This window comes from Rossellomorea sp. NPDC077527 (assembly GCF_044542955.1).
GTDB lineage: Bacteria > Bacillota > Bacilli > Bacillales > Bacillaceae_B > Rossellomorea > Rossellomorea aquimaris_E.
This window is the reverse complement of sequence record NZ_JBITVL010000004.1, coordinates 57,672-171,625: the sequence shown is the minus strand read 5'-3', so window position 1 is coordinate 171,625 and position 113,954 is coordinate 57,672. Positions and strand designations below refer to the sequence as shown.

Here is a 113,954-nt window from a genome sequence, read left to right as displayed (position 1 = left end):
GTTGGTTAATGTTGTGTAACCATCTTTCGTGATGAGCACATCATCTTCAATTCTAACACCGCCGATTTCAGGTACGTAGATACCAGGCTCTATGGTGTATGTCATTCCTTCTTTTAAAATGCCGTCATTCAAATGGCTCATAGAAGGAAATTCGTGGACGTTGATTCCCAATCCATGTCCGATACGGTGTGGGAAGTAGTCCCCGTATCCTGCATCGGTGATGATATCACGTGCGATTTGATCTAAGTCACCAATTCGATTGCCAGGTTTACTCGCCTCTAATGAAGCTAGCTCAGCCTTTAAGACTGTGTTATACATTTCCTTCTGTTTATTCGATACCGATTTATAGGCAACGGTTCGGGTGATATCTGAAGTATATCCTTCCAGTACGACCCCAAGATCAAACAACACAAGATCTCCAGCTTTCAATTGACGGTCCCCTGGATTTCCGTGTGGATCTCCACCCTTTTCACCGAAAAGTACCATTGTAGAAAACGACATTTCACGGATGCCTTTTTTCTTAAGTTCGTACTCAATCTTTGCAAGGACCTCCATTTCTGTTATGCCTTCCTGGAGGGCACTTACACCTACTTCTACCCCAAAGTCCGCCATTTTTGCAGCACGTCGCATGATTTCGATTTCCTTCTCGTCTTTCACAAGGCGCATTTCGTTTAACTTGTCTTCCGCATTTACGATTTGGGGTGCATCAAAGATGTTCAGGAATTCTTGACTGCGACCATAGGTCACCACTTCATTTTCGAAAGCTACCTTGTTCCCTTTGATGCTCCTTTTTTGAATGGCCTCTTGAATGAAATCCCATGGATTCTCATGATCAGAATAGCCTATCACTTCGCTGCTCCAGCCTGCATCCTTTATTTGACGCACTTCCATTCCAGGCAAAATCACAAAAGGTTCGGCTTCCGGGAAAATAAATAGTCCCATTAATCGCTCATGTGGGTCTGTGTGGAAGTTTGTTAAATAAAATACGTTTTCAGTAGAATTGATAAATGCTGCATCAATATTTTCTTCTTTTAACCAGTTTTTCACTATTTCTATACGTTGTTTCATTCAATGTTCCTCCTTGAATATCGTGGTGTTATGTAATCGTTTCATATGAGCATTTCTATGCTAACATATTTCGGTGAAAGTTTGAAATGATCTTGTCTCTTTGGATGAATCCCAACTATGAATGTCTGTTTTTTTGATCGGGAAATGCTTTTCCTACCTCTTGCCTATAAAGGAAGGAGTGTGATTGTGATATACTTTTCACTATACAGTGAATGTAGGGTGGGAGTGGCCACTTCCTTGTAAAGGAGGTGGTGCTTATAGTGACAACGTACGAGGCGTTAACGCTGATGATTACCTTTGGCTCTTTAATTGTCTCCATCATTGCCATTGTTATTTCAAATGACAAAAAGAAATAACCCCACCCTCATGAAGCGCCTAAACTTTGAAGGGTAGAGTTATATTCCTTTCTCTATTGGGCCACTGCTTTCCTTGCAGTTTGCTGTGTAGCAGGAGACACTGGTTGCCGCCAGTGTCTCTTGTTTTTTCTAGGATACTCTTCTTTTAAGATAATATAAATCCAGGTGGAAAGCAAGGTGGGGTCGAGCCTATTTTATTAAAATAAGAGCCCGGATAAGAGTATCCCTGGGCTCTGATCATTTAGTAAACCGGATCTATCTTCTTTGGTTTACGAACGAATGCCATGATGCCCGCAATCAAGAACAAAAGACCGGGGATAAATCCGAATCCGATTGTTCCAAGACCGATGACAAGAGCGGCAATGATAAACAGAATACCAGATAGCACCGGTTTTCTATTTTTAACAATGGTTAAGACAGCAATAATGCCGATGATGGAAGCTATGATGCCTAATATGACCAGATAAGAACCCATCGATTCAGCTGCTTCCATAATGGTATTCATATCCCCCGCTGTCATTCCTGAATCCTGCAGATTCGGGTCACTCTGCATTCCTTCTTCGATCTGGGACATGACGTCTGGACTGCTCATCCCCATGTTCATGACAATACCGATAATGGAAAATAATGCGGATAGAACAATACCGATAATTCCCATGATCACTTCTCCAGTGCGTTTTACCATTCTACTCTCTCCTTTTTGTGTTGTATTCTATAGTATATTGGGCTAAAACATCACTATTCCCTTAAGAGGATAGTGCGTTTTGCTTATGACTCATATATGCTTCAAGGATGGATTCATCCTCAGGAAAGCACAGGGGTAGTTTCTTTAACTCGGATAGTGTAATCCATTCTATTTTATGTATCAATTGATCAGGGTCTTGAAGAGTTGCAGCCCCTCCGATAAGCCGGGCTTCATAATAATGAATCTGTGTGGTGATGTTTCCTTCATTTCCCCATTTAGTATAAAGGTGTTTTACAACTTCCACCTCATAGCCGGTTTCCTCCCACACTTCACGCCTGCAGCATTCCATTAAGGTTTCCCCTTTCTCAAGGCCACCAGAAGGAACCGACCATCGTTTCTCTTCTTTTTCTTTTCCCTGCAATACCATCAATAAACGCCCTTCATTCATACAAAGAGCCGATGCCCCCTTCCAGTCGTACATGTATTCACCTCGTTTCATGTCATAGTCTCCTTAAAGCATATTCGCTCTTTTGACAAATTTCTCCTTCTTCACATTAAAATTCTTTATTTTCAGACATCTGCAGGATTCATGCTTCATTTGCGCATCTGTAGTTTTTTGAGGACGATGTCTTCGATGATTCCCCAAGGAAGGACCATTTTGAGGAGTAGCGTTAATCGAATTTTTTTTCCGATGGGATTTCTGAATGTACTTTTTTTACCCTGAGCAAGCTTTTTCACAAGGGCAGATACCTCACTTGGATCCCCATGTGAATCTACCTCAGCGTCCATTTCCTTAAGGATGTTGTTCATATAAAAATGATAAGGGGAATGTTTCTCTAACGAACGAGAAGTGATTTTTTTTCCTGAAGACCAAATATTCGTCCGATAAGAACCAGGCTCAATGAGGTAAACGTCAATGCCGAATGGTTTTACCTCTAGTCGGAGACTTTCACTGTACCCTTCAAGAGCAAACTTGGAAGAAACATAAGGACTTAATCCGGGGAATCCGAATTTTCCGCTAATGCTGCTCATATTTATGATCTTTCCATACCCGTGATTTCTCATAAAGGGGAGTACCAGCTGAGTGATCCTCATAACACCGAATACATTTGTTTCAAATTGCTCTCGGTATTCCTCGATGCTTACCTCTTCTGCAAAACCGCCTACTGCATAGCCTGCATTATTCATTAAGAGGTCCACTCTCCCCACTTGCGAAAGATAAGACGAAAACTTCTTTATAGATACTTCAGACGTCACATCCAAAGATTGAATATCGATGGATTGCTCCACACCTGCCTGCTTAGCAAGGGAAATTAAAGCTTCTCTTTTAGAAGGATCTCTCATTGTGGCAATCACTTTAAAGCCAGCCAGCGCAAGCTCTATTGTTGATAATAATCCGAAACCGCTATTGGATCCCGTCACAACCGCTATTTTTTCATTCATGTCGACTCTCCCCCTTTTCTATGAGTATATCAATTTCACGGACAGGACTTTCTAGATTTTTTAGAAAAACAAAAAAAAGGCCGGCTTCATCCCATTGAAGCCAGCCTTTGACGAGGAGTCGTGTCAATTTCTAATTTTAATTTACAGCTTGAACGGCAATCTTACAACTACCATTAGCTGTGATGTGTAGGTGTCTCAAGAAATGAATGGGAGACTTTAAGCGATTTCAGCATCATTTCGTATATTTATATAATTGTAAGCATAATTTTATTTTGCTCTCGTTGAAGCAACGATTTTTCCATCATTCGAATAGAAATTCAGTCTTGGAACAAAAAATCGATTTTCAAATGTCTCTATTTGGATGAAAAATGTCGGCTCACGCAAATTTACTCGTTTAAATTCAATATTCCGACGGTAGGTAAAGTAATCTGCGCCTAACTCTTCTCGATTGCCGTAAACGATAAATTGTCCATTATTCAAGAAACCGGTACCTACGGTCGCTTGGAGGGTATCATCAAAGTGATCCAATTCGAAAAAGGGAAGAAGCTTCATTTTCCTATAATGAACCAATCCGATTTCTTTTTCATTGTACTTATTTTTATAAGTATAAAGAAGAAGGTACTGTCCCCCGGCTTCTTTCTCTGAGACTACTTGCAAGTCATTATAAGACTTCATAGGTTCTGACTGTTGGAAATGTTCGATGATATTGCTTTTGGTGGTGATCATATCTCCTTTTTCAACAAAGAGCGTGATGCATGTTGCCAGAAGTGAAGATAATAGGATGGAGATAAACACTCTTCTTCTCCGCATTTTTTTATTTTCTTCCAATAGATATCCCTCCTGTCCCTAAAAGAAGCCTCTTATATCCCTATTTTACCATTTATGGAGGATTTAGTACTGAATGCACGCAAAAAAACGGCAGAACCTCTGCCGTTTCCTTCATCATGACTGTAAATCAATCGGTACCACTGCATTTTTTAATTCATTCTCTAATTCAATCGTGTATCGACCCTTTTGTTCGTCATTCCAATTCAATAATTTGGACATGATCTCGATGACAGGTTCCTTCCATTTCTCTACCCATTCTCGATCAAAGAATAAAGCACCTGTACGTCGAATAAAGAAATCCACCGGTGTGGCGGCCATTTCCTCCTGTATCGCATAAATAAGCTGTGCATACAGATAAGGAGGCACGGACATTTCGTCTGTTGTACCACTATAAGCATGAGCCAGCTTGAATAGCTGATCCACGTTGGATCCATACATACCGGCAAGCTTTCTTCCTTCTGCTTCTGTTAAGCCGAATTGTGCTGCTTCTCCTCCTTTTTGATCAATAAAGGATTGGAAGTTCTTTGAGCCCCTTACATGACCTCCTGAAATCGGCATATGCTTTGTCGAGGATGCCGGGAATTTCTGCTTGGTCTCTTCTTTTAATCGAGAAGAGACCAAGTCCACGACGTTTTCCCCCATTTTGCGGTAACCTGTCAATTTACCGCCTGCAATGGTGATCAGTCCACTTTCCGCTTCCCATACCTCATCCTTCCTTGATATTTCTGAAGGATCCTTTCCTTTTTCGAATATAAGCGGACGCACACCTGCCCAACTGGATTCTACATCCTCTTTGCCGACTGATACATCTGGGAACATAAAGTGAATGGCATTTAGAATATAGTCCCTGTCTTCTGATGTCATATGAGGGGATGCTTTCTCTGAGTCAAAGAATGTGTCCGTTGTCCCTACATAGGCTTTGCCATCACGTGGGATCGCGAATACCATCCGTCCATCGGGTGTATCAAAATAAACTGCCTGTTGGAGAGGGAACTTACTTTGATCAATGACAAGGTGAACCCCCTTGGTCAGGCGGAGCTGCTTGTTATTCGTACTGTAATCTTTCCCGCGGACATCATCCACCCATGGACCTGCCGCATTGACCATTTTCGATCCACGGATTTCGACCGTTTCCCCTGTTACCAGGTCTTCGGCTTCGATGCCAACTACTTTTTTATTATCATAAAGGAAACGCTGGGATTTCATATAATTTATGACGGTCGCCCCATGAGCAACGGCCTCTTTCATTACCTCGATGGTTAATCGTGCGTCATCGGTGCGATACTCGACATAGTAACCACCGCCCTTCAAGCCATCTTTTTTGACGAGGGGCTCTTTCGTTAACGTTTCTGATACGGACAACATAGACCGTCTTTCGCCTTTCTTAACTCCAGCAAGATAATCATATACCTTTAAGCCGATGGAAGTACTGAATTTCCCGAATGTTCCTCCTTTATGAAGGGGCAACAGCATCCATTCCGGGGTCGTGACATGAGGACCGTTTTCGTATACAATTTCACGTTCTTTTCCTACTTCTGCCACCATTTTCACTTCGAATTGTTTAAGATAGCGTAATCCGCCATGTACCAGTTTAGTTGAACGGCTGGATGTTCCCGCTGCGAAATCCTGCATCTCGACCAGGGCGACCTTCATTCCACGCTTTGATGCATCTAGCGCGATTCCTGCACCTGTAATCCCTCCCCCGATAACAATCAGGTCGTAATGAGTAGTCGCCAATGTATGTTTCACATCTTTTCTTGCAGTACTTGAAAATGTCATAATGGGTTCCTCCTAACAATGATAGAAATAAATGGTCTATATCTTACTGTTTAACCATAAAAAAAGAGACCGAAACAAACATTATGGTCGTAATGTGCCATAATGCATGCTTGGTCTCTCTTAGTCTCTAACCGTTTATTAACTTGTGATCATTATATCATAGTATTTTATTATTTAAAAGCCATAGTTGCTTTTACAGCTTTCTTCCATCCATCATACAGTTCTTCCTGAATTTCGGAGTCCATTTCAGGTTCGAATTGTTTGTCTTTATTCCACTGCTTGGAGATTTCATCCCGATCTTTCCAGAAACCGACGGCAAGTCCAGCCAAGTAAGCAGCACCAAGTGCGGTCGTTTCATTGACTACAGGGCGTTCAACCGGTACGGACAATAAATCGCTTTGGAATTGCATTAAGAAATCATTCTTGACCGCGCCTCCATCAACTCGAAGTTTCTTAAGGGAAATCCCGGAATCCGCTTCCATCGCTGTCAACACATCCTTTGTTTGATAGGCAAGGGACTCCAGAGTGGCTCTTACAAAATGCTCCTTAGAAGTTCCGCGGGTTAATCCGAAAACAGCTCCTCGGACATCACTATCCCAATAAGGAGTTCCAAGCCCTACAAATGCAGGGACGACATACACGCCGTCGGTTGAGTCCACTCTCTCTGCATAGTCCTGGCTATCTTTCGCATCTTTCAGCATACGCAAGCCATCACGCAGCCACTGGATTGCTGAGCCCGCAACAAAAATGCTTCCCTCCAGGGCGTATTCGACCTTCCCGTCGATTCCCCAGGCAAGTGTCGTCAATAATCCATTTTCAGATTTCACGGCTTTTTCCCCTGTATTCATGAGCATAAAGCATCCTGTACCGTACGTGTTCTTAGCCATTCCTTTCTCATAACATGCCTGTCCGAATAACGCAGCCTGCTGATCCCCGGCAGCACCCGCAATCGGAATCTCCCTGCCAAAGAAATGATACGGAACCGTTTTCCCGTAGACTTCTGAAGAGGGACGGACCTCTGGAAGCATGCTTGCCGGTACACCAAGAATATCAAGTAGTTCTTCATCCCATTTCAGGTCATGGATATTATACATAAGGGTACGTGATGCATTCGAGTAATCTGTTACATGAGCCGTTCCACCGGACATTTTCCAGATTAACCAGGTGTCTATCGTTCCGAAGAGTAGTTTACCCTCCTCTGCTTTTTCCTTTGCTCCTTCCACGTTATCCAGAATCCATTTGACCTTCGTGCCGGAGAAATAGGCATCGATCAGTAACCCTGTTTTATCCCGGAACGTGTCGTTTAACCCTTGTGATTTCAATTCCTCACAGATTCCTGCTGTTTGTCGAGATTGCCATACAATCGCGTTGTAAACCGGGTCACCGGTCTCTTTATCCCATACAACAGTCGTTTCTCGTTGGTTCGTGATACCGATTCCTTCAATTTGGTCGGGTTTAACGCTTGATTCCGATAAAACGCTTGCAATAACGGCCAGAATGGATCCCCATATTTCATTTGCGCTGTGCTCTACCCAGCCGGGTTTAGGAAAATATTGAGTAAATTCTTTTTGTGCCGTGTGAACAATTTCTCCTTTTTTATTAAATAGGATGGCTCTTGAGCTTGTTGTTCCTTGATCCAAAGATAAAATGTACTTTTCCATTGATAACCCCTCCATAGATTAATTTTCAGTTGATAGTTGATGTACTTTTTTCGCTAAGCTGGTCTTTCTGTCACTCGCATAGGCTAGTCCAAGCACAGCTAATGTGATGATCAGAACGATCCAGAAGCTTGCTGTGACCTGCCCAATGAAGATCGCTTTATAAAATACGCCACCAAATGATCCGCCGAGGACTGGCCCGACTACCGGAATCCATGAGTATCCCCAATTGGATGGCCCCTTACCTGGTATCGGAAGCAGAAAGTGTGCGATCCGCGGTCCCAAATCCCGGGCTGGATTGATGGCATATCCTGTTGTACCCCCAAGCGAGATCCCGATTGCGATGATGAGGAATCCGACGATAAATGGATTCAGTCCGTCTGTAAAGGTATTCGCCCCTATAGACAATAATCCTACTACTAATACAAAAGTTCCAATGATTTCACTTAATAAATTTGAAAAATAATGTGGGATCGCTGGTCCTGTAGCGAAAACGCCCAACTTAACGCCAGGGTCCTTCGTTGCATGCCAGTGAGGCAAAAAGTGTAAATACGTAACCGCTGCCCCGATGATCGCTCCGATCATTTGAGCAAGGATATACTTGGGTACGTCACTCCATGGAAAGTCGCCGTTGAAGGCAAGTCCTAACGTGACCGCGGGATTTAAGTGAGCTCCGCTAAACTTTCCGACTGCATATACGCTCATGGCAACACCTAAGCCCCAACCAAATGTGATCACGATCCATCCGGCGTTATAAGCAAATGACTTCTTCAGGTTTACATTGGCACAAACCCCTGCACCGAAGATAATCAGCATTGCCGTTCCAACCACTTCTCCTAAAAATGCATTCATGTATCATCCCTCGTTTCGACTGTATTTGGCTCTGTTTAAAACAACACATGAAACAATATGTTTATGATATTGTTCCGAAGTCCAAGAATGACCCACATCCTTTTGTAAGGCTTTTTAGCTCGTATACCCTATATTCACAGGTCATAATCTTCTTGTATAAGCTTAGTATCCCATAAACAGAACCTGTTGTATCAAAAACAAAAAGACTCACGGAATATGCCTATACTTTACAGGCACTTCACGTGAGTCTCTTCATCTCTTTCACAACGTATTAACTTGTGAACTATGTTACTCCAAGATGAAAGCGGTGTCAATGGGATTTCATGATTTTTTATCTGTCAAAATGTTTCCAAAGAACACGATCAGAAGTAGTGATCGCCGTTGCCCCTGCATCAAGTGCTGCTTCTACTTCTTCCACTGTGTCGATCAGTCCGCCTGCAAAGATGGGTTTGCCGGTCTTTGCACCGATCTCTTTAATGATCTTTGGAACGACACCGGGTAGGACTTCAATGAAATCTGGATCCGTTTTATGAATCAGTTCAATGCTGCGATTCATGGCACTGGAATCAATGACAAACATTCGTTGCGTGGCAAAGACGCCTTTTTGCCTTGCTTTTTTAATGACATTCCCTTTAGTGGAAATGATGCCATAGGGCTTGATCTCCTGGCAGACATATTCCGCCGCATACTCATCACTTGCTAAACCGTGAATAAGATCAAGGTGTAGAAACATCTTACGATTCTCTTTACGGGCATATTCAAATACACTCTTCAGCATTCCGACGTGAAGGTCGAGAAACACACCGTATTGGAAAGAGGTTTCGAGCATTTTATCAAAGTCCTTCATGGAGCGTATCGCGGGAAGTATCTTTTGACCTTCAAAACTCACTTTCTTTCACTCCTTCTTACAAATTCTTATATGGGTTTTTCCAAGGAGAAATTATACCATAGTTGCTTTCATATGGTTTCAAGGATGTATAGTATGATTTTACCACAATATGTAATTTGTAGAGATGGAGGGTTTGCGAAAATGTCATAAAATATCTTGAATAGCTTAGTGTGAAATCCAAGTTATCTCCTTTTTTAGCCACCTAAACCATTTTTATTAATTTTAAAAAAACCTGTCCATAATAAACAGGGCTAAGGCCTATTCGTCTTTCTTCGCAATAAATGTTTCTACACCTTGAGAACGGATCATGGCGATTTTGTCTTTGGATGCTTCCTCATCGGTGATGACCAGGTCCAACTTTGATAAAGAGTGCATGCCTGTAAAGAGCTCAACACCCAATTTTGTATACTCCATCAGAGCGATGATCTTCCTTGAGTTCTCAAAGATTGTCCGGTGGAATATGGCCACTTCCGGTGTTGCGGTACTCAATCCTCGAGCCGAAATTCCACCTGCTGTTGCAAAGCTTAAGTCGAGGGTGAATTGACGTGCAAATTCATTTGCCAAGCTATCTGTAATGTTACCGGATGATTTTACTTTGCCTCCCATGAGGTAGGTTTGGATATTAGAGAATTCCCTTAAATGATAGGCGATTTCCACGGAATTGGTCACTACTGTGAATGGAATATGTTTAGGAAGATATTTCAGCAGGACATAATGAATCGATGCCCCACCAATAAATACCGTTTCATCTTCCTTAATATGAAGGGCTGCCGCTTTAGCAATGGCATTTTGCTCATTTGTTCCCTCTCCGTAACGCTTGGCAGGTGCCTGAGGCATTGTTCTGACTTTCGGGTTGGGGATGGCTCCCCCATGGGTCCGCTTGATTAACCCGTCTTCCTCCATGATCGATAGATCCCTTCGGATGGAATCGATGGAAACATTGAATTCCTCTGCTAAGTCTTTGGCTAATACCCGACCAACCTTCTCTACCTTTTCTAAAATCTTTTCCCGTCTTTCCTCGGAAAACATAAGATCCCTCCTTTATCAGTTTTCATTTTTATTCATGAATTATATTCTTTTTTATGCTTCTTTGTGAATGTATATTCATTTTATGGTAATAGTTGGATTGGAGTCAAGAAGAATATGTATTTTAATGATTACAAAGTAATAAGAAAGAACGCACTCGAAAAGTGCGTTCTTTCTTGAAATTATATGATGACTATAACATTCGTTCATCTTTGCCGAGGATCAATTCAATCTGTTCCTTCATAACGGAACGGTCACGGTACTCGAACAGGCCAATTCCATTGCCCCAAGGATCCTGAAATGTTGCCCACTTTACAGGTACCTCTTCCCTTTCATGAATTTCAAAATGGTCAATATTGAGAAGGGATTTTAACCTCACCCTTTCATTCCTAATACTTTCAATACCCAATCGAATGGGTCCGGATTGTGGAGAAGGATTCCCTTCTGCCACTTGAAGCCAGCAACCCTGGAGGATTTGCCATTCTGCAAATCCTTTGTGAGGGATGAAATCCGGCTCACGATTGAATAGGATCTTGTACCACGCTTGTCCTTTTGACATATCCTTTACCCGGACTTGCACGGTCATCTCATAAATCATGAAATCCCCCTTTCTTCACCTAATACTTACCAAATTAGATGGCCCAGTTTCCATCACGAAAAATAGGAATCTTTCTTCCATCACGGCAAACACCGTCTATGTTCATGGTTGCAGAACCAATCATGAAGTCTTCATGCACCACACTTTCATTGAGTCCTTTTTCCTCACGCTCCTCGTCGGATAGAATGTTACCGTCTCTTATACAAGTAGGGTAAGAGGAACCGATTGCTAAATGATTCGATGCATTTTCATCAAATAAGGTGTTGTAGAATAAGACACCAGAGTCTGAAATGGGTGACTGATGCGGGACGAGTGCCACCTCTCCAAGGTAGGCTGCGCCTTCATCAGTCTCGATTAATTTCCTTAAGATTTCTTCGCCCGTTTCAGCGCTGGCCTCCGTGATTTCCCCATTGACAAAAGTGAGAACGAATCCGTCTATTACATTACCGTTATAGGCAAGGGGTTTGGTGCTTGATACCGTTCCATTTACCCCTGTTTTCACAGGTACGGTATAAACCTCTTCAGTCGGCATATTGGCTATGAAACTTTGTCCCTGCGGAGTGCTGCTCGTACCGGTAAGCCATATATGATCTTCATGAAGTTCGATGGACAGGTCCGTCCCTGAATCCTGGTAGTATAGCGTCTTGAGTCCAAGTGAATTGAGTTGGGCCGCTTTATCGGACAACGTTTGGATATGGGATTTCCATGCGGAAACTGGGTCAGGTTGATCGATACGGACCGAAGAGAAGATTCGGTCCCAAAGAGTTGGAATCCTTTCCGATTTAGGAAGCTCAGGAAATACTTTATCGGCCCATTTTTGTGAAGGGATGGCGACAATGGACCAGCTGATCTCGTCCTTTTCGATTGCTTCATAGAATCGATCAAGTGCATCACCGCTCGCTTTCTCGTAATGGAGGATACGGTCTGGATCTATTCCCTTCAGAAGGTCCGGATCATTGGCCTCTATTTGCAGGAACGCTCCTTTCAAGTCCACAACCCATTCATGGGCAGCAGCAAGCCAGCTTGGATATTCATGAAAGACATCATCCCGTGCCATTTCATAATGGGTTCTCATAATTTCTTCATCATACCATTGAACATGTACATTTCTTGCTCCTGCAAGATAGGCTTCCTTCACAACAATACGCACAAAGTCCTCTGTACCGATTGGTGCGGAGATCCAAAGCGGTTGATCGTTCTGTATGTTGACACCAACCTTGATGGCAAGTTGGGCAAATTTTTTTACTTTATCTTGAAATGCATGGTGTAAGTTCATTCCGAATTCTCCTATTCCAGTATTCTATTAATGTAAGATTTCATTTTTTCATAGGTTTCTTGCAATGACTCGGATGGCTCTATGATATCGGCGTTTCCATAGAATAATTCACCAAATCGGGCAGCTTCTTCATTTCGTGGAATGATGTGCATATGATAATGAGTCAACTCATTGAATATGCCTCCATTCTGACAAATCGTCACTCCATTTGGTTCATATAAGGCATAGATGGCATTAGCTACGAGTTGTGATGCCTTCATGATGGAGAGACTTTCCTCTGGATTGATATCTGTCACTTCTGCTCTATGTTTCTTGGGCAGTATCAATGTATGTCCTGCGTGATGTGGAGCATGATCCAACAAACAAGTGATATGCTCATTTTCGTAAATGATAAATACTTTCTCATTTTGGTTTGCAAGGCGGCAGCCAAGGCAATTTTTCATCGGTGCTCCTCCAGTCAGCAAATGGTCAAAGGTATTTTCTTTGTGCGTGTTGAACTTTGTATATAGAGAACAACTGGTTTCCCATATCATATCACGGAATGGAAAGAAGGTCAGAAAATAATGGAAATGACATTGCTGAATGAAAGTCATGCAGAAGATTATTGGAAGCTTAGGCTGGAAATGCTCAAACAAAGCCCTTCAAGCTTCGGCAGCAGCTATGAAGAAGCAGTGAATCGGCAGAATCCAATTGAAACAACAAAAGAACGGCTCACAACCCAAGGAATCTCTACGTTTGGTTATTATACAGGGGAGAAATTGGTGGGAACTGTAACGATGGTGCGTGAAGAAGCGATGAAGATGAACCATAAAGCATCCATTTATGCTATGTATGTTTCTCCTTTGTACCGTGGACAAGGTTTGGCGAGAAGACTGATTGAAGCGGCAATTGAACATGCAAAAGAAACGGAAGGGATCGAACAACTCCTGCTTACAGTCGTTACAACCAACGATACAGCACGGGGTTTATATCTTTCATGTGGCTTCAAGCCTTATGGAACGGAGAAAAGAGCATTGAAATATAACGGGGAATACCACGATGAGGAGTTGATGCTTTTATTTCTCTAGTTTCCCGTGCATTTATATTTCTTAATAGTGCATGATATTGAATTACTTGAAAAAACGGTGGGTCTCCAGCATGAGATTCACCGTTTTTTTACCAAACATGATAGTCAAAGCTGATCAATAGGAAAGCTACAACAAATACTGATACTATCAATGCCCTGATAGGATTTAGAAGATGGAGACGAAGCATCGGGAACATGATACAGTAAAAAAGAACCGTCCACCATAAATTCCATCCTTCAAAATAGTCAATCGAATCCGTCTTTCCGGCAGCCCATTCCGTCAGTGTGGCAACACCTATATATTTCAGATAATAGATAATCTTGATTCTCCATTCTTCAGGATAATGACTTAAGAACAGAACTACAAGACAAGGATATGCCACCATCGTGTATAGGGTATCCGTTACAAACATATTGACAAAGAAACCATCCAATTCCCAAACAGACTTCATTGTATAGCTAAGATACTGATAAAACATATTGAAAAAACTAAAGTAATAGATGGTTGGGAGAAATTCTCTCCACCTATTCCACGATCCCCATTTCAAGGAACTTAATACGACCAGTATGATAACGACAATATGAAACATGGGCTCCCCCCATAGCACGATACATTGATAGGTCATAGTGTACCCTTGAATATGGAAATTTACTCCCAAATGGGTTTAAGCAGCTTTTCCTATTCGCCTGAAGAAAATAAATCCGATACTTTGTTACTGAATTCTCTTAAAAAGTAAAGATAATCCTTTCCTCCATAGTTATAGCGTTTATTATACATCTTTGCCACAACAACATTCAGAGATGGGATGATAAGAAGCGTTGGGCCGGTGACACCTAGAATCTGATAGGAACCACGGGGCACACGGTCCCCGATTTCACTTTTCATTCTCGGAGTCCCTTGAACATACCAGAAAAAGCCGTTATCGGGGAGGGAAGAATCAGCGTAGCGACCATTCTGGATAGAGGTGGATCGTTCGATTACCTCAGCTGGAACAATCTGTTCTCCGTCTATCCTCCCCTTTTGCAGATGCAGTAGACCCCAAAGGGCAAATTCACACGGACTGACGAAAAGGTTTTTTTCTGTACCATCATTTGTTGTCCCAAGTCCTGAAAGCGGAGGTTCGTTTACTTCTCCGATTATGTTCACAAGGTTTTCATCTTTTTCTGTTACCCAGCCTGTTTGTTCCAAGCCTAGCTTAGAAAATACCCGTTCTTCCAGTAGCTGTGGGAACCCTTTACCGTATAGATTGGCTATCAATTTGGTCATGATATCCACGCCGATGTTACGATAAGCCCAAGACGTTCCAGTCCTGAACTCTCGGAAACAATGACCATGTTCATCTACATCAAGTCCGTGGGAATGGGTTAAGAGGTGACGAATCGTCGTATCCTTGAATAGCTTTGAGTCCAAATCGGTCATATATCGGGTAATAGGATCATCTAGGCTCTCGATGTATCTATCATATAATGCATAGGCAGCGGCAAGTCCTAAATAGCTTTTCCTGGCAGATGCCACATTGAACCGGGAATCAGCCTGGACGTGGCGAGCATTCTCTTCATGAGAATGCCTGCCACTATAATGCTCCATCACGACTTGATTATCCTTAATGATATATAGTGCTGCAGCTGAGCTACCGTTTTTATCCTTGATGTCTTCCACCCAGTAAATCAGTTCTTCTTCCTGCTGTACCGATTGTTTATTCACTTACCATTCCACTCTTGGGCAAGCATTCCGTAAACGACATGATCCACATAGTGATCATAAATCCATTCCCTTTGCCTCAGCTTTCCTTCTTCAACAAATCCCAGCCTTTCCGGGATAGCGCGGCTCCGTTGGTTGTGCTCAGCTGCGGTAATTTCCACTTTATTCATTTTATAATGGCCGAAGGCGTAGTTCGTCAATCCTTTTGCAACGGTTGTCATAATACCCTTCCCTTGATATCCTTCACCTAGCCAATAACCGATGTATGCAACTTTATTTGACCAATCCAGTACGTTGAAACCAGCTACACCCACAATTTCCTCTTCATATACGATTGCAGCCGTCAAACTTTTATTATTGGCAAACCCAGATCGAGTCCCCTTAATGAACTCCTTTGTATCTTCCACTGTTTTCGAGTAATCCACCCAAGGCAGCCACTCTCGCAAGTAGGATCGGGAACCATCAGTCAGTTCGAAAACCCGTTCAGCGTCCTGAAGATCAAGTAATCTTAGTTCAAGTTTGTCATTCAGTTTATATGTAAACATGTTCATTCCTCCTTATCGTTGGTTGGTCGGACTGTTAACTTTCATGAAATTCTTCACAACTTCTTGAAAGAGATCTGCTTCCTCATAATGAGGGGTGTGGCCACTTTGTTTGAAATGGACGATCTCTCCATTTTGGGCATCCCTTTTGAATGTGGTGATATGCTCATCACATGTCACTGGATCGTACTCCCCGGTCAAAAGAAGCATGGGTGATTTAATGGATTTAATCTTATCTAACAAACTGGAAAAAATGATGCCTTCCTCTCGGAGTAGTTGATAGTGATAATCCGAACGATCGTAGAATGCATCCCATTCTTCATCCGAATAAGTGACATAATAGTCTGTAGGGTTATCGAAATTATGTGTATAGATTTGCATTCGATTTTCACCTAGTTCTTCACTTAGCTTCATGTAGATTTCAGTAAACTCTCTTGGAGAAAGGTTTTCATCGATTAAACGCATCGCTTGTTCCTGCAGTTCTGTTTGGTTGTATTTTTCGAACAGGTAGGCCGTTTTCTTGAGAAGTCCCTTGGAAGTCAGGGTGAAGTCAAAAGTCGGGCATTCAAATAGGACGTTCTCGATTGAATTCGGATACTGTGAAGCATAAGCCAGGGCAAGAAAACCGCCAAATGAATGCCCAAGGATAGACCATCGCTTAATTCCCAACTCCATCCTCAGGGCTTCACAATCTTCAATCAGATCTTGAAATCCAAAGGACTCTCCCTCCTCTATTGCTTCAGAGCGGCATACACCTCGCTGGTCGATTGTTACAAGAAATAGGTCCTTACTTAGACGATCACGCTGATGATATGAGAAGTCATAACAGCTCTCCCCTGGTCCACCGTGTAAATATAACAGTGCCGGATTGGCTCTCGACCCATAAGTTTCAACATGTAATCCCTTCCCCTGTATGGTCATGGTATTTGCTTTCATTTTAAATAAACTCCTTTGTCAATCATTTTCCCACACTCTCCCTTCGAGAGAACGGGGGAAAAATCCTTCATTCGACACGTTTTCTTCACGTTTCTATTCAATTTCATGTGATTTTGTGGAATGCAAGTCTCGCAAAAGTCATTTTCTTTAGATTATTTAAAGGTTTGTTTTACCTTCCCTTTTCCTTCATTCACATCGATTTCCCCAAATGCTCCATTGATGAACGTCATCTGTGGTGGCTGATGACCGCAGTCGATGTCATATACCACTGGAAGTTGCAGCTCATCTGCCAGTTCATGATAAAGATCTTCGACTGAGTAACCTCCCACTGGCGTATTGGCTGCACTTCTTCCGAATAAAAGTCCGGAAGTCTGGTCGAACCATCCGGCCAGTTTCATCTGAACCAGTGTACGGCGCAGATCAGCAGTATTCAACTCACAGTTTTCAAAGTACCAAATGATAGGTTCACCATCTATATGGTTCTCTCTGAAAGAAGCAACATCTCCGTACGGTGTACCGATAAGGTGCCTGATAACATCAATGCATCCCCCTAGTAACCGTCCCTCAAGTTTCACTGTGCTGTCTCCGACGGTTTTCCATTGTGTAGGTTCCGTTAGATGAAATACATGTGGAGAAGGTTGCTCATGTTTCCACTCTTTCTGATAATGCGGTGAAGAAAATTGAGTGATCGATGCTCCTTTTGCTGTCGTAAGTACAGATTCCCATTTTGCCGTCGTGGAATCGGTAGATTCTCCTCTTAGGTCGATAAGGTTGGTCCCGTGTGCGGTGGCCAATCCTGTCTTGAGAGTCAAGGCAAGTAGTAGGACACTGATATCGGAATATCCAAGCACCCACTTCGGTTGGATTTGGTTATAATCAATTAAATCAAGGATTTCGATGAGCAGCTCTCCTCCCCAAGGCGGTATGATGAGAGAGATCGACTCGTCCTGCAACATTGCATTCAATTCAGCTGCCCGGTCTTGCTGTGGAGAAGACTTAGCTTTATGCTGCGTCCAAACGGTGTTCCCACACCTTACTTCATACCCTCTCCTTTCCATCCGCACAATCGCTTCATTCAGGAGATCATGCAACTATTCCCGAACCCCCGAGGAAGGTGCAGTTACTCCTACAGTAGAATGATTGTTTAAAAAAGGATACCTAATCATCCATATTCCCTCCCAACAGTTTACCCGATTTTACCAGATTGATAGAATACAAACAAGAATTATTTTCCATTTTTAGGGGACGGACCTTTGATCCTGATATTATGGTAAACCCGGATTGGCACAATAGAGGTCCGTCCCTCGGAGGGGTGCGACAATTATTTACAATAATTTGAACGATTTGAAAAGGTTCAAGGGATTGTGGGTGTTTGAAGGGTTTGTATGGTAGAATGATTTGGTTGCGTAAAACTGGTTTATGGAGGTACTATTTTGAAAAAGAAAACGGTGAAGCAAAGCCTGGCGGTTTTGATGATATCCTTTATGGCCATGACGCCCTTTCAGCAGACGGCCCATGGAAAGTCAACGCTTGAAATCAATGCAGATGCTGCCATTTTAGTAGAAGCAGATACAGGAAAGATTGTTTATAGCGAACATGAAGACGAGCCGCTCGGTATTGCCAGCATGACGAAGATGATGACGGAATACCTGGTGTTGGAAGCGATTGAAAAAGGAAAAATAGACTGGGATCAAACGTATAAAGTAAGCGATAAAGTGTATCAATTAGCCAACGCCCCAGGGTTGAGCAATGTCCCCCTAAGGGCAGATGAAGAGTATACGGTAAGAGAATTATATGATGCTATGGTGATCAAATCCGGAAATGGCGCAGCAATCGCCCTTTCAGAAGTGGTGGCAGGTTCAGAGGGCAAATTTGTTAAAATGATGAATGCCAAAGCAAAGGAACTTGGATTTGAACATTATCATTTCGTCAATTCTTCAGGACTAAGCAATTACGATATGCTGGGGATGTACCCCGAAGGAACTGGTGTGAATGATGAGAATATGGTTTCAGCGGAAGATATGGCCACACTGGCGTACTATCTTATTCACGATTTCCCTGAAGTACTGGAAACATCCAGTCTTACTTCAAAGGTATTCAGGCCCGGTACCAGTGAAGAATTGGTCATGAAAAATACAAATGGCCTATTAAAGGGGAAATCCTATCATTACAAGGGTGCCGACGGATTGAAAACAGGCACCACTCCCTTTGCAGGCTCTACATTTACCGGGACGGCAGAAAGAAACGGTGTCCGTTATATATCAGTCATTCTGGACGCAAAGGACGAGTACAATCAACCAAGCAGTGCAGAACGATTTATTCAATCACGAGAACTCCTTGACTACGGTTTCAAACAATTTGAGACTGTAACCTATGGTTTGGATAATGTGGAAACGAATAAAGAACACACACTTCCGGTTCCTAATGGCAAAGAGCAGGAAGTAACCATTAAAATTAAAAAACCTCTTTCTCTTCGGGTATTGAAGCAGGATGAAGACAAAGTGAAAACTACATTGACTCTTGATAAAGAGAAAGTCAACGAAGATGGCTCCCTTCAGGCACCAATTGAAAAAGGAGAAAAGATTGGGGAATTGGTAGTCGATACACAGGAAAAGACAGAATACATCTTCGATAAGAAAGTACCATCATTTACAGTGGATGTTTATGCATCTGAATCGGTGAAAAAAGCCAGCTGGCTTGTAAGAAGTGCACGAAGCATTCAAGACTTTTTGGGTGATCTTTTCTAAATGTCCGGCTTTTTACTTCAAGCAAAAGATTTAGAGTTGCTTTTCTATCCCATTCGTGTCAAGCTTAGCTAAGTCAAGGATTCAGAAAGCAGGTGGCATAATGATCGAAGTGAAAATATCATCCCTCAGTGAAGGCGATCTTAATCGTGGAGTTTTTGCAAAAAGAGATATAGCCAAAGGGGAACTGGTTCATGAAGCACCGGTCATCCCATACCCAAACGAGGAACATGAGCATATTGAGAAGACATTCCTCGCGGATTATGTATTTGAATATGGCATCAACCATACAGCACTTCTATTAGGATATGGGATGTTGTTCAACCATTCATACACACCGAATACCGTTTATGAAATTAATTTTGATAATCATACTTTCGACTTTTATGCCTATAAAGACATTCAGGCTGGAGAAGAACTGCTTATTAATTATAACGGTGAAGTGGATAATGATGACCCACTTTGGTTCAATAAAGATAAGAGTGACGATGAATAACTAAACAAAAAGGGACTTCCAATCGGAGGTCCCTTTTTACTTTTTCTCGTTTGCATCTAATAAATGAACGTCTGAAAAAGAGCAGCCACCTGCAAGACTCACGTAAAATCTGTTCAGACGTTCAATACCCCTTCGACGTATACATACATTCCACACCATTTCTATGCAGAGGGACGGACCTATAAATTTGACCTATGTGGGAGAAAGTATCTGCATAAATACTATATTTTTCATTCAAATAGCAGGTTAATTCGAGGTCCGTCCCTCTTCCAACTTTGAAAGGATCCTTCTTTTGCGATAGAGCATGCGCCCTGTTTCCCCGATGTCTTTGATCATGGATTTGTTGATGAAGGATCCGAATAGGATTCCTGCTATAGGGATCATCTGGAAGAGTTTTTTCCATCCGAAGTTGTCCCTGAAGCTGATCATTACTTCCCTCCATCCTTGGATCTGGGAAAGAGTTTGCTCTCTTTTTCTCGTATCTCTTCCATCGAAGTCTTCGAGTTCTGAGAGAATCGCTTGTTTACCTACAATATCAGAAGAAACGAATTGGAGACATTTAATGATGAATATCCGCTCCTCCTGATCATTCGGATCATATCCATAGCATAAAGCGATTTCCTGTAAGGTTTTAAGTGATATTCCCAAAATGAATGGGATATCTATACTTAATGTCAGGAATCCGCCGATGCCAGTTGTGGCTCCCTGTGTCATCGCCACTTTTTTTCTAATCCCCACTAATTCTTCGCTCACTTCATCCATAAGAAAAAGGGGGAGAGCAGCGATATCCCTTGCTGTTAGAGAGGTAGATCCTGATTTCTTGGTGAATTTCTTCAACACATCCTTCTCACTTGTCAGATGACTGCCGCCTTTTTGTATATAACTCCCGATTTCATCCAGTGCCTGCCCGAGCTTTTTATGTACCATTCGAGGCGTGATTCGATCAAGGATCAAGAATGGAATTCGTCCAATTTTCTCCCAGAACCACAATCCTTTTTGATCTTCCGCCCATTTATTGACTGCATCGAGTTCCTGTAAAAGGGCGTCCCTCGTTTCTGTTTGAAGCATGCTCCTTCTCCTTTCTGTGGTAAAAAAATAACAGGCATTTAAGCCTGTTATTGCATTCCTATTAAACCAGATCACTCGTTCTTTCTTCCAATATTTCAACTTTGATGGTACGTACGCGGCGGTTATCCACTTCTTCTACACTCACCTTTAAATTCTCATAATCAAAGCTGTCCCCTTCTGATGGAAGGTCTTCGAAACTTTCGACCACCCAGCCTCCAATGGTATGATAAGAACTTTCCGGCTCCGGTACATCAAGAAGTTCTGTGAATTCGTCTAATTGATATTGAGAATCGAAACGATATTCTTTATCACTGATTTTCTTCATGGAATGTGTCTTTTCGTCCTGTTCATCCCAAATTTCCCCTACGATTTCTTCAAGAATATCTTCAAGGGTAATGATTCCCGTCGTTCCCCCAAACTCATCGACGACAACGGCCATATGGACATTGTTCTTTTGAAGCTTGGTGAGGAGCGAGGAAATCTTGGCAGATTCAAAGATAAACATCGGTTCACGGATCAATTCGCGTATGTTTACCTCCCCGAACTTGATCAAGTGAGTGAAGAACTCTTTCTCCGACAGAATTCCGATGACATTGTCTATATGATCCTCATAAACCGGTATACGTGAAAAGCGCTCTTCGAAGAACATTTCTTTGATTTCTTCAATCGGCTGGTTCACTTCGACAGCCTTAACGTCAATCCGGGGCGTAAGGACCTCGGTTGCAAGGATTTCATCGAAGTCCATGGAGCGGTGAATCAACTCCCTCTCTTCTTTATCAATGACTCCTTCTTCTTCACTAATATCAAGCATCACTTTTAATTCTTCCTCCGTGACAGACGGCATTTCATGATCTTTCGAGAAGAACTTCGATACGAGCTCCTTTAATTTGATAAAAAAGAAGTTGATCGGTGTAAGGATTTTTATTAGGAAGTACAGCACGCCAGATATGGTCAGGGAATAGGACTCAGCGTTTTCCTTAGCCAGTGATTTCGGAAGGATTTCCCCGAATATCAAAATTAACAGTGTCATGAAAAACGTACTGATGATAAGACCCGTGTTTCCTCCGAAAATATCTGTTGCAAGCTTGGCTGAAATACTGGCAGCGGCAATGTTTACGATGTTATTTCCAACTAATATCGTAGACAGGGCTTTGTCAAAGTTCTCAGCAATATAATGCGCTTTAATGCTTCCTCTTCTTCCTTCACTTACGAAATTCTTTAGTCTAATCTTGTTCACACTGGAGTAAGCCGTTTCCGCCGATGAGAAAAAGGCAGATAAAAGAACTAATGCTCCTAATAATACTAATGAATTCAGTGGTATATCGTCCAAAAAAAAGTCACTCTCCTGTAGTTGCTTATCTATTATGCTGGGTTAACCCGAAAATACCATTAAGGTTTGAAACAAGGTCAATGCCTGTGGGGAGACTTGCTTCAACATGCGCTTGCGTTCCTCTGTCCCCAAAGTATCCATGGCTTGAAGGACTTCATGAAGTTCCTTATGAAGATGCTTCATTTCATTTCGTATATGTTCGACCTGTTTTTCCAAAATGGAGCGGTCCACTTGCTTGGATTTCAGTAACATCATTCGATCTTTAATTTCATGTAATGTCATATTCATCTGCTGACACTGTTCAATCAGCTTTAAGTCGTCTACTGTCTCTTCATGATAATATCGATAATTATTGTTTGAGCGGTCGCATTTCAGTAATCCCATCTTCGTGTAATAATCAATGGTCCGCTTTGAAACGTTGCTTAGTTTGGATAGCTCGCCTATTCGATATAATTTCCCAAGATATCACCTCTAGAGTAGTATACTTTATTTTAATAAAACCGTACAGTTAAACGTTACGGTTTTATTAAAAGGATGCAACGAACCTTCACGACTATTGATGTGTGAAATGATCATTCATGCGAAATGGTAGAAAATGAAGGACAATAGCTAGTACGATCAACAGCAGTCCAATCGATAAGAATAACCAACACAATAGATTTCCACCTGCAGTCGGAGACGTCGAAATGATGAGACCGAGTGCAATCTCCACCACTCCAGTAAGGGTGAAGAATATTCGAATACCCGATCTATTAAATGTCCTGAATCCGATCAGAACGATCAGATAACTTGTACTGATGATCATCATGCCTGGAAAAAATGGTGAAAATTTCGCAGCGTATACAAAGAAATCAAGGCCGACAATATCAGCTTGACCTTCAACTACACCATGAATCATACCGCTGATTGGAGTCGAATACCTCCACTCCCATGGTTGATCGAGTAGAGCACTCCCCTCATACCAAGAAACCAAAGTAGCAAAAACCAATACCCCTACCCCAACACCTAACTGTGACCAAAACCTAATCGACATAACTTCCTCCTTTTCCTTTTGAGGGACGGACCTCAAAAAATGCTTCTATTTAAGCGATAAAACGTGTAATATCAAGGTATTGCCGGTGAAAATGGCTTACGGATCGAGGTCCGTCCCTCCATTTAAAATCATTTTGACTATTGCGAAGTATTCTCTAATGAAATAGTTGGCTGTTATGTATAAAGGGGATTCACTTCCAAGTCCGGTACTGTTCAGGGCCAGCTCTTCCCCGATTTTTTCGGCTCGGTAGGTGTGGTAATCGCTTGTGACGATGACGACCTTCTTATTAAGTAATCCCTCTTTTTCAAGAATGAGCCTCGAGTTTCGTAAATTCTCATATGTAGTGGTCGATGATGTATCATATAAAATACGATTTTTCTGAATACCCCGCTCTATTAAATAGGCTCCCATTGCTTCTGCTTCGGGTATAGCCTCACCGGGACCCTGTCCACCAGATACGATGACTGGTACATTTTCATGGGTCTTAAGCAATTCTAATCCCTTCTCCAACCTCTCTCTTAATGTATTGGACAGGTCATACCCATTCAATCCCGCACCAAGAATGATGACGGCATCCGTATCTTGGTCCTTTATTTGATGGGATTCAACGGCATTTTTTATGATTACTCCTTCAATGATGCCAAAGGATATACTAAATAGAAGAAACGCGGAGAAGATGGTTCGATAGGCTATCTGATTATGTTTCTTTCCTGATTTCTTATAAGAGCCGTGGAATGCAAAGTACAATATAACACTTTGTACAATACCTGCCACGAATAGTAACCCGAAAGTCGCTCCAGTAATAAGAAATAGCATCGTGAACGCGAGTATCATTAAGATCTCATATGTAAGAATCTTTTTCATTCGTTCTCCTTTCAAGAAAAGGATTTCCAGCTTTCTTTCCCATTCAGTAGCTCACCATTTATTCCATAGACCCTCACTCTTGGCCATTTTTGATTCCACTTCTTTTTTTCTAGCCTACTCTCATAAATGGCTGCTAACGATTCTTTTTCGATAAAGAAGGGAGTCGGCTTTATCTTTAAGGTAATCAAATCCTCTATTCCCCACGGGCATGCGATCATAAGCTCATTCTCGTTATTCAGCTTCAATGCAATCGAGGTGGACGTTTCTGGGAAACGGGCTACAGCGTCGATAGTGGAACGATAAGGCGACTCGCCATTTAGAATATGCATTCTTGCCTGATTTTTAACGGACCAAGGTTCTTCCGGAGCGATATTCTTCAGTGTTGATTCCATTTGTTTTTCAAATTGTTCATCTATATTAAAGGGATCATAATATACGACATCGATATCCGGTAAGTCCGTTCTCTTCGGATACTCATGAAGTGTATCCCACACCTTTGATCTGACAAAGCCAGCGCAGATCCACCAATCCGGAAGATTTAATGTTTTGGCAATCTCTAAGATACGCATCATGGAAGGATCATTTTTCACTAGGTTCACGATATCTTTCTCAGTTTGAATCACTATATTCCCCCTATAATTTGAATATGTTCTGGATATTAACTTATTTTACCATAATAAAGTTGGCCAGAATGACTATTTCGGTGCAATGAAAAAAATGTCAGGAAGCTTCTCCTGACATTTCTTCATCATTGTCCGCCACTGAACCAGCTTCCCGCTTTCACACGCTCTTCTTCCTGAAGCTGCCGTTCATGATGATTTCCCGCCTCGAAAGAATTTTGTGAGAACTTACGTCTAATTAGACCGCTTATGACACCAAATCCAACAGCAATACCAATGATCCACCAAAGCATCTGCTTCACTCCCATCTTTTGGAAATTAGTCTGTTTCCTATATATACGAGTGAACGTTGATGAAAGTTTCAAAAAAATGTAATTTCCGCAAAAAAACGCAGCCCTTTTTTCAAATAGGCTGCGTTTTCATTATTATTCTGTTGCTTCCTGTTCTTCTTCTTGATTTTCAAGTTGATCGGCATTCCGCACTTTCTCTTCGGTTGAGGAGTTGAAATAGCCGTCTTTTTCATATTGTTTTTTGAGCTCGAAGTATTTGTCCATGGCTCTTTTGGCAATGTTTTTGTTCACGTATGGATCTTTATCTTGATGTGAATACGGCAGTACCACTGAGAAAGCTACTTCTGGGTTGTCGTATGGTGCATACCCGATTAGTGTAGTGTTGTATGTGTCATACTGTCTCTTTGCTTCTGGACTGTAGTAAAACGCTTCTGCAGTACCGGATTTTGCTGCAGCATTATATGGTGCACTTTTGAAAATGGTTGCTGTACCATTACTTCCGTGTGCAACTTGGTAAAAGCCTCTTTGAACTTGTAGAATTTCTCTTTCACTTGCATCAATTCGATTTAAGACTTTCGATTCATTTTCATAAATCAATGGTCCGACCTTTTCTCTCTCCTGGCTTGGCTCCCTGATTTCCTTCATTAAATGAGGCTCCATCCTGAAACCTCCATTAGCGATTGTAGACGCATATTGTACAAGCTGCATGGGTGTATATAAATCGTATTGCCCGATGGCGAAATCCATTAATTTACCCGGTTCTCTTTCTGTCCCTTTTAATCCTTCTACCTCACCAGGCAAGTCGATGCCAGTCTTTACACCAAGTCCAAACTGACTATAGTAATTTCGCATCGTATCAAAGGCTTTTGGATCCATATCAATTGGTTGGTCTCTTCTGTATACACCACCAGCGATTTTAATTGCTGTTTTGAACATGTATACATTGGATGAGATTTCGAGTGCTTGTATATCACTCAGATACCTAGAACCACTAAACCAAGATTTCTTAGTTTCAGTGCTTTTAATCTTAAGGGGTTCATCATACAGCACATCCCCAACATTCAATGCCCCGCTCATATACCCCGTCAACACAGTAGCACCCTTAACCGCCGATCCTACCCCATATTCTGAAGTGTATGTTCCTAAAGCATAATCCTGTAATTCAGTCTTTCCGTCAGCATCTTTTCCATACTTCTTTCCGACCATGGAAAGGATTTCACCTGTGTGGGGATCCATCATGACGACAAATGCACGGTCCAGGAATGGAGATTCCCAATATTGAGAGGCTTGTTTACTAAGCTCTTCCTCCACAATTTTCTCAATCTCTTTCTGCAGCTGAAGGTCGATGGTCAAAACGACGTCTTTTCCACTATGACCTTCGCTTACGAGCTGCGTATCAAGCACACTCCCATTTTTCGTAATATATTCGATTTCTTCTTTTTGTCCCTTTAATACGTTTTCATACTCTGATTCGAAATAACTCGTTCCAACCCGATCGTTCAAGGCATATCCCTGAGCTTTATATTCTTTTACAAGTTCGCTCGGAAGTCCTTGTTGTGATGTGGACACTCTTCCCAAGATCGTTCGCAGCGTACTATCATTCACATACTTCCTTTCCCAGTCTGTTGTGACATTTACGCCGGGCATTTCAGTTAAACGTTCACTCACCCTCGCCATCTCTTCCATTGATACATCCTTATTCTTGATGATCTGCGGACTGAGTGCATATCCCGTATTAAATTCACGGAATATTGCCAGGACTTCTTCTTCCTTTTCTGTAAATGATTCAATATCCTTCTTGGTGATCCTGTCAAGCTGCATGTTATAAATCTTTTTGTTTCTGTCATCCTCTGCCAGATCTTCATCATCTTCCAGCTTCTTTATTTCTTCCTTGGACACCAGCTTTTCAGCTTTGTCGGGATGAGTGAGGAGCCAGAAATCCTGACGGTCTCGATCGGTAATTTTATCTGTGTCCATCTCGATCAGACCAGCTAATGTCTCAGCTACCTTTAGCATATCTTTAGGTTTTGTCGTTTGCGTTCTCGTGTACGTAATGGCATTCAGAGGGACGTTGTCCACAATGACATTTCGATAACGGTCATAGATCTTTCCTCTCGGAGGTGTTCCATTATGGGATTTCACATTTTCTGTTCTGGCGACCTCTGCTTCATAATGGTTTCCCTTCACGATTTGCACAATTCCAAGTCGAAGAATCAGAATTGAAAATAGAAAAAAGACCGATATAAACAGCAGATTCATTCTCAATGGGACATGGGTTTTTTTCTTTTTCTTCTTTTCCTTCAATTATAATAACCCCTTTTAAGCTCGTATTTTACCAAATTATGATAATCTTCTAGTCCTATTTTATAGAAATATCGACTATAATTCTACCTCTATATGGAACAAATTCCATTTAATTTACTCTATTGGATGTTGATTCTTCTGATGGAAGGGAGATGAAATCAAAGAAGTAGTAGCGTGAAGGTGATGCGAAAATTGTCGAAGGAGGAATATAGACAAAGGGGGACCTTTCTTTTAGAATATAGTCGAAGAATAGGTGCAGAAAAATGAAACCAAAGCTCTCCATTATGCGTAGAATTGGTAACTAGATGAATGAGAGGTTGAATGGCTGTTATGTTTAGTAAACTGATGTGCAGGTTCGGTATCGGGGCAACAAAGATTGATCTGGTATTAAACAAGAAGGAGTTTCGCCCAGGGGATGTTATCAAGGGAGAATATGAGCTTAAGGGCGGACGGGTCGAACAGAAATTAAAAAGGATCGAGACGGACCTTTTGCAGTATAATCACACGTTTGATCGTTCTTCTGTTCTTCATCAGAATACCATATTAAGTTCATCAACGATGAAAGCGAACGAACAACGCACCATTCACTTTTCGTGCAGACTTTCTGATTCATTCCCACCCTCTAGCGAGACGGTCTCTTATAAATTCGTAACACGACTTGTCTTTGATGACGGTGTGAACAGCGTCGATCATGATGATTTTGAGATATCAGTTTAATAATATAAAACGAAAGCCCCTCTCGTCAGAAGGGCTTTTTTAATATGCGAAAGACGTTAAGACTCATTTCTTACCAATTGAAAATCCATGAAATAATCTACCGCCATGTGCTTCAAGTACAGAATCAACCAACCCCACCACTGCATGCTTGTCATTGCTTCGATAGAATTGTTCGAACGCCTCTACAAATTCATTGGCAAAGTGCGGATCATACTCGTTTAAAGCACGGACAATCCATTTTGAAGAGCCGATCCATTGTCCGTTCGTCCTCAGAACAAACTCATGAAGTGCCTCTGCTACTGTACCCGCGATGAAAATGCTTTCCGGTCTATTTGTCGATCCGATTAAATCATCGAGGGCGTCCGTAAGAAAATATCGCTTCATTTGTATGGTTTGTGCCGACCAGTTTGGAGGTCCGTCCCTCAATAAGGCTCTCGCCTCACTTTTGAGTGGGGATAAGAGAGGATGATCCACGAGGGGAATTCCTTCTGAAACCATTCTCGGTAAGGATGGACGCGCTCTTTTGCAGTCTGATTCAAAATAGTGTCGGATGGTGTTCTCATTATGCACGAATACCTCAATGGGCCATCCATTTACAATAAGAGATTCACGGTATTCAGAGAGGAGTTGATGATCGATGACGACGATATCAAGATCCGATGTGGATGTCTCTTCCCCTCTTACGACACTACCTGCGAGAATGGCGGCTTGACAGCTGGAGTAGTGTTCCTCGATAAATTGCTTGGCTGCCTCAATTGCCGGTGGTCTGACCATACGGTTCCCTCTTTTCATTTCCAAAGATTAATCCTTCCATATCTAACAATCCCTTTACTGTTATATCCGGTTGTACCTCACCCGGGGCTACATAATCGTGCCTATTAATCCATAACGTTTCCATTCCAACGGAGTTTGCCCCAGAGATATCAGTAAAATAGTTGTCACCAATAAAAAGTGTTCTCGAAGCTTCCACTTTAAAGAGATCCAGGGAGTGTTGAAATATCCCTTTATGAGGTTTGAATATACCAATCCTTTCGGAAACAATGACCGATGACTCCGGGAAAATATTCGTTAAAGCAAGGCGCTCAATCTTATCGTAAACATTGAAGACCGTTCCATTCGTGACAATCCCTACCTGTATCTCCCTCGATAATCGAGATAAGAACTGGATTGTTTTATGTTGGGGGCTGATTTGTTGTAAATACGAAGTTTGAAAGCCCTTAACCATCTGGTGTAAAAGTTCAGAGTCGGCCGTTATGTTAAAATCCATCAAGGTATTATTAAGCCTCATGATTGAAAATTCTTCAAAATTGATTTCCTTTAATGCAAATTTAGACCATAATAGATGATTGTGCTTTGTAAATGTATGAAAGAATTCAGTCTGATTGATCTCTGCTAAAATGGGGAAATTCTGAAGTGTTTCATCAACTCCTCTTTTATAAGCCCCTGAGTGATCAAACAATGTATCATCTAAATCAAATAAGAATACATCATAGTTTTGAAGTAAGAGAGGTTTCATAAGAGCGTACTTCCTTTTCGATTAATGGGTATAAGCCGGAAGGAATAAGAAGAACTGAATTTATCACTAAAGTGATTCATTATAGTCTCTTTTTTCATTTCGTCGGCCGATGGTGTGTCCGATCACGAATCCTATGATCAGGATAAAAAGATAATCAGTTTCAAATCCGTTCGTGAGAAAGCCTGTAATTCCCCATCCCAAAATGGAACCCAATATCACTAGGAATAAAGATTTCATATTATGGTCATCCTCCCTGATAAAATCCGATTACTGTCAGGAGCCCGACTCCCAGGATGGTAGTCATGACTCCGGAAAGTAAAACAATGAGAATTGTGCGCCTTTTCTTTGTTTCAAACCATATGCTGAGCGCGATGACAATCGTGACAATGATTCCAAATAAAAATGCAGCATAAGGATTTGTAGGTGCAAGAAGATCATGCCAATTTAACCAGGACATACATTCCACTCCTTAAATGAATTTCATATCTAGTGAACAGGAACAAAACTAGAGTGAATGGTTAAAAATTAAGCATTAATAACTATCATTATATCAAAAACCAACCATAAATTGGATGTTTAAATCGATATAAAGTAACCGCCTGAAAGCCTAGAAATATTTACTATGTGCCGATTTGATAGGTTTTCTGTCGTGGTGGTAACAACTACCTGTTTTAAAATTCACAGAATTATATTTCAATAGAACTATGAAAACTTTAAAACTTTTATCTATCTTATTGTTGTCTGTCACTTTAGTCATAGGTTATGGCGGTTCTTCCAAGGTATCCGCTGCAGGTACTTACACGGTTACATACGGAGATACAATGTGGAAAATTGCTGTAAAAAATCAGGTAGGTGTATCCGAGTTAATTTCAGCAAATCCCCAAATCAGTAATCCGAATATGATTTATCCTGGTCAAAGTTTGAACATTCCAGGAGTCAATGCCACTGCTCAAAGTTACACATATGAAGTGGTGAAACTAGTGAACGTCGAACGTTCTAAAGTAGGTTTACCTCCATTGAAAGAGAATTGGGAATTATCCCGTGTCGCCCGTTATAAGTCTGAAGACATGATCGAGAAGAATTACTTCAGCCACACATCCCCGACATACGGTTCCCCTTTCCAAATGATGCAGGATTTTGGTATCTCTTATCAAGCGGCGGGTGAAAACATTGCTGCAGGACAAAGAACGCCTGCGGAAGTAGTCGAAGCGTGGATGAATAGCGAAGGCCACAGAAAAAATATCCTTTCCCCGACGTATACTGAAATCGGAGTGGGATATGTGAAAGGTGGATCGTACGGTCATTATTGGACACAAATGTTTATTAAAAGGTAAATAAGTAAAGGGAGAAGTTCCATAGAGAGATGACTCTGGTATTCTACCAGGGTCATTTTTTGATTAATATATCTCTCTCACATTGAATATATCGTATTATTATATCTACATTGGAAGGCATTGACAGCAGGGGATCTAATACGAGAGTTTCAGTAGGGTTGCTACTGATGGATAATGGATTTTTAGGGGAGGTATCCATCGAAATAAACGATGGGTCTCCCCTTTCCTTAATAAACGGATTGGTGAATCTCAAGAATGATTGTAAAACCATTCGGGTATGTAGGGATGACTTGATGAACATACACTGAATGTGTACCGAGTTCCTCCCTTTTTTCAGTAACTATCTCTTGTAACAAGTCGGAGAGTGACTCATCCTTCTCCACTTCTACATCTATAAACATTTGATCTTTCACATCTTCACCTCCCTCATCTCTTTACGTGTGAGAAATGGATAAAGTTTCAAATCTCTTTATCTCACAGCATAAAAAAATAGAGCCAACACGAATGTTGACTCTTTCTGGATTAGAATGTTTGTGCTAAATCCTTTGCTCTTGCAATGGCATTTTCTTTAATTTCTTCCGCTTTATCAGGCATGGCTGCATGTCCCTCTACGAATAAGCCTTCGAACGAAGGAACGCCGTAGAATTGCATCATCACTTCAAGGTAACGGTGTCCCATTTCCATCGCGGCAGCCGGCCCCTCAGAGTAAATCCCGCCTCGTGCTTGAATATGAAGAGCCTTTTTGTCCGTCAGAAGACCGACAGGACCTTGCTCTGTATATTTGAAGGCTTTACCTGCAACTGAAACAGAATCAATATAGGCTTTCATTACTGGAGGGAATGAGAAATTCCAAAACGGTGTCACAAAAATATATTTATCAGCTTCGACAAACTGATCGGATAGTTCACCAAGTCGCCCTACCTTTGCTTGTTCATCCTGTGAAAGCTCTTCAAATCCCTTACCGGTCTGCAATTTACCCCAGCCGCTGAAAACGTCAGCATCGATATGAGGGATGTTTTCTTTGTATAAGTCCACATTTACAACCTCATGTGCAGGATTTGCTTCTTTATAGGCATCTATAAACGCCTTCCCTACAGCCATGCTGTAAGATTGTGTATCATCGTGGGGATGAGCGGTAATATATAAAACTTTTGTCATGTTGAATCTTCCCTTTCTGAATGTAAAATTGTACAACTCCAGTTCATGATGAAATATCATTCGAAATTATTTATCTCGAACTAGAATAGTCTTAATTCAAGATTAATAATATAAGATATTTACTAAGATTACAAATGAAACGCTTCTGAATGAAAAAAATAAGGAATTAGTCACGTTTCCAGACTGATTCCTTATTTCACATTACTGCTTATTTGGATATAGTTCTTGTAAAAAGGTTACCGACTGAAGAATCAATTGCTTTAATACCGTTTCATCTATATCGGCTACTTTATTGATGTAAACACACGCTTTTCCTGATGTATGCTTTCCAAATGAATTCAGTAGTTTTTCTCTGTCGGGATCTCCTGTTGCAAAATAAAGGCTAATTTTTGCTTTTCTCGGTGAGAAGCCCACTAATGGGGCATCCCCCTCATGACCGGTCTTATATTTATAATGATAAGAACCGAATCCGATAATACTCGGTCCCCACATCTTAGCTTCATAGCCGGTAGTTTCACTGAAAATATCCAGAAGCCTGTAGGCATCTTCGCGTTTTTTAGGATTTTCAACACCCTCGATAAATTCGATGACACTGCTATCATTTTGTTTTGTTTTCAATTCATACATGAGAACATCTCCTTTCCATGGCATGCATTCCCAATTACTTCTCTCTTCTTACCATCAAATCCTGCATGGAGGGGAATCTTTTCATCTGGCAGTAGACATCCTTGAAGGGATTGACGTCAAAATCGTTGACAACCGGACAGACGTGAAGTATGATGGTTTCATAATTTAATATTCTCCTAAAGGGGAGTAGCTTAAACAATAAAGTCGTCATTACAGAGTGCACACTCTCGGCTTTATTGACAACCAAGTTGTTAGCGAGACCTTTACCAGTTGGGTGAAGGCTAATATATGTCCATAAAGACCTTTACCATAACTGGTAAAGGTCTTTTCTTTATCACTTCACTTTGAAAGGAAGTAATGGACAATGAATAAATGTAAGTCAAACCTCTCTCAATTAATAGAACAAAACAAACAAGAAATTTTAAGAAATCAACAGGAATTGGACAAAATCGAAAAGAAAATCGATGAAAAATACACTTCAAACAAAAAGGAGTATGCCTAATGATTCTGCGTAAATACATGTCTCTCTTTGGTATAGGTTCAGCGAAAATTGATCTTGTATTACCTAAATCGTCCTTTAAACAAGGGGAGCTATTACATGGTTACTTCTTTTTGGAAGGAGGCATCATTGAACAAAAGCTGAGACGAGTTGAATGTGATTTGGTTATGATCGATAAGAATGGGAAGGATGAAAAACTCATTGATACCAATACAGTATTAAAATCTGATATCATCCAGGCGGAGGAACGTAACAAACTATCATTTACCTATCGCATACCAAAAAATATTCCTTCATTTAATGAAGGAGTCCGGTATCTGTTCAAAACAAAGCTGACGTTCGATCAAGGTGTAGAAAGCGTAGATGAAGATTATATCTCTATTGAATAAAGAAAGGCTCGCAACACGCGAGCCTTTCTTTTATTCTCTATTTTTCATATCTTCAAGTAGTGAAATAATCCTTTCATTCTGTTCAATCATCGTTTGATTCTGCTTTCTGAACTTCGTAAAGTCAAATGAAAAAATCAGAAGGAAAATAGCTAAAACTATGGTCATCATCTTACTCCTTTCTTTCTCTTTTGATCCATCCAATTTTTCATGGACAAAATTTTAAAAAGATACCCATAACAAAAAACAATGCGACAAAGAGATGATCAAAGGGTGACAGCATCTTGGGAATTGTTTTGTTTAAAATAAATCACTTCCGGATCGCCTGGATCCATGTTATCAATAACCCCGCTTCGAATGTATCCATTTTTCTGGAAGACTCGATGCATCTCCATGTTTGATTCATTAGTAGAAGAAAAAATTTTCGTTGTAGGCGAAATTTTTTCAAGATGGCTCATAAGAGAAGACGCATATCCCTTCCTTCTTTCTCCTGGAGAAATGATGACGAGAGAAATGAACGTGTTTCCGAAAAAATGTGTATAATATAGGAGGAAGCCCATAGTCTTCCCATCTTTTACGACTAAGCATTGTTTTTCCCTGATCGCTTTTTCGATTTCTCCACGTCTGCTATCATTCCCAATGACTTGATGGTCGATGGCGACCATTGACTCCAGATCTTCCATTTGAGCATTGACGACAGTTCTCATGGTGTTCACTTCCTTCTTTTCTTTAGTAATAGGAATAGAATGAGTAGAAATAGAATAAGAACCACAATGTTGATGCCTGAATTTCCTACAATGAAAAAACTGTCCTCATAACGATATTCTTTCATTTGACAACCCCCTAGACGTAGAAGAGAGCACCGTATGAACAGGTGCCCTTTGCATTATTGCTAGAGTGATTTGGACATTAAGACATTTGTCACTTCATAACCTGATTTTTGATACAAGGAAATCGCTATTTTATTGTGACCGAAAACATGAAGAGAAATCTTCGAGATGCCCATCTCACTTGCAAATGAGTCAAGGGCTTTTAAAGCTTCCTTTCCGTATCCAGAACCTCTTTTGTTCTCTAGGATCTTTATGTCATAGATAAAGATTTCTTTCTGTTCTTCCTTTACATGGATCCACAAGTTCCCTACAACTTGCTTGCTTTCTTCATGGCGTAAAGTGAACAAATGATGATCTTTCGTTTCCCTTCCAATTGGTAATAATTGATTAAACTCCTCTTCTGCCTGATCCATTGAAGTTTCCTTTTTGAAATTTCCCGCTTTTGTTTTTTCTTCTGCATACTCTTTGATTGAGTCATATATCCAATCACTATATTCGGTTTCTGTCATAGGGTTCAGTAAAATCATATACCGTCGTCCTCCTCTATTTCTATTTCCAGCGCTCTCTTATTTCATATACTACAAGATCTGGCCTGTCCCAATGAAGAAGATGGGTTGTTCCTGGAATGTCTTTCACTTCACCCGTGATCTTCTCCTTGAATATATTCGCCGTTTTCATTCGTTCTGGCTCCATGCTTTCTGGGAGAGTAGCCCTTAATAATAAGACAGGGCATCTCACTTTCTCATAAATATCTTCTGCTTCATCTTTGTGCATAGCCCGGATGATATGAGCGGCGGTGTTTCCACGGGCGTGCCAATAATATCGATGATTTTTGTAGAGAGATAAGTCTTTCGCGGCTTCCAACTTCTTTGAGGTCCAATTTAACGTTTCGCTTTTGACTAAAGCGAGGAATTCTTCCCATGTTTCCCAAACCTGATCAAAGTCTTGTTCATAATATGCGACTTCTTTTTCTACGGTTTGGTTTGAATGGCGTTTTCCCTGATAACCTCCATCAATCAATATACAGTCTTGAACTTTGTCAGGGTATTTGGCAGCATAAAAAAGGGAGACAAGGCTTCCCCAAGAATGAGATAAAAAGTAAAAAGACTGAACCTTTAGAAGGCTTATCACTTCATCAAGCCAATCAGCCATTTTCTCCATTTCATACTCTTCCCTAAGTTCAAATGGAGTTGTTTTCCCATGACCAGGAGCATCGATAGAGATGATTCTGAATTCTTCCTTTAATTCGTATGCAATTTCAATAAAGCTAAGACTCGTACTACCCAAGCCGTGAAGGCAAATCATCACGGGATTCTGTGGATTTCCCCACTCTGATATATGTATTTGCTGATTACGATTTTGAATGAAGTACCGTTTTATCACGTTCACCTCCTATGTGATCATTCGGAAAGGTTCAGGGGAAGTGTCCTATTCGCCCCCTCCACCCCCACAGTCACTACCGGAAAATCCATTATCGCAGCTTGCATGATCGTGGCCCCCATCATAGGAACCAACATAGCCCCCATAGTCATTTCTACCGTCACGTTTTGAAGAGCTTTTAAGATTAAGAGCGACAACGGTAATAAAAACCGGGACAAATAATATGAATAAGATTCCTGTCATGTACATCACTCCTTTCTTATTTATACGAAAAGATGGATAGAAAGTTTCAATATGATTCATTTTGCTGTGCTTCTAAAAAAAATAAAGTGAACTATTCAGGATGTCAGTAAATCTTCTTTACAATCATTCACCTGGGTTAAAAATTGATCCAACATTACCGTATAAATCTCACTTTGTTCAATATGAACCAGATGTCCCGCAAAGGGAATGACGGCACAGTGTACATTGTTATTCTGTCTGGCTACTGAAACGGCACCATCCGTCTCTGAGGAATTACTTTCCCCAACCAAGAATAAGGTTGGAAAGGTAAATTGTTGTATTTTACTAGTTTCATTGAAAGGATACCAATCCTCGTTTCGTGCGAGATCGATAAATTTTCTCCATTCCGATGAATGGATATCGTCAAAGTAAGCTGTTGCCTCTTTGTTTTCAAGGAGGATAGCTTGATTCTTTACTTCCTCTTGGTGTGAATCTATCCAGTTTTCAGGTTTTTCGGTCAGGATACCTGAAATGGTCAGGGATAAAATATGGTCTGGATATCGATTGGCGAATATTACCCCCACTAGGGCTCCTAATGAACAACCGATAATATGAACTTGTTTAAATCTTAGCTGTGACAATGTTTCAAATAAATCAGCCGCGCAATCTTCGAAAAAGTTAGAAAAATCTTCTGATAAAGATTGTCCATGTCCCCTTAAATCAGGAAGGATGACAGAATAATTTTTCTGAAAATAATCACTTTGATGCTGGAAATCTGTCAAACCTGTCTGTAAGCCAGTATGTAAGAAAACCACTGGGGGGCCATCGCCTTTAATTGTTGTATGTAATATCAACCCATTCCCTCCTCTTTTCCTTCTTTCTATTTTACCATTATCATCCATTTAAATCATTCAAATCCTTAAAAATTCTGTTTATTTCATCCCATCTCATAGATCATTTTAAAAATAAAAAGACCCATAACGGATCCTATTATGTGAGAAATATTATAAACAGAAAGATGAATGCTGTTGATTTCACATCAGTTTTCGATTTCTGATGATATTAATTCGGCTCCACATGAACATGCACATCATACACCGAGTGCTTCTCCATCAATTCATCCTCTACCTCACTGGATATATCGTGTGCTTGTTTAATATCAAGAGTAGATCTAACCAAAATGACGACATCGACAACCGTGTTATTTCCATATTTTCTTGCGCGTATATCTTTGACCCCTTTGACACCGGGCAGATCCAGAACCGTTTTTTCGTAAGAGTGAATGAGCTGTTCGTCGAATCCGTCCGTCAGGTAATGAGAGGCTTCAATGAAAATATTCCATGCGGTTTTACAGATTAAAAGGCCGACAAGAACTGCTGTAAGGGGGTCTAACCACGGAAGGTAGAATTGTGCACCCATAATTCCAATCACAGTACCTATGCTCACCCAGGCATCTGAAAGGTTATCCTTAGCTGCCGCCATGAGTGATTGACTATTGATTTTTTCAGCTAATTTTTTGTTATACCTGTATACAAGATACATGACAAAAGCGGCAACAATTCCGATCCATGCTGAAAGAAGGTCGGGTGACTGAGTTTTCCCATCAAAGATCGATTGTATGGCATGATACAGCACCTGAATACCAACGACCATCATGATAAAGGACGCAACCAAAGAAGCAACGCTTTCAGCTTTCCAATGACCATACGGATGATCATCATCTGCAGGCTTACGTGAATACCTCAGTCCGATCAGAACCGCTACGGAAGCAACAATATCTGTCGCATTATTCAGCCCATCAGCACGCAATGCCTCTGAATGGGAAGATAATCCAATAAGGTACTTCACCAACGATAATAGTATATAAGCGACGATGCTGATCACCGCACCACGTTCTCCCAATTTTAACTGATCATACTTTTCTTGATTCATGATCATATCCCCCATACCATTTATGTACGTGAATATCATAGCAACCCCATACCATGTGGGTCTATAGCAACCTTCTTTAGTTAAGCAATCTTAATATGAAGAGGATAACAAAGTTTCATAGAGCAAACTTTTGTGAATGCATAAAAAAAAGACCGCATTTGCGGCCCTCTAGGCTTGAAAGTCAATCATCTAAATTCTATATCATTTATAATCTGTTTTTTGATTTTATTATCATCCAATTAATCTACAATGTCAGCTGAAAAACTTGGTTTGCTTAATCCTGCTTCTTCGTAAACGGCAGCCATTTTCTCTTCAAATGATGCAAATTGTTCATCGGATTCAGTGTATTCTGCGTTTGCTTCGTCAGAAAGATTGGCAGCTCTCGTTTCATATGAAGTTGCCAGGTCATCCAGGGCTCCCTGGATCTCATCTTTCTTTGAATCTAATTCAGCAGGTACTTCAAGAGCATGGACGTCTTCCGCTACCTTTTTAGCTGCTGCTTCAGCATCCGTTTTAAGCTTGGCAATTTCTTCGGCAGAAGGCTTATCTTCTTCCTTTGCCTTCGCTGTCTCAAATGCATAAATAGCTGAATCGTTAGCATTCACCGTGTCGATGATTTCCATTTGATAGTCTAATAGAGCAGATTTCATACCCATCTCGTCCGACTTTGCACTTTCCTCTGTTGTTTCAGTGCTTGTTTCTTTTTCTTCTGTACCACTCTCATCGCTACTGCACGCTGCGATAAATAGACTCATAGATAGTAAAACAAATGGTAACATCAATTTTTTCATCTACAATTCCTCCCCATTTCTTTCGTTCCTACAATTACATATATTACCTTATTATTTTCACATTGTAAACAAATGGATATTATTTTGTATTATTTGTAATTGTATACCATCAATTGGGAATTCTTATCGTGTTACCCCTGAATAATATGAACTTTACAAAATCCTTACTCCCCCTCAAATAACCATTAAAATTACTGTGCTACCTTGAAATGGATAAAAGCTCAGGGGGGATTCAATGTCTTATCAGAAATGGACATTAATGGTATTACTTGTGGCAGTTTACTTCATCGGATCATCATTTTCTTCCAGTGACGGCGAACAAATGATTCCTGTACAGCTTTTAGGTATGAATGATTTTCATGGTCAGCTCGAGACATATCGGACTGTAGAAGGTAAAAAGGTCGGCGGAGCGGAATATTTGGCTGCCTATGTAAAGAAAATGAAAGAAGAAAATGACTCAACATTACTCGTTCACGCAGGAGATATGGTTGGTGGCAGTGCTCCCATTTCTGCACTTAAACAGGACGAACCTACCGTAGAGTTCATGAATAAAATTGGATTCGACGTTGGAACAGTCGGAAACCATGAATTTGACGAAGGGGTAAAGGAGATGCAACGCTTGCTTAATGGTGGAAACCACAAGAAAACTGGAGAGTTTAGTGGAGCAGCATTTCCTTATACCGTAGCAAATGTGATTGATAAAAAATCAGGGAAACCGATACTTCCCCCTTATGTCATTAAGAAAGTCAATGGTATTCCCATTGGCTTCATAGGCATAGTCACCACCGAAACGAAGGACATCGTCTTACCTGAAGGAATAGAAAGTATTGAATTTAAGGATGAAGTGGAATCAATTAATGAAACAGTCAAAGAATTAAAAGGAAAAGGTGTACAATCGATTGTTGTTCTCGCCCATGTATCAGCTTCTTCGGAAAAGGACGGGACCCTGCCTTCTAACGAATTAGTGGATTATGCTCCATTGATTGATGATGAAGTCGACGTCATCTTCGGTGGCCACAACCACCAATATGCCAACACAATCGTAGATGGAAAGCTGATCGTAGAATCATACTCTTATGGTACAGCCTTTTCAGATGTTGATTTAAAAATTGATCCGGAAACAAAAGATATTGTTGAAAAGAAAGCAACCATTGTCCAAACCTTCCATGATGGAATTGAGCCGGATAAAGAAATACAGAACATGGTGAGGAATTACGGAAAAGAACAAAGCGCTCTTTTGAATCAAGTGGTCGGTTATTCTGAAGAAGCTTTTACAAAGCATAAACATAAAGGTGGAGAAAGAACATTGGGCAGTATCATTGCAGATTCTCATCGTCAGGCGATGAATGCTGATTTTGGATTTATGAACCCAGGGGGTATCCGTGCAGACATACCTGAAGGAGAATTGAGGTGGGGCCAGTTATATACCATGCTTCCATTTGGTACCCATTTGGTCAAGATGAACCTAACAGGTTCACAAATTAAAGACGTACTGGAGCAGCAATGGACTGGAAATTTCAAAACGATCTTGCAGCCCTCAGGGTTACATTTCACTTGGATAAAGGATGCTCCCCCTGGAGAAAAAATCGTATCAGTGACTGATCAGGATGGAACGCCGATTAATCCTGACGAAACCTACTCGGTTGCCATTACGAACTATCTTGCAACAGGTGGAGACGGCTTTTCGGCATTTAAAAAAGGAACGCATGTTGTGAGTGGCCCATTAACTCTTGATTCCTTTATTGCTTATATTCATCATAATGATGGAGCATTGTCACAACCAGATGGAAATCGAATTGCAGTTAGATAATAAAGCCCCCTTCAGGGGAGTTGATATACTTCGCTTAATTGAATAATCAATTGGACATCTTGCTTTCTAGCATCTCCATTGATTATCACGTATAGCGTATGGAACCCCCCACATTGGTTATGATGATTAGTAACCTAATACAGTGTGGAGGTGCCTTTCTTGGTAATCAAAGAATGCTCATGCAAACGTTGCTCATGTAAAACCAAAAAGGAATGCGATTGTCCTTGTTGTTGTGAAAAATAAAAGAAGTCCCTGGATAAGCAACCATGCTCCAGGGACTTCTTTTTTATATTCGTACATTCATTCCGACAATCTCGTCAAAATACCGAACGGATTTCATCTCTTCATCGAGCCATTCCGTTTGTTTCCACGTTTGTTCGATGAAAACTTCTGCGATCTTATGTTTTCTTTCTCCTCCCAGTGTATGAGCATCTTTAAGAGCAATCACACTTTCGAAAATTTTGGCCATAAGGTCTGCGATTCTTTTTGCATGATATGTTTGTTTATCCTCATCAGCTTTGATTAATCGTGTTAATAGTTGCTCCAGTTTGACAATGCCTTCCCTCACTGGGGCAGTGAACTCACTGAGTTCAATCGGCAAGACGTCCAGCTCTTCTTTCATTTGGTCTAAGAAGTACTCATGAGCCTGATGTTTATTCATCAATCTTAATACTTCCAGTCCTAAAATATTCGCTGTCCCTTCCCACACCGTTAACACCTGAGCATCCCTTAGTAGCCGAGGAAGGATGAAATCCTCGATGTAACCATTCCCTCCGTGCATTTCGATGGCTTCGTGAGAAAAGTGTATGGCTTGTTCTGCCGATTCTTTTTTCAAAATGGCTATGAGTAATCGATTTAGTACAGCATCTTTTTCCGAAGTGGGAATGTGTTCAGATGACACACGATCAAATAATTGAACCAGATGAAACACAGCACTTGTCTCCACTTCCTGTTTAGCAGCCAGGCGGGTCAGGGATTCTTTGATCATCGGAAAGTGAGCTAATGGCTGCCCGAATGCTTCGCGATGAAAGGCATAATTCCTTGCCTCAAGATAAGCTCTCCTCATGATACCGATAGAGGCGACAGCATTACAGATACGGGAAAGATTAAGGGCTTCCATCATATAATAAATGCCTTTATCCGGTGCACCGACCAAATAAGCTTCAGCACCTTTGAACTCAACTTCCGCCGAAGGGACTGCCCGGACACCCAACTTATCCTTCAACCTTCTGATGTGAATCCCATTAAGTGAACCATCCTCATTTCTCCATGGAACAGCGAATAAGCTGAGTCCTTTTGTTCCTCTTCCTGACCCTTCAATGCGGGCGAGCACCATAGTCACTCCGCACATACCTGAATTGGAGGCGAAGTATTTCTCTCCCCAAAGCTGATAAGATCCACCATTATGAACAGCCTTAGTATCATTGGCGCCGACATCTGATCCTCCCTGCCTCTCAGTTAAGAAGGTAGCCCCTTCATATAATTCAATTTCTCCCGTTGATAAAACATGCGGGAGAAACCTTTCCTTCACCTCCTCGGAAGCATATCTCTCAAGAAGGAGCGCTGTTGCCATGGAAAGTGTGACAGGGCAATAAAAACCCGGTTCCGTTTGAGATAGAAGATATCCCTGGGCATAGGAATACACATAATTTCCTTTGCGGCCGAGCTCAGGGATTGCTTTATGAATATAGCCGACAATTCCTTTATTATAGGTTTGTTCTACGGTTTTTCTATACCCTTCATTCACCCAAATTTCTGAAATTTCTTCTCCGTACCGGTTGTACTTAATGAGCCTTGGCTGTCCTTCCCGATCCGTATGGACTGCCCGTTCATCGATTTCCCCCGCACATAACTCCCCGAAGAGTGTCAATTCGTGATCGGCCCAGGTAAAAAAATCACCATCCAGATACTGTTCCATTATTTCTTTCAGATGAGGGTCTTCAAGATAAAAATTCTCGATTTTTCTCATTAGATCTCTCCTGACTCATTTAATTTTTTAATGAATTCATCTCTAAGTTCTTCCATTTCGGATTTCAGGTTTTCCAGTTCTTGAATGAACCGGGTCACTTCCTCTATCCGCATATTTCCGTACTCAATTGTCCGTTCTAGTTGTTTTCTCCCGCTTCGGTCTTGATCAAATAGGTGAATCATTTCTCTGATCTCCTCTAAAGTAAACCCGAAACGTTTTCCTCTGATAATCAATTTCAACCTGGTGACGTCTCCTTTTGAATACATGCGTCTGCCTGATTCACTTCTTAACGGATGCAGTAAATGAAGCTCTTCATAATACCGGATTGTACGCGTTGTGACGTTGAAATCTTTCGCTAATTGAGAGATTGTAAAGATCATTGGATCAAACCTTTGTGTGAAAATTTTGATATTTTTATTTTATCATTAACGTTGACGTAAACTTCAACTACTTTTCTCAAAAACTTTAATCATAAAGAGAATATGGTTTTCCATATACTAGTAAAAAATATGGCGGTGAGGGTTTTGGTAAAGGTATTGTTATTTGCTGATATTGGAATTGATGATACGATCGCTCTCATATATTCTTATCTCAATGAAGACATTGATTTGGTTGGTATTGTAGCCGATTATGGAAATGTACCGAGAGCCAGGGCTGTTGCAAGCGTACATTACTTAATGAAATCATTGAACCTAAAAAATCAAATCCCGATTATTGGTGGAGCAGAGGTTCCTATGACTGCAGAACACCCAACATTCTTTCCCGAAATTCATGGGGAATACGGTCTTGGCCCTATAACCCCTGGAGCTTATGAAGGTGTTATTGAGAATTTCTTTGAGATTACTCGAATAATTGAAAAGTACGGTGATGAACTTGTCATAGTCAATGTAGGAAGGCTTACATCTCTTGCTAATATGTTTATTTTATACCAAACCTTAATGAATAAAGTGAAGAAGATTTACATCATGGGTGGTGCTTTCTGGGTTCCAGGAAATGTTACAGCGGTGTCGGAAGCGAATTTCCACTCCGATCCTATCGCAGTGAAAATAGTGACAACGTATGCAAATAACCTTACCATCATCCCGTTGAATGTGACTGATCATGCAATCGTCACTCCTGAAATGGTTGAATACATTGACCATAAGGGGCTCAGTAATTTGGTTAAGCCTTTATTGGATTATTATTATTCCTTTTATAAGAAGCTGAATCCGTTCATCAAAGGGAGCCCCGTCCATGATGCGATCACGATCATGGCAACTACGTATGAAGATATGTTTTCGTTTCGACACCTTCCTGTCCATATTGTTACGTCCAGTACCGGTATCCACAGGGGACAAAGTATCGCAGATATAAGACCTTATATTCAATTTGAAGAAAAAGCCAAAAAGCATCGGATAGCCTTTTCGTTTAACTATGAGTTGTTCTTTAAACGGTTTATGAGCGTGATGACGGGAGAAGCGTTTGAGGAAGAAAACAATTGAATAAGGAACAAATTTATCGTTGCCACTGCCTTGCATATATTAATCAACTATAGGTGTGGCTGAATCGAGTATTTCTTACCCAAAACACCCAGAAGCATGTTAAAGCTCACTGGGTGTTTTTGGCTAGGAATCAGAATATATTAATTTTTTAGCGTTTTAGTAAAAATAATGGGTGCTTCCACACAATCCGTGGTGTCGTCCACTAATTCTATCAGGGCAATATCCGTTATCTCCCCCTTAATCATATCTCCCCTCTCTAAGCAATGCTCAAATCCCTCAGCTAATTTCTGTGGAGAAAGCTTATTGGCCAATGTGCAGTGGGGAATCCAGCTGTCAGGAAGATAAAGTGGATTTGCAGCCTCATTAAAAGACTGGAAATGATCATGGTGAGTTGAATGAAAGTCAAGTAGTTCCCTGGTAACAGTAGGTGAGAGAAAAAGCGTGCCGAAATTTAAAAAAGAACCGACTGTATTGAATGTTACCCCGATACTATTCTTATGTTCATAATATTTGTCTAAAGCGTTTATGTAAGCTTCTTTGTCCAAATCGGTATAACTCCCTATCGTTATGTGCGGTCGGGCATCGTTGATTTCTTCTTCATAATATGAAATGTTCTTTATTGTAAGTTCCTTCCAAATGCCTTTAATCCCTTCTTCCGTTTTCTCATCAAATAAAGCGATGACCCAGTACATGAATAAACCACCTTTCAAAATATCCGTATTTTCACTGGTCTTCTTTCTATCACTGTAACATAGTCTTGTAGCTGCTGTATTCATTTGGTAGCGCTTAATCATCTGACGGGAAAGGAATTCTGTATTCAGTTCTTAAAAGATAAAAATCTTTGACATTGATAAGAAAATGATGTAAATTACCTTATGGACGAACATTTTTAAAAGAAACAAGATTTATTATTCGTGTTTAGGGGTGTTATGATGGAAAATGTTTTTGATTACGAAGATATTCAATTGATTCCTGCGAAATGTGTGGTTAACAGCCGTTCAGAATGTGATACGAGTGTAACACTAGGAGGGCATACGTTTAAGCTTCCAGTAGTGCCAGCCAATATGCAAACGATTATTGACGAAAAAATTGCTGTTTACTTAGCTGAAAATAATTATTTCTATATCATGCATCGATTTGAACCAGAGAAGCGTGTGTCATTTATTAAAGATATGAAGTCCCGCGGATTGATTTCTTCAATATCTGTAGGTGTAAAAGAAGAAGAATATGCTTTCGTTCAGCAATTAGCGGAAGAAAGCCTTGTACCGGAATTCATCACGATTGATATTGCTCACGGACATTCCAATGCCGTCATCAATATGATTCAACATATTAAGAAACACGTTCCTCAAAGCTTTGTGATTGCCGGGAACGTTGGTACACCTGAGGCTGTAAGAGAATTAGAACATGCCGGATCCGATGCTACAAAGGTGGGAATCGGACCTGGTAAAGTGTGTATTACCAAGATCAAAACAGGCTTTGGTACTGGAGGTTGGCAACTGGCTGCACTGCGATGGTGTGCCAAAGCAGCTACAAAACCGATCATAGCTGACGGGGGTATCCGGACTCATGGAGATGTTGCAAAATCCATCCGCTTCGGAGCCACTATGGTCATGATTGGATCCCTGTTTGCAGGCCATGAAGAGTCTCCGGGTGAAACGATTGAGAAAGACGGAAAACTCTTTAAAGAATACTTTGGGTCAGCCTCGGAATTCCAAAAAGGTGAAAAGAAAAATGTTGAAGGCAAGAAAATGTATGTCGAGCATAAAGGGTCCTTAGAGCATACTCTGATTGAAATGGAACAAGATCTTCAATCCTCTATTTCCTATGCCGGTGGTACGAAACTAGAATCCATCCGCACGGTAGATTATGTTGTCGTGAAGAATTCGATCTTCAATGGAGATAAGGTTTACTAATACAATTATTGAAAGGTGGGCGATGATGGCTCACCTTTTCTTATTATCATGAATTCCTCGTAGCGACAGCCTTTCCTTCAGCACAAATTTTACTATTAGGGATTCGAGTTGATAATTCTTCCAACATTTGTTGAGGCTTTTTAAGATTGCTAATAACAATATTGTATTGCGGATAGCCCATTTTCACATTCATTCTAGACATTCGTTTTAGCTTATCCGGCATTTTGTCGCGGTATTTATCTTCATCTTTCAGGATCAGACCAATAAATGCATTTCGGTAAATCTCATAAGGTAGATAGCTTTCTATATCTTCCCAGCGGATTTGTACCGGATGTTCCTGAATCACATATATAATAAGGTAATCCCCTGTCATACTGACATGTGGCACGTCATGTGAGAGCTTCTTAAAGATCTGAATCAAGCAAACGAGAAAAAATAATCCTCCCAATGCAACTACTGTCCCTATCAGATATTGAACATCAACAAAGAAGAAAACAAATGATAAATACAAGCACAACAGAACAAATAAAACACACCCCACTGCAATCAAACTCAACCTCTTCTTCGATTCATAAAAATCAACAACCTTCCCTTCCATCACCAATCCCTACCTCCTTTCCAAATATATACATACACAAACTCCTATACCCTTCATATCAGCAATTAAACTTGATGGTGAGGGACGGACCTTTAATAAGGAACCCTTCCCCTGTTCGAGCCTTCATTTCAAGGTCCGTCCCTCATAACTTTATCTAGACACATGCTGAATTATAGCTATAATAAAATTTAATATGATCTTGGTGGTGAGGGTATATGGCGAGATTCGTGTTCATGTTGGTAATAGGAATGATGTTTGTAACGAATCAGGTTCAACAGCAAACATATCAAAGTAATGTTTCAATCTATAATGAAGTAGAGACCATTTCTAACTATCTATTATTAACAGATGCATCCATGATACTTGATTCGGTCCCTTCCCTTGTCCTTAAACAAGATGATATTCCCCTTAAAAAAATCAAAACAATAACTGACCGACACTTTGACATAAAGACATATGGTGCAAGTCTATTTTACTTTGACGTTTTTCCTGATTCGTTGGGTTTTCTTGAAGTGATCAGGTCCCACTCCAATTATCTCAAAACCTTACATTCATTATTTAACTAATGTCTTTTAAATAGGAAATGATGATGAAAAGTGAGGAATCCATAAATGAATCTGGGAATCGGTGAAATAGCGATCATACTGTTTGTTGCTCTATTATTCTTCGGACCAAGCAAACTTCCGGAACTCGGAAAAGCCGCAGGTACCTCCCTGAGGGAATTCAAAAAAGCAGTTAGTGGATTAATGGAAGAAGAAGAAAAGGAAAATCCAAAGAAGTAATCCATAGCAGAAGTAACTTTGAGGGACGGACCTCCAAAAGTGGTGTTTCAATAATTATTTTTAACCAACCCAAGGTCCGTCCCTCTACCCACTATCCTTTTTTCGTGATGATTGTGTATAATCCAGGTACTTTATCCTCAATACCCTCTGGTGCGTCCGGTGGGAATGCCCACCTTATTCCACTTTCTTCTTCTAATTCGACGATCTCTAACTTCACTTTAGCAAGGGACGTGATGATATCACCCAGTGTCCACCTACGAATCATATTCTTTGGTGATGAATGCTGTGAATCTGTATGTAATAGCTTCCAGAATGCGACATCCACTTCGGTTTCATCAGTTTCAAAATAATTTCCTCCTGCTACCATTCGGTTATCTTCAATTTTTAATAGTTTAGTCAACACCGGATGATAATCCCTTAGAATAAACGTCCCTCCCGGTTTAAGCAACTGTTTAACCACTTCAAACACGGGAACCAAATCTACGAAATAGTGAAGTACCCCAAGTTCCAAGACAACAAAATCAAAATCCAATAACACAATCTTTGCTGGTATCTCTAATAAATCCGAGACGATATAATGAATCTTGACTCCAGCCCCTTCAGCCAATTCTACTGCATATTTTCTATTTTCCTCTGAAATATCAACCACTGTCACCTCTGCACCCAATAAGGCAAAGGATACTGCTTTATTTCCCTTAGATCCAAGTAAATTAGCGATTTTCTTTCCCCTTACTTCTCCCATATATGTTAAATAGTCCGATACTTTGTGAGTTGGATTCTCCATCAGTGTCAGAGCATAATCCTGGGGCAAACCATAACGCTTCACCCATGCTTTATATGCCCCATCATTCCATCCCAGCTTATTTACCTTACTGAGCTCACTTTGATTCAAAACCTTGTCACCTCCAAGGATCTATGTTGAGGGACGGACCTCAACATAGATCTCGTATTACCCCACTACCCTTAATTAATCAAGGTTCTAATTGGATAAACCTCACATGTGAGAGGTCCGTCCCTCACACTGAAACGAAACACGCGAACCTATCTGGGAACAACAGGTTCGCGTGCATGTTAGTTGAATCGGATGTTTTGTATTGCTTTAAGGCTATGGCTCCCTCTTCCTTTTCCGTAGAAAAGAGTAGTGGGTTCGATTTTAGTGGTTTCTCCGGTTGCAGCAGACCACTTGCTTGTGGATGATACCAGGAGCACATCCTGGTTTACGTATGCATCTGATGACTTTCTATTAGTTGGATGGACGACGGTGATGATGTCCTCATAGTCGTCAGAGCCCAACATGGCATATGGAGAATCCCTTAAAACGAATTCCTCCCATCCAGCATAGTATTTATGGAAAATCCCATCCGTTTCAAGAGATACGTAGCTGGATTGCAACGTCTTGCCTAGCTTGAAGCAAGCATCCAGATTCAGTGGATCACGATCAAACGTTCGGCCGGAATTCTGATGAATTTCTGCATAGACGGAAAGAACTGGTACTTCCGGGAGCGTTAAAGCATATTGACGAAGAGTGACTCCCTTCATCTTTTCGTGCTTCTTAAACTCTGTTGTTATACAGATTCCGCTCCAGGTATGACCGTATTGATCGACTTTGGTCACAGGTTCAATTCTGGTCTTTTCCTTCAACATGGAATAGGCACTTATGTTCTCGAAGGAATAGGAAATTCCTCCTCCCCATGGATTCCACCATGCCCGAGGACCTGGTTCAGGGTATTGATGATCAAGGGCTTCAATTCCGTTATGCTGCATTGAATAAATTCCAGGATAATACGCCGAAGAGGCATGAAACGAAATGCCCCCATTATCAACAGACCAAATGTCCCCTTGCAGCTCAATCTCAACGTCCCTTTTCCCTTGAACAAATTGCAGTGAGTCTAGCTTTGCTTTTTGACTCTTAGATGTGAATTCACTGGATATCCACTTCACACCTGCAGAACGATGTTCAAGCTGTACAAACAAATTTGTATGCCCCTCATCTTTTTGCACATCTTTCACGATTGTATTGTCCTCTTCGTGAACCGCTAATCTTCCGTGTAAATAAGGAGTCATTCTGGATTGAAATGAATAATTTACCTTTTCATTTACAGTAGAAACAACATCTCCCTTTTCTTTCTCGAAGGTATAAAGAGGAAGTTCCTCCAATTCGCACTCATCAGCAACCGATACTAGTTCACGCCATTTCGACCAGTGATTAGACGTATTGATCCCAATTTGAATCGGGCCTAAACATAACTCCTCATAAGATCGAATCAAATCCACTTCATATTCCAGAGCCATTCGCCAATCATCTTTTCTTGCAGTGGCCTCTTCTGTCCATGCTAATCCAAGTGTATCGCCATTTGGCTTTCCGAAAAAGATCCAACGCTCTGAAATGGCGTTGTCATTGATGTAGTCCACAAAAGGCACTAGAGATTCATTAGCTATCATAACGCCGTTATTCTGAGGGATATGCAACCCTTCTAAGCTTGTAAATACAGGCTGTATCAAAGAAAGCTTTTTCTTATCTTTCTGCCCTTTATTCACTACCTCATGCTTGACTTCCACCAATCCATCTCCGAAAATCTTGAAATACGTGTTGAGCATAATGAATTCGAATGCCTCCGATTCAAGGGTCGTTTTTATGACCAATGCCTCAGGTAAATCAATATATTCGATGGATGAAGCTTCTCTCTTTGAAAATTCCTCACTATACGGTTTACCGAATTTCGGAGTGAGGAATGTTATAGGATCCCGAGTGTAAGCGGTAGAGCCGATTTTTACGATATGATTTCTTTTTTCAATTTCTACATAATGTGGTCCATTATATCCAAACCAATGTCCATCCGTTTCAGCACCGAACTTCGCACCATATCCCGGAAATGCCATTCGGAGGATAGAGGAGAAACTCGAACTACTTCCGTCTTCGCATTTGCATGTCACCACGATTTCTTCTGTCAAAAAACCATTCTTTATGAGCTGGACTGGAATAGGGACTGACATTCTTCCATTGCCCTCGATGTTTACCACCACTTCGGATTTTCCCCAGTGCAACACTGTGTTTGAAGGGAGTCTGACAGTCCAGGTTGTGTTTTCCTTCACCTGGCTTTCAAGGTCAAGATATAGTGTCCCATTACAAAGTGGTCTCCAATTTTTCTTCACTGTTCTCAAGTTGATTTTGCCTGCTTGCTTGGGAAATACACCGATTTTTAATGGGATTGATCTATTATTTATTTTTAATTCCGTATTTATAGTAGGATGTGTTTTCCACGGTCCAGGGTCACTGTCCGGCATAGAGACTCTTGACGGGAAATTGCCTGTCCAATTGCTTTCCACCAAAATCGTTTCCTCAAATTCATGGTTTGCAATTGGTGACGATTCTCCTATCAAGGTAATTTCCATAGGTTTTTCAGTCCGATTCTCCACATAATACTTTATATAGTGGTCTGTATTTTCGATGAGCTTAAATTCAGGCACGTTCATCTCAATAAATAAATCCTGTGTTTCGATTAAACGAATACCTCGTCCAGTTCGTTCAAATTGAATGCGAACGAACTCCTCACCTGCTTCCCACTTGTATTCATAATACGTATGATCTTTATCTTTAATCCCATCAGGTTTAATTTCTATTACACGTTGGCTGGTACTATACCAATCATGTTTTTGGAAGAACGGCTTTAGGAAATCGATCTGAAGTACCAAGGGGATGAAGTTCATCAGGTGAACTGTGTCATCTCGGTCCTCCCAGAAAAATCCACATTTTTTATACAGAGGAACGGCTTTAGTATTGCCCGGCCATGTAAACAAATCCAGTCTCGGCCATTTTAATTCAACCGTCTTCTCAATCGCCTTGAGTACCAGCTTTTTGCCGATTTTCAAACCTTGGAACTTGGGATGAACATTTAATAAAGGGATATATAAAGCTCCTTTATCCTCACGATATTCGGATAGTCCGCAGTACCCTGCCACTTCCTCCCCGACCAGCGCAATAAACAAGTGTAGATTCGTGGAGTTGGCTTCTTTATTCTTTACATCCTGTTCTGTTGTGACAGTAGAATCCCCACCCCAGTTCTCCCGGCTTTCATTCCACATTTTGCTGATCCCTTTGGCTAACCCTTCATGGTATTCCACGATTTTTACTTGTTCAAGTGTTGTCTTCATAGTGTCCTCCTAGGCTACGTTTTAAGTGAAAGAACCTCATAATCATTCATTTTTTTCATTGCATTGACGATCATCATCATCGCCATCGCCTCCTTTCAGATAGTTGGAAAGATTTTCTTCCCACATCCACAGTGTAAGATTTTATGATGATTAAGTAAAGAATATTCTAACAAAAAGCTTTGGCATCCTCATGAATTGGAGACGGAATAATATCCGGAATTCAAGTCCACCCTACAAAGTAAAAAGAGGGTAATGGAATTGAAGAGAATAACACTTATTTCAGTAATACTTTGTTTGATTTTCGGTGTGAGCACGGTAATCGATGGAGCCATGGAAATACATGCTCAACAGGTTACTCCTTCTTATGCTAAATGGGGCAGTCTTGCTGTGAGAAAGACAAAAGAAAGATATCCTGATGCTGATATTGTCGATTACCTTCATATTGGAAAAGAGAACGGGACAAAGGTTTCAACTGAAAAATTCAAGCTTTGGTTAAAGCGAAATGGAAAAGAATTTGGGGTTTTTGTTGATATCGAATTTGAAACAGATAGTGAAAAGCTGATTAATATTAGGTTTAGGGAAACAGATCGATAAAAAAAAGAGATCGGAGGACATCGACCCTTTGATCTCTTTTGATGTTTCTTTTTATTGATCTGATATTCCTGTCATCTCTTCTTACCGATCATTTGATTTACATCTTGTTTACTCCAATACCTTTTTTTAATATGTTTTTCCTGAATATGGTTAGTTGTATTGAAAATCCAAGTATATCTTATTTGGGTATCGCAATGGTAAAAATCGGTATTGTCATCAACCATATTTCAACTTTTGAGAGTTTTTATACAGCCCTGATTTATTTACAGGAGCTTAAAATCATCTAGGCACTTTATTTCAGTGATTTCGACATATAGCTAATATTTTTAAGCTCATCAATCACGTTTTAATAGAATAAATCCTAAATCAATTTGAAAAAATATAGATAGAATTTCTCGGACACCAATGATGCGTCTCAACTTCGGGGAATAAAAATGATACAAAGGGATGGAATGTATGACTGATAAGAGAGCCTTAAGTTCAAGTGAAGTTGCTACATTATGGATGACCTATCAACAAAAAACGATGCTTCAGCGTATACTGGAATATTTCATTGAAAAGGCGGAGAATGAAGAATCAAAACGAATTCTTCTTTATACTCATACGAGCGTGAAAGAATATGTGGAAAGAATCACCTCTTTATTTGAGGATGAGGGATGTGTCGTGCCGGCAGGTTTTACTGAAGAAGATGTTAATACAGGAGTTCCGAACTTGTTTGACCACAAATTCGACATCATGTTCCTAAGACAACTTAAAGCCATTAGTATGGGTTTACATACATTACACGTCAATATGTCCTATCGACATGACCTTATTTCGTTATTTAAAGAGCTAACAGAATTCACTCAAAACGTATATGAGAAATGCATGGACTACTTAAGGGAAAAGGACGTTTTGCCAGGTTCTCCTGCTGTGACACTTCCAAAAACGATAGAGTTTGCCCAAAGTCCGAATTACATGGCTGGATTTCATATCTTCTCGGATAAAAGAACGTTAAATACTGTGGAAGTCGCATACCTTTATTTTGGAATAGAATCGAATACGCTGGGTATGCAGATGATGACGGGATTCGCTCAGGCAGCAACCGAGCCGGAAGTGAAGAAATATTTCATTAGAGGAAAGGAATTATCAAAGAAAATTGTCAGCGACTACTCCCATGTTTTAATGCAAAGTGATATCCATGCACCGTCCACGTCTGGAGCGAAGGCAACCGATTCAACCATATCTCCATTTTCGGATAAGCTTATGATGTATTGCACCTCACTTTTCACAAATTTCGGGTTAGGCAGCAATGCACTAGGTACGGCTTTCAGCTTACGAAGCGATCTGCCGGTCAAGCTTGCTGCAACAGCTAAAGAGATATTAGCTTATGGACATGATGGTGGAAAAATAATGGCGAAAAATGGGTGGTTGGAACAACCACCGGCGATGGAAGATCGGAATAAGCTTTTTAAGTAGAACTTATTTAGAGTAGAATAATCCCCTTAAACAGCATCCAAAAGCAGATGGACCACCTCTCAAAATGGTGGCCCATCTGCTTTTTTTTTCACTCACTTATAATAAAATCGAATATCAATTTTCCGATATGTGCAATGGTGTCTTTCCCAGATGAATTCTTTCCAAGGCCATCGATTAAAACGGCAATATAAGCAGTTTTGTTTCCAATCTTCATAATCGCGCAGTCATGCTCGACCCCGGGAAGCTCACCTGTCTTGTTTGCCACAAACACCGATTCCCGGTCCATCTTTGCAGGCAGTTTGTTAGTAAATTGCTGATGATGTAATATCCTGAGCATTTTTTCGCGGCTGTTTTGACTGTATATCGGACTTCTGTCCATCAGCTTTAAGCAAGACAGAATATCGAGTGCCGAAGTATGGTTGTTGAATCCTTGCTTTATTGCATCAAAATCCAACATCTTCCTTAGTAGTTTAGTCTGCTTCAGATTCAATGAATGGCAAAATGATTGAATTGCTTCAGGAGTAAGGCGGTCAACGAGAACGTTAGTAGCCGTGTTATCCGAAACGATGATCATAAGGGTGAAAAGATCCTCCATTGTCAGAGAAACTTCCTCTGAAAGTGCGGCAAGAACTCCCGCCCCTCCTACTCTGCTTTCTTTAGGGATCGTAATCTGCTCATTTAGGGAAATCTTCCCTTCCTCTGATTGGCGAAAGCCCTCGAGTAAGATCGGAATCTTGATTAAGCTGGCGGCTGAATAAGGTCGATCGCCCCCTATTTGTATACAATGTGATGGAAGTTCAATGGCAATACTGACCCTTCCATCGCTAAGTCTCACAACATCACGTATTTTCTGTTCCAAATCTGTCATTATTATGTTCCATCATCCCTTTACTTTGTGACTGCTACTTCATCAAGGTCTCTTGTGATTTCCTTGTCATAAAGGTGACAAGCCACAAAGTGTTTTGCCTCTACTTCCTGCCATTTAGGTTTATGAGTGGCACATGCTTCCATGGCTGCTGGACATCTTGTCCTGAATACACAACCGGTCGGTGGATTGATTGGACTTGGAATTTCGCCTTGAATGATCATTCGTTCACGTGCATCCTCCACATCGGGATCGGGGATTGGAATGGCTGAAAGCAAAGCTTGCGTGTATGGGTGAAGTGGTTTTTGATACAACTCTTTACTTTCTGTCAATTCGACTATATGACCTAAATACATCACTCCAATGCGGTTACTGATATGCTTCACCATGGAAAGATCATGGGCAATGAATAAAAAGGTCAATCCCTTTTCTTTTTGAAGTTTCCTTAATAAGTTTACGATTTGGGCCTGAACAGATACATCAAGAGCAGAAATTGGTTCGTCAGCAATGATAAAATCAGGGTTAAGTGCAAGTGCCCGCGCAATCCCGATACGCTGACGTTGTCCGCCACTGAATTCGTGAGGATACCGATTTGCGTGATCTCGATTCAGACCGACATCTTCTAAAAGCTGATATATACGCTCCATCTGCTCTTTTTTATCCTTAAACAAACGGTGTGCTTCCATCGGTTCAGCTATGATTTCCCTAACCGTCGAACGTGGATTAAGGGAGGCATACGGGTCTTGAAATATCATCTGCATATTCCTGTGAAAGGACTGCTTTTCCTTTTCTGACAGGGTATGGACGTTTTTACCGTCATAAAGAACCTCCCCTGCTGTCCGGTCGTATAACCTGATTATGGTGCGACCGGTCGTGGATTTGCCGCACCCTGATTCCCCTACTAATCCAAATGTTTCCCCCTTGAAAATATCGAAGGATATCCCATCCACGGCTTTCAATGTTTTTCCTTTTTCAAGATGAAAATGCTTTGTCAATTCTTTTACTTCAAGTAATTTCTGATCGATCATGGTGTTTCCCCCGTTTCTTCCCAATAACGTCTGGCGACACATAGCTCTTTTTCGTAATAGGTACCTTTCAAAGGCAGGATTTCAATTGTTTTTCCCGTATTCGGAGAATGAATGATCTTACCATCGCCATGATAGATGGCAACGTGGTGTATGCTGCCTTTTCCTTCTTCATAGGCGAAAAACAACAGGTCTCCAGGCAACAATTGGTCTAATGGGACATCATTCCCTGCTTTCGCCTGGTCATTTGCATCACGTGGAATGATGTAACCCTGTGCTTTACACATCGTATAGCTGAAACCAGAACAATCAAATCCGTAGCTTGACATCCCTCCCCATAAATAAGGAAGATCAAGATAGGTTTCTCCACTAGTCACGATGGCTGCTCCGCTTCCCTTTTGATCATTTATTTTTGATTTTGAAATCATGATATCTGATCTTTGCAGCATTCGTTTCCCTAAGGGAGTAGACACTTCAATTAAATCAACATGTTCTTTTACAACGGGTAAAATGGTCTGGAAACTGAGTTCTAATTCTGGCACATCCTCTTTTGTCATTAAGCCCGTAGATTTGCTTATCACAATGGCATACGTTTCAGAGTCGGGTTGCTCCCCTTGAATAAGTTGACAACTCGGAATCCAACCAGGGTACCCTCTAGCGTCTTTAGAAGATGGCTGCTCGGGAATAATGACGTGGGACCACCCGTTCCTTTCTTCCATCACGAACACTTCCTGTCCGAATAAAGCTTGAGATTGTATGCGATTCTCATCACAAAGAGCTAAACGAGTTTCAAACGTTAATGAATCCAGCCAGCTTGTGATATGAACGGGATTAGTCAAGGCTGGTTCATCCAATTCACGTGCTGAATCCGGATTTGTCCATAAAGTGGCTACAGGTACAGCTATTTGCGCTTTTATCGTCATTTGATATCCTCCTATATTCAAACTTTTACTTTATCGATTCCAAGACCCGGTTTGGCTGGAAAGGTTATCTTCCTACCTTTATACGTTATTCCTCCCACAACAATGTCTTCAGCCAGCATAAGAGGAGCATCAAAATCAAATCGGGTGATGTTTTTCCTGCTTGCAGCAAAGTGGGCCGCAGCCGTAATCCCAAGTCTGGTTTCAATCATACTGCCGACCATGCATTCGACCCCGCACACCTCTGCAAAATCATTAATTTTCTGAGCCTGGTATATTCCGCCCGCTTTCATGAGTTTTATGTTGATCAAATCTGCGCTACGTGTTTTTAACACTTCTAGTGCCTGATGTGGAGTGAAAACACATTCGTCAGCCATTATCAAAGTATCGACACCATCTGTTACTCTTTTCAACCCTTCTATGTCATGTGCAGGTACTGGCTGTTCAACTAATTCAATATTTAGTCCGAGGTCTTCCATTTTGCCTATCGCTTTAATAGCAGCTTTGGATTCCCACCCCTGATTGGCGTCCAAACGGATGTTGATCTCATAACCGATTCGTTTACGAATTTCTTGAATTCTTTTTATATCGGTTTCGATATCGTCTTTTCCTACTTTCACTTTCAGCACATCGAAGCCTTTTTTCACATAAGCTGCTGCATCTTCAGCCATCTCTAACGCGCTGTTTACACTCACTGTGTAATCCGTTTCAAGCTCCTTGCGGTATCCTCCAAGAAACTGATAGAGTGGCAAGTCACATTGTTGAGCTAAGCAATCGTAAATCGCCATGTCCACCGCTGCCTTCGCGCTTGAATTTCTGACGAGTAAAGTATGTAATTGTTGAAATAGATATTCAAAGTTCAAGAGATCTTCACCTACGATCGCAGGTTTAATTACCTGCTGGATCGACCACTCGATGCTGGATAAACTCTCTCCCGTAATCACCACGGTCGGGGGTGCTTCCCCCCAACCGACAATCCCGTTTTCGCACGTCATTTTGACGACGATGGCTTCCGCGACCTTTACGGTACGTAAGGCTGTTTTGAATGGGGTATGTAAAGGAACGGCTGTCCTGAACGTTTCAAGTTGAAGAATCTTCATTCAGCTTCATCCTCTCTTATACCGGATTCGATTTTTAATGTATGATCAAATGTATTCATGGTTCCAACGCTGCCAATGGGTATTGCAATATTCGGGGAAGAATGCCCGATATTAAATCCTTTCATTACAGGCTTTCCTGCACTGGAAACATGTTCTGTCAGCACCTCATCGAGAGTCAAAGAACTTTCCCGTTTCTTAGGTATACAGTTTTTAAAGTCACCAATAATGATGCCAGCAGCATCTTTGAATTTATCAGCCATTTTCAGTTGATTCACCATCCGGTCCACTTTGTAGGGTTCTTCATCTATATCTTCAATAAAAAGGATTTTCCCTTTGGTATCTACTTCAAAGGGTGTCCCCAATGTGCTGACCAACAAGGTGAGATTCCCACCAATAACCGAACCACTCGCCTTTCCTTCCACAACTGTCTCAAGTTTTGTTTTGTCGTACGAATAGTCAACAGGTCCTGCTTGAAAAAGTTGTTGGAACGATTCCTTTGATGCTTCATGCACATCATCAAGACCGATATCCGAACTTAACATCGGTCCATGGAAGGTGACGAGACCTGTTTGTTGATGAATTGATGTATGTAAAAAAGTAATATCACTATAACCCCAGAAGATTTTCGGATTTCGGCGAATCAGTTCATAATCCAATCGTGATGCTATTCGGCCGGTTCCAAATCCTCCACACGCACAAAATATAGCTTTCACTTCCCGATCTTCAAACATTTCATGGATATCTTCTAGTCGAACTTGGTCTTCGCCTGCTAAGTATCCATATTTTTCATGGACCGATTTCCCAAGCCTCACCTGTAATCCTAATTCTTCAAGAAATCGTATCGCTTTTTGTAAAGGTTCCATTTTGGGTGGGCTTGCCGGAGCTATAACTCCTACCATATCCCCTTTTTTTAGTTTAGAAGGTTTCATCACATTTCTCAGACCCCTTTCGTAGAAAAAGAGGGAGTGAACGCATGGCCAAAAAGTGCGCCTCCGCGTCCCTCCACTCATCCTCTTTTTAAATCTCTATTTTTTATCTGCCCATTTTAATTCCATGTATCCGACGGGGTGACGGACGATGCCTGTCACATCCTCATTTTGTAGATACACATGATTGTAAAAGTGAATCGGGATGATCGGCATTTCATCCATCAGGATTTTCTCCGCTTCATACATCATGTCAAACCGCTTCTCTTCATCCGCTTCATTCTTCGCTTCTTGAATCAGGTTGTCATATTTCTCATTACTCCAGCCTGTTCGATTCATGGAGTGCCCTGTTTGGAAGTTCTCCAGGAAATTGATCGGATCAGCGTAGTCCGCTAAGAATGAACTGCGGGACAATTGGAATTTCAAGGCTTTTTGTTCATCTTGGAATACGTTCCATTCCATATTGGCTAGCGAGACGTCCACACCTAGATTTTCCTTGAACATTTGTTGAAGGGCTTCTGCAATTTTTTGATGAGTGTCACTTGTACTGTATGTTAACGTGACTTCCGGAAGTTTATCGTACCCTTCTTCTTCCATTCCTTTTTTCAAGAGGGCTTTCGCTTCTTCCACGTCTGTTTTTACCAAGTCTCCATTTGCTTCACGGAAATCCTTGCCCGATGGATCTTTAAATCCTTTTGAAACAAATCCATATGCTGCTTTTTCTTTATTCTTTGTTACAAAATCGACCATTTGCTGTTGATCAACAGCCATAGCGAATGCTTTCCTGATGTTTTGATTTTGGAAAGGCTCTTTTTCTAAGTTAAAACGGTAGAAGTACGTTCCGGCTTGATCTTCTACATTGACTTTTCCTTCATCGAACAATTGTTTACTTAGATCAGCAGGTACATCCGCCGTATCCAGTTCACCCGTCTTGTATAATTGATAATCCGTATTTGAATCGTTAACCATCGCCCAGTGAACTTTATCTAACTTTACGGAATCTTTATCCCAATATTGATCATTCTTCTCCATAACGAAATGACTGTCATGTTCCCATTCCGTCAGCTTGAATGGACCATTCGCAACGAAGGTATCTGCTTCTGCAAACCATTCTGGATTTTCAGTGGCAACCTTTTCATTGATCGGGAAGAAGGCTGGATTGGCAATGACGCTCAAGAAATACGCTTGTGGACTTGTTAGAGTGACTTCGAATGTTTTCTCATCCTTCGCCATTACTTTCACATCGTCAGCGGAACCTTTTCCTGTATTGTATGCCTCTCCACCTTCAATGAAGTATCCCAGGAACGCAGCCGGAGAGCCTGTGTCGGGATTTAAAAGGCGTTTCCATGCGAATACGAAATCTCCCGCTGTGACATCATCACCATTTGACCACTTGGCATTTTCCCTAATATGGAACGTATATACTTTGCCATCTTCCGAGACATCCCACTTTGCAGCCATGGCCGCTTCCGGTTCATGATTGGCATTTAAACGTGTCATTCCTTCCATTAAGTTGTTTAGTGCCGTCCATGAGTAGGAATCAAATCCGATTGGTGGATCAAAGGATGTTGGTTCTGCCCCATTATTGAGATGAAGGACCTTACCTGCATTTTCTTTCTTGCTGTCCCCGCTGCTAGATTCACTGCCTGCATCCTTTGTAGCTGTACAAGCTGCCAGCATGAACATGAGCATTCCCACTAGAAAGACTGATAATACCTTTTTCATGATTTTCCCCCTATTATTTTATTTATCTATCAAACGATCAGCGAATGGTTAAGCTGATCGTTGAAAGCATGGATTGGGCTCGTTTATCCTGAAGCCAACAGTCGACATGATGTTCTTTTGATAATGTTGTCTTCCCTGGATACACACGGTCACATACTTCCATTGCTTTTTCACAGCGAGGGACAAAAGGGCATCCCACAGGCGGTGCAAAAAGGTCTGGTGGTGAACCGGGAATCGGAATCAGTTCTTCCCCTTCAAGATCCAGTCTTGGAACCGATCTTAGTAACCCTTGAGTATAGGGGTGCTGTGACTGATAGAAGATCTCTCTTCTGTTTCCTTCCTCGACAATTTTCCCGGCATACATGACCGCAATTCGATCAGCAACTTGAGCGACGACGCCCAGGTCATGTGTGATTAATATGATGGAGACGCCCGTCTTTCTCTGGATCTCTTTGAATAATTCCAGTATTTGGGCCTGTATGGTAACATCAAGTGCTGTGGTAGGCTCATCGGCAATTAAGACCTCCGGTTCGCATACGAGTGACATGGCAATCACAATCCGCTGCCGCATCCCCCCGCTGAATTGATGAGGATACTGCTTTAATCTTTCTTCGGGATTTGGAATGCTGACAAGATTCAGCATGTCCATCGCTTTTTGTCTTGCCTGTTTTTTTGAAACATCGTTATGCTGCAGAATCCCCTCCATGATCTGTTCACCAATGGTCAGTGTGGGATTGAGTGCCGTCATAGGATCTTGAAAGATCATGGAAATATCGGCTCCGCGCACTTTTCTCATTTGAGGCTCTGAGACCTTTAATAGATCTCTTCCCTTAAACAAGATTCTCCCACCTGTTATTTTTCCGGGTGGATCAGGTATCAGTCTCATGATACTCTGGGATGTTACACTCTTCCCGCAGCCGGACTCTCCAACAATCGCCAGGGTCTCCCCTTTATGTAAATCAAAGCTTACTCCCCTCACAGCCTTGACTTCTCCACCATATGTTTTAAATGAGACATGGAGATCTTGTACAGATAATACTTCGCTCATGATGATTACCTCCTTAGTTTCGGATCAAGTGCATCCTGCAATCCGTCACCCAATACATTGAATGAAAACATCGTCAATGAAATGAATAGTGCAGGGAAGAATAAACGCCACCAGTAACCCGATAGAATCGTAGATAAACCGTCATTTGCCATCACACCCCAGCTTGCATAAGGGGCCTGAATCCCGAGACCTAGGAAACTTAAGAAAGCTTCGGCGAAAATGGCACTTGGGACAGTCAATGTCATCTGTACGATAATCGGGCCCATTGTATTGGGAAGTAGATTCTTTCGAATGATCCGTGCCGTCTTCGTTCCAAACGTTTTGGAAGCTAATATAAATTCATAGTTTTTAATCTGTAGCACCTGTCCCCGCACAATTCTAGCCATCCCGATCCATCCGGTCACCGTTAAGGCAACGATGATCGTAAGCAGCCCCGGACCCATCACAACCATTAATAGAATGACAACAAGCAGATAAGGTAAACCATATAAGATTTCCACAATGCGCATCATGACATTATCCGTTTTTCCACCCTTATAACCGGCAACGCCACCATACACAATCCCTATGACAAAATCGATCAGTGCTGCCATGAAACCGACAAACAGGGATATCCGTGCGCCGTACCACGTACGGGTAAATACATCTCTCCCCAAATCATCTGTACCAAACCAGTGTTCACCAGAAGGAGACAGGTTCTGGTTAGATAGTGTTTGCTTCGTTACGTCGTGGGGAGAAATGATCGGGCCGAAAACAGCCATCACAACCAATCCGATTAAAAATACCAACCCAAGCATGGCCAGTTTATTTTTCAGTAGACGCTTCCAGGCATCCTGCCAATAGGATAGACTCGGTCTTACCACCGCTTCAGCATCATCTTTATTCCTCTTCTTGGGTGTGAACCATTCATCCAGGACGTCTGGAGTCACGACTGGCTCTTGTTGTTTTGGAACACCCATTATTTCGCCTCCTTTTTATGTAATTTAATCCGCGGGTCAAGGAACCCGTATGCCAGGTCGACTAAAAACAACATGATAATAAGAAATGCGCTATAAAATACCGTCGTGCCCATGATGACTGGATAATCGCGCTGATTGATGCTTTCAACGAAATACTTTCCCATTCCAGGAATGGCAAAGATCTGTTCAATGACGAAGGTTCCTGTCAAAATCCCTGCAGCAAGTGTTCCAAGGACTGTGACAACCGGCAATAAGGCATTTCTCAAAGCATGTTTCAACACGATCTTAAAGGGGGACAGTCCTTTCGCACGTGCCGTTCGAATGTAATCCTGCGTCAACACTTCCAACATGCTTGATCGTGTAAGACGGGCAATGATCGCCATCGGACCGGTGGCTAAGGCCAGTGTAGGAAGTATCATATGACGCCAGCTTGTCCATGTAGCAACCGGGAGGATTCCCCAAGTTACCGCTACTTGTTGAATCAATAATGTCGCCATCACGAAATTTGGTATTGAAATTCCCAGCACGGCAAATGTCATCGCCATATAATCGATGATTCCGTTATGTTTAAGTGCTGCCAATACCCCCAGGATAATCCCTGAAAGAACAGCAATTACGAGGGTTGTCATCCCCAGCTCAAATGAAATCGGAAATCCTCTCCCGAGTAAGTCATTCACTGTTTGGGACGGCTGGGTGATAGATGGACCAAAATCCAACGATATTAATGATTTTAAATACAGAAAATATTGAACCATCAACGGCTCATTTAGATGATAATGAGCTTCTAAATTTTGTTGAACTATTTCACTCGTATTGCGTTCTTCATTGAAAGGTGATCCCGGTATTGCATGCATAAGAAAAAACGTTAACGTAACAATTAGCCAAAGAGTTATGACCATGGCCAACAGTCGTTTTAATAAATATGTACTCATTGATCTCACACTTCCTAACAGAATGTTGTTCTCATCGCCAATTCAGTCATGACAAGCATGGCCCTATAGGCTTCAAGGATATCCTTTGCTTTAAATTTCACTTTCGTTGTCCCTTCTTCATGAATCGTCCCCGGCATGAGACTTGCCCACTCCGCCTGTCCGTAATTTGCGAACTCAATGCAGAGCAGTGGGTGTTCAGGAGGTATGAGAGGCTCTACGTTTTGCATATTATGTATGGCTTCTTCTGTTTTCTGTTTTAATAACAGAGCTGACCTTTCTGGTGTAAGGCTCTTCGCAACAGAACGGGAAATAGTTTCCTTCACGACAGCTGTCGTTACATTGGGTATCAATGCTTCTGCCTCCAGCGCAGCCTGGTCATCCCCGGCAACCAATAACACGGGAACACCATAATGGCCTGCAACATAAGCATTAAATCCCAGTTCACCCACCGCTACATCATTGATATACATGTTTCGAACCCCGAAGATCATGGAATGGGACATCACCCCCTTCATGGAAGCCCTGGCATGATAGCCCACAAAAAAAGCCCCATTAAACGTCTCATCCAGTCCCTGAACCATGGAATATGGTTTTACCCCACCAGATATGAGCTTCGTTTCAGGGTGCAGCTTCTCAATTAACAGATTATTCATTTGTGAATGACTATCATTCACTACCACTTCTTTACATCCCAAGTCAAAGGCTGAAGTCACAACAGCATTCGCTTCATCTGTCATAATGATTCTTCCGCGTTCATAATTATGCTTGTTTGATGACACATGTGTATGATCTACAAGACCTGTGATACCTTCCATATCTACGGACAAATATACGTTCATCTATCGTACCCTCCTTTCTTAGGTAATATTTATTAAATTTTCTTAATATTATAATTATTAATTCGGCACTTTACAACATTTTTTTGAATAAAAAGGAATATATTCCTATTTACATAAAATAAGGAAAAAGAACTATATTCAAATTCATCTAAGAGGCTATTTCATTGTTTTTGAATTTTTAATGGTTCATTTGGAATACCCATATTGATCAAAATGAAAAATGCGGTGGATTTCATAATCGAAATCACACCGCATTTTTTTGTTTGTGCACATAGCATTGTTTTGAATTAGAGTATTGGATGGAGGACAAATGACTTATCGATTTTGGGACGATTTATTCCAATGGGCTTAGTTGTTGTTTAGATGGGATTATTTTTAGCAAATTGTTATTTACAGTTTCGCTGATAACACATATTTACACTCATTTCATATCACCAAACTCACAAGATAAACGAAAAAGACCTGGAGGGATCGTCCCTTCAGGTCTTTTTATCGGTCAATGTATGTTAGCTTATTTTATTCATCAGTTTTTCAGAGTGCTGAGAGCCCATCTCTGCCACTAAATCAAGCAATTCTGCTTTCGTTGTCTCATCTAGGCCTTTATAAATAAGGAAAGCTTGTGTTGCATCAGAAGTAATCAACTTTCTGTATAACTTTGAGATTCTTTTACTCCTGTGGGTGTCCATTAGATCCTCCTCTATAAATCCTTTCTGTTATTATAATAAATATAGGCTTGTTTTTTCAATATATTCTTCAAAAATTAATTATGTAACAAAAATAAATCAATCCGATTACGCATTTAAATAGGTCAACCTTGGAGGAGAAAATAATTTTCTTAGACCTTTACACGTATGTGATTATTTAAATGATAAATCAGGTGATAACTTTCCGAATTCGAGTGCTTCAAGAATGATTTCCTCAGAAAATCCCGTATACTGAGAAAGCATTTGAATCGTAATCTTACTGGAATGACGGGAAGCCTGGTTTCTTGCCATATAGGTTTGATACAAAACAATGGAGTATCTGTCATGTATATTGAGCAACGATTCTCACAGCTCCTATTATTCTCTCCTCACAAGGTCGCGGGTAAAGGTTAATTACTATTTACCCAAAGCTCCTTTTTGAAAACGTGTCTGGAAAGTCACAATTTAAAGTTTTTCCTTTGTCCTCCTATTAATTTTCGTGAAATCGTATAATTTAAATTCGCCATTATTAGATGAGTGCTTCAAAATATTCTTGTCTTGTGGAATGCCTTTAAAAAATGCCCCGATTGCACCTGTTGTACATCTGTGTCCAGATATTAGAATCTGTTTATTTTCTCCTCCGTGATGCGATTGAAGCTCTCTCATGAAGTGTAGAATCCTTTGCATATACTGTTCAGGATCCTCCACATCATTATAATAAGAAGAATCAGGCAGTGGTCCAGCCATTTTTACCTCACCTTTTAATAATCCATCCGCCTCTCCTAAGTCATAAACGTCCAATCTAGAATCAATCAAGCACGACATGCCAGTTGCAATTTCAGCCGTTTGGATCGCTCTTTCCTGAGGGGAAGAGAATACGTAATCGAAAGTAATGTGGGACAGTTGTTGCTTTAAATCTTCAGCCTGTTTCATTCCTGCCTCATTCAGCGGAAGTCCTCTCCTGCCCTGCAGTCTTCCCTGCTTATTTATATCCGTTTGGACGTGTCGAATGACATAGAGCATATATCTATTCCTTTCGTTAAAAGAATTTTCTATTTGGTCATAGCATGATGGTTTGCGAATATTTAATATTAAGTTAGCTTGCTAATGTACACAAAGAGTTGAAAACTCCTACTATGGTCAGACTAAAAACATGATATCGAATTACTTAACCTTATTTCTGTTCTTTCTCTTCTGAATCTCTACGTGGATGACTAGATACAAGACACCCAAAAAGCCCATTATTCCAAAAACGCCTGCGATAATTCCCTGCGCAGAAGAAGACAAAACTCTGAAGCCCGTCATGGTACTCACTCCTACTAAAAGAAGAAGTAGCCAATGGGCATATCTTTTGATGAAATCCGCGATTATGATCCCCTCCAATACGTCTTATTATATTCATTTTAACATAATATTCCAAATCGTCATCAAAAAAAGCTATCCTCAATTGGATAGCTTATTCCGTTTCTATAAATTTTCTAGAAATAGCCTTACAACGTCTGCTCCGCCAATGACCGTACCCAATGTACTCCCTAAATTGGCCAGTACAACAATGAGGAGGATGCGTGTAACTTTATTTCTCCAGAATCCTTTAACGCTTAAAACATCTTCTGGAAGAGAATCAAAATCGCCTACATTAGGTCTACGGAAATAGGCTTGAACGAAACCTGCAAACCAACCAGCTGCAAGCAAGGGATTCAATGAAGTGATAGGTGCTGCTACGAATGCTGTTAAAATGGCTAATGGATGCCCCAGCCCAATGGCTACACCAAGGGCCGAGAACCCGCCGTTCCACAAAATCCAGCTGATCCCCTGCTGTATACCTGCATCCGGGTTCGAAATGAACGTATAGGCAATGACTGCCAGGATCATGATTGGAATGGCCCAACCGATGATTTTTGGCCAATTCGATTTAGCCGGCCGTTCATTGAGCTTGTTTAAATTATGTTCGTTGTGGATTTCTTTCGTAATACCAGGAACATGTGCAGCACCAAGTACTGCCACAATCTTCTTACCAGGTGCATCTTTGATTTTTTGAGCCAAGTATTGATCCCGTTCATCGATGAGTGGTGTCTTCAGTTTTGGAAACACTTGGGTGAATTCATTCAGCATGGAATCTAGCATATCCTGCGATTTGATTTTTTCAAGTTCTTCCTCTGTAATCGTATCATTACTGAAGATACTGTATACGATTTGGGTAAGGAGCTTAGCCTTCCCACTGAAACCGACACTGCTCCATATACGGGAAAAGGTGACCTGGATGTTACGGTCAGCAAGGACGAGTTCCGCATTTATTTCTTTTGCAGATTCGATCCCCTGTATCATTTCTTGTCCCGGTTTGATGCCGAATTGCTTAGCCATCCGGCGTTGGAACGAGCCTATGGCTAAATTCATAAGCAATAATGTTGCTTTCTTGTCTTTAATTACTTGAAAAATGTCGGTCTCTCTCCATTTATCTCCTTCGACAATCGATTGATACCTTGGTTCGTCGAGCTCTACACAAACCGTGTCCGGTCGTTCAGCTTCTATCACTTCTTTTACCTGCTCAGCACTTTGGCGTGACACATGAGCCGTTCCAATCAGGATAAATTCCTTCCCATCCATATGTAATCTCGTAATATTCTTTTCATTTTCTGTTGTCATAAGTACCTTCCTTTAGTTCCATTGACATTGACGATAATTGAATCTACCTCATTATGATAAACTAGTTTTGGCAAAATTTAAATAAATTCTATTCAGAATCATGAAAGATCTTGATTTTATTGCTAAGCAAATTTGTGTGTACTCGGATTAGGTGGGGATTTGGGATGTGTTGATTCCATTTGTCTGATGTAACGGCGATATCACTGATTTAACGGCGAAATTCTAAATATAACGGCGATATCACTGATTTAACGGCGAAATTCTAAATATAACGGCGATATTACTGATTTAACGGCGAATCTCTAAATATAACGGCGATATTACTGTTTAACGGCGAATTTCTAAATATAACGGCGATATCACTGATTTAACGGCGATATCAGATTTTCATCGGCAAATTTACAAAAACACATATCCATCATAAAAAAAATCCCATCTAATAGATGAGATCCCAAATTCAATATTACTATTTATTTCTCATATCAAACACAGCTTCACTCATCACGTCGAACATCTCATCAACCCCTTTAGGAGAGGCTTCATATTGATACGCATTCCCGCTGTCTATTCCGATATTCATTGCTTCTCCGACAGCATTGATATTTGCTCCCAGAAAAATGAATTCCCAATTGTATCGTTCCTGCTGTTGTTGGATAAGGTCCTTCACCTTGTTAGCCGAGAACTCTACGCTCGAATTATCCATACCATCGGTTGTGATAACGAAGATGACTTTACCTGGCCGTTCCGCTTCCACCATATTTGATAATCGTTGTCCTACTGCAAGAATGGTCTTTCCAACAGCATCCATTAGAGCAGTGCTCCCCCTTACAAAATACTCCTCTTGTGTAAGCCTTATCTTTTCAGCCTCCATTCCAGTCCACAACTGTTCAACTTTGTCATCAAAAAGCACGGTAGTAATGAGGGTTTGACCAGTTAGTAAGTTCTGCTTTTCAATAAAAGAGTTATAACCTCCAATCGTTTCATGCTCAAGTCCCCCCATTGATCCGCTTCTGTCTAATAAGAAAATGATTTCAGTTAATGTTGTATTCAATTTTCTTCATCCTCTCTTTATGGTTTCTGATATAATCATAACCATGTATAGGAAGAAATGGGTCGCTTTGCAAGCGACATTTTTGGGGTGAACGGATGCTTAATGAACATATTTTACAAGAACTTTATGATTATGTAGAGACAAATAGAGATATTCTGATCGATGAAGCATCTAAAGAAGAATCGTTTATAAGTGATGCTCTCTATTCCAGTGAGCTGGAAGAATTTATTGAGATGCACCAATCAACGTCTTTTTCAGAGCGGTTATTCCAGCTTATCGATGGCAAGGGTCAGACAGATGCTACCATCTACAAAAAAGCACGAGTCGACCGAAAACACTTTTCCAAAATTCGAAGTATTCCTGATTACAAGCCTAGTAAACGGACGGTCGTTGCCCTGTGTCTTTCTCTTGAGCTGTCTGAAGAAGAAACAGGGGATATGTTGCATGCCGCCGGCTTCTCCCTTTCAGACAGTGACCGATTCGACCTCGCGATTCAGTTTTGTTTAGAGAAGAAAATCTATGATATCGATGATGTGAATCAAGCACTATATTCTCTTAAATTAAAACCATTATAAAAAAGTAGAGTGCTAGAAACGGCACTCTACTTCCACTAATATTTCTTTTCGATTTTCTCTTGTAAGGTTTCAATTTTTTCCGGAAGTACATAAAGGTATTCAATCAGGCCTTCCAATAATTCTATGAGCAGACCGGCAGTTTCATCGTCTATCTCCCGTTCTAGTTCGAGCATTTCATAAAATGCGGAGTTGGGATGAACCAGATGGCTGAGTGCCTGGATAGGTTTCGACAGGTCTACATTCTTAGGAAGCTGATCGAACTGCTCGGACAAAGTTTGGCCGGCCGATTTATCCCCGTTGAAATTTTTCAGGACACTCTCTAATACACGTTTCGACATCACGGCCGTCGCAGAGTTATCCTTAGACTGGCTTACATTCAATGCAGAACGGAATGACCGGACCAGATCCTGTGGGATTCGTTTATTCCCATGAATCTGATCCAGTGGCCCATTTGTAGCTAATGGGTCGTAAATATAAAGAGCTGCTTCCTCTCTGGGATGAATCGAATCGTCATTCAGCATAATGACGAAAACAGCCGGTTTTTTACACTCCGAGCAGTTGGCTTCTGCGAACAATCCTGTCTTATTCACTTGATAAAAATTGGCTTTCAACACAAATTCACTGTTCTTAGAGCAGGTGGGACATTGACTCTTCACTTTCTTAGGAACTTTTTGATATCCGTACTGTATATGCGACAATACGGATCCCGGTAAAATTTCTCTCATGTGAACCTCCTAAAAATGCACTTGGACAAAAGTATTTTTATTATTTCGAAAATTCGCTCTAAAAGCGCTTTCTTCATATCAAAATTATACCTCTGATAGAAAGTATTACAAGGTATAATAATTGGAAAACAAGAATTTTGTGAGTGAGACTAGTGATAAATTTTGCTGGTAAATTCTTTTATCTGGTCAGCTTTTGTATTCCTTCATCCACTTCTTTCATTATGGAATCAATCAGTTCATTTACGTGAACATCTTTACTGAGCCGTGGAGTTTGACCTGACCATAAAGACATTAGCTCTTTATTATTCCGATTAGCGGCTTCCTTTCTGATTTCTTTTGTCAAATCGTTTTGAATAGGATACGGCAATAATTGATTCTCATATTCTTTCATCGCCCTTGTGAAATTGTTGGAAATGCCCCGTGCAGGTTTTCCGCTGAAAGCGGAAGTGATGGTTGTGCTTGTCTCATCTGCATGAAAAATGGCATTTTTGTGTATGTTTTTTGCCCCGCTTTCTTTTACGGTAAGAAACGCAGTGCCCATTTGGACCCCTTTTGCACCAAGGGCAAGAGCGGCAATCATTCCCCTTCCATCCATAATCCCTCCTGCTGCAATCACCGGGAGTTCTACAGCATCCACCACTTGTGGAATTAGTGAGAAAGTTCCGATCATTGATTCTTCGTAAGCACCGACAAATGAACCTCGATGGCCACCTGCTTCACTTCCCTGTGCGACGATCAAATCCACGCCACATTCTTGGTTGAGTAATGCTTCTTCCACTGTCGTCGCAGTTCCGATTACTTTGATCCCTTCTTTTTTGAACTCTTTCATTATTTCTTTGGATGGAGCACCGAATGTAAAACTGCAGACTGGCACGCTCTCCTCAATGACAGATTCTATTTGTTTTTCAAAATCTCTTTGTTTTTGTAAGTATTTACCTTCAGTCACTAGATCCATCTCTTGTTTGAAAGGTTCTAGCACCTTTTGCATCCGGTCCACTTGTTCATTTGTATATCCGGGTATCTCGGGAATGAAAAGATTCACTCCAAATGGATGGTCTGTTTGTTTTTTTACCTGTTTGATGGTTTCTTGAAGTTCATCAACCGACATGTATCCCGCTCCTAGCGTTCCCAGACCACTTGAGTTAGAAACTGAAGCAACCAGTTGAGGAGTTGTAATCCCACCTGCCATTCCAGCTTGGATGATGGGATATTTTATGCTTAAACTTTCCGTAACAGCGTTTTGATACCACATATTTTCCCCTCCAGTTTTTCTGATCTTAAACAAATTATGTCAAATGAAAGCTCGTTGTACAAATGATTCATGTTCAACGAACTCTTCTTAATTAAAAAACGTCCAAGGCTATGATTGCCCTGAACGTTTTCCATTTTATTTAAATGAAGTGAATTTTGATACTCTTTTCATGAATTCCTCATAAGAACCAAAATGTTTATTCCATGAGTTATACCATTTTCGAATCGTTTCCAATAACCAGAATGGGACGGCTCGGCCTTCAATTAGGTAATAATGATCTTCATAGGCTTTTTTAAGGTGCTCCCATCTGTAATCATTACCAGGCAGAACGTATTCCGATACATCGATGATTTTCGCTCTCCCGTTTTGCAATAAGATGTTTTTCAAATGGATATCACGTGGGTTCATTCCTAGTTCACGAATATATTCTCTAGCTTTCTCAACGTCTTGAATCACTTGCTGAGGAATTGGAATTCCCTGCAGTAAACAGTCATAGAGTGTCGGTCCTTCTTCAAAACTTAATACTAGTAGTCTTTCGTAAGCTGCATAGCATGTGGAAAAATAAGGAGTGTTCCCTATGTTATGATAGACGTTTTCTTCGATGTTTATTTTGGACCTCTTTTCTTCAGCATACAATTTGAAAGCAAAGTCTGGTGCATAAATGGATTGAAAGACTGCAGCATCTGTTCCTACACCGACGCACCGTAATGTATCATCACCACCGTGAATCGTGACAGGTTCATTATTGGAATTTGAAGAAACGGTCATTTGAGATAAAGATGGCAGTGCCACTTCCCATTTATTATCCATAAGTTCTCCCTTCAGATCGAACTCTTTAAAAGGTATGACTGATTTTCGTACCTTATTCAGGATAATATAGCATCTGGCCATTTCTAATATCAACTGAAATCCTTCTATTCTTCTTAGTAATTTTAAGCAATTGTGACTGTTACACTTCTTTAAGGTATCCCTTTATCTATTCAAAGAGCTGACTATCGTGTCATTCATCTAAAAGCCTGGTCAGTCGTTTAATATTTACCCCTAATGCTTCAATTATAACTCTGCAAGTGACATCACTTACCTTTTCTTTTCCTCTTTCAAGTCTCTTGATGGTTTGGGTGCACACATTTGCTTTTTGAGCTAACTCTTCTTGGGTCAGTTGAGATTTCACGCGCAGCAGATTTACAATTTCACCCATTTGAAGTTCGTCAATTGAAGAATCCTTTTTAGATAAACAAGTATTAATGGAGTTACATAATCTCTTCATGTCATTCATAGGTAGCGCCCTCCAACATTTGGTAAAATGGTATTTACTAAATATAAAGAAATTTCTCCATATTATCAAGGGAATTTGAAATACTTTTTCTATTTATAGAATAGAGGTTTTATTGTAAATAATCATGGTCTGTTTGTAGGAAGGGATATATGACCATAGAATGAAGTTTAGTATACAAATGAGAACTTACGTGCTTAACTTCATATCATTGGAAAGTTGTATCAGAAAAACAAAAAAGCATCTGATTAAGATGCTTTTTGAGACACTTTATATGTGATTATAAGGCGAGAAACAAATCCCATCTTAGTGAATAATAGACCGTGCCGATGCTTACAAATACAACGATCAGACCAATAATGTTTTCTAAAAATTTTTCAGGTAATTTAATGAATTTAAGTACTGTATAGATAAGTGTGGTCAACGATATGGTAACTAATGATACTATCGCTATATTGATGGCAACGGTTTTGACTGGTTCTGTAAATAACTTACTGAATTCTAACAAAATAGACCCTCCTGATTTAATTCAACTCCAGCTGTTATGCTGAATATGTAGTATCAAGAAGACTATTATACTAGAAATAATTAATATTTAATAGTGGCTTAAACTTTTAATTAAGTCTTTTAAGTGAATGACCAGGCTAAGCTCTATTTACAAAAATGCATCAATAAAAATCCATTAAGTGTTTACTTGTTTATTATATATAAAGATATAATAGAAAATAAGAATCTTAATTCTAGTCAAAGAATCCATGTATATACTTTTATTGTAATTTACTCTTCAGGAGGTGTCGGATATTTGAAGAAACGGATCATGGAATTGATTGATCAACAGTATAAATCACCCAAAGGACTGCTTGGGGTTTATTTTGGTGAAAAGATGGTCCTGCAACATAAAATTGAAACCATGTGGACATTGGAATTGCTCGATTTGAAGGAGCAGGGTCATGTTTTGGAACTAGGATGTGGTGCAGGATATGCAGTGAAAAAAGCCCTTTCGGATTCACCAGTTCAAAAAGTGGTGGGATTGGATTTATCGAATACGGCCCTTATTTCTGCACGCTATCGGAATAAATCCAGTGTAAAAAAAGGCTGTGCTGATTTTGTACAGGCGAATGTAATGAATTTGCCTTTTGATGACCACACATACTCTAAAGTATTCAGCATTCAATCTATCTATTTCTGGGATTCCTTGAGCGATACGGTTTCCGAGATTTATCGTGTATTAAAAGAGAAGGGTTCTATCATCATAACCTTAAGCGATGGACAAGACGGAAAGCCATGGAAAGGTGTTCAGAACATGCTGACAGAAGAGCTTATTCCCATTATGGAGGGCTGTGGTTTTAAAAACATCGAAATGAAAAAAGGACCTCGGTCCCGCGGGTATCATACTGTTATGGTGATGGGAGATAAACTAATGTAAAGAAGCTTCCTTTTCACAGGAGGCTTCTTCCTTTTTTAGAATTAGACTGTTCTAATCGTCCGAGGTAAATCAGCTAAATCTTCAATCACAAAATCTGCATGGTTTGTATCCGTCCAATGAGGATCACTTTTCCAAACACCTTTCATACCTACCTGCTGGGCACCATACACATCATACTCTGGGTGATCTCCGATAAAGATGCATTCCTCAGGTTTCACGTGCAGTCGTGTCAACGCACGCTTAAAGATTTCAGGATCAGGCTTTTTCAAGCCTTCCCATTCAGAAATAAGGATTTCATGAAAGTAATGTTCAATTCCAAGTGCTTGAATGTTGTCCATCTGAAACCTGCCAAACCCGTTTGTGATCATACCCAATTGGATACCTGCTGCTTTTAACTCATCCAACATGGAATGTAAATGAGGGAATGGAATGCAGCTGAATTTAAATTGACTGATATAATCATCCAGCAGCTCTTCCCAGGTTAATTCGGGGATCGCAAACTCCTCTATCATCTGCTTATAAACCCTGTCTTTCCACACGTACCCTCTTTGATCCAACTCTATGAACCTGGAAACGTATATATCTATTGGGATATGTTGAAGCCAGTGGTGCATTCGCTCATATTGATTTCTGATGAATGCCAGCACAGAAGCATCCCTGTTTAACAGTGTGCCATCCAGGTCGAATATCGCCGCTTTGATCATAGATTAACTCCCCCTTCTTGTTGAAAATTACTCTTTCCTGGCTTTTACAATTAAAGTAGTGGGTACATGACTCGCTTTATCAAAGCTATACCACCTGTTGGAATGCTTCTCAACATCTTCTTCTGATAAACGAACCTCTTCAATGACCTGTTCAATCATAAAGCCATTATTGATGAGTGTATTGAGATAGGTGCTAACCTTGAATTGCTGCATGATGGCAGGCTGACTCCACGCCTCATGAGCATAGGCTCCTTCTTGATGATAAGATTGGTTAAGAATGAGGGAGTCACCTGCTTGTTGTACCCGGTTATAAAATGGGTGCTCCCAGCTGAATACGAATATACCTCCTGCTTTGAGGTATGAATGGATGTTGGCCAGCGTTTGGTCAAGGTCTGTCGTCCAACCAAGTGCATAAATGGAATAGACGATGTCAAAGTAATCCCTCGGAATTCCTGGATTCTCTTCCATAGGTGCTTCAAACAATCTGGCTTCATCTTTTATAAGTAATTGTCCCGCAGCCTGAAGTTGGCTGTGGGACAGATCCAAACCCCAAAGCTCACTGGCATGATTGTTTTTCATATATTGCAGTGAATGCCCGCTTCCACAGCCGATGTCCAGAACCTTCTTCCCGCCTATGTTACCAAGTAATTGTAATTCATCTTCGGTTGGGGCAAGCGGCCCATACTCTGGCAGTGGATTTCTCCCGTAAAATCGAGGTGACGCCTCGTCCCAGCTGTGTTTATTAATCGAAATGGTTTTACTATCCATGATAACTCAGATTCCCCTTTATTTTTTAATCAATTAATCAATATGACGTAAATGATAAAAAGACGTTTGCCAAATCTTTTATTTAGGTGCGTGTACAAGCACAAAAAATCCTTGTACATACATTGAAGTATACTGGAGGTGATATGTATGAACTGTTACGACAAACCATTAGGCTGGAAGGCAGACAAGTGTCCTTCAAGGCCAAAAGTAGAATGCAAAACCGTCCAATTTGAAAACTGTGCACCATTTTCCGGTTCAGGAAATCAATCGGTAAATACCATCTTTGACATTGAATCCAATAATATTCCAGTTATTGCAGCCGGTACAGTTGAAAACTTTAGCACACAGGCGATAAATGTACGATTTGAAAGAAGTGTAAGTAATCAACCGATTGTTCTTTTGGTCCAACCTCAAAGTTCTTTAACATTTGTTTATGATAATTTGACCAGAATTGCCACTACAGGAACCGCTCCGGAAAAAGAGTACGATGGATCTCTCAAAATCCAAGTGAATTATTCATTTGAGGCAAAGTGCAGGAAATCATAAAGCGGGTTTAACCCGCTTTTTCTTTTCCGCATATCATAGAGCCTAGAATTCATTCAAACATTCACCATAAATAATCCACAACTCTCAAACACATTTATCCTTTGATGGTCCACACGATCTCCTTGTTTCCATCTTCCCTTTTAGTTTCTCATGCATAAATTGTGCAAGTGAAAGTATCTCCCCATACACACTGTTCCATTTTAAATAGTATTCTGTCACATGATCAGGATCGATCCAGCATCTTTCTAACGATTCGTATTCTCCTTCAAATGAAAATTCTTCTTCAACATTCATTTGATAAAAAAGTTGATACCCTACTTTAGGATACGGACTTTCTTCATTCCAATGAGGATTATCGTGATGATCAACGATTACATATCCAAGAAGGTGCAGGGGACCCGAAACATATGCCTCCTCCATCACTTCTCTCTTCAAGCATTCTTCAGGGGACTCCCCTTCTTCCAGATGTCCTCCAGGAAAATCCCATCCCCTTTTATGGAGTTTCACTAAAAGCAGTTTTTTATTTTTGAAACAGAAACCATGAACACTGGTGATCCGTGACGTGTCTGGAAGGGTGAAGTCCTCCCTCCACGTCAATTTCACTTTCGATTTCCCCCACAATACGTATGTAGACATGAATATTTGCCTCCCTGATATAAAAGAGTATTCTATATCTTCACTATTTTATCGTATTTTAGAATATAATGGAAAGAGATTAACAGAAAGGAAGATACCTATGGGATTAGAAATGAAGATCAACTGCGAAACATGTGAGAGGGCATTAAATGATCTAGCCTATATTTGCGTCCACGAATGTACTTTTTGTGAAGAGTGTACCGCTCAATATGATTCTATCTGTCCTAATTGTAGTGGTGAGTTAGTAAGAAGACCCAAACCACCTTCCGGCATCGAACACTAAGGGGTGAAATAATGAAGAAAGCATTGCTTATCATTGATGTGCAGAACGGAATGTTCACGATGAACCCTTCTGTTTATAATGGAGAATCACTTTTAAATCAGATTAAACATGCCACCTCGTATGCTAGAAAAAACGACATGCCTATTATATATATTCAGCATAACGGACCCAAGAATAGTCCTTTGGAAAAAGACTCAGCAGGTTGGAACATTCATAAAGAAATTTCTCCAGAAAAAGGAGATATCATCGTACATAAAGATACACCTGATAGCTTTTATGAAACGACCTTGCACCAAAAACTAATCGAGTTGGATATTGATCACCTGATCATAACGGGGATACAGACTGAAGCCTGTGTGGACACTACATGTCGAAGGGGATTTAGTCTAAAGTATAAGGTAACATTATTATCAGATGCGCACTCGACATTTGATAAAACAGATATTTCAGCCAAACTAATAATTTCCCATCATAATGAAGTATTGCGTTGGTTTGGGGATACGGTCAGCACAGAGGATTGGACCAGCGGGTATTGATGACTAATCGCTAAGAGAGGAATCTCTTAGCGATTAAGTATGTAGTCAGACTATATTGTTTTTTCCTTTATTCGAATGCCTGTGATGAAGTAGTCCTGTCAATATCGTCAACAATGTTACTATCAATGCACTTACAAATGAATGGAGACCGTAGTCTTCTTCCATTCCATCTAAGATACTGGAGTAAACACCTGCCATTAATCCGGTTATGATAAGGGTGTGCACTCTCACCTGTCGTCGTTCTCCTTTCTATTTCTCGTTGCTACATTACTAGTTGATATCCCCAAGATATACCTTGGAGCTTCCACCTATATGTGACGATATTTCTTTAGGATATAACCTATACTGTTTCAGTACATGTATATCAATCCACTCCACACCGACTTGATGACTATCGGGATTAGAAGGTGTTAGATGATCGCTCCACTCAGATAGTATCCTACAAGCAAAATAGAACTCCACCTGATGGAGGTCAGAATCGAAAGAAGCATGTTCATGATTCTTGCCGATATACTCCCTCACATGTAGCAATGCCCCTACTTCCACTTCACATCCGATCTCCTCGACGCATTCTCTTTTTAATGCTTTGGGAAGGGTCTCTCCATGTTCCTGGCCTCCACCGGGAAAAAGATAGAAAAAACCTTCCACATCCTTATTTTTTGTCAGAAGTATTTTATTGTCTCTTATAATGATGGCTTTAGCAGAATTTCGAATTGGCATTGGTTAGTTTCCCTTCTATTTATTTGATTGATTCATAAGTATTAAACATGGGTAATTGATAGATTCTTAGAAATTCACCTTTTGTGACTCAGCGAATCATGCCCTAAGAGGGTTTCAACACTAATACACATACATGAATACCATTAAAAGGTATTCCACTTCCTGGTGACAATAAAAATGATTCCTGTAAACCCACCACTTGAAAGGATGATTTGTTTGATCGATCTCACTTTGTTTCACGAAAAAGTTAAATTTCTTCGCGAGGCCCACCAGTTACCAGGCATTTCGGTATGCCTGACTGATTCTTCAGGACAGGACTTTGTTTCAGCTGCAGGGGTTCGGGAATATGATCAAGATATTATGTTGTGTCCATTCGATCATCAACGTGTTGGAAGCATCACAAAATTGGTAACCAGTACGCTGATTCTCAAACTCCAGGAAGAAGGTCGATTATCATTAGATCAATCCGTAGAATCCATCCTTCCCGGTATACTTGAAAATGGCAGCTGGATATCGCTCCGACAATTGCTTCAGCACAGAAGTGGGTTGAAGGATTATATATGGATGGATGTAGCTGGCACAAAATGTATCGAGCATGCGGTTACAAGCCTGCAGGATCATTTTCCCCCTCAAAGTCTTGTCAGACTTGTTGCCAACCATGACTTGGAAGTTGAACCCGGTACAGAATTCTTCTACTCAAATACCGGGTATATCATTCTGGGAATGATTGTGGAAAAATGCACAGGAAAAAGGGTTAAAGATGTAATTGATCAATGGATCATTCAACCACTTCAACTGAAAAGGACATTCTTACCCAGTACCAGTAATCTAGTCTCTCCCTATGGGACTGGCCATTCAATAGCAACTCCGGACTTGACTGACCTTTCAGGAGATCTAACGAAAATCACTGAACTTAATGTCTCGATGTTATGGACTGCCGGTGCTCTCATTTCCAATCCGTCAGAAATCCAATCGTTTATGAAGGCTGTTATATCAGGTGGTCTATTGTCTGATGGGTCAATGCATCAAATGCTGGAGTTTCAAGAAACCAATGATCCGAACATACTTTCCGGTTTGGGCATTAATAAGTATTGGTTTGATAACGGTCTGCAAGCATATGGTCATCACGGTGGGATACACGGATATGAATCTGTAACCCTCTATTATCCGGAACAAGACATCTTTATGACAGTTATCGTAAATCAAATGCCTGTAGGAGTGGTTACCCTCGCACATCAGCTGTTTACCGAAGTATGTAATATCTAGGGGGAAAACGCTCAGTATAGGGCGTTTTTCTCTTTATGAGAAAAATTGGATAAACCGATTCCATAGTTCCTCCATCAAGCAGATTATTCTATAAAAAATAGAGAATAGAGTTTACATAATAGTATTATGATTCTCATGAAAAATGTCTGCTCATCTCACGTCTTTCCCTTTTGAACAAACCGTTACTTTCTACCCCAAATTGGTTAAGCGTGACAACATCACTTAAGAATATTGTAAACTATTGTAAGTTGATTTCACAAGGAGTCTTGTCTCCCTATTAATAATATTGGAAAGTCATTTATGTGTTCAGGGATGGTGTTTTTAATCCTATTTACATTTAGGTGAAATCTCTACTAATTCTAATAGAAACCGACCACATTACACTTCGCTTCAAACCCTTTCTCAAGGATGAACAAGCAGTATCCTCTTTTGTTCGACACGCTTCTTCTTTGTAAGGTAAAGATACCTGGGAATACAATGAAAGGCGCGCCGATCAGAAGGAATTAAATTTGGAGAAGTTTGAGGAAATTCATGCTAAATATGAGCGGATGATTCATAAAATCATTCATTCTCTACACATCTATAAAAATAAAGATCATTATTATCAGACCGGGCTTATTGCACTTTGGGAGGCACATCAAAACTTCGATCCCGATAAAGGTGCTTTCCCTGCTTATGCCTATTCGTTTGTGAAGGGCAGAATACTCACTCAACTATCAAAAGAAAATAAACATGAAGAAAGAAGTGTGTATAAAGAGTCAGAATTCTTTGACATGATTGAAGATGAGCATATAAACGAAGGGTTGGCAGAAGAATTATTGTTCAGTTACTGTAAGGATTTAACGAAAAATCAAAGGAAATGGGTTATGTACACCTGTCTGCATATGCTGACGGTCAGTGAAATCTCCGAGGTGGAGAGCGTATCCATCTCCGCTGTGAAAAAATGGAGGAAGGGAGCGAAAGATAAGATCAAGGGATTAGTAGATATTCAGGAACAAGAAGAATAGCAATCTTTAAATATAAAGGGCCAAGAGGAATGTAGTTGGCCCTTTGTATATTCTTCAGTTAGGATGGATTTCTTTTACTACGGCCATTTCCCTGCCGAATCGTTCACCGTGATCGACGAATCCAAGACTTGCATATAAGCGATGGGCTCCCTTGTTATCGGGATGGTACCCCACTACGATTCTGTCTACATCAAAGCTTTCTTTCATTTCCAAGATCATTAACTCTGTTGCAGCTTTTCCGATTCCTTTTCCCTGAAAACCTTTATCCACCATGATTCTATAAACCCAATAAGCATCCAGTTCTTCTGGTGTAGAGTTAAACATTAAGAATCCTGCCACTTTATTTTCAAAATAAATGGCGTATGGCTTTAATGTTGTTTCAAATTTTGATTGAGCAATGGATACAGCATTGCTCTCAATAAATTCAAGTTGATCCGGCGCAACTTCCAGCTGACAGCATTCGTACCAATTTTCTGCGTTTACCTCTACAATTTTCACTTTATTCTTTATCAACATGTTTCCCCTTTCCATCTGTGCGATTCACGATGTCATTTTCAGACAATTCAACCATAACATATATGAAAATAGTAGGAAATCACTTATGATAAGATATTAACTCTTAGATGCACGAAGAAACCTCGGATACGCAGCGATCGCAATCAATCCTCCTGCTATTCCTGCGAAAAGCAGAACAGATATATTGAAAAGAACGTCAAGGATTGAGCCTCTATTTAAGATAATTTCCTTATACCCTTCTATCGCCCAGTACTGAGGCAGTAACTTGCTGATGGTTTGCATAAATTCAGGCATTAGATCCACAGGCAGCCACAAACCACCAAGCATTGCGCCTCCTAGGGCTATGATCTGTGTCATGGCGATGCCCATGTTCTCCGTTTTCACCAATACGGCCAGCGCCATCCCCCATCCCGTCACAATAAAAGCCAAAGAAACAGATAAACCAATCAGGCCGATGGGATCTCCTAACGGAAGGTCATACACAACGACACCAAAACCAAATAAAACAGTAATCTGAATCAAAACGATCACCATGAACGGAATCCACTTTCCGATAAAATAGTTCTTGATCGGTAAGGGCGTACTGGCAATTCTGGCAACCATTCCTTTATCCCTATCTTTCACAAGTCCGATGACCATCGATATCATAATATAGAATGCGAACATAATCGTATATCCTGGTATGATCTGAGTGACCACTTCTTTATAACTGGTATTTTCATCACCGGAAAAGATGGAGACAAAGGCAATAATGAATACGATCGGCAAGATGAACGTCCAAAACCATAAGCCTTTATCCTGTATATTCTTCTTCAATTCCATTTTCGCAATGGCCCACATATGATCTCCTCCTTTCTATGAATCCCGAAGCTGTGTTCCGGTTAAATCGAAGAAAATATCCTCCAATTTTGGCTGATATAATTCAAGTTTCCTAGGTAACACGTTTTGGATACGGAATTCGACAATTAGTTTTTCCAGTGTCGTCAGAGGGTCTTCACTCTGTAACAGATAGCCATTTCCCTTCACTTCAGTCTCACCAAATGGATTTAAACTCATCTCATTGATCCCTTCCCCAGAAATAAACAAAGATGGTTTATTATATTTGTCCAGAAGTTCATCCATCGTTCCGGATTCAATCAAAGCCCCCTTGTCTATCAATGCTATACTGTCACATAACTGCTCCACTTCCTCCATATAGTGACTTGAATAAATGATTGTACTTCCCTTCTCTTTCAACTCATGAATGATTGAAAATATCGAGTTCCTTGATTGTGGATCGATCCCAACAGTCGGTTCATCCATAATGACAATCGATGGTTCATGTAGTAGGGCGCATCCGATATTCAAACGTCGCTTCATACCTCCGGAGAAAGTGACAACTTTGTCTTTCCCCCGCTCGTCTAACCCAATTTGTTTGAGTACCTTCTCAGAACGGTCATGAAGCTCTTTCCCTTTCAATCCATAAAGGCTGCCGAAATAAAATAGGTTATCCTTGGCAGTCAGTGTTTCTTCCAGACAGATATCTTGAGGTATGTATCCAATAAGCCTTTTCACATCCAACTTGGATTTTTTGACAGATTGCCCTTTAACGATGATATCTCCATCAAAACTTTGTAATACCCCGGATAGAATTTTCATAAGAGTTGATTTCCCTGCTCCATTAGGACCTACAATCCCAAAACATGAACCCTCTGAAATGGTTAACTGAATAGTTTCCAGTGCTTGAATAGAATCATACTGCTTACTGACATTCTCAATCTTTATCACAAGATCCCCCCCTTTTTCACAGTGGCTTTCAATCGATTGATCTTCCTAATATATACGGATGAAATTGGTAAAAGTTTCAGGTGCAAACAAAGAAGCTGTTATGTTTAGTCAAATCCTTCCTTCAGGAAACAGATAAGAACCCTGATACCATTAATATGAAGTATCAGGGTCCCTCTATACCGTTTACTTTTTAAAGTTGAAGACTATTAAAGTTTCTTTGTATTTTTTCTATTCCTTTACTTTCAAGCCCAATAAGCTTGCAAATCCTATTGCCTGCTCAGGTGAAACTTCACAACCTGGTAGATTTTCTACTGCTACATTGATTCGTTCAAAACGACACGTACTAATATCAATTCCTCTAAGGTCTGTTTGGGTGAAATCGATATCATTCATATCGCATTGTTCAAAGTGTACTTTCAAAAGGTCGCAATCAGAGTAATTAGCGTTTTGTAAAGTGGTTTGATTGAATTTTACTTGCTTTAATCGAGCGTCAACGAAGTCACTCATGTTTGCCATTGAATCTTCGAAAAGGACATTACCCAAATTTGCACCTGAAAAATCCACGCCCATTAGTTTACATTCTTTAAAGGAAACTCTGTGAATGATTCCGTCGCTAAAGTTTGCATTCGACAAGTCGCAGTTTTCAAAAACGACATCTGTCATATCGATTCGTGGAAAGTTTGCACCAATAAATGAAACATTTTGAAATATCACTCTGGACAAAACGAGCTGGTCCACTTTCTCCCCATCAAGCCTTGCATTTTTTATTGTGCAATTTGATAGAAATGGATCTTCATCATAATAGACATCTTGGAAATGAGCAGACTCTGGTCGAACTGGAATTCTGGGGCTTTCTATTTTAAACTTCACACCCACTATATCAACACCTCTTTATATTCATTTCATATGGAAACTATATCATGATTATATTTGAATGGTAGTCTTGGAATTTGGCAAACTGTATGTCTCATTAGTGGAATTCCTCACAGACTTTTACTTATCATAAGGTGGGAAAGAGTTCACCTAATCAGACTTTCAGGTTAAAATAAGGGGAGAAAAAATCAACGTGAGGTGTTCCACATGAAAGTAGCAGAAACACAGCGTCTTATTTTGAGATGGGTAGAACTAACGGATGCAGCATTCATCGTGACATTGTTAAATGAACCTGGATGGCTGCAATATATAGGCGACAAAGGAATTCAAACGATGGAAGACGCGAGGGATTATATTATCAACGGTCCCCGGGCCATGTACGAACGTGAAGGATTCGGTTTATTTTTAGTAGAGCGTAAAGAAGGTGGAATTCCAATCGGACTGTGTGGATTGATTAAGCGCGCCGGCCTTGAAGATGTGGATATAGGATTTGCCTTCTTAAGTGAGTACCAGTCCCAAGGGTATGCCTTTGAGGCGGCGTGTGCTACGCTCGAGTATGCAAAGGAGTTGGGAATCAAACGCTTGATAGCCATTACGACAAAAGATAATGAACCCTCCTCTACTTTACTTGAGAAACTAAGCATGAGGCTAGAAGGTTATGTGACACTTCCGAATGATTCAGAAGAGCTGAAAAAATACGGATTAAATCTTAGATTTTGATAGAAGATAAAAAACCGAAAGGAGCTTGAATCTTTAGCTCTTTTCGATCTTAATAGTCATCATCATACTGTATTGATCAGACTTAATTCATCCTATTCGTATAATTTCTTCAGTTCTTTCAGAACAAAATTCTCCCGTTTGATCCATTGGTTGTTCTCGAATTTGTCCATTAACTGCTCATTACAGGTAATGGACTCATCCAACGTCACCCAACTTGGCGTCATCTCCAGTTCCGACTCATATTCTTCTAATTGTTGTGGGATAACTTCCCTGTCCAATAGTTCACACCTGTAATAGTGTGAAGTCATCTCGAATATGGTATCGTCATCAAATAAGTCCATATATCTTTGGGTCACTATTCCTATTAGTTCTCTCACGACACAGTGTACGAAGCCTGTTTCTTCACGAACCTCTCTCTGCAGTGCCTCGACGAAGGTCTCTTCTGCTTCGAGCCCCCCGCCGGGAAATTTATAGTCTCCCCTGTTGGAATTCATAAGGAGAATTTGATCATCTTGCATGATCACAGCTTTTACGGCCGTTCGATGTTTCACTTTGGATCCTGATATCTCATTTCTCTGTTTACCTATTAGAGTTTCAAACAAAGCCGTCGCTCCTTTTTCCTCTCACAATGGCCATCCCTACAATTTGATCGGAGAAGACAATCATTTCATCCATTTCTGTAATAGATTCGGGAGCTGAAAGTGATTTTAGTCGAACGTCTTTCATATGGATCGGAGCAGTGACATTTGATGCCACCAATTCAGGCGGAAGTTCATTAAGCTCCTCTTCAAAACGACCAAGTCCATACTCCATAAATGTCTTTCTTTGTTCTTCATTTTCAAATAGGTTGATCTCCCCTTCAATCATGGCTGATTGAGTAAGGACTTGTATCGTGCACTCAGGAGAGGAAATGACTCCATCTGAGTCTTCTCCTTTTTCGATCTGTTGTTTTAAATCGAACAGATGGGTGATCACGGCTTTTTTGTAATCCATCGCATTTTGGATCGTTTCCAACTTCATCAATTTTAGTTCCCCTTTAAAAACAGATTGACTAGTATTATTCGACATTTTTTTCCAAACTCCTTTAAATTCATAACAAGATCAAACTAGAGGAGTTTTCAGGTTCAACATCTTAGAAGACGCTTATGTTCAAAGGCTAGACGTGTTGAATTCCGTTCAGATATCAGTTTCTTGCATCAGGTAGAATGGACATGATATTTTCTTTGATGTGTTTTACTTGCTTCATTCCAACCATGGTTGAAAGAACTCCTCCCGTCTGAATGATTTCTTGTAAACATTCATGAGGATCCTGATTTTCTTTAAATACTTTCCCTAGTTGGAAGGGAGCACTGGTAGTAGAGGATAATCCCAATTTTTCTGCAGCAACAAGCAAAGGTTGGAATTCATTTTGTACTAATTGATTTTTGAACGTAATCGATTCAGTAAACTGTTTGTTGAGTGGAAATTGGATAAATTTAAAATGATGACCTTCCCCTGCAATGGACTTTGCTCTATTCACCACCTCTTCAATAGAAATATAACCATTATCTTCAGGTGATTTCAGAAGTCCCGTCCACGTTGCCAATCCATAATACCGTATATTCCCACATTGAACCTGATCTTCTAAAGTGGAAAATACGCTCTCCATATTCTGATAGAAAGTCTCGGGTCCAAGAGCCATCATGGAGATTTCAGGGTTATGAACATAGTAGATATCAATTGTTCCAAGATTCAGATGCTGTTTACTTTGAGCGATGGCAAATTGATAATAGCGTGGGGTTAGGACATGTTTTTGATGCTCCACTTCATTCAAATCCGATCCCTGTATGATTCCTGGCTCAAGTAAAACCTTTTGGAGATATTCTTTTGGAAAAAGATTTTTCATCACATCTCCAGGAATGATACCAGCTTTTGAAGAAACGACGATAGATTCCCTGCTCAAAATCTTCTTATCATGTATTAAGGATTTCAGAACATACCCTATATCCCTTTCCGATCGCATTCCCCGATAATTGAGGGCGGTATCGATGAAATTCAATCCATTCTGCAAACCATATTGAATCCCTTCCCTATATAGATCAGAGTCTATTTCGTTCATTTCCCCCAAATGGGTTCCCAAAGCGATAGGTGAAACCACAAATTCAGAGAATGTACGATAAGTCAAAGTGAATTTCTGGCCATACTTCCTTGTTGAATTGAAATTTGCGTAACCGGGTATCATTGCCATTCCTCCCTCTTAAAAAACAGTATACTGGATAATAAATCCAATTAAGAGACTGATTTTTTTGCAAAGAGTATGATATAATGAACATATAGAAAGCCCGGGATCACGATGGAGATCTCGGGCTTTCTTAAACGTACTTTGCTTATTTATTTCACATCAAAAATGTTCCCAGGAACGAATTCCAGGTGTAGGTTCTTCTTTAACTAGCAGTACTGTTTTCCAATATATTCTGACTGGGGACGGTAAATGGAGTTGTTTTCTGCCTGCTCCAACACGTGCGCAGTCCATCCAACGACTCGACTTGCTGTAAAAGTAGGTGTGAAAAGATCTGACGGTAAATGAATCGATTTCATGATCGCGGCTGCATAAAATTCTACATTTGTGTAGAGGGATCTCCCCGGCTTACTTTCTGCTAAGAGTTCAATCGCCTTCTCCTCCACATATAGTGCCAGGTCGAGGGAGGGATCTTCCCCCATATTTTCTAACAACTTCTTCCTCAAAGCAATGGCTCTTGGATCATGCGTCTTGTAGACACGATGTCCAAACCCCATCAGCTTTTCTCCCTTCACCAATTTCTCCCTTAGAACACTTTCAGCTCTATCCCTGGTGCCTATCTCATTCAGTAACTCAATGACCCCTGATGGTGCTCCTCCGTGAAGAGGTCCTTTCATGGTCCCAATGGCTGCAGTTATCGCTGACACGAGATCGGATTCTGTAGACACAGTGACTCTTGCCGAAAAAGCAGAAGCATTCATACCGTGCTCAAGTGTCAGGATCATATACGATTCCAACGCAGAGGCAATGGCCTTAGAGGGTCTCATTCCAGATAACATATATAGATAATTATCCACATGGTTCAACTCAGGATCCGGCTCAATGAAAGGTTTTTCATTCATCAGATTGAAGCGGCAGGCGATAATGGTGGGAATGACGGCTGTTAATCTTATTGCCTGATCAATGCTTGGTTTCCATTTGTATTGTGCTGCCCCTTCAGAAGAAATCACGGTTCTTAATACACTCATCATGTCCATTTCATGTGGTAATATTTGAATGATATCGAGCATGATAGGAGTAAGGTATCGGTTGGTGCTCAGTTTCTTCTTTATCTCTAAGGCATCCTCCCTTGTAGGGATACGTCCATACCATAATAAGAAAGCAGCTTCTTCAAATGTTAGTTCCTTAATCTCCCCGATTTCATACCCTCTATAGACGAGGATTCCTTGCATTCCGTCAATATGACTGATTGCGGTTTGTGCTGCTATGATTCCTTTTAAACCTTCCCTGAACATACATAACATCCCCTTTTCCTTTATTACAATTAGTGTATAATGATTTTATAATTAAGAAAATTAAATATATTTAATCAAATCAATTATAATCATTAATAAGGAATGGGTGAAAAACATGGATTTGAATGTGGTGAAAACGTTCATAACAGTAGCTGAATTCAACCATTTCAGAAAAGCGGCTGAGCGATTATTTATTTCACAGCCAACCGTTACGGTACATATAAAACAGCTCGAAAAGGAACTTGGAGTCACCTTGTTTGAACGGGATGGAAAAAAAATCAGACTGACGGAATCAGGAAGAGCCTATTTACAACATGCCAAAAGATTACTCGAAACGTATGAGGAAGGAATCAGTGACCTACAATCCATCAGCCAGGGATATACCGCAACTTTAAAGCTGGCCATATCTCCCTTGATCGCGGATAATATCCTCCCGTTTGTATTAAAACAATTTCTTAAGAACCATCCAGAGGTGGAAATATCAGTTGAAATTATCGAATCTTTAGAAATCGAGTCGGCTGTTTTAAGAGACACGGCGGATATCGGAATTTCCTGCCTACCCTGCTACAGTTCCGAACTCCAACAAACTTTACTCTTTTCGGATAAAGTCATTTTGGTTGTTCCTCATGATGGACGTGACTTTGAATCAGCACCACCTCTCGAAGAAGAAGAGGTATTAGAGTCGAATTATTTATTGACCCACAATCACCCGGGTTACTGGGATGAACTTAGTCATACTGTTAAACAGTTCTTTCCGAGAGTCAGAACGATGAAGGTATCGCAGACACATATAACAAAACGCTTTATCTCTGAAGGACTTGGCATTTCCTATCTTCCCTCGTCTACAGTCAGAAGAGAACTTCTCGAAGGTAGACTTCTGGAAGTAGAAACAAAATCATTTCCACTACCGGAAGCAAACACCTACGCCGTCACAAAGTATCAACATACTATCCAACAGGAATTTTTGCATTTTTTATCACGTTTCAGGGTGTAAAAAAAAGAAAACGGCAAGCCCATGCCGTTTTCTTTCACTTTATTTCTCACCACATCTTTTCGTAAAAAGCCCTGTTAATAACTCTGATGACCCAAATGATATTTTGGGATCATCCCTATCAATCATCTCTCTTATCTCCACAGCCTCTAATGAATGAAAGATATTTTTCAGTTTTTCTTCAGTAAATCCAAGCCCCCCCATAAGCGAACCTCTTCTATACACTTCCCAATCAGAAATATCCGCCCCACCTAGTTTTCCACCTTGCAGAAAACAGGTAATGCCAAAACACCCTTCATCCTTCAAGGCATTCTCAACAATTCGTATGTAACACATTCTTCTGTGAGGGGCGATGTGATGAAAACAGCCTGAATCATATATGAAATCGTATTCTCCATGCTTCAAGTTTAAGTCGAAAATATTTTGGTGTAGAAAGTTTATGGACAGATTCCTTTCATCAGCACGTTCCTTTGCCCAATCAAGGGAGGTCTTTGATACATCGACTGCATCAACTTCAAAACCTTGTTCAGCAAGATAAACTGCATTCCTGCCCGGCCCACAGCCAAGTTCTAATACTTTTCCCCGTTTGACTTTACCCTTCTCCACATAGGATACTAAGTTTTCGTCAGGTGCATTGACAAAGATGGGGATGGATTTTTCACGATCAGAAAAAAACTCATCCCAGAATGGAGCAGGTTCCCTTAAAAATGAATCCAGCATTTTCAATACATCATCGTTTTGATGGATATTTTCGTGCATAATTTTCCCTCCTAAATCAATCTACCTACAGTTTACTTTATTACAGGAGAAGAAAGGTTACCACGATTTTACAATAAGGTTATTTTTACCCAATATTCAATGGTTAAAGGAAACATTATCTTGCTCTCAAACACCCTCAGGATAGGTAATTCGAAGTTTGAAAGGGCATCTAATGGGATACTATGTAAATTTTGTGATTTGCCACCACGGGGGATTTCCCCCCTTTAAATGGGACGTAATATATGAGAGTCCCTTGCGTTTTGTTACATTTATTACAATTGTATTACGAAAATATATGCATACTCCAGATCACCTTCAAAGGATGATCAAAGGTGCTTTTCCATACGGATATCAGTCCACATCTTTTCATTCCAATATGTAAATTCAGGAATCCTTCCTATTTCCTGATATCCGAGTTGATGATAAAGCCTGCACGCTTGACTATTGAATTCAAAGACACCCAGTTCGATCCTCGATAATCCTTTTTTCTTAATCTCACCCTCCAAATATTGAATGGCTTTAAAGCCGATACCTTTTCCTCGGCCTTCGGGTTCACCGATCGTAATACCGAGCCAGGCAGTGCCCTTCACTTTTCTATAAAGGTGGCCAGGATCGATCATATAATTCATTTCTCCCACTAGTTTATTTTCCAAGTATATAAGAAACATGTCCTGTGAATTCAATCGTGTTTTTAACTCATTTACTGTTGTTTCCCTTCGTGTTTCCATCTCCTCCCTGTTTTGATTCGGTCTGGTGAGTGGGATCAACACGGGGTCGTTATCCCACTTATTTAATGCATCTACTATTTCTGCAGAAGGAGTCACTACTTTAGTAAACTGTACGTTCATCCTTTTACCTCCCTTTATTTGATTTGTCCCATCAGTTGCTAAGTCTGATGCTGCCAGGGGGAAATCCAATTCGTTTTAATCTTCATTTTATCATTATTTCAACTCGATCTTAGGCCATAAACTATTATTTTTCATGGTAATCAAATGTGAACTCTTCGTTCTATTAAAACACACCCTCCAATAAGTATTACTATATGAATCTTATTAGCTTACTTATGAGCAGGAGGAGATTTTATGAAAGGGACCATCAACCCCATAAGGCTGAGAGAAGTCATTGAATATGAGGACCTTTTTCATGATACGTTTAGTGGCTCTTGCCTAAGGACAGGGCGAATCGTTCAAATTGTGTATTGGATTAAACCGGGAAAATCGTTTATATCCTACGATATTCTTGATGGAAAGAAGAAATATTTGAACATTGATGATTGCCCTGCTCCTCCTTCGGTACAAAGGTGCGAGATAGGCTTTCAAACAGCATTCGATTTGGATCAATCAGTCGATATTGAGATAGCAGGCGTGAAGAGAACTTCTGTCATCGAAGCCATCAATATTCATTGGGATGTTAAAGGGTTGGTGGTGCTGTATGGGGTGAGGGACCGAACAGATACAACCTATTATGGGATCCAAGAAGACAGATTGAAAGAATGGAATGTTGGTCATGAAGTGAACGGTCAAGATGGAGACTGATTGATTCATCATCCATTGAAAACATATCGGAACCTTCTCAATAAAAAAGAACCAGAGTAAACACCCTGGTTCCCTATGAATCCATTATTGATAAAATACCTTATCTACATTATATTTCGCTTGTAGTTTATTGATAATGTACGTCTCATAAATATCACGATCCATTGGATCCTCAACAATTGCTACGTCGATTCTATAGACTTCATCTCTATGGTTGCGAAGAGGTGAAACGTTATCTTCAAGATGCTTTTTGACTCTTTGTCTCAGCTTTCTCGCTTTGCCAACGAATAAAAGCTCATCATTGATATTGTAAAATAAGATGATACCGCCCTTGTCTCTTGGAATTTCATGAAGATCGATAAAGCCCTCGATACTTTTAATTTTTGGTTCATCTGCGTCTCTTGGCTGTTTGCGTTCCGTAATGGAAATGTCCGCTTGGGGAATTTGAATGTTAATCATGATTGGTCACGTCCTTTGTTTACTGTAAGAAGTAATGGTAACACAAAAAGGAGGGAATTACTATACACCGAAAGAATCTCCATTTAAAATCTCTTCCCCATTGAGCGCGTTCTATCCCTCGCGGGGAACGAGTATATCCAAATGCTGTTTTAAGTTTTCAATTGTAATAGGAAGTTTGTCTCCTTCATCCCCGTCAACATTTGCAATCATCTCATACTCTGACTCCGCTTGGAGATTGTTGACTTTCAGATAGTGGACATGTTCGCTTTCTGCTAACTCACCTAAAAGGATTTTAGGCAGTAAAAGAAGAAATTTAGGCATTGCCATATCTTTAATGATAAAAACATGAAGCTGACCATCATTCACTTTAGCATTCGGCGCGATTGTTTCCATCCCACCAACAGAATTAGTCAGGGCCACTAGCATTAGTAGTGCCTCTCCCTCCCAATCGTGATCTGATAGAACTTTGAGGTTAAATGGCTGCTTTTCCTTCATCTTCTTCATACCTTCTATTATATAAGCAAGAGGACCAAGCTTCGATTTCTGTTCGTCCGGTGTGGAAAATGATGCTTCTGCCAGTGCCCCCACTGCAACAATATTTACAAAATAGCGATCATTGATTTTACCAACGTCCGTTTTTTGAACATGGTTCTCCTTAAAGATGTTGATTGCTTCTTCAGGTTTCATAGGGATATTGAGCGCTCTCGCAAAATCATTGACCGTGCCAAGTGGAATAATGCCAAACAACGGTCGATGTTCCTGTTCCGCCATACCATTAATGGCTTCATTGATTGTGCCATCCCCTCCCATCGCTACGAGGAAATCAAACTTTTTCTCACACGCTTCCCTCGCAAATGCTCTGGCATCCCCTTCTCCTTGTGTCACTCGTATTTCTGTATCATACCCCATCTCCATCATCGTTTTATGTGCATGATCGCTGTATTTCTTCCCCAGTTCCTTTCCTGAAGACGGGTTGACGATTAACATGGCCTGCTTCACGCTGCTTCCTCCCTTTAACTTCTGCTTTTAGTAAGGGTATACCCTAAATCAGCGGAGAGGAATCCTTTTCCTTCATGATATGTATCATGAAGATTTTTTGAATTAATGAAATAATCCAGACTCTTTTGACTTTCTCATAAATGCCTTTGTTCTATTACTTAATGGCCCTTTTAAAAATGCGCCGAATAATAAGAAACTCAAACCAAAGAGAAGGAGGAACGAAAGATCATGGTACGCTCTTTGCCAAACGATCCCGCCTACCGCTTCCCGCATAAGATCTATGGCATAAGAAAACGGAAGAAAAGGATGAATAGCTTGGAAAAAGTTCGGCAAGAGGACGACCGGATACGTTCCTCCAGAACCGGCAATTTGTAATACGAGAAGAACGATAGCCATTGCCTTACCAATATTTCCGAATACCGAAACCAAAGTATACACAATGACCATAAATACAAAGCCGATCAATAACCCAAAACAAACAAACCATACGGGTTCAGCGATATGTACCCCTAGGATGAAGATATCTCCAACCGTTACAATCATCGCTTGAACAAATCCGATACTGAGAAAGGTCAGAAGCTTTCCGAAATATATTTGCTTATCGCTATACTCATGAGAACCAAATACTTCAGTTGCTAATAAGGAAATGAGTAAGAGGGCTCCCACCCATATTGCCAAGACAGTATAAAATGGTGTCATGGCTGCGCCGTAATTTCGGATGGAGAATAGACTATTTTTATTTAACTTGACTGGTTCTTCGAAAAAACTCTTTTCCAACTCTGGATCATTTCGAAGAAGCTCAATCATTTCATTGATATCGGTCTTTCCCTGTATGTCCCTGATCCGGTCGGCAAGCTGGCTGATTTTATTTTTTACGTATGGGAATTCTCCAGTCACTGTTTTTATCGTTTTTGTCCCTTTCTTGAGGTTTGCTTCTGTACTCGAGAGAATTCGTTCTACTTCCGGAATGGTCCCCCGAACATCTTGAAGAATATTTCCCGCTTCATTCAATGTTCCTTTGACTCCGGCGACCTCCTTCAATACAGCTGGTTCGATGGTTTGTTTATATTCTTTTACAAAGGCGTCAAGTTCAGTTTGTGTTTTGGCTGTTCGATCCTTAATGCCTAATAGCACTTCATCCATTTCCTGTTGCTTTGCTGCAAGGTAATCATGCATTTTCTGTCCTTCATTTTGTACATTCTGCATGTCCTGTTTAACAACTTTGAGCTGATCCAAGGATTGTTGGATCTTCTCCTGATTTTGATTATCTTCATTATTCTGTAATGACATCAGGGAAGATTCAATCGTTTCGATCATTTGGATGGAACTTTTAAGTTTTTCAGCCATTTGATTGTGTATGGCTTCCGCTCCATTCAGGTCGATTGTCGATGTCTGAATTTGCTGTACGAACTTATTGATGTTGGACACCATATCCTGCACCTTTTCCAGATCTCTTTGTATGGTAGGTGCCATGGCATTCAATCGATCCTCCGCTCTTTGGATAAAATCAGTTGTGCGATCAATCGTTTCCAATCCCTGATTGGTCATGCGTTTGACATCCGGAATTCCAGCTTGCGCTTTATGAACGATGTCCTGGGCACTTTCGGCATCTGATAAGGATGCCTGCAATATTTCACCTAATCCAGGTAATGCTTCTTCAACTTTAAAAACGTACTCCTCGAATCTCTTAATGTCGGGCAGATCTTTTTCAATTTCAATTCCAAGCTCATTGAACAGTTCAAAAATAGTACCATTGACTGTAGAAATAAACGAATCCGTGATTTTATCCACGATTCCACCTGCCCCCGACTCTGTGATCTTGGGTGCAATAGCATTGATCTTTTCGTTGACGTAATATTCCAGGGTTGCCTTTTCTGGTTCATCCTCAATAACGGTAGCTAACTTCTTGGAAAAATCTCCAGGTATAATGATGACAGCAAAATATTCTCCGTACTCTACACGATCCATTGCTTTTTTTCTGTCGACAAACTGCCAGTTCATGTCGTCATTCTTCTTTAATTCGCTTACAAGGTCTTTTCCCACATTCAGGTTATGACCCCTAATGGCTGCCCCATCATCTTCATTTACGATTCCGACGGGAAGCATATCCGTTTTGCTATAAGGATCCCATGAAGCTTCAATGTTAAACCATGCATAAAGAGAAGGCAGGAGCATCAAACCGCCCACTAAAAATGCTGCAACACCGTTCATGGTTACATTTTTAATATCTCTTTTATAAATTCTCCAGATATTTTTCATAGGAAACCTGCCTTTGCACAGAACCTTAGTATGGACTTTAGTATGCCCAACTTCTATATCCTCAGTATTTGATTTCGTAACGAGAGAGCATTCGATCAAAAATTAATTATGGAGGTTAACTTTTAGTCAACATCACTTATTTTCCTGAGGAATGTCAACTATTTATCATCATTAATAGAGAGAGCTTTTTGCTTGTATGTAAGGGAATCCTCCTAAATATAAATGATATACGTTGGTTTATTGATGTATCGAAAAGGGTAAAGAAAATATATTTGGTTTATTCATTTACACAAGTTGGTTTGATGGGGGTATTGGTGATGTCGAGATATGATATTGATGTGAATGGTTCATTATTTGAATGGGACCTAGAAAATGGTTCCTTTACGTTTGAAAATGATGAAGTTGTATCTTTCTGGGTGAATACAGCATTTAAAACACTAATTGATTCAATTGAAGAGATTGCTGGTGAGAAAGAAGCAAGATTGGTCCTTGAAACCGCAGGATACCGAACCGGACTTATCGTCAGTGACTTCTATTTAAAATCGATCGGAAAACCTGAGAAGATTCTCGATAAACTGCCGAATACATATGTGACAGCCGGATGGGGGATTACAGAAATAGTCTCTTATTCTATTGAAGATCAAACAGCAGTTGTGCAATTTTGTAATGGATGGGAATACAAAGTGAACGTAGCTCAAGGAAAAGACGCAGAAGGAACTTTCATGCCCGGTCATTGGGCTGGGGTTCTGACCGGTATATTCGGGTCCAATGTATGGTACAGAGTTGTCAAAAGTCAGATTAGCGGGGACGATTGCAGTGTATATGAGTTTTATCCATCTGATATTTCCCCCTCTTTGAACGTGAAAGCATTATTGGAAGAACAGACAGCAGCCGCACAAAAAGAATTGGAGCGGATAACCAATCAGAGAACAGAAGTATTATCCGAAATCATTAAAGAAATTTCTTCTCCAATCATTCCGGTGTTGGATTCCATTCTCGTTGTTCCCCTTGTTGGGCGCTATAACGAAATCAGAGCGGAAGAATTACTAAACAAAACACTTCTCAATCTTCCGAGGTATAATGCTGATTTCTTAATTATCGATTTGACCAGTCTCAGCTGGGTTGACGACTATACTCTCACATTCATACAAAAATTTGTGGGAGCTTCTTCCCTTTTAGGAACCACTTGTTTGCTTGTTGGGATTTCAACAGAATTAAGTATGAAAGTGACTCAAAGTGGCTTTCGAATGAATCACATCCCCTGCTTCTCCCTCCTTCAGCAAGGAATGAATTATGCATTGGATCAATTAGGGTTGGAGATTGCCAGGAAGGTATAAGATGGTATGACCTACATAACTTCATTTCATATTTTTTTACACTGTCAACTAAAAGAGCATGATCCAGAGGATCATGCTCTTTTGATGATATCATTTATTATGGTTTCGGCTGTTTCCTTTCCGTTTTGAATACAAGCTCCAATTCCCACTCCGTAATATGATGCTCCGGCCAATGCCACATTTGGCATCTCTTTTAAGAGTGTTTGCTCTAATGAATTCACGGATTGATTGTGCCCAAGTAGGTAATTGGGCATCAGATTTTTCCAATTGGTTACTTCAACGGTGATAGGTTCTGCATAAATTCCGATGCTCTTTCTTATATCTTCGAGTGCGACTCGTGTCAATTCTTCGTTGTTCAAATTCTTTAATGTATCATATTGGCTGTTTGAACTCTTATAAAAGAGTCTCACTAGGAGATTCTGGTTTCGGGATGTGTGTTTCCATTTACGACTACTCCAAGTACATGCATCACACTTCACGTCCCTTTCATCGGATACAATAAATCCAGTGCCATCCGCAGGCAGTTCCTCATCACGTACATCGAAAGCTAGGTAAATGGATATCAGGGATGAGTTTTTTAATTGATTGAAGTCACGATCCAATGATTCCTGTTCCAGGATTCGTTGTGTTATATCGTGTGGAGTAGCCAAAATGACATAGTCAGCATGGATGTCTTCATGTCCATTTATCGACAGCTCGTACTTGTCACCGACCTTTCTTAGTTTGGTTGTTTCTGCACCTTTTAGAATGGTGGCATCCGAGCACTCTTCTTCTAAACGGTCAATGATTTTGGCTAAGCCTTTATTGAAAGATACGAATTTTTTATTGGAAGCACCTTTAAATTTCAGTTTATTTGCAGATAATCCTTTAATAATGCTTCCGTATTCATTTTTATAGTCGAGTAGATAGGGTAAAGTAGAAGCCAAGGTCAGTTTATACAAGTCTCCAGAATAAACCCCGGATAATACAGGCGCAATCTGGTTTTCAACCAGTTCTCTTCCCAGGAAAGCTTCCAAAAATTCTCCAATAGAACTTTCCTTGGTAAACCGGGAATTATTAGTCTCCAGATCCAGAAGCGCAGCCTTCTTCCCATCTTCAGAGATCAGGGTACTTTCCCCCAATGCCTCCACATTCATAGGAATACCGAAGATTGAATCAACTGGAATTTTATGCAATTCTCCATTTGTATATATGTAGGATGTCCCGGTTTCGTTGTAAACGAGCTCATCTTGTAGTTGAAGTTCCTCGACCAAAGGAAGGACTGCCTCATGGCGGGCAACTATTGAATCCGCCCCTGTTTCAATTATGTAATCTCCTTCTTCTACAGTTCTGATCTTTCCACCAAGATTGTGATCTCGTTCGATTAACAGTAACTTTAATTCAGATTTATGTTCTTTTGACATTTTATGTAGGTGATACAGTGCCGTTAAACCTGTAATTCCCCCGCCTACGACAACCACTGTTTTCATACCATTCACTCCATACATTTCGTTTATGTATACAGATTATCATGTTTAAAAGTGAATACAAAAAAAATATTTGACAGAAATAAGAAAATTCTCCTGACAACATATTTATTTTCAAATTATATTTATCTAATATACTGGATACATTGTCTTCTTCTTTTCCTAAAAATGTTAAGGAGCTTACAAATACGGGAGATCATTTGAACTCCCGTACCTGGTAAAACATTCATTGGACTGGTCAAATAGTTGAGACACACTCCCTTAAAAACGGGTTCTTCTCCTTGCGTATAATATACCTGTTTAGCTATTCCCTTACTACGCTACATCATAAAGGTAGGCCCTAATTTAAAAACCCTTAAGGACGCACTGTTGATGGGTTGATCCGCGCCAGGATACTGTACCGTCGAAGCTAATCTAACAGTTGTCTGTGAACTATTATCCGGGATAAGAAGTCGAAGGGTCAATGTTTGTCCACCAGTAAGACTTAGAATAGCCACTGATGCACTTACGCTTATTTCTTGACCAGAAAACACAGCCAACCCTGACCTAGTTGCATCAGCAAGTGTTCCATTTACAAATATCCCAAATGCAGCATGTTGACTCCCGGGTACCGGTAAGAAGACTGTTTGCCAAAGTACTGCATAATCTCCATCTTCGGGTACAGTTAGAGAATTAGTCGTTGCCGTAATTCCACCCACCAGGACTGACTCCGGCTGATCAAATTGATTGAAACGAACCAATCTATTTCCATTTTGCTCCAATAGTTGCTCGTCATCATCGAAAATGTTTCCATATATTGGTGAAAAAGTCCCAAAGGGTCCCTGTTCCCCTTGAGGTCCCTGTTCTCCTTGAGGTCCCTGTTCCCCTTGAGGCCCCTGTTCCCCTTGAGGTCCCTGTTCTCCTTGAGGCCCCTGTTCTCCTTGAGGTCCAGGTGGACCAGGGGGACAATCACATTTAAATGGATAAAAGTCACACCCTTCTGGAAAGGATGGAACCTTTCCTCTCAAAGAGCTATTGCCTTTTCGAAGAATAGGAAGTTTTTCGTTAACATATTTTCTCTTCAAAATGTTTCTCCTCCCTAAAAATAAAGTAATATAATACTATTATTATTGTATGGAAGAACTCTGCTTTTGCCTGTTCAAACATCATGAATATGTATAGAGAGAGGAGTATTTAAAAGATATTGTGAAACGACACCGTTTTAATACCCAGTTGACAAATATGAATAATCAACTTTATAATATGTATGACATATCATTTCCATATACTACTTATCCAGAGAGGCAGAGGGACTGGCCCGATGAAGCCTCAGCAACAGATTCTACCCGGTAGAACACTGTGCTAATTCCACAAGCATTGTCTTGAAAGATGAGTCGAAGTTACGCAAAGCCTTCTTCTTATTCTTTAGGAAGTGGGCTTTTTCATTAGGTAGCCTCTTCTTCTATTCTCAGACATAACAATAGGAGTGATTAAAATGGGGAAAATCCTTCAAGGATCCAAACAGGAACGAAGAAACGAATTAGTGAACAAATTAATCGTCCACAACTTTTTCAAAAAAGGTGACAAACAGCTATTTGAATTGAGCTTAGAGGAACTTGAAGAAGAGTATCAATGTATCCAAAATAATTGTCACCCCCATAATGATGTTGGTTCGATTCATTGGAAGAATATTGGGAGGAAAAGTAGCTAAAGAAGCACCAATCCAAGGTGGATTGGTGCTTCTTATTGTTCAGCATTGTCATTCAAACGGGATCTCATTGTGCATTTACTTCAACGGCATCTTTCTTATAGTATGATGCAAAGATTTCCGCAAATGCTTCGGTGGAATTATATAATTCTACTAAGTTATTTTCCACACCGCCAAATTCAAGGAGCATGGCACGTTCCGTTAAGTCCTGATTATAGACTCCATTTCCTTCCGCCCTCGTTTTAACAAAAACTCCGCGACTGATGCCTGGATATTTCTCTTCTAATTTAGCATTTAATTCTTTCGCGATTTTCAAGTTCTTTTCATAGTTTTTATTTTCTTTCCCTACGATAAAAAATAATCGGGCATAGCTCTTACCGTTGATGGTTTTAGTTGTAATGTCTCTTGGCATGGAATCACGATGTATATCAATTAAATAGTTCAGGTTATCATCCTGTGCTATGGCTTCCTGAACCAATCCTCTTGAAAGCTTATAGGATTCGAAATACGTCCAAGACTTATTTTTTAATGCCTGGTTTACATCTGTCTTATCATGAACCACTCCAATTCCCCGAGATTCAAGCTCTTGTTTTAACTTCGACCCGACCGCAATAACGTTTACTTTCTCATTTGTACTGGCAGGATCTTTCGAGTCATTGTTTTTGATTAAAGGACTGAAAGCTTCCCAGCTGTGAGAATGATAAATAAAGACCGATTTATTCTCAATCTCCTGCACTCCATTTCCGGAGTCATGATTCGCTTCATCAATTTGGCTTTGGTCGATTTCCTGATCTTTTAACTGGTCTTCCGTTGGTGCAGGTGATTCGTTCGGAAGATTCGTGATGTCCGTCCCTTTCCCGGCAACTGCTATGTGAGTATGATAATTTTCAATGCCTGGTATCTCCCGACCAAATAGACTTCTGGGATCGAGGAGAGAGACATTCGTAACGCTTTCCAGCCAATCGAAGTCACTATTCATTGCCTCTTTATTCTCGATGCGCAATCCTGTCATCTCCTGTGACAGCAGCATAAGAAAGGTTTCCTTTGGTACCAATTCAGATACCGAAGTATAAAATATGCTATCCACCCTCAATTTAATGGCCGTCGATGATATCAGCCAAACCATTAAATACATGAGGATAATGCCTATCAACACAATCCGGATGACGGCTTTCATAGAGACGAATACTAGTGGGACTAAACTATTATTATTTCGAGACTTATATGACATCATCAGTACCCCTATATAAAGTATTTGATAATTAACTTTATGCAGATGATGGGTTGAGTAGAAGGATTTTTCAGGGATTCGGTCGGATTTCCTATCAATCTACGTTTCATTATGTTCTAAAAGATATTTTCGCAACCAAGCTGTAAAAACAAAAAATACACATTGACCTGTTTTTTTTGATTGTTACCTTTCATTCACTTCATAGGCAGCCCTTACACCTGATTCAACTGCCCCTTCCATCCATCCATGAAAAGAAGAGGTGTGTTCTCCAGCAAAATGAATTCTTCCTTCAGGTGTTCGCATGTAATCTCCAATGTCGGCTGCCTGACCAGGTGTATAAAGAGTGAAACATCCTGCTGAGAATGGATTCTTACTCCAATTATATACAAAATAATTAAGAATCTCTGTGTAGACTCGATTTCCATATACCTTTGACAAATCCTCTAGAACCTCACTAATGATTGCTTCTTTTGATTTACTGTTCCATAAAAGTGCGTTCTGTCCCCAACTGTAACTAGCAAGCATGACACCCGGCATATTAGTGCCTATATCATGACTTGGCATGTAGGTAAACCGGGTGGGGAGATCCGATATAATATTCCCATAATTCAGTTCTTCCCAGAAGCGACTCCTGAATTCAATCCCGACCTTTACCGCAGGTACATTGGTCACTTCACGGATGCCCTGCCACTTTTTAAACGAAATGGAGTTATAAGGTACAACTTCTATGAATTGAAACACGGTAAAAGGTACAGTGACTATCACATAGTCACCTTCGAATTCTCCGCGTGTTCCATTCTTTAAGTTTGTTGTGTGAACGGTAACTCCCGACCCAGACTGGATGATTTGGATGACTTTTTGGTTCAGTAAAATATGAGATTGAATTTCTCCAGCTAAAGAATAAGGTAAACGGTCATTTCCTCCCGTTATTTCATAAAACTTTGTTTCTTTCCTGAAAATCGGGAATATTATATCTTTTAATATATCGACAAATGAAAATTCAGGGAATCCTTCTATTCCAAGAATGACATTGATTTTTCGTATTGCATTTAATGATAATGATTTCCCAAACGGATTATTAGATAAAAATTGTCCCATCGAATAATGAGAGTATTTCTTTATCAAGTTTAGTTGTTCTTCATGTTCACTTTTCTTATACAGCTCCACAAAGGGTTTGGTCGCTTCCAAAAACAGTTCAGAAGCAGTTTTTCCCTTTTCTTCTTCAGGGAGGGGATATTGGAGGATATCTGGATCTTCTTCATACTGTTTTCTCGTCACTAAAATGTTATTCACTAGAAGAAGATCTCTTGGTGAAGAATTTAGAAAGGGCTGAAATGGAAGTTTGAATTTATGGATATACTCAAATACCAAATGATGATTATCCGGAATCCTCATAGCTCCAGCATCCAGGTAATTCCCTTTGGTAAACGGTTTACGGACTGTATATACCCTCCCACCGATCCGTTTATTCCCTTCTAAAATGGTCACATCATGCCCGGCCTTAAGGAGGATTGAGCCTGCAACCAATCCGCTCATACCTGCCCCGATGATGATTACTTTTTTTGGTAATGAGGGATTTAATCCTTTTCTAATAATAGAAAGCATATCATCTGGATATTTCAACTCAGAAGGGGCATCTCTAATGAATCGATACTTCATTTAAACCTACCTCCTTATTATTACATCATATGATTCGCTACAAGGAGGTATACGTTTGGATAACGTGATGTATGGCCCATTTCCACATGTATTCAGAACACTTGTTTCTAATAGGTGTTATTTATGCTATAATTAGGATTCAACGGGTCTATGAGACTGTATTTAGTCAATCCCTTGAAGCAGTAGAAGGGAGACATGTAAAATGTCATTAAAAAATATCGAGACCATGCTTAAGACTTTGAAAGAATTCAAAGAAAGTGAGATTGTTCATACGATTTCCGATCATGAGCACACACCTGTTATGACGGTTACTTACCATTCCGACACGGCGAGCTTTCAGATTACCTATGTGGAATCAATGAAAGTGGAAATATATACTGACATCAGCCTTTTGGCCACTACTATAGAACGGATCTTACTTATTGAAGCGTCAAATTGAATGAATAACATCATCATGATAACCACTCATCGATTATTGAGGGTAGGTCCGTCCCTCTATGAAATACAAAAACGAGCATGAACCATAAATGGTTATGCTCGTTTTTTGTTTGTGGATTAGAAAGAAGGCAGCTCTCCTAGATTATTCTCTTTCACCCCATCAGGCTCACTACGGAGAACGTCCCTCCCATAACGATGAATGACATCGACATGAGCGATTTTTCCGGCTTTTGCTTCCTCCAGTGCCGTGACATAATCAAGTTCCCTTCCACTCTCGGTTTTGAAAGCGATAAGGTCATCATCACTATTCCTTCGGACAGCAATGATATGTTCGGCTCCTGTAGTAAGTTCTTCAGCCATCTCAAGCTTAGCCTGGACTTTCCCCTGCTGCTTATATTCCTCATAAATTTGTTCAAAATTCTTTTCATTCATTTTATTCACCTCCCGAACATACGTTTAGTATTTACGGAGGGGAGATGTTTTATAAAATAAATTGGCGTGCCTATGCTACAACACTCTGCTTTCAAGACTCATTTAATTTTACCAGTACATTGTTGAGCATTTTTCTTTGAATTTCTATTCCTGCCAGAGCATTTTCCACATTCTTTTTATACACTCTCAAGATGCTTTGACCATAGGTGGTTCCTGGTACAGCCCATTTCCCATTTAAATCGGTCCAGTTTCTGGCAGTTCCTCTGGTCACCAATGTAAATCGGGGATCGACCAGTGTTTGCCCATCAGGGAGTGGACTTGTGGATGCATAAGCGTATAGATGCTGAATATGGGCCAGAACACCCTTCTCCGGGGTAGCGAAAGTGGCACCATCGTTTCCGGGTCCGGTTGTGCCGATCCCCGCATAATTATTTTGACCAGGCTTTACTTGACCAGTGAATCTAAAGTAATTCGTTTCGTGTATCGCTTGCGCAAATGCTATATCTCCCCTGATTCCGTAAAGATCACCGTAAGAAATATAGAATTTCCCCAGTAAAGGTGCGGCAGGGTTAATGGTTCTGGCGAAATCATCCAATTGCTGGGCTTGGACTACTGAAGTTCCTAATATGGAATAATCGACACCTGGCGGCTGTGGAGGCTGGGTAGGTTTTGGAGGTTCGGTTGGTGGTGGTTCAGTAGGATTGGGAGGTGGTGTAGCCCCTTCTGCCAAAATGAAGGCTTGGATTCCAATACGTTCTAATGATTTTACTTGTTCTTCTGCGTTAACCCGTTCGGAAAAAGCACCCGTTTGGACCCTGTAATAGGTCTTTCCTGAAATCTTTACGGTATCGATAAATGATTCAATCCCTCCCTCTTTCAACTCATTCACACGGATTTCAGCATTCTTACGTTCCGTAAACGAACCTGCAATAACTTTAAAGAGTTGCTTAATACCTGATTCCTTTACCGGCAGGGACAATGCTTTCGCTATACCTTTTGAAAGTCCAATCGCTACTTTCTGCCTGAATTGCTCATTCTTTAAATGAGCAAGATCTTCAGGGTTATCAACAAACAAGACTTCGACAAGCACTGATGGCATTTTCGTTTCACGAAGCACATGGAAATTCGCTCTCTTTTCACCCCTATCGATGATCTTGAATGGCTGAACGGCTGCCACCACTTCACTATGGATTGCTTCCTGATAGTTTAGTGTTTCGGGAAGTATTGGGCCGTTGTATATATAGCTTTCAAATCCACTACCACCTCCAGCATTATGGTGAATGGACAAATAAAAATCAAGATTGGAACGATTGGCGAGGTTCGACCTTTCAGTTAAGGACAAAGTCTGATCTCCTGTTCTCGTCATTAAAACATTTACTATATAATTGGCCAATAAATATTCTTTAACCTTTAATGCCGTTAATAAATTAAATGTCTTCTCTTCGCTCCCTTTATAACTAGCACCTGGATCAGATCCTCCATGTCCTGGATCAATCATGATGGTTTTCAATAAACTTCCTCCTTACAATAGAATAGACATATAGTACTATATTCACATTCAGACAAGCATGATTGGACACTATCCTATCATTTTTCTATTATCAAACAAAAAAATGTTCCCTGCTATTGAGCGGGGAAACATTTTTTTACGCACGATTCTATATGTTTATGGAGGGAACTTTCTAATAGGGTTGTCAAAACTTCTCTCTATATTTTATTACCCAGAACACGTTCTTATTCGCTTTATTCATCATCATTGAACTTGTCGACCGGCGGAGTACCATACTGAGACCGCTTCAATTATTTCAGTATGGACTGTTGATCTTATAAGCATTGTTTCTTACCTTTACATGGGGCCTCAGCGCTACCCCAAATTGTGCAACGTATTGATTCGATAGGGAAGGAGATCCCAAATCAAAATTGGCATGAGTTTCTTCGGGTCTTATAAAAAGAAATTGTAGTATTTTTCTTGCCAAAGCATCACCTCCATAGAACACTTTATGTCGGAAGTGGCTGGTTGGTGAGGACAAGCAACTTAATTTTTTCAAAAATGGACAACAGTTTTTTGGTTATGATTTAGCTTTTGCACCTTTTTCGATCTTCTTGTTCCAAAGTCTTTTACACTCAAGCAGCTCGAAGTTTTCATCGATTTGAAGTTTATAGATATCAGGTTTTGAGGTGCTTTTCCAAAAATCAAAATGGAACTGGTCTGAAAAAAAGTTCATCGTACAGGTCATGATATGCCCGTGAATTCCTATTGCAACCTTTTTTCCTTTATGGGTCGAAATGATATCTCTTAGTGCCGCAATCCCCCTCATCTTCACAGCTTTGTTGGATTCTCCCCCAGGGAATTGAAAGAAAGGATCTTCAAAAACATGTTTTATAGCCTCAATGGGGTCATTAAAATGGTGACTCCTGGAAGCCAGGTCCCTTTCCCTGAAACGCTCATCTCGAATGATTTCTTTGTTTAATTTTCCCGCTAGACCTTCTACCGTTTGAATAGCCCGTGTATAGGGACTTGATACAATGTAATCTATGTCTTCTCCGATTAATATCTTGGTGACTTCTTTTGCATCTTCCCATCCCTTAGAAGATAAACCTCTCGTCTCTTCTTCATCTAACGAAAAGACAGAATGTGCGTGTCTTACAAAATAGACTTCTGTCATCATTGCATTCTCTCCTATTATTCATTTACAAATGAAGTTCAATTAAGAAATGGTTAAATACGATTATCTAGATGATTTTTTTACTTTTCTAACTCAAATCATCCAAGTCAATTTCCTTAATGATTCGGGCTGGATTTCCACCGACCACTACATTGGAAGGCACGTCCTTTGTAACCACAGCTCCTGAAGCGATCACCACGTTATCCCCTATCGACACACCTGGATTTATGATCGCCCCTCCACCAATCCAGCAATTGTCTCCGATGAAGACAGGCTTGCCATATTCCGGACCCTTGTTCCGCTCAATGGGATTGACGGGATGTGTGGCTGTATAAATATGTACTCCTGGTGCAAGCATGCAATTTTCGCCGAAACGCACTTCGCACACATCCAGGATTACGCAGTTAAAATTAGCAAAAAAGTTATTTCCTGCGTGGATGTTATATCCGTAATCACATCTGAAGTTTGGCTCTAAATATATGTTTTCTCCAGTAGAGCCAAAAAGCTTCTTAATCGCTGTAATTCTCTTATCGCTTTCTTCCTCTGTTGTGATATTCAACATTCTGGTTAAATAACGGGCTTGTCTTCTCTCTTCCGTTAATTCAGCATCCCAAGGCTCATAAAGTTCTCCTTCGAGCATTTTCTGTTTTTCGGTTTTCATGGGGACCTCCAAATTCTTAGTGATTGAAATCATAGTATCTCATAGCTTCTAGAATGCGCAAGCGATTGCACTTTTTCAATCAATCACTCTTCATTTAGATAGATTTAACTGCCATGATACACCAAAACGATCCTCTACCCATGCAAATTTCTCACTGAATGGAGATTCCTCCAAAGGCATCAGCACTGTCCCTCTCAGGGACAATTGATCATACACGCGGTCTATTTCATCTTCAGAATCACAGGCAACAAATAAAGAGATAGCTGGTGAGAATTGGTGCTCATCCCGATTTGTATTATCGATGGCCATATAGGCTTGACCTTTTAATATGAACGTTGCATGAAGTACGGAGCCATCCTCATGGTACATTACATTCATGATCTCGGAATCATCGAAAATCGATGTATAAAAAGTCATCGCCTCTTCAGCTTTACCGTTAAACATGAAAAAAGTCGTGATTTTTTGATCTGTGTACATGAATCCCTGCACTCCTTTTTTGATTTTTTCACACATGAATGAATACCATACAATGGTATTATAATGGATTCAGGCTACCTTCACTTCTTTTATGAAGGTAGCCTGTTAAAGTGCACATGCATATTTGTCCCGATCTCTTATGATCGGAACGAATAAGAAAAATCATTTGGTGCTATCCAAAGCAGAAGATTGGTTTCCTCCAGTAACAAGATGACTTTCCTCTGTTTCCTGACAAATGCGGAGTGAAGTGGCGTATAAGAGTTGAACACCCTTTTCGATATCTTCCATTTCCGCATATTCCAATGGATTATGGCTGATTCCTTTTTCGCATCGGACAAAGATCATACCATAATCACTGATATAGGACATGATCAATGCGTCATGGAACGGACCGCTCATCAAGGTTGGACTATCGAATCCGAGCTTATCATCTTCCTCACCCATGATTTCTTTGATCCAATCGGCACAATACCTCGGTTCACTTCTGGTATCGTCCTTAATTTCATACTTAAGTTGGTGAGCTGAAGATGTTTCTTCGATCACTCGATACAGTTTCTGTTCAAGTTCTGTTCGTGCTTGAAGGTCGATATCACGAAGATCGATGGTGAATTCCACCTTTTCGGCAATAATGTTCCTGGAATTCGGAAACACCTGCATGCTTCCTACCGTTCCCACTGTCGTGTCCGTCCCTTCCTCCTTCACAAGCTCGTCGAATTTCCTGATGATTTGTGAAGCACCGATAAGGGCGTCCTGCCTCATGGACATCGGAACAGACCCTGCATGTCCTGCAAATCCTTCAAGTGTAACCGTCAGCCATATCGGTCCGGAAATTCCCGATACGATCCCAACCGGCCTATCTTTCCCCTCGAGGACCGGCCCTTGTTCTATATGAAGTTCCAGGAAAGCAGCTATATCACCTTTCTTGTATATAGGACTTTCTGTCACATCTGTATCGACACCAAACTCTTTCAATGCTTCGCGCCTGGTCATTCCATTCTTGTCCCTCCGCTCTAGCTCCCCTTCTTCCAGCATACCTGCCAGCGCCCTGACACCAAAAATGCCTTTGTTGAAACGGCTTCCTTCTTCATCGGAGAAGCATATCACTTCAATCGTACGTTCTGGCACTATGCCATTGTCCTGCATACTATGAACGACTTCAATTGCCCCCAGCGCCCCTACAGTACCATCAAACCTCCCCCCGTAAGGCTGTGAATCAATATGTGAGCCAAGCATCAAAATCGGTTTTTCTTTATCTCGTCCTTCTAACCTGCCAATTAGATTCCCGAACCCATCAATCCTGGCAGTTAATCCCGCATCTAGCATCCATTTTTTCACCAAATCCACACCCTGCCGGTCTTCCTTCGAGTGTGCCAAACGGCAAACCCCTGTTTCCCCGATCTTCCCGATTTCAGCTAACTCTTTCAGATGACGATTTAATCTTTCACGATTGATATTCATAGAATCACCCTTCGTTAAAAATTTTTGAGACTCATCGTAATTTTACAGTTAGTGGCCTTGCTGGTCATTAGACACATTGTCTAATCAATAAACCTAGTAAACAGCAGGAACGAAAATGTATGTAGTGAGCTTTTCTGTTTAGACTAGGTTCGATAGCAATCACATGATATCCTTCATGTTTTACAAAATTGCAAAAAAAAAGAGAGGTTATTCACCTCTCTTAATAGTTGGCCGTCCGTTTGGATTGCTGCATTGAATAGATCAATATTCCGAAGAATACGAGTACGGCTCCCAGAATCAATCCCAACGAGACAGTTGCGATGGACAGCATCTTGAATACGACGCTCACGGCAACTACCATGTATAGAATGGCTAACATTCGTTTGACGATCACACCAGAGAATCGCTTCAGCTGGATCGAACCGATTGGTGTCCCGATCAACGCCCCGATGATAAGAAGAATACCGTGTCTATAGTCAAGTGACTCACCTGTGTACATAAAAGATGTAATCCCTGATAATACAATAATTGATGCAGCAGATATACTGGTGCCGATCGCTTTATTCAGATCAAGCTTTAGCCACTTCGTAAGTAATGGAGTCATGACAAAGCCCCCGCTGACTCCCATAAGGGATGAAATCACACCGGTGAACAAGCCGATGACCGGTGCTGTAGAGGCACCTTTTGGTTTCGTGTCCTGTTGCCGTTTACTGAAGAATTGATAAGAAAACCAACTTAAAATGCCAATATAGACAATTGAAATAAATGTGGATGCTCCGTTGATGGAATCCAGCCATCTTACAAATGGTACCGTCAGGACAGATCCTATCACTCCTGACACCCCAAGGAGAACAGCCAATTTCTTATTCACATTTTGGAGCCTCAAGTGAGAGAGAGTTCCCGTCACCGTCGACCCAAGCGTAAGCATTAAGGATAATATGATGGCCTGACTCGGTTCATACCCAAGGACCAGTAAAGTAGGCGTCAGGACAATCCCGCCTCCAATTCCAAAAAAACCCGATATGATGCCAATGACGGCACCACCTATCATAAATAATATCCATTCCATATCGTACATCACTTCCTTCACGTAACATTATACCTCTATATACGCTATAATAGAAATGAATAATGATAATATAGTCGATTACGTTTTATAATGGAGGCGTGTTATGCAACTGGACTGGATCAGAACTTTCGTTACTCTCGCTCAACTGCAGCATTTTACCAAAACAAGTGAATATCTGAATTTATCCCAGCCTACCGTCAGCGTTCATGTTAAAAAGTTAGAACAGACCCTCAGAACGGAACTGATCCATCGGTCATCTACCAATCAGCATTTCGAGTTGACACGAGCTGGAGAGCAGGTGTTTGAAAAAGGAAAAGAAATGATGGACTTATGGAGGTCGATGGAACAAATCAACGAGAAGAAAGAAGAAATCCCATTACGGATTGGTTCCACACATACGGTTAGCGATGTTTTGCTACCGGATTTTGTAAAAAAAATTAAGGTCCTTTATCCTCAAGTCCAATTACAATTAATGATACATAACCATGAAACGATTGTGGAAGCTCTGAATTCGAATGAAGTCGATCTTGCCCTGGTGGAAGGAACGAGGGGATTGGAGCCGTTTCATGTAGAGGTAATCAGTCGGGATGAACTCCGTTTCTTTGCAAGCAGTAGGATGAATCCTCATTCTTCCCCTTTCATTCTTAGGGAACAGGGCTCCGGTACGAGGGAATATGCTGACGATTTCTTAAAGTCAGAGAGAATCGTTCCTGTTGAAATCCTCGAAGCTAGCAGTCATTTTCTTATTAAGCAACTTGCTGTGAGGGGACTCGGCATCGCATTTCTTTCAAGCTCCATGGTCAAAGATGAAGTGCTCCATGGGAAACTTGTCCCAATAGAACCGTACATCATCCACCGCCCCTTCTATGCGGTGCACCCTGAACATGCTACTTCAATCTCCTTAATTAGAGAATTGGTGTCTTTGATTGAGAATCCTAATTGATGAGAGGGACGGACCTCAAAATGAGGTCCGTCCCTATTCAAGCAAGACTTGATATATAATTATCTTTTTCAAGCAATGCTTGATAGGCAAATTTCTGAGCTAAAGGTAAACTTAGATTATATTTCTAAACGAGGTGAGTGTATTGTTTGATATGACAAAGGTTGGGAAACGCATTGTACAGTTACGAAAGGGAAATAACATAACACAAATGGGGCTTGCTGATCAGCTTGGGGTTAGTTTTCAAGCAATCAGTAACTGGGAAAGAGGACACACCATGCCCGATATCTCCAAGCTGCCTGAACTGGCAAGGATTTTCAATATCACCATCGATGAATTATTAGGTCATACCAAAGGAGCAAAGCTGGTGAGCGAACTAGCCGAGAATGAAGCATTGGCTGATACTCAATCAATCGATAAAGATGAGTTCCTACATGCTGCACCTATACTCACGATGAAACAGGCAGATAAGCTCTATCAAAACGTAGAAGAAGATCTATCTCAAGAGGAGATTTCATCAATAGCCCCTTTCCTCCATCAGAGTTCAATTGACGCATTAGCACATAAACAATTTCATTTGAGCGGTCTTGAAGGTATGGCCCCTATCGCACCTTATATCAGTCAGGAACTGATAGATGAATGCGCCAGAAAAGAGGCTGAAGAAAGAAGTATCGAGGGATTGACACCAATGGCTCCCTTCATCAGTCAAACTGTCATTGATGAATGCGCTTACAAGGAATTCGAAACGAATGGAATAGAAAGCTTAGCCTCAATGGCTCCTTTTATCAATCAAGACGTCATCGATACTTGTGCGCAGAAACAGTTCCATTTACAGGACTTACATTCTTTATCCTCTCTTGCACCGTTCATCAGTGATAATACTCTTCACTCATGTGCGAAAGAAGGTTATCTCAGGGACGGACTTCAATCAATCGTATCCATCGCACCGTTCTTAAAGAAAGAGCTTCTTAATGAGCTGGCATTGGACGCCTGTGAGAAAAAAGGAATAAAGGAAATCATTCCGATTATGCCATTTATTGACCAACATATACTACATGATCGTCTTATGAAGTGATAAAAGAGGGACGGACCTAAGCTTTGAAGCAAAGGTTTGTCTCTTTGCTTTCCAAATCACCTAAGCCATATATTTTGAGTGATTAAAGAACTTTTTACACATCCATGAACGCTATGGTTTCCTTTATTCCCTGCTCAAATGAAGTGATGCCGACATTCCCCATGAACGCCTCCAATTTTCTCCCTGATAGGATAGTAGGTTCAGAATTAATATATTGCATCTCCACTGCTTCACGCATTCCTTTTCCTGCAAAGATTGCAAACAATGTAAACAACGGTTTCGAAATGAAATATAATTCCTTTTCTTCTCCAAGGACGTTTTTTAATAACCTTTCGATTTCTTTTCCAGTTAATGCGTGACATCCTGGTATATTCCAATTTTGACCGTATACATTATCATGAATCGCTAAGTCCACCATCATCCTTGCTCCATCTTTCGTGTAAACAAATTCCCAAAGGATGTGATCTGGACCAACAAACCCTGCTTTCTTCTTCTTCAATAACTGTTGGAGAGTATAGTGTATATACGTGTTTGTAGCGTTAGGTCCATAAAAGTCGGGAAAATGGCAAATTAATGTTGGCACATTGGCTTTCTTTAATAAATGGTCCATTTTCAATCGAAGTCTACCTTTACGTGTATGTGGATCTTTTTCCATATCCTCTATCAGCATTTCTCCCCTGCTTCTTCCATAAGCATAAATATTATCGACTACCGCCAACTTGGCATTATTTCTTTCAGCTGCACTTATGATATTAGATGTAATACTCAATAACTTATCTTTCCACTCTTCATAAGGAAGGTTCATCGCTTGAAAGATTACGTCACACCCTTTTGAGGCACAAATGAGCTGCTCTCTATTCTCTGCATTCCCAGCCTGTATAGAAACAAGCTCTATCCCGGCAAACAGCTGAGTTAATTTTGATTCTCCCCGGGCAAAAGCAACGACTTCTATTCCTCTACTCACCAATTCCAATACAAGTGAATAACCCATTCCCCCAGATGCCCCGACTACAATAGCCTTGTTCATATTTCGTTCCCCCTTAATTAATTAACCACCGGTCAAATAAATGTAAAAAATTTTATCCTAATGATTTTAGGATAAAATTCACATGTATCATTGCCAGCATTTCGACTTCATTATACGTTTCATCACAACGACAGTAATGACTCACAAACCCGTGCAACGATAGAAAAATGGACCATGTCTCTTGAATCGTGACCTTTCGATTGGTTAATTCAATGAGTGTACTTGCAAATTTCTCATAAGATTCGTTCGGTCCCTTGCTCACATAGTTCTTCACTTCATCATCTGAAAGTAAAAACATCATTTCATACTGACTTTTGTGCGTCAGACCGAACCGAATATAAGCAAGAAGTACTTCTCTTAGCTTTCCTTGATGATCCAAATTTAAATTCATCACATCTTCAAGCCAACGATCCAACAGTTTGAAATCTGTTTCAATCATTGCATAAAACAAGTCTGCTTTATTCTTAAAATGATAATAAATGGACCCGTGGCTGTATCCAAGTTCAGATGCAATCTGCCGGATAGAAACCTGCTGGTAGCCTTTTTTACGAAATAGCTCACGTGCAGCCGTCATAATCATTTCCTTTGTGAGTTCCTGTTCAACCGCTTTTCTTGGTGACATATTATTTAACTTCCTTTTATTGACCAGTGTATAATTAAATAATATTCCTAACAAATAGTATTGTCAACAAATTATTTTCTGAAATTTCAAATTTGAGGGACGGACCTTATCTTAAGGCCCGTCCCTCTTCATCACTTCCCAATAAAACCACCTTCGGATTTGATTAATTGGCCGGTGATCCAACCGGATTCCTCACTTGCTAAGAACTTGATCAATCTTGCTGCATCTTCTGGCTTTCCGATTCGGCCAGTAGGGAACAATGGGAGTAGATGATTTCTAATTTCATCATTGATCCAACCGGAATCGGTAGGTCCGGGATCGATTGAGTTCACTGTGATCCCAATAGGTGCAAGACCTACTGATAAAGGTTCTGTAATGCCAATCAGCATTCCTTTTGTAGCAATATAGGCTAAATTATTTGAGTCGGGTCCTTTAGAAACCAAATTGATGATCCGGCCATGCCTACTGTCTGGAAAAGCTTTTTCATACCGCCTGGCAAACTCCATTGTAAGCATAAGAGTTCCGCTGTTGTTCACCTGGTAATGCTTATCCAAGATGGTTTTATCTAATGTCCGAAAGTTAGAGGGAGCTTCGTATGTAGCGTTGTTCACCAGGATTGAAGGGGAACCAAGCATTTCCTGTACCAGATCCATCAATCTAGTGGAAGATGCTTCTTCACTCAGGTCCAGTTCCTTCCCAAATGCACGAACTCCTGTATTTTGTAATTCATCACATAATTTTTGCGGAAAATCTTTGTCTGCACCCGTTCCACTGAACTCATCAAATGAAGTCCAATGAGTGAAACATATATCAGCTCCTGCAGATGCTAGAGAACGGCAAATGGCTGCTCCAATTCCTTTCGAACGGCTAGCCCCTGTCACAATGGCTATTTTCCCTGTCAAATTTGTCATGTATCATACTCCCTTTTCATCTGAAAGCGCGGCGTCACTAACTTTTTTATAAATCCTTAAGAACTCGCCAGGCATTTTCCACCTTGAACTCATCAGCTGAGATTCTAATTACATCCTCTGAGGAGTTAGCTGACCTATATAAATCAGGAAAGCGTCTATCAACGTAATATCGATGGTGGTAAACCTCATCCTTCCAACCCGTTAATACAAGAAAGTGATTCTTATCCTTTAAAGAAAACGCATATGTACCACCTACCATGCCTGCTGTAGCAGCCATTCCAGGATTCCAGATTTGCTCCTGCTGTAAGATAAAATGCGCCTTCTTATTTCCCTTCAGAACACCTAGTGAGACACGAAAATACTGGCTCT

128 protein-coding genes, 1 pseudogene and 1 riboswitch (2 of these 130 cut by a window edge) are annotated in these 113,954 nt (G+C 40.5%); of the genes and pseudogenes, 30 read left to right on the top strand and 99 right to left on the bottom strand.

The genetic code is table 11. The features are described from left to right. Positions 1-1,068, bottom strand: the 5' portion of a protein-coding gene (locus tag ACIGG7_RS15255; RefSeq protein WP_397550173.1) for a M24 family metallopeptidase. The gene continues 30 nt to the left of window position 1, outside the view; only the first 1,068 of its 1,098 coding nucleotides appear in the window; the start codon lies at positions 1,066-1,068; the stop codon falls past the left edge of the window. Between the two features lie 260 nt (positions 1,069-1,328). Here ACIGG7_RS15255 and ACIGG7_RS15250 point away from each other — a divergent pair, with 260 nt between their 5' ends. Next, entirely contained in the window at positions 1,329-1,424 is a 96-nt protein-coding gene (locus tag ACIGG7_RS15250; protein WP_224940763.1) for a putative holin-like toxin, read from the top strand. Between the two features lie 241 nt (positions 1,425-1,665). Here ACIGG7_RS15250 and ACIGG7_RS15245 read toward each other — a convergent pair whose 3' ends face one another. From ACIGG7_RS15245 to ACIGG7_RS15190, 12 genes are all read right to left on the bottom strand, one after another. After that, entirely contained in the window at positions 1,666-2,109 is a 444-nt protein-coding gene (locus ACIGG7_RS15245) for a DUF4064 domain-containing protein (RefSeq protein WP_224940764.1), read from the bottom strand. 61 nt (positions 2,110-2,170) lie between these two features. Next, positions 2,171-2,590, bottom strand: a complete 420-nt coding sequence (locus ACIGG7_RS15240; protein WP_397550360.1) for an NUDIX hydrolase — start codon at positions 2,588-2,590, stop codon at positions 2,171-2,173. Positions 2,591-2,703: 113 nt separating this feature from the next. Next, positions 2,704-3,552 (bottom strand): oxidoreductase, encoded by an 849-nt coding sequence (locus ACIGG7_RS15235; RefSeq protein ID WP_397550172.1) that lies wholly within the window; start codon positions 3,550-3,552, stop codon positions 2,704-2,706. Between the two features lie 267 nt (positions 3,553-3,819). Continuing rightward, complete coding sequence (locus ACIGG7_RS15230; protein ID WP_224940765.1) at positions 3,820-4,380, bottom strand: hypothetical protein; 561 nt, start codon at positions 4,378-4,380, stop codon at positions 3,820-3,822. 114 nt (positions 4,381-4,494) lie between these two features. Further along, positions 4,495-6,159: a glycerol-3-phosphate dehydrogenase/oxidase gene (locus ACIGG7_RS15225; protein ID WP_397550171.1), complete on the bottom strand. Its 1,665-nt coding sequence runs from the start codon at positions 6,157-6,159 to the stop codon at positions 4,495-4,497. A gap of 170 nt (positions 6,160-6,329) precedes the next feature. Continuing rightward, complete coding sequence (gene glpK, locus ACIGG7_RS15220) at positions 6,330-7,820, bottom strand: glycerol kinase GlpK (protein ID WP_224940767.1); 1,491 nt, start codon at positions 7,818-7,820, stop codon at positions 6,330-6,332. Positions 7,821-7,838: 18 nt separating this feature from the next. After that, entirely contained in the window at positions 7,839-8,669 is an 831-nt protein-coding gene (locus ACIGG7_RS15215) for an MIP/aquaporin family protein (RefSeq protein ID WP_397550170.1), read from the bottom strand. Positions 8,670-9,000: 331 nt separating this feature from the next. Beyond that, complete coding sequence (locus tag ACIGG7_RS15210; protein WP_224940769.1) at positions 9,001-9,558, bottom strand: glycerol-3-phosphate responsive antiterminator; 558 nt, start codon at positions 9,556-9,558, stop codon at positions 9,001-9,003. Positions 9,559-9,816: 258 nt separating this feature from the next. Then, complete coding sequence (locus ACIGG7_RS15205) at positions 9,817-10,587, bottom strand: DeoR/GlpR family DNA-binding transcription regulator (protein WP_397550169.1); 771 nt, start codon at positions 10,585-10,587, stop codon at positions 9,817-9,819. Positions 10,588-10,777: 190 nt separating this feature from the next. Then, the gene (locus ACIGG7_RS15200) at positions 10,778-11,182 is read right to left on the bottom strand and encodes a VOC family protein (RefSeq protein ID WP_397550168.1); all 405 of its coding nucleotides are present in this window, start codon (positions 11,180-11,182) and stop codon (positions 10,778-10,780) included. Between the two features lie 34 nt (positions 11,183-11,216). Continuing rightward, a complete protein-coding gene (locus ACIGG7_RS15195; RefSeq protein ID WP_397550167.1) occupies positions 11,217-12,458 on the bottom strand; it encodes an aminopeptidase in 1,242 nt (413 codons plus the stop codon). An 11-nt stretch (positions 12,459-12,469) separates the two neighbouring features. Beyond that, entirely contained in the window at positions 12,470-12,901 is a 432-nt protein-coding gene (locus ACIGG7_RS15190) for an HIT family protein (protein ID WP_397550166.1), read from the bottom strand. Positions 12,902-13,021: 120 nt separating this feature from the next. Between ACIGG7_RS15190 and ACIGG7_RS15185 the strand changes: the two genes are divergently transcribed. Continuing rightward, positions 13,022-13,525 (top strand): GNAT family N-acetyltransferase, encoded by a 504-nt coding sequence (locus ACIGG7_RS15185; protein ID WP_224940774.1) that lies wholly within the window; start codon positions 13,022-13,024, stop codon positions 13,523-13,525. A gap of 88 nt (positions 13,526-13,613) precedes the next feature. Here ACIGG7_RS15185 and ACIGG7_RS15180 read toward each other — a convergent pair whose 3' ends face one another. From ACIGG7_RS15180 to ACIGG7_RS15160, 5 genes and pseudogenes are all read right to left on the bottom strand, one after another. Next, the gene (locus ACIGG7_RS15180) at positions 13,614-14,114 is read right to left on the bottom strand and encodes a CBO0543 family protein (protein ID WP_224940775.1); all 501 of its coding nucleotides are present in this window, start codon (positions 14,112-14,114) and stop codon (positions 13,614-13,616) included. Positions 14,115-14,203: 89 nt separating this feature from the next. Further along, the gene (locus ACIGG7_RS15175) at positions 14,204-15,229 is read right to left on the bottom strand and encodes a serine hydrolase domain-containing protein (RefSeq protein ID WP_397550165.1); all 1,026 of its coding nucleotides are present in this window, start codon (positions 15,227-15,229) and stop codon (positions 14,204-14,206) included. Next, positions 15,226-15,771 (bottom strand): GNAT family N-acetyltransferase, encoded by a 546-nt coding sequence (locus ACIGG7_RS15170; RefSeq protein WP_224940777.1) that lies wholly within the window; start codon positions 15,769-15,771, stop codon positions 15,226-15,228. Before ACIGG7_RS15170 ends, ACIGG7_RS15175 begins: the two co-directional genes overlap by 4 nt. A 12-nt stretch (positions 15,772-15,783) precedes the next feature. Further along, the gene (locus ACIGG7_RS15165) at positions 15,784-16,704 is read right to left on the bottom strand and encodes an alpha/beta fold hydrolase (RefSeq protein WP_397550164.1); all 921 of its coding nucleotides are present in this window, start codon (positions 16,702-16,704) and stop codon (positions 15,784-15,786) included. Positions 16,705-16,856: 152 nt separating this feature from the next. Next, positions 16,857-17,870: pseudogene (locus ACIGG7_RS15160) on the bottom strand (S66 family peptidase). A 267-nt stretch (positions 17,871-18,137) separates the two neighbouring features. On the opposite strand from ACIGG7_RS15160, the gene ACIGG7_RS15155 reads away from it, so the two are divergent. Together ACIGG7_RS15155 and ACIGG7_RS15150 are read left to right on the top strand one after the other, a co-directional pair. Next, positions 18,138-19,451: a D-alanyl-D-alanine carboxypeptidase family protein gene (locus ACIGG7_RS15155; protein WP_397550163.1), complete on the top strand. Its 1,314-nt coding sequence runs from the start codon at positions 18,138-18,140 to the stop codon at positions 19,449-19,451. Between the two features lie 100 nt (positions 19,452-19,551). Beyond that, complete coding sequence (locus ACIGG7_RS15150; protein ID WP_224940781.1) at positions 19,552-19,944, top strand: SET domain-containing protein; 393 nt, start codon at positions 19,552-19,554, stop codon at positions 19,942-19,944. Between the two features lie 246 nt (positions 19,945-20,190). Here the strand turns inward: ACIGG7_RS15150 and ACIGG7_RS15145 are convergent, their stop codons facing one another. The 8 genes from ACIGG7_RS15145 to ACIGG7_RS15110 form a co-directional block, all read right to left on the bottom strand. Further along, a complete protein-coding gene (locus tag ACIGG7_RS15145) occupies positions 20,191-21,012 on the bottom strand; it encodes an EcsC family protein (protein ID WP_397550162.1) in 822 nt (273 codons plus the stop codon). Positions 21,013-21,073: 61 nt separating this feature from the next. Further along, complete coding sequence (locus ACIGG7_RS15140; RefSeq protein ID WP_224940783.1) at positions 21,074-22,342, bottom strand: hemolysin family protein; 1,269 nt, start codon at positions 22,340-22,342, stop codon at positions 21,074-21,076. A 42-nt stretch (positions 22,343-22,384) separates the two neighbouring features. Then, positions 22,385-22,786, bottom strand: a complete 402-nt coding sequence (locus ACIGG7_RS15135) for a MerR family transcriptional regulator (RefSeq protein WP_224941333.1) — start codon at positions 22,784-22,786, stop codon at positions 22,385-22,387. Between the two features lie 109 nt (positions 22,787-22,895). Further along, complete coding sequence (locus ACIGG7_RS15130; RefSeq protein WP_224940784.1) at positions 22,896-23,375, bottom strand: YjdJ family protein; 480 nt, start codon at positions 23,373-23,375, stop codon at positions 22,896-22,898. Positions 23,376-23,471: 96 nt separating this feature from the next. Further along, positions 23,472-24,239: a YdcF family protein gene (locus ACIGG7_RS15125; RefSeq protein WP_224940785.1), complete on the bottom strand. Its 768-nt coding sequence runs from the start codon at positions 24,237-24,239 to the stop codon at positions 23,472-23,474. A gap of 11 nt (positions 24,240-24,250) precedes the next feature. Further along, complete coding sequence (locus ACIGG7_RS15120) at positions 24,251-24,865, bottom strand: nucleotidyltransferase family protein (protein WP_224941334.1); 615 nt, start codon at positions 24,863-24,865, stop codon at positions 24,251-24,253. A 122-nt stretch (positions 24,866-24,987) separates the two neighbouring features. Continuing rightward, entirely contained in the window at positions 24,988-25,152 is a 165-nt protein-coding gene (locus ACIGG7_RS15115) for a hypothetical protein (protein WP_224940786.1), read from the bottom strand. A 132-nt stretch (positions 25,153-25,284) separates the two neighbouring features. Next, positions 25,285-27,408 (bottom strand): peptidoglycan D,D-transpeptidase FtsI family protein, encoded by a 2,124-nt coding sequence (locus ACIGG7_RS15110; RefSeq protein ID WP_224941335.1) that lies wholly within the window; start codon positions 27,406-27,408, stop codon positions 25,285-25,287. Between the two features lie 366 nt (positions 27,409-27,774). Between ACIGG7_RS15110 and ACIGG7_RS15105 the strand changes: the two genes are divergently transcribed. Next, entirely contained in the window at positions 27,775-28,170 is a 396-nt protein-coding gene (locus ACIGG7_RS15105; RefSeq protein ID WP_224940787.1) for a sporulation protein, read from the top strand. A gap of 63 nt (positions 28,171-28,233) precedes the next feature. On the opposite strand, the gene ACIGG7_RS15100 is transcribed toward ACIGG7_RS15105, so the two are convergent. The 4 genes from ACIGG7_RS15100 to ACIGG7_RS15085 form a co-directional block, all read right to left on the bottom strand. Continuing rightward, on the bottom strand, positions 28,234-28,944 hold the full coding sequence (locus ACIGG7_RS15100; protein WP_224940788.1) for a nucleotidyltransferase domain-containing protein: 711 nt from the start codon (positions 28,942-28,944) through the stop codon (positions 28,234-28,236). After that, positions 28,922-29,686, bottom strand: coding sequence for an HAD family hydrolase (locus ACIGG7_RS15095; protein WP_224940789.1), 765 nt, complete (start codon positions 29,684-29,686; stop codon positions 28,922-28,924). Before ACIGG7_RS15095 ends, ACIGG7_RS15100 begins: the two co-directional genes overlap by 23 nt. Before the next feature lie 66 nt (positions 29,687-29,752). Next, on the bottom strand, positions 29,753-29,923 hold the full coding sequence (locus ACIGG7_RS15090) for a tRNA U-34 5-methylaminomethyl-2-thiouridine biosynthesis protein (protein WP_224940790.1): 171 nt from the start codon (positions 29,921-29,923) through the stop codon (positions 29,753-29,755). A 7-nt stretch (positions 29,924-29,930) separates the two neighbouring features. Beyond that, the gene (locus ACIGG7_RS15085) at positions 29,931-30,143 is read right to left on the bottom strand and encodes a hypothetical protein (protein WP_224940791.1); all 213 of its coding nucleotides are present in this window, start codon (positions 30,141-30,143) and stop codon (positions 29,931-29,933) included. 247 nt (positions 30,144-30,390) lie between these two features. Here ACIGG7_RS15085 and safA point away from each other — a divergent pair, with 247 nt between their 5' ends. Next, positions 30,391-31,020: a SafA/ExsA family spore coat assembly protein gene (safA, locus tag ACIGG7_RS15080; protein WP_224940792.1), complete on the top strand. Its 630-nt coding sequence runs from the start codon at positions 30,391-30,393 to the stop codon at positions 31,018-31,020. Positions 31,021-31,247: 227 nt separating this feature from the next. Here safA and ACIGG7_RS15075 read toward each other — a convergent pair whose 3' ends face one another. The 3 genes from ACIGG7_RS15075 to ACIGG7_RS15065 all read right to left on the bottom strand — a co-directional run bounded on the left by ACIGG7_RS15075 (position 31,248) and on the right by ACIGG7_RS15065 (position 32,805). After that, entirely contained in the window at positions 31,248-31,433 is a 186-nt protein-coding gene (locus ACIGG7_RS15075) for a hypothetical protein (protein WP_224940793.1), read from the bottom strand. A 109-nt stretch (positions 31,434-31,542) separates the two neighbouring features. Next, a complete protein-coding gene (locus ACIGG7_RS15070; RefSeq protein ID WP_224940794.1) occupies positions 31,543-32,178 on the bottom strand; it encodes an FMN-dependent NADH-azoreductase in 636 nt (211 codons plus the stop codon). Between the two features lie 201 nt (positions 32,179-32,379). Further along, positions 32,380-32,805, bottom strand: a complete 426-nt coding sequence (locus ACIGG7_RS15065) for a DUF1801 domain-containing protein (protein WP_224940795.1) — start codon at positions 32,803-32,805, stop codon at positions 32,380-32,382. A gap of 364 nt (positions 32,806-33,169) precedes the next feature. Between ACIGG7_RS15065 and ACIGG7_RS15060 the strand changes: the two genes are divergently transcribed. After that, positions 33,170-33,307 carry an FbpB family small basic protein gene (locus tag ACIGG7_RS15060; protein WP_224940796.1) on the top strand — a complete coding sequence of 46 codons (138 nt, stop codon included), beginning with the start codon at positions 33,170-33,172 and terminating at the stop codon, positions 33,305-33,307. Beyond that, positions 33,307-33,693 carry a sporulation protein gene (locus tag ACIGG7_RS15055; RefSeq protein ID WP_224940797.1) on the top strand — a complete coding sequence of 129 codons (387 nt, stop codon included), beginning with the start codon at positions 33,307-33,309 and terminating at the stop codon, positions 33,691-33,693. Before ACIGG7_RS15060 ends, ACIGG7_RS15055 begins: the two co-directional genes overlap by 1 nt. 30 nt (positions 33,694-33,723) lie before the next feature. Here the strand turns inward: ACIGG7_RS15055 and ACIGG7_RS15050 are convergent, their stop codons facing one another. From ACIGG7_RS15050 to ACIGG7_RS15015, 8 genes are all read right to left on the bottom strand, one after another. Then, positions 33,724-33,861 carry a hypothetical protein gene (locus ACIGG7_RS15050; RefSeq protein WP_224940798.1) on the bottom strand — a complete coding sequence of 46 codons (138 nt, stop codon included), beginning with the start codon at positions 33,859-33,861 and terminating at the stop codon, positions 33,724-33,726. A 95-nt stretch (positions 33,862-33,956) separates the two neighbouring features. After that, entirely contained in the window at positions 33,957-34,397 is a 441-nt protein-coding gene (locus tag ACIGG7_RS15045; protein ID WP_224940799.1) for a GNAT family N-acetyltransferase, read from the bottom strand. Between the two features lie 185 nt (positions 34,398-34,582). Next, on the bottom strand, positions 34,583-35,047 hold the full coding sequence (locus ACIGG7_RS15040) for a GNAT family N-acetyltransferase (RefSeq protein WP_224940800.1): 465 nt from the start codon (positions 35,045-35,047) through the stop codon (positions 34,583-34,585). Positions 35,048-35,069: 22 nt separating this feature from the next. Beyond that, positions 35,070-35,900, bottom strand: a complete 831-nt coding sequence (locus ACIGG7_RS15035) for an alpha/beta fold hydrolase (RefSeq protein WP_397550359.1) — start codon at positions 35,898-35,900, stop codon at positions 35,070-35,072. A 48-nt stretch (positions 35,901-35,948) separates the two neighbouring features. Then, positions 35,949-36,143 (bottom strand): hypothetical protein, encoded by a 195-nt coding sequence (locus tag ACIGG7_RS15030; protein WP_397550161.1) that lies wholly within the window; start codon positions 36,141-36,143, stop codon positions 35,949-35,951. Positions 36,144-36,238: 95 nt separating this feature from the next. Then, complete coding sequence (locus tag ACIGG7_RS15025; protein WP_397550160.1) at positions 36,239-36,976, bottom strand: alpha/beta fold hydrolase; 738 nt, start codon at positions 36,974-36,976, stop codon at positions 36,239-36,241. Positions 36,977-37,184: 208 nt separating this feature from the next. After that, the gene (locus tag ACIGG7_RS15020; protein ID WP_397550159.1) at positions 37,185-38,054 is read right to left on the bottom strand and encodes a cation diffusion facilitator family transporter; all 870 of its coding nucleotides are present in this window, start codon (positions 38,052-38,054) and stop codon (positions 37,185-37,187) included. Positions 38,055-38,293: 239 nt separating this feature from the next. Continuing rightward, positions 38,294-38,845 (bottom strand): hypothetical protein, encoded by a 552-nt coding sequence (locus ACIGG7_RS15015; RefSeq protein ID WP_397550158.1) that lies wholly within the window; start codon positions 38,843-38,845, stop codon positions 38,294-38,296. 235 nt (positions 38,846-39,080) lie between these two features. Between ACIGG7_RS15015 and ACIGG7_RS15010 the strand changes: the two genes are divergently transcribed. Further along, positions 39,081-40,655, top strand: a complete 1,575-nt coding sequence (locus ACIGG7_RS15010) for a bifunctional metallophosphatase/5'-nucleotidase (RefSeq protein ID WP_397550157.1) — start codon at positions 39,081-39,083, stop codon at positions 40,653-40,655. Positions 40,656-40,941: 286 nt separating this feature from the next. Here ACIGG7_RS15010 and ACIGG7_RS15005 read toward each other — a convergent pair whose 3' ends face one another. Together ACIGG7_RS15005 and ACIGG7_RS15000 are read right to left on the bottom strand one after the other, a co-directional pair. After that, positions 40,942-42,624 (bottom strand): acyl-CoA dehydrogenase family protein, encoded by a 1,683-nt coding sequence (locus ACIGG7_RS15005; protein WP_397550156.1) that lies wholly within the window; start codon positions 42,622-42,624, stop codon positions 40,942-40,944. Continuing rightward, entirely contained in the window at positions 42,624-43,004 is a 381-nt protein-coding gene (locus ACIGG7_RS15000; RefSeq protein WP_397550155.1) for a MerR family transcriptional regulator, read from the bottom strand. The genes ACIGG7_RS15005 and ACIGG7_RS15000 overlap by 1 nt, the downstream gene beginning before the upstream one ends. A 129-nt stretch (positions 43,005-43,133) precedes the next feature. On the opposite strand from ACIGG7_RS15000, the gene ACIGG7_RS14995 reads away from it, so the two are divergent. Continuing rightward, complete coding sequence (locus tag ACIGG7_RS14995; RefSeq protein WP_224941337.1) at positions 43,134-44,105, top strand: nucleoside hydrolase; 972 nt, start codon at positions 43,134-43,136, stop codon at positions 44,103-44,105. Positions 44,106-44,245: 140 nt separating this feature from the next. On the opposite strand, the gene ACIGG7_RS14990 is transcribed toward ACIGG7_RS14995, so the two are convergent. Further along, positions 44,246-44,797, bottom strand: a complete 552-nt coding sequence (locus tag ACIGG7_RS14990; protein WP_224940808.1) for a 2'-5' RNA ligase family protein — start codon at positions 44,795-44,797, stop codon at positions 44,246-44,248. Between the two features lie 240 nt (positions 44,798-45,037). Here ACIGG7_RS14990 and guaC point away from each other — a divergent pair, with 240 nt between their 5' ends. Continuing rightward, on the top strand, positions 45,038-46,021 hold the full coding sequence (gene guaC / locus ACIGG7_RS14985) for a GMP reductase (protein WP_397550358.1): 984 nt from the start codon (positions 45,038-45,040) through the stop codon (positions 46,019-46,021). Positions 46,022-46,067: 46 nt separating this feature from the next. Here the strand turns inward: guaC and ACIGG7_RS14980 are convergent, their stop codons facing one another. Then, entirely contained in the window at positions 46,068-46,619 is a 552-nt protein-coding gene (locus ACIGG7_RS14980) for an STM3941 family protein (protein WP_318246414.1), read from the bottom strand. A 215-nt stretch (positions 46,620-46,834) separates the two neighbouring features. Here ACIGG7_RS14980 and ACIGG7_RS14975 point away from each other — a divergent pair, with 215 nt between their 5' ends. Continuing rightward, positions 46,835-47,185 (top strand): hypothetical protein, encoded by a 351-nt coding sequence (locus ACIGG7_RS14975; protein WP_397550154.1) that lies wholly within the window; start codon positions 46,835-46,837, stop codon positions 47,183-47,185. A 45-nt stretch (positions 47,186-47,230) separates the two neighbouring features. Then, positions 47,231-47,401 carry a twin-arginine translocase TatA/TatE family subunit gene (locus tag ACIGG7_RS14970; protein ID WP_397550153.1) on the top strand — a complete coding sequence of 57 codons (171 nt, stop codon included), beginning with the start codon at positions 47,231-47,233 and terminating at the stop codon, positions 47,399-47,401. Positions 47,402-47,492: 91 nt separating this feature from the next. Here the strand turns inward: ACIGG7_RS14970 and ACIGG7_RS14965 are convergent, their stop codons facing one another. Both ACIGG7_RS14965 and ACIGG7_RS14960 read right to left on the bottom strand, forming a co-directional pair. Next, positions 47,493-48,293 carry a class I SAM-dependent methyltransferase gene (locus tag ACIGG7_RS14965; RefSeq protein ID WP_397550152.1) on the bottom strand — a complete coding sequence of 267 codons (801 nt, stop codon included), beginning with the start codon at positions 48,291-48,293 and terminating at the stop codon, positions 47,493-47,495. A 179-nt stretch (positions 48,294-48,472) separates the two neighbouring features. Next, complete coding sequence (locus ACIGG7_RS14960; RefSeq protein ID WP_397550151.1) at positions 48,473-51,553, bottom strand: GNAT family N-acetyltransferase; 3,081 nt, start codon at positions 51,551-51,553, stop codon at positions 48,473-48,475. A gap of 252 nt (positions 51,554-51,805) precedes the next feature. Between ACIGG7_RS14960 and ACIGG7_RS14955 the strand changes: the two genes are divergently transcribed. Both ACIGG7_RS14955 and ACIGG7_RS14950 read left to right on the top strand, forming a co-directional pair. Next, a complete protein-coding gene (locus ACIGG7_RS14955) occupies positions 51,806-52,147 on the top strand; it encodes a DUF3889 domain-containing protein (protein ID WP_224940815.1) in 342 nt (113 codons plus the stop codon). Positions 52,148-52,603: 456 nt separating this feature from the next. Beyond that, positions 52,604-53,605 carry a DUF3231 family protein gene (locus tag ACIGG7_RS14950; protein ID WP_224940816.1) on the top strand — a complete coding sequence of 334 codons (1,002 nt, stop codon included), beginning with the start codon at positions 52,604-52,606 and terminating at the stop codon, positions 53,603-53,605. Positions 53,606-53,693: 88 nt separating this feature from the next. Here the strand turns inward: ACIGG7_RS14950 and ACIGG7_RS14945 are convergent, their stop codons facing one another. The 15 genes from ACIGG7_RS14945 to ACIGG7_RS14875 all read right to left on the bottom strand — a co-directional run bounded on the left by ACIGG7_RS14945 (position 53,694) and on the right by ACIGG7_RS14875 (position 68,321). After that, positions 53,694-54,473, bottom strand: a complete 780-nt coding sequence (locus ACIGG7_RS14945; protein ID WP_397550150.1) for a serine hydrolase — start codon at positions 54,471-54,473, stop codon at positions 53,694-53,696. A 20-nt stretch (positions 54,474-54,493) separates the two neighbouring features. Continuing rightward, a complete protein-coding gene (locus ACIGG7_RS14940; RefSeq protein WP_397550149.1) occupies positions 54,494-55,498 on the bottom strand; it encodes an ABC transporter ATP-binding protein in 1,005 nt (334 codons plus the stop codon). After that, on the bottom strand, positions 55,495-56,418 hold the full coding sequence (locus ACIGG7_RS14935; RefSeq protein WP_397550148.1) for a C40 family peptidase: 924 nt from the start codon (positions 56,416-56,418) through the stop codon (positions 55,495-55,497). The genes ACIGG7_RS14940 and ACIGG7_RS14935 overlap by 4 nt, the downstream gene beginning before the upstream one ends. Positions 56,419-56,435: 17 nt before the next feature. Next, positions 56,436-57,515, bottom strand: coding sequence for a mandelate racemase/muconate lactonizing enzyme family protein (locus ACIGG7_RS14930; protein WP_397550147.1), 1,080 nt, complete (start codon positions 57,513-57,515; stop codon positions 56,436-56,438). Further along, the gene (locus ACIGG7_RS14925) at positions 57,512-58,444 is read right to left on the bottom strand and encodes a S66 peptidase family protein (RefSeq protein WP_224941338.1); all 933 of its coding nucleotides are present in this window, start codon (positions 58,442-58,444) and stop codon (positions 57,512-57,514) included. The genes ACIGG7_RS14930 and ACIGG7_RS14925 overlap by 4 nt, the downstream gene beginning before the upstream one ends. Positions 58,445-58,540: 96 nt before the next feature. Continuing rightward, positions 58,541-60,166: a peptide ABC transporter substrate-binding protein gene (locus tag ACIGG7_RS14920; RefSeq protein WP_397550146.1), complete on the bottom strand. Its 1,626-nt coding sequence runs from the start codon at positions 60,164-60,166 to the stop codon at positions 58,541-58,543. Positions 60,167-60,203: 37 nt separating this feature from the next. Next, positions 60,204-61,214 (bottom strand): ABC transporter ATP-binding protein, encoded by a 1,011-nt coding sequence (locus tag ACIGG7_RS14915; RefSeq protein ID WP_397550145.1) that lies wholly within the window; start codon positions 61,212-61,214, stop codon positions 60,204-60,206. Between the two features lie 5 nt (positions 61,215-61,219). Continuing rightward, the gene (locus tag ACIGG7_RS14910) at positions 61,220-62,173 is read right to left on the bottom strand and encodes an ABC transporter permease (RefSeq protein ID WP_397550144.1); all 954 of its coding nucleotides are present in this window, start codon (positions 62,171-62,173) and stop codon (positions 61,220-61,222) included. After that, the gene (locus ACIGG7_RS14905) at positions 62,173-63,105 is read right to left on the bottom strand and encodes an ABC transporter permease (RefSeq protein WP_397550143.1); all 933 of its coding nucleotides are present in this window, start codon (positions 63,103-63,105) and stop codon (positions 62,173-62,175) included. The genes ACIGG7_RS14910 and ACIGG7_RS14905 overlap by 1 nt, the downstream gene beginning before the upstream one ends. Positions 63,106-63,119: 14 nt before the next feature. After that, positions 63,120-63,944, bottom strand: a complete 825-nt coding sequence (locus ACIGG7_RS14900; RefSeq protein WP_397550142.1) for a M55 family metallopeptidase — start codon at positions 63,942-63,944, stop codon at positions 63,120-63,122. Between the two features lie 506 nt (positions 63,945-64,450). Continuing rightward, positions 64,451-64,630 carry a hypothetical protein gene (locus tag ACIGG7_RS14895; RefSeq protein ID WP_034759492.1) on the bottom strand — a complete coding sequence of 60 codons (180 nt, stop codon included), beginning with the start codon at positions 64,628-64,630 and terminating at the stop codon, positions 64,451-64,453. 171 nt (positions 64,631-64,801) lie between these two features. Then, positions 64,802-64,987 (bottom strand): hypothetical protein, encoded by a 186-nt coding sequence (locus ACIGG7_RS14890; RefSeq protein WP_224940826.1) that lies wholly within the window; start codon positions 64,985-64,987, stop codon positions 64,802-64,804. 105 nt (positions 64,988-65,092) lie between these two features. Next, positions 65,093-65,650, bottom strand: coding sequence for a histidine phosphatase family protein (locus ACIGG7_RS14885; RefSeq protein ID WP_397550141.1), 558 nt, complete (start codon positions 65,648-65,650; stop codon positions 65,093-65,095). 444 nt (positions 65,651-66,094) lie between these two features. Next, positions 66,095-67,270, bottom strand: coding sequence for a TraB/GumN family protein (locus tag ACIGG7_RS14880; RefSeq protein WP_397550140.1), 1,176 nt, complete (start codon positions 67,268-67,270; stop codon positions 66,095-66,097). Between the two features lie 466 nt (positions 67,271-67,736). After that, positions 67,737-68,321, bottom strand: coding sequence for a vWA domain-containing protein (locus ACIGG7_RS14875; RefSeq protein WP_397550139.1), 585 nt, complete (start codon positions 68,319-68,321; stop codon positions 67,737-67,739). 95 nt (positions 68,322-68,416) lie between these two features. On the opposite strand from ACIGG7_RS14875, the gene ACIGG7_RS14870 reads away from it, so the two are divergent. After that, positions 68,417-68,896, top strand: a complete 480-nt coding sequence (locus tag ACIGG7_RS14870; RefSeq protein ID WP_224940830.1) for a hypothetical protein — start codon at positions 68,417-68,419, stop codon at positions 68,894-68,896. 35 nt (positions 68,897-68,931) lie between these two features. Here the strand turns inward: ACIGG7_RS14870 and ACIGG7_RS14865 are convergent, their stop codons facing one another. The 4 genes from ACIGG7_RS14865 to ACIGG7_RS14850 all read right to left on the bottom strand — a co-directional run bounded on the left by ACIGG7_RS14865 (position 68,932) and on the right by ACIGG7_RS14850 (position 72,149). Continuing rightward, positions 68,932-69,621 carry a hypothetical protein gene (locus tag ACIGG7_RS14865; protein WP_224940831.1) on the bottom strand — a complete coding sequence of 230 codons (690 nt, stop codon included), beginning with the start codon at positions 69,619-69,621 and terminating at the stop codon, positions 68,932-68,934. Positions 69,622-69,799: 178 nt separating this feature from the next. Continuing rightward, on the bottom strand, positions 69,800-70,873 hold the full coding sequence (locus tag ACIGG7_RS14860; RefSeq protein WP_397550138.1) for an NAD(P)H-dependent flavin oxidoreductase: 1,074 nt from the start codon (positions 70,871-70,873) through the stop codon (positions 69,800-69,802). Positions 70,874-71,008: 135 nt separating this feature from the next. Continuing rightward, complete coding sequence (locus tag ACIGG7_RS14855) at positions 71,009-71,683, bottom strand: serine/threonine protein kinase (RefSeq protein ID WP_397550137.1); 675 nt, start codon at positions 71,681-71,683, stop codon at positions 71,009-71,011. A 190-nt stretch (positions 71,684-71,873) separates the two neighbouring features. Continuing rightward, on the bottom strand, positions 71,874-72,149 hold the full coding sequence (locus tag ACIGG7_RS14850) for a helix-turn-helix domain-containing protein (RefSeq protein WP_224940834.1): 276 nt from the start codon (positions 72,147-72,149) through the stop codon (positions 71,874-71,876). Between the two features lie 799 nt (positions 72,150-72,948). Between ACIGG7_RS14850 and ACIGG7_RS14845 the strand changes: the two genes are divergently transcribed. Continuing rightward, positions 72,949-73,572, top strand: a complete 624-nt coding sequence (locus tag ACIGG7_RS14845) for a class I SAM-dependent methyltransferase (protein WP_397550136.1) — start codon at positions 72,949-72,951, stop codon at positions 73,570-73,572. Positions 73,573-73,613: 41 nt separating this feature from the next. Here ACIGG7_RS14845 and ACIGG7_RS14840 read toward each other — a convergent pair whose 3' ends face one another. Further along, positions 73,614-74,276: an HAD family hydrolase gene (locus tag ACIGG7_RS14840; RefSeq protein ID WP_397550135.1), complete on the bottom strand. Its 663-nt coding sequence runs from the start codon at positions 74,274-74,276 to the stop codon at positions 73,614-73,616. 27 nt (positions 74,277-74,303) lie between these two features. After that, positions 74,304-75,044, bottom strand: a complete 741-nt coding sequence (locus ACIGG7_RS14835) for a class I SAM-dependent methyltransferase (RefSeq protein ID WP_397550134.1) — start codon at positions 75,042-75,044, stop codon at positions 74,304-74,306. Between the two features lie 147 nt (positions 75,045-75,191). On the opposite strand from ACIGG7_RS14835, the gene ACIGG7_RS14830 reads away from it, so the two are divergent. Next, the gene (locus ACIGG7_RS14830) at positions 75,192-75,590 is read left to right on the top strand and encodes an S-Ena type endospore appendage (RefSeq protein WP_397550133.1); all 399 of its coding nucleotides are present in this window, start codon (positions 75,192-75,194) and stop codon (positions 75,588-75,590) included. 84 nt (positions 75,591-75,674) lie between these two features. Here ACIGG7_RS14830 and ACIGG7_RS14825 read toward each other — a convergent pair whose 3' ends face one another. Beyond that, positions 75,675-76,226: an NUDIX hydrolase gene (locus ACIGG7_RS14825; protein WP_397550132.1), complete on the bottom strand. Its 552-nt coding sequence runs from the start codon at positions 76,224-76,226 to the stop codon at positions 75,675-75,677. Between the two features lie 100 nt (positions 76,227-76,326). Between ACIGG7_RS14825 and ACIGG7_RS14820 the strand changes: the two genes are divergently transcribed. After that, positions 76,327-76,509 (top strand): DUF1272 domain-containing protein, encoded by a 183-nt coding sequence (locus tag ACIGG7_RS14820; protein ID WP_397550131.1) that lies wholly within the window; start codon positions 76,327-76,329, stop codon positions 76,507-76,509. A gap of 11 nt (positions 76,510-76,520) precedes the next feature. Then, the gene (locus tag ACIGG7_RS14815) at positions 76,521-77,045 is read left to right on the top strand and encodes a cysteine hydrolase family protein (RefSeq protein ID WP_397550130.1); all 525 of its coding nucleotides are present in this window, start codon (positions 76,521-76,523) and stop codon (positions 77,043-77,045) included. A gap of 45 nt (positions 77,046-77,090) precedes the next feature. On the opposite strand, the gene ACIGG7_RS14810 is transcribed toward ACIGG7_RS14815, so the two are convergent. Then, on the bottom strand, positions 77,091-77,276 hold the full coding sequence (locus ACIGG7_RS14810; protein ID WP_224940841.1) for a hypothetical protein: 186 nt from the start codon (positions 77,274-77,276) through the stop codon (positions 77,091-77,093). Positions 77,277-77,315: 39 nt separating this feature from the next. Further along, positions 77,316-77,765 carry an NUDIX domain-containing protein gene (locus tag ACIGG7_RS14805; protein WP_397550129.1) on the bottom strand — a complete coding sequence of 150 codons (450 nt, stop codon included), beginning with the start codon at positions 77,763-77,765 and terminating at the stop codon, positions 77,316-77,318. A gap of 216 nt (positions 77,766-77,981) precedes the next feature. On the opposite strand from ACIGG7_RS14805, the gene ACIGG7_RS14800 reads away from it, so the two are divergent. Together ACIGG7_RS14800 and ACIGG7_RS14795 are read left to right on the top strand one after the other, a co-directional pair. Beyond that, positions 77,982-79,031, top strand: a complete 1,050-nt coding sequence (locus ACIGG7_RS14800; RefSeq protein WP_397550128.1) for a serine hydrolase domain-containing protein — start codon at positions 77,982-77,984, stop codon at positions 79,029-79,031. Between the two features lie 509 nt (positions 79,032-79,540). Continuing rightward, positions 79,541-80,038, top strand: a complete 498-nt coding sequence (locus tag ACIGG7_RS14795; RefSeq protein ID WP_397550127.1) for a sigma-70 family RNA polymerase sigma factor — start codon at positions 79,541-79,543, stop codon at positions 80,036-80,038. Between the two features lie 54 nt (positions 80,039-80,092). Here ACIGG7_RS14795 and ACIGG7_RS14790 read toward each other — a convergent pair whose 3' ends face one another. The 4 genes from ACIGG7_RS14790 to ACIGG7_RS14775 all read right to left on the bottom strand — a co-directional run bounded on the left by ACIGG7_RS14790 (position 80,093) and on the right by ACIGG7_RS14775 (position 83,197). Next, positions 80,093-80,554: a GNAT family N-acetyltransferase gene (locus ACIGG7_RS14790; RefSeq protein ID WP_397550126.1), complete on the bottom strand. Its 462-nt coding sequence runs from the start codon at positions 80,552-80,554 to the stop codon at positions 80,093-80,095. A gap of 96 nt (positions 80,555-80,650) precedes the next feature. Continuing rightward, positions 80,651-81,394, bottom strand: a complete 744-nt coding sequence (locus tag ACIGG7_RS14785; protein ID WP_397550125.1) for an ABC transporter permease — start codon at positions 81,392-81,394, stop codon at positions 80,651-80,653. Between the two features lie 15 nt (positions 81,395-81,409). After that, positions 81,410-82,321, bottom strand: a complete 912-nt coding sequence (locus ACIGG7_RS14780) for an ABC transporter ATP-binding protein (RefSeq protein WP_224940846.1) — start codon at positions 82,319-82,321, stop codon at positions 81,410-81,412. Positions 82,322-82,549: 228 nt separating this feature from the next. Beyond that, positions 82,550-83,197 (bottom strand): pentapeptide repeat-containing protein, encoded by a 648-nt coding sequence (locus ACIGG7_RS14775; protein WP_397550124.1) that lies wholly within the window; start codon positions 83,195-83,197, stop codon positions 82,550-82,552. A gap of 204 nt (positions 83,198-83,401) precedes the next feature. On the opposite strand from ACIGG7_RS14775, the gene ACIGG7_RS14770 reads away from it, so the two are divergent. Then, the gene (locus ACIGG7_RS14770) at positions 83,402-83,914 is read left to right on the top strand and encodes a GNAT family N-acetyltransferase (RefSeq protein ID WP_397550123.1); all 513 of its coding nucleotides are present in this window, start codon (positions 83,402-83,404) and stop codon (positions 83,912-83,914) included. 92 nt (positions 83,915-84,006) lie between these two features. Here the strand turns inward: ACIGG7_RS14770 and ACIGG7_RS14765 are convergent, their stop codons facing one another. From ACIGG7_RS14765 to ACIGG7_RS14750, 4 genes are all read right to left on the bottom strand, one after another. Beyond that, the gene (locus ACIGG7_RS14765) at positions 84,007-84,516 is read right to left on the bottom strand and encodes an NUDIX hydrolase (protein ID WP_397550122.1); all 510 of its coding nucleotides are present in this window, start codon (positions 84,514-84,516) and stop codon (positions 84,007-84,009) included. Beyond that, a complete protein-coding gene (locus tag ACIGG7_RS14760; RefSeq protein WP_397550121.1) occupies positions 84,509-84,982 on the bottom strand; it encodes a hypothetical protein in 474 nt (157 codons plus the stop codon). The genes ACIGG7_RS14765 and ACIGG7_RS14760 overlap by 8 nt, the downstream gene beginning before the upstream one ends. A gap of 115 nt (positions 84,983-85,097) precedes the next feature. Then, the gene (locus ACIGG7_RS14755) at positions 85,098-86,135 is read right to left on the bottom strand and encodes an aldo/keto reductase (RefSeq protein WP_397550120.1); all 1,038 of its coding nucleotides are present in this window, start codon (positions 86,133-86,135) and stop codon (positions 85,098-85,100) included. A 206-nt stretch (positions 86,136-86,341) separates the two neighbouring features. After that, a complete protein-coding gene (locus ACIGG7_RS14750; protein WP_397550119.1) occupies positions 86,342-87,427 on the bottom strand; it encodes a citrate synthase/methylcitrate synthase in 1,086 nt (361 codons plus the stop codon). A gap of 115 nt (positions 87,428-87,542) precedes the next feature. On the opposite strand from ACIGG7_RS14750, the gene ACIGG7_RS14745 reads away from it, so the two are divergent. After that, the gene (locus ACIGG7_RS14745) at positions 87,543-88,421 is read left to right on the top strand and encodes a LysR family transcriptional regulator (protein ID WP_397550118.1); all 879 of its coding nucleotides are present in this window, start codon (positions 87,543-87,545) and stop codon (positions 88,419-88,421) included. 39 nt (positions 88,422-88,460) lie between these two features. Here ACIGG7_RS14745 and ACIGG7_RS14740 read toward each other — a convergent pair whose 3' ends face one another. Continuing rightward, complete coding sequence (locus ACIGG7_RS14740) at positions 88,461-89,177, bottom strand: class I SAM-dependent methyltransferase (RefSeq protein ID WP_397550117.1); 717 nt, start codon at positions 89,175-89,177, stop codon at positions 88,461-88,463. Between the two features lie 326 nt (positions 89,178-89,503). Next, the gene (locus tag ACIGG7_RS14735; RefSeq protein WP_397550116.1) at positions 89,504-90,025 is read right to left on the bottom strand and encodes a GNAT family N-acetyltransferase; all 522 of its coding nucleotides are present in this window, start codon (positions 90,023-90,025) and stop codon (positions 89,504-89,506) included. A 234-nt stretch (positions 90,026-90,259) separates the two neighbouring features. On the opposite strand from ACIGG7_RS14735, the gene ACIGG7_RS14730 reads away from it, so the two are divergent. Further along, on the top strand, positions 90,260-90,712 hold the full coding sequence (locus ACIGG7_RS14730) for a hypothetical protein (RefSeq protein WP_397550115.1): 453 nt from the start codon (positions 90,260-90,262) through the stop codon (positions 90,710-90,712). A gap of 84 nt (positions 90,713-90,796) precedes the next feature. On the opposite strand, the gene ACIGG7_RS14725 is transcribed toward ACIGG7_RS14730, so the two are convergent. The 3 genes from ACIGG7_RS14725 to ACIGG7_RS14715 form a co-directional block, all read right to left on the bottom strand. After that, positions 90,797-91,171 (bottom strand): nucleotide excision repair endonuclease, encoded by a 375-nt coding sequence (locus tag ACIGG7_RS14725; RefSeq protein WP_224940857.1) that lies wholly within the window; start codon positions 91,169-91,171, stop codon positions 90,797-90,799. 111 nt (positions 91,172-91,282) lie between these two features. Continuing rightward, the gene (locus tag ACIGG7_RS14720) at positions 91,283-92,170 is read right to left on the bottom strand and encodes a diacylglycerol/lipid kinase family protein (protein ID WP_397550114.1); all 888 of its coding nucleotides are present in this window, start codon (positions 92,168-92,170) and stop codon (positions 91,283-91,285) included. Positions 92,171-92,272: 102 nt separating this feature from the next. After that, the gene (locus ACIGG7_RS14715) at positions 92,273-94,429 is read right to left on the bottom strand and encodes a YhgE/Pip family protein (protein WP_397550113.1); all 2,157 of its coding nucleotides are present in this window, start codon (positions 94,427-94,429) and stop codon (positions 92,273-92,275) included. A gap of 317 nt (positions 94,430-94,746) precedes the next feature. On the opposite strand from ACIGG7_RS14715, the gene ACIGG7_RS14710 reads away from it, so the two are divergent. Further along, positions 94,747-95,766: an STAS domain-containing protein gene (locus ACIGG7_RS14710; protein ID WP_397550112.1), complete on the top strand. Its 1,020-nt coding sequence runs from the start codon at positions 94,747-94,749 to the stop codon at positions 95,764-95,766. Positions 95,767-95,837: 71 nt separating this feature from the next. On the opposite strand, the gene ACIGG7_RS14705 is transcribed toward ACIGG7_RS14710, so the two are convergent. Both ACIGG7_RS14705 and ACIGG7_RS14700 read right to left on the bottom strand, forming a co-directional pair. After that, entirely contained in the window at positions 95,838-97,235 is a 1,398-nt protein-coding gene (locus tag ACIGG7_RS14705) for a protoporphyrinogen oxidase (protein ID WP_397550111.1), read from the bottom strand. 317 nt (positions 97,236-97,552) lie between these two features. Continuing rightward, a complete protein-coding gene (locus ACIGG7_RS14700; protein ID WP_397550110.1) occupies positions 97,553-98,296 on the bottom strand; it encodes a hypothetical protein in 744 nt (247 codons plus the stop codon). A gap of 204 nt (positions 98,297-98,500) precedes the next feature. Further along, positions 98,501-98,607, top strand: a riboswitch (SAM riboswitch). Between the two features lie 99 nt (positions 98,608-98,706). Here ACIGG7_RS14700 and fbpA point away from each other — a divergent pair. Beyond that, positions 98,707-98,922, top strand: coding sequence for a Fur-regulated basic protein FbpA (gene fbpA, locus ACIGG7_RS14695; protein ID WP_397550109.1), 216 nt, complete (start codon positions 98,707-98,709; stop codon positions 98,920-98,922). Between the two features lie 64 nt (positions 98,923-98,986). Here fbpA and spoIIP read toward each other — a convergent pair whose 3' ends face one another. Both spoIIP and ACIGG7_RS14685 read right to left on the bottom strand, forming a co-directional pair. Next, on the bottom strand, positions 98,987-100,153 hold the full coding sequence (gene spoIIP, locus ACIGG7_RS14690; protein WP_397550108.1) for a stage II sporulation protein P: 1,167 nt from the start codon (positions 100,151-100,153) through the stop codon (positions 98,987-98,989). A gap of 180 nt (positions 100,154-100,333) precedes the next feature. Beyond that, the gene (locus ACIGG7_RS14685) at positions 100,334-101,809 is read right to left on the bottom strand and encodes a flavin monoamine oxidase family protein (RefSeq protein ID WP_397550107.1); all 1,476 of its coding nucleotides are present in this window, start codon (positions 101,807-101,809) and stop codon (positions 100,334-100,336) included. Between the two features lie 202 nt (positions 101,810-102,011). Here ACIGG7_RS14685 and ACIGG7_RS14680 point away from each other — a divergent pair, with 202 nt between their 5' ends. Continuing rightward, a complete protein-coding gene (locus ACIGG7_RS14680; protein ID WP_397550106.1) occupies positions 102,012-102,248 on the top strand; it encodes a hypothetical protein in 237 nt (78 codons plus the stop codon). Positions 102,249-102,364: 116 nt separating this feature from the next. Here ACIGG7_RS14680 and ACIGG7_RS14675 read toward each other — a convergent pair whose 3' ends face one another. From ACIGG7_RS14675 to ACIGG7_RS14645, 7 genes are all read right to left on the bottom strand, one after another. Continuing rightward, the gene (locus ACIGG7_RS14675; protein WP_397550105.1) at positions 102,365-102,679 is read right to left on the bottom strand and encodes a DUF3892 domain-containing protein; all 315 of its coding nucleotides are present in this window, start codon (positions 102,677-102,679) and stop codon (positions 102,365-102,367) included. Positions 102,680-102,770: 91 nt separating this feature from the next. Continuing rightward, complete coding sequence (locus ACIGG7_RS14670; RefSeq protein ID WP_397550104.1) at positions 102,771-104,189, bottom strand: N-acetylmuramoyl-L-alanine amidase; 1,419 nt, start codon at positions 104,187-104,189, stop codon at positions 102,771-102,773. Positions 104,190-104,748: 559 nt separating this feature from the next. After that, positions 104,749-105,348, bottom strand: coding sequence for a histidine phosphatase family protein (locus tag ACIGG7_RS14665; RefSeq protein WP_397550103.1), 600 nt, complete (start codon positions 105,346-105,348; stop codon positions 104,749-104,751). A gap of 85 nt (positions 105,349-105,433) precedes the next feature. Further along, positions 105,434-106,006 (bottom strand): sugar O-acetyltransferase, encoded by a 573-nt coding sequence (locus tag ACIGG7_RS14660; RefSeq protein WP_224940869.1) that lies wholly within the window; start codon positions 106,004-106,006, stop codon positions 105,434-105,436. 90 nt (positions 106,007-106,096) lie between these two features. Beyond that, positions 106,097-106,483, bottom strand: coding sequence for a VOC family protein (locus ACIGG7_RS14655; protein WP_397550102.1), 387 nt, complete (start codon positions 106,481-106,483; stop codon positions 106,097-106,099). A gap of 162 nt (positions 106,484-106,645) precedes the next feature. After that, positions 106,646-107,941: a M20 family metallo-hydrolase gene (locus ACIGG7_RS14650; RefSeq protein WP_397550101.1), complete on the bottom strand. Its 1,296-nt coding sequence runs from the start codon at positions 107,939-107,941 to the stop codon at positions 106,646-106,648. A 220-nt stretch (positions 107,942-108,161) separates the two neighbouring features. Beyond that, complete coding sequence (locus ACIGG7_RS14645) at positions 108,162-109,031, bottom strand: sulfite exporter TauE/SafE family protein (RefSeq protein WP_397550100.1); 870 nt, start codon at positions 109,029-109,031, stop codon at positions 108,162-108,164. An 82-nt stretch (positions 109,032-109,113) separates the two neighbouring features. Here ACIGG7_RS14645 and ACIGG7_RS14640 point away from each other — a divergent pair, with 82 nt between their 5' ends. Both ACIGG7_RS14640 and ACIGG7_RS14635 read left to right on the top strand, forming a co-directional pair. Then, positions 109,114-109,953, top strand: a complete 840-nt coding sequence (locus tag ACIGG7_RS14640) for a LysR family transcriptional regulator (protein WP_397550099.1) — start codon at positions 109,114-109,116, stop codon at positions 109,951-109,953. Positions 109,954-110,104: 151 nt separating this feature from the next. Then, complete coding sequence (locus tag ACIGG7_RS14635; protein ID WP_397550357.1) at positions 110,105-111,025, top strand: helix-turn-helix domain-containing protein; 921 nt, start codon at positions 110,105-110,107, stop codon at positions 111,023-111,025. Between the two features lie 94 nt (positions 111,026-111,119). Here ACIGG7_RS14635 and ACIGG7_RS14630 read toward each other — a convergent pair whose 3' ends face one another. From ACIGG7_RS14630 to ACIGG7_RS14615, 4 genes are all read right to left on the bottom strand, one after another. Further along, complete coding sequence (locus tag ACIGG7_RS14630; RefSeq protein WP_397550098.1) at positions 111,120-112,052, bottom strand: NAD(P)H-binding protein; 933 nt, start codon at positions 112,050-112,052, stop codon at positions 111,120-111,122. 52 nt (positions 112,053-112,104) lie between these two features. Beyond that, a complete protein-coding gene (locus ACIGG7_RS14625) occupies positions 112,105-112,674 on the bottom strand; it encodes a TetR/AcrR family transcriptional regulator (RefSeq protein WP_224940875.1) in 570 nt (189 codons plus the stop codon). A 131-nt stretch (positions 112,675-112,805) separates the two neighbouring features. Next, positions 112,806-113,585, bottom strand: a complete 780-nt coding sequence (locus ACIGG7_RS14620; RefSeq protein WP_397550097.1) for an SDR family oxidoreductase — start codon at positions 113,583-113,585, stop codon at positions 112,806-112,808. A gap of 46 nt (positions 113,586-113,631) precedes the next feature. After that, on the bottom strand, positions 113,632-113,954 hold the 3' end of the coding sequence (locus ACIGG7_RS14615; protein WP_397550096.1) for a YdbC family protein. Its footprint extends 325 nt past the window's final position; only the last 323 of its 648 coding nucleotides appear in the window; its start codon lies beyond the right edge, outside the window; it ends in the stop codon at positions 113,632-113,634.

What these genes read in the sequence shown, in the direction of transcription:
- ACIGG7_RS15245 (WP_224940764.1), bottom strand. Translation starts at nt 2,109, where the DNA reads ATGGTAAAACGCACTGGAGAAGTGATCATGGGAATTATCGGTATTGTT.
- ACIGG7_RS15240 (WP_397550360.1), bottom strand. Translation starts at nt 2,590, where the DNA reads ATGTACGACTGGAAGGGGGCATCGGCTCTTTGTATGAATGAAGGGCGT.
- ACIGG7_RS15235 (WP_397550172.1), bottom strand. Translation starts at nt 3,552, where the DNA reads ATGAATGAAAAAATAGCGGTTGTGACGGGATCCAATAGCGGTTTCGGA.
- ACIGG7_RS15225 (WP_397550171.1), bottom strand. Translation starts at nt 6,159, where the DNA reads ATGACATTTTCAAGTACTGCAAGAAAAGATGTGAAACATACATTGGCG.
- glpK (WP_224940767.1), bottom strand. Translation starts at nt 7,820, where the DNA reads ATGGAAAAGTACATTTTATCTTTGGATCAAGGAACAACAAGCTCAAGA.
- ACIGG7_RS15215 (WP_397550170.1), bottom strand. Translation starts at nt 8,669, where the DNA reads ATGAATGCATTTTTAGGAGAAGTGGTTGGAACGGCAATGCTGATTATC.
- ACIGG7_RS15205 (WP_397550169.1), bottom strand. Translation starts at nt 10,587, where the DNA reads ATGTTTTCCGAGGAAAGACGGGAAAAGATTTTAGAAAAGGTAGAGAAG.
- ACIGG7_RS15200 (WP_397550168.1), bottom strand. Translation starts at nt 11,182, where the DNA reads ATGATTTATGAGATGACCGTGCAAGTCCGGGTAAAGGATATGTCAAAA.
- ACIGG7_RS15195 (WP_397550167.1), bottom strand. Translation starts at nt 12,458, where the DNA reads ATGAACTTACACCATGCATTTCAAGATAAAGTAAAAAAATTTGCCCAA.
- ACIGG7_RS15190 (WP_397550166.1), bottom strand. Translation starts at nt 12,901, where the DNA reads ATGAAAAATTGCCTTGGCTGCCGCCTTGCAAACCAAAATGAGAAAGTA.
- ACIGG7_RS15185 (WP_224940774.1), top strand. Translation starts at nt 13,022, where the DNA reads ATGGAAATGACATTGCTGAATGAAAGTCATGCAGAAGATTATTGGAAG.
- ACIGG7_RS15180 (WP_224940775.1), bottom strand. Translation starts at nt 14,114, where the DNA reads ATGTTTCATATTGTCGTTATCATACTGGTCGTATTAAGTTCCTTGAAA.
- ACIGG7_RS15170 (WP_224940777.1), bottom strand. Translation starts at nt 15,771, where the DNA reads ATGTTTACATATAAACTGAATGACAAACTTGAACTAAGATTACTTGAT.
- ACIGG7_RS15165 (WP_397550164.1), bottom strand. Translation starts at nt 16,704, where the DNA reads ATGAAAGCAAATACCATGACCATACAGGGGAAGGGATTACATGTTGAA.
- ACIGG7_RS15150 (WP_224940781.1), top strand. Translation starts at nt 19,552, where the DNA reads ATGATCGAAGTGAAAATATCATCCCTCAGTGAAGGCGATCTTAATCGT.
- ACIGG7_RS15145 (WP_397550162.1), bottom strand. Translation starts at nt 21,012, where the DNA reads ATGCTTCAAACAGAAACGAGGGACGCCCTTTTACAGGAACTCGATGCA.
- ACIGG7_RS15130 (WP_224940784.1), bottom strand. Translation starts at nt 23,375, where the DNA reads ATGTCGATTAGGTTTTGGTCACAGTTAGGTGTTGGGGTAGGGGTATTG.
- ACIGG7_RS15125 (WP_224940785.1), bottom strand. Translation starts at nt 24,239, where the DNA reads ATGAAAAAGATTCTTACATATGAGATCTTAATGATACTCGCGTTCACG.
- ACIGG7_RS15115 (WP_224940786.1), bottom strand. Translation starts at nt 25,152, where the DNA reads ATGCTTTGGTGGATCATTGGTATTGCTGTTGGATTTGGTGTCATAAGC.
- ACIGG7_RS15110 (WP_224941335.1), bottom strand. Translation starts at nt 27,408, where the DNA reads ATGAATCTGCTGTTTATATCGGTCTTTTTTCTATTTTCAATTCTGATT.
- ACIGG7_RS15105 (WP_224940787.1), top strand. Translation starts at nt 27,775, where the DNA reads ATGGCTGTTATGTTTAGTAAACTGATGTGCAGGTTCGGTATCGGGGCA.
- ACIGG7_RS15100 (WP_224940788.1), bottom strand. Translation starts at nt 28,944, where the DNA reads ATGGTCAGACCACCGGCAATTGAGGCAGCCAAGCAATTTATCGAGGAA.
- ACIGG7_RS15095 (WP_224940789.1), bottom strand. Translation starts at nt 29,686, where the DNA reads ATGAAACCTCTCTTACTTCAAAACTATGATGTATTCTTATTTGATTTA.
- ACIGG7_RS15090 (WP_224940790.1), bottom strand. Translation starts at nt 29,923, where the DNA reads ATGAAATCTTTATTCCTAGTGATATTGGGTTCCATTTTGGGATGGGGA.
- ACIGG7_RS15085 (WP_224940791.1), bottom strand. Translation starts at nt 30,143, where the DNA reads ATGTCCTGGTTAAATTGGCATGATCTTCTTGCACCTACAAATCCTTAT.
- safA (WP_224940792.1), top strand. Translation starts at nt 30,391, where the DNA reads ATGAAAACTTTAAAACTTTTATCTATCTTATTGTTGTCTGTCACTTTA.
- ACIGG7_RS15070 (WP_224940794.1), bottom strand. Translation starts at nt 32,178, where the DNA reads ATGACAAAAGTTTTATATATTACCGCTCATCCCCACGATGATACACAA.
- ACIGG7_RS15065 (WP_224940795.1), bottom strand. Translation starts at nt 32,805, where the DNA reads ATGTATGAATTGAAAACAAAACAAAATGATAGCAGTGTCATCGAATTT.
- ACIGG7_RS15060 (WP_224940796.1), top strand. Translation starts at nt 33,170, where the DNA reads ATGAATAAATGTAAGTCAAACCTCTCTCAATTAATAGAACAAAACAAA.
- ACIGG7_RS15055 (WP_224940797.1), top strand. Translation starts at nt 33,307, where the DNA reads ATGATTCTGCGTAAATACATGTCTCTCTTTGGTATAGGTTCAGCGAAA.
- ACIGG7_RS15050 (WP_224940798.1), bottom strand. Translation starts at nt 33,861, where the DNA reads ATGATGACCATAGTTTTAGCTATTTTCCTTCTGATTTTTTCATTTGAC.
- ACIGG7_RS15045 (WP_224940799.1), bottom strand. Translation starts at nt 34,397, where the DNA reads ATGAGAACTGTCGTCAATGCTCAAATGGAAGATCTGGAGTCAATGGTC.
- ACIGG7_RS15040 (WP_224940800.1), bottom strand. Translation starts at nt 35,047, where the DNA reads ATGATTTTACTGAACCCTATGACAGAAACCGAATATAGTGATTGGATA.
- ACIGG7_RS15030 (WP_397550161.1), bottom strand. Translation starts at nt 36,143, where the DNA reads ATGACAGGAATCTTATTCATATTATTTGTCCCGGTTTTTATTACCGTT.
- ACIGG7_RS15020 (WP_397550159.1), bottom strand. Translation starts at nt 38,054, where the DNA reads ATGAATCAAGAAAAGTATGATCAGTTAAAATTGGGAGAACGTGGTGCG.
- ACIGG7_RS15015 (WP_397550158.1), bottom strand. Translation starts at nt 38,845, where the DNA reads ATGAAAAAATTGATGTTACCATTTGTTTTACTATCTATGAGTCTATTT.
- ACIGG7_RS15010 (WP_397550157.1), top strand. Translation starts at nt 39,081, where the DNA reads ATGTCTTATCAGAAATGGACATTAATGGTATTACTTGTGGCAGTTTAC.
- ACIGG7_RS15005 (WP_397550156.1), bottom strand. Translation starts at nt 42,624, where the DNA reads ATGAGAAAAATCGAGAATTTTTATCTTGAAGACCCTCATCTGAAAGAA.
- ACIGG7_RS15000 (WP_397550155.1), bottom strand. Translation starts at nt 43,004, where the DNA reads ATGATCTTTACAATCTCTCAATTAGCGAAAGATTTCAACGTCACAACG.
- ACIGG7_RS14995 (WP_224941337.1), top strand. Translation starts at nt 43,134, where the DNA reads ATGGCGGTGAGGGTTTTGGTAAAGGTATTGTTATTTGCTGATATTGGA.
- ACIGG7_RS14990 (WP_224940808.1), bottom strand. Translation starts at nt 44,797, where the DNA reads ATGTACTGGGTCATCGCTTTATTTGATGAGAAAACGGAAGAAGGGATT.
- guaC (WP_397550358.1), top strand. Translation starts at nt 45,038, where the DNA reads ATGGAAAATGTTTTTGATTACGAAGATATTCAATTGATTCCTGCGAAA.
- ACIGG7_RS14980 (WP_318246414.1), bottom strand. Translation starts at nt 46,619, where the DNA reads ATGGAAGGGAAGGTTGTTGATTTTTATGAATCGAAGAAGAGGTTGAGT.
- ACIGG7_RS14975 (WP_397550154.1), top strand. Translation starts at nt 46,835, where the DNA reads ATGGCGAGATTCGTGTTCATGTTGGTAATAGGAATGATGTTTGTAACG.
- ACIGG7_RS14970 (WP_397550153.1), top strand. Translation starts at nt 47,231, where the DNA reads ATGAATCTGGGAATCGGTGAAATAGCGATCATACTGTTTGTTGCTCTA.
- ACIGG7_RS14960 (WP_397550151.1), bottom strand. Translation starts at nt 51,553, where the DNA reads ATGAAGACAACACTTGAACAAGTAAAAATCGTGGAATACCATGAAGGG.
- ACIGG7_RS14955 (WP_224940815.1), top strand. Translation starts at nt 51,806, where the DNA reads ATGGAATTGAAGAGAATAACACTTATTTCAGTAATACTTTGTTTGATT.
- ACIGG7_RS14950 (WP_224940816.1), top strand. Translation starts at nt 52,604, where the DNA reads ATGACTGATAAGAGAGCCTTAAGTTCAAGTGAAGTTGCTACATTATGG.
- ACIGG7_RS14945 (WP_397550150.1), bottom strand. Translation starts at nt 54,473, where the DNA reads ATGACAGATTTGGAACAGAAAATACGTGATGTTGTGAGACTTAGCGAT.
- ACIGG7_RS14940 (WP_397550149.1), bottom strand. Translation starts at nt 55,498, where the DNA reads ATGATCGATCAGAAATTACTTGAAGTAAAAGAATTGACAAAGCATTTT.
- ACIGG7_RS14935 (WP_397550148.1), bottom strand. Translation starts at nt 56,418, where the DNA reads ATGACGATAAAAGCGCAAATAGCTGTACCTGTAGCCACTTTATGGACA.
- ACIGG7_RS14930 (WP_397550147.1), bottom strand. Translation starts at nt 57,515, where the DNA reads ATGAAGATTCTTCAACTTGAAACGTTCAGGACAGCCGTTCCTTTACAT.
- ACIGG7_RS14925 (WP_224941338.1), bottom strand. Translation starts at nt 58,444, where the DNA reads ATGAAACCTTCTAAACTAAAAAAAGGGGATATGGTAGGAGTTATAGCT.
- ACIGG7_RS14920 (WP_397550146.1), bottom strand. Translation starts at nt 60,166, where the DNA reads ATGAAAAAGGTATTATCAGTCTTTCTAGTGGGAATGCTCATGTTCATG.
- ACIGG7_RS14915 (WP_397550145.1), bottom strand. Translation starts at nt 61,214, where the DNA reads ATGAGCGAAGTATTATCTGTACAAGATCTCCATGTCTCATTTAAAACA.
- ACIGG7_RS14910 (WP_397550144.1), bottom strand. Translation starts at nt 62,173, where the DNA reads ATGGGTGTTCCAAAACAACAAGAGCCAGTCGTGACTCCAGACGTCCTG.
- ACIGG7_RS14905 (WP_397550143.1), bottom strand. Translation starts at nt 63,105, where the DNA reads ATGAGTACATATTTATTAAAACGACTGTTGGCCATGGTCATAACTCTT.
- ACIGG7_RS14900 (WP_397550142.1), bottom strand. Translation starts at nt 63,944, where the DNA reads ATGAACGTATATTTGTCCGTAGATATGGAAGGTATCACAGGTCTTGTA.
- ACIGG7_RS14895 (WP_034759492.1), bottom strand. Translation starts at nt 64,630, where the DNA reads ATGGACACCCACAGGAGTAAAAGAATCTCAAAGTTATACAGAAAGTTG.
- ACIGG7_RS14885 (WP_397550141.1), bottom strand. Translation starts at nt 65,650, where the DNA reads ATGCTCTATGTCATTCGACACGTCCAAACGGATATAAATAAGCAGGGA.
- ACIGG7_RS14880 (WP_397550140.1), bottom strand. Translation starts at nt 67,270, where the DNA reads ATGACAACAGAAAATGAAAAGAATATTACGAGATTACATATGGATGGG.
- ACIGG7_RS14870 (WP_224940830.1), top strand. Translation starts at nt 68,417, where the DNA reads ATGCTTAATGAACATATTTTACAAGAACTTTATGATTATGTAGAGACA.
- ACIGG7_RS14865 (WP_224940831.1), bottom strand. Translation starts at nt 69,621, where the DNA reads ATGAGAGAAATTTTACCGGGATCCGTATTGTCGCATATACAGTACGGA.
- ACIGG7_RS14860 (WP_397550138.1), bottom strand. Translation starts at nt 70,873, where the DNA reads ATGTGGTATCAAAACGCTGTTACGGAAAGTTTAAGCATAAAATATCCC.
- ACIGG7_RS14855 (WP_397550137.1), bottom strand. Translation starts at nt 71,683, where the DNA reads ATGGATAATAAATGGGAAGTGGCACTGCCATCTTTATCTCAAATGACC.
- ACIGG7_RS14850 (WP_224940834.1), bottom strand. Translation starts at nt 72,149, where the DNA reads ATGAATGACATGAAGAGATTATGTAACTCCATTAATACTTGTTTATCT.
- ACIGG7_RS14840 (WP_397550135.1), bottom strand. Translation starts at nt 74,276, where the DNA reads ATGATCAAAGCGGCGATATTCGACCTGGATGGCACACTGTTAAACAGG.
- ACIGG7_RS14835 (WP_397550134.1), bottom strand. Translation starts at nt 75,044, where the DNA reads ATGGATAGTAAAACCATTTCGATTAATAAACACAGCTGGGACGAGGCG.
- ACIGG7_RS14830 (WP_397550133.1), top strand. Translation starts at nt 75,192, where the DNA reads ATGAACTGTTACGACAAACCATTAGGCTGGAAGGCAGACAAGTGTCCT.
- ACIGG7_RS14825 (WP_397550132.1), bottom strand. Translation starts at nt 76,226, where the DNA reads ATGTCTACATACGTATTGTGGGGGAAATCGAAAGTGAAATTGACGTGG.
- ACIGG7_RS14820 (WP_397550131.1), top strand. Translation starts at nt 76,327, where the DNA reads ATGGGATTAGAAATGAAGATCAACTGCGAAACATGTGAGAGGGCATTA.
- ACIGG7_RS14815 (WP_397550130.1), top strand. Translation starts at nt 76,521, where the DNA reads ATGAAGAAAGCATTGCTTATCATTGATGTGCAGAACGGAATGTTCACG.
- ACIGG7_RS14805 (WP_397550129.1), bottom strand. Translation starts at nt 77,765, where the DNA reads ATGCCAATTCGAAATTCTGCTAAAGCCATCATTATAAGAGACAATAAA.
- ACIGG7_RS14790 (WP_397550126.1), bottom strand. Translation starts at nt 80,554, where the DNA reads ATGTTGATAAAGAATAAAGTGAAAATTGTAGAGGTAAACGCAGAAAAT.
- ACIGG7_RS14785 (WP_397550125.1), bottom strand. Translation starts at nt 81,394, where the DNA reads ATGTGGGCCATTGCGAAAATGGAATTGAAGAAGAATATACAGGATAAA.
- ACIGG7_RS14770 (WP_397550123.1), top strand. Translation starts at nt 83,402, where the DNA reads ATGAAAGTAGCAGAAACACAGCGTCTTATTTTGAGATGGGTAGAACTA.
- ACIGG7_RS14760 (WP_397550121.1), bottom strand. Translation starts at nt 84,982, where the DNA reads ATGTCGAATAATACTAGTCAATCTGTTTTTAAAGGGGAACTAAAATTG.
- ACIGG7_RS14755 (WP_397550120.1), bottom strand. Translation starts at nt 86,135, where the DNA reads ATGATACCCGGTTACGCAAATTTCAATTCAACAAGGAAGTATGGCCAG.
- ACIGG7_RS14750 (WP_397550119.1), bottom strand. Translation starts at nt 87,427, where the DNA reads ATGTTCAGGGAAGGTTTAAAAGGAATCATAGCAGCACAAACCGCAATC.
- ACIGG7_RS14745 (WP_397550118.1), top strand. Translation starts at nt 87,543, where the DNA reads ATGGATTTGAATGTGGTGAAAACGTTCATAACAGTAGCTGAATTCAAC.
- ACIGG7_RS14740 (WP_397550117.1), bottom strand. Translation starts at nt 89,177, where the DNA reads ATGCACGAAAATATCCATCAAAACGATGATGTATTGAAAATGCTGGAT.
- ACIGG7_RS14735 (WP_397550116.1), bottom strand. Translation starts at nt 90,025, where the DNA reads ATGAACGTACAGTTTACTAAAGTAGTGACTCCTTCTGCAGAAATAGTA.
- ACIGG7_RS14730 (WP_397550115.1), top strand. Translation starts at nt 90,260, where the DNA reads ATGAAAGGGACCATCAACCCCATAAGGCTGAGAGAAGTCATTGAATAT.
- ACIGG7_RS14725 (WP_224940857.1), bottom strand. Translation starts at nt 91,171, where the DNA reads ATGATTAACATTCAAATTCCCCAAGCGGACATTTCCATTACGGAACGC.
- ACIGG7_RS14715 (WP_397550113.1), bottom strand. Translation starts at nt 94,429, where the DNA reads ATGAAAAATATCTGGAGAATTTATAAAAGAGATATTAAAAATGTAACC.
- ACIGG7_RS14710 (WP_397550112.1), top strand. Translation starts at nt 94,747, where the DNA reads ATGTCGAGATATGATATTGATGTGAATGGTTCATTATTTGAATGGGAC.
- ACIGG7_RS14705 (WP_397550111.1), bottom strand. Translation starts at nt 97,235, where the DNA reads ATGAAAACAGTGGTTGTCGTAGGCGGGGGAATTACAGGTTTAACGGCA.
- fbpA (WP_397550109.1), top strand. Translation starts at nt 98,707, where the DNA reads ATGGGGAAAATCCTTCAAGGATCCAAACAGGAACGAAGAAACGAATTA.
- spoIIP (WP_397550108.1), bottom strand. Translation starts at nt 100,153, where the DNA reads ATGATGTCATATAAGTCTCGAAATAATAATAGTTTAGTCCCACTAGTA.
- ACIGG7_RS14685 (WP_397550107.1), bottom strand. Translation starts at nt 101,809, where the DNA reads ATGAAGTATCGATTCATTAGAGATGCCCCTTCTGAGTTGAAATATCCA.
- ACIGG7_RS14680 (WP_397550106.1), top strand. Translation starts at nt 102,012, where the DNA reads ATGTCATTAAAAAATATCGAGACCATGCTTAAGACTTTGAAAGAATTC.
- ACIGG7_RS14675 (WP_397550105.1), bottom strand. Translation starts at nt 102,679, where the DNA reads ATGAATGAAAAGAATTTTGAACAAATTTATGAGGAATATAAGCAGCAG.
- ACIGG7_RS14665 (WP_397550103.1), bottom strand. Translation starts at nt 105,348, where the DNA reads ATGATGACAGAAGTCTATTTTGTAAGACACGCACATTCTGTCTTTTCG.
- ACIGG7_RS14660 (WP_224940869.1), bottom strand. Translation starts at nt 106,006, where the DNA reads ATGAAAACCGAAAAACAGAAAATGCTCGAAGGAGAACTTTATGAGCCT.
- ACIGG7_RS14655 (WP_397550102.1), bottom strand. Translation starts at nt 106,483, where the DNA reads ATGTACACAGATCAAAAAATCACGACTTTTTTCATGTTTAACGGTAAA.
- ACIGG7_RS14650 (WP_397550101.1), bottom strand. Translation starts at nt 107,941, where the DNA reads ATGAATATCAATCGTGAAAGATTAAATCGTCATCTGAAAGAGTTAGCT.
- ACIGG7_RS14640 (WP_397550099.1), top strand. Translation starts at nt 109,114, where the DNA reads ATGCAACTGGACTGGATCAGAACTTTCGTTACTCTCGCTCAACTGCAG.
- ACIGG7_RS14635 (WP_397550357.1), top strand. Translation starts at nt 110,105, where the DNA reads ATGACAAAGGTTGGGAAACGCATTGTACAGTTACGAAAGGGAAATAAC.
- ACIGG7_RS14630 (WP_397550098.1), bottom strand. Translation starts at nt 112,052, where the DNA reads ATGAACAAGGCTATTGTAGTCGGGGCATCTGGGGGAATGGGTTATTCA.
- ACIGG7_RS14625 (WP_224940875.1), bottom strand. Translation starts at nt 112,674, where the DNA reads ATGTCACCAAGAAAAGCGGTTGAACAGGAACTCACAAAGGAAATGATT.
- ACIGG7_RS14620 (WP_397550097.1), bottom strand. Translation starts at nt 113,585, where the DNA reads ATGACAAATTTGACAGGGAAAATAGCCATTGTGACAGGGGCTAGCCGT.